Consider the following 112,638-nt stretch of genomic DNA (forward strand, 5'->3'; position numbering starts at 1 on the left):
CTCAACTAGGCAGGCACCATGCACCAAACTGGCGGGACCGTCAGCCGGCTGAAGCATCTATAACCCAACGCGATCGGGATGACGGGATCGCGGCTGCCGTGCGTGATCAGCAGCGGCACGGTGACGCGCGCGATGCGTTGGTCGGAGCGGAACTGGTCCCGTAGCAGCAGGCGCACCGGTACCAGGCGAAACAGCGGCAGCAAGCCGGCTACGCCGGTTCCGAGCGAGAATCCCCAGAGACGTCACATCGCCTTGACGATATTCTCGGTCATCTTCTTGGCGTCGCCGAGCAGCATCATGGTGTTGTCGCGATAGAACAGCGGATTGTCGATGCCGGCATAACCCGACGCCAGCGACCGCTTGATGAACATCACGGTGCCGGCCTTCCAGACCTGCAGCACCGGCATGCCATAGATCGGCGAGGTCTTGTCGTCTTCCGCCGCCGGATTGGTGACGTCGTTGGCGCCGATCACGAAGGCGACATCGGCCTGGGCGAATTCGGAATTGATGTCCTCGAGTTCGAACACCTCGTCATAGGGCACGTTGGCTTCGGCGAGCAGCACGTTCATGTGGCCCGGCATGCGGCCGGCCACCGGATGAATGGCGTATTTCACCTCGACACCCTCTTTCTTCAGGGTATCGGCCATTTCGCGCAGCGCGTGCTGCGCCTGTGCCACCGCCATGCCGTAGCCGGGCACGATGATGACCTTCTGCGCGTTCTTCATGATGAAGGCGGCATCGTCGGCCGAGCCGAGTTTTACCGGGCGCGCTTCGCCGCCCGGGCCGCTCGCAGCGGCGGTCTCGCCACCAAAACCACCGAGGATCACCGAGATGAACGAACGATTCATCGCGTGGCACATGATGTAGGACAGGATCGCGCCGGAGGAGCCGACCAGCGCGCCGGTGATGATCAGCGCGGAGTTACCGAGCGTGAAGCCGATGCCGGCGGCGGCCCAGCCGGAATAGGAGTTCAGCATCGAGATCACGACCGGCATGTCGGCGCCGCCGATCGGGATGATCAAGAGCGCGCCGAGCGCCAGCGCGATAATCACGATCAGCCAGAAGTCGAGCGCGCTGCCCGACATCACCAGGCCGACGATGAAGACCACCAGCGCGATGGCGAGCAGGATATTGATGAGGTGGCGTGCCGGCAGGATGATCGGCGCGCCGCTCATGCGTCCCGACAGCTTCGCAAACGCGATCACCGAACCGGTGAAGGTCAAAGCGCCGATGGCGACGCCGAGCGACATTTCGATCAGGCTCTGCGGATGGATGTTGCCGGTCGTGCCGATGTCGAAGGCCTCGGGCGCATAGAACGCCCCGGCAGCGACCAGCACCGCGGCCATGCCGACCAGCGAGTGGAATGCTGCGACCAGTTCCGGCATCGAGGTCATCGGCACCCGGCGTGCAATCACAGCGCCAATGCCGCCGCCGATCGCGACGCCAAGGATCACCAGCACCCACGCCATGCCGTCGGCCGGCGGATGCGCCGCCAGCGTGGTGGCCACCGCGATCGCCATGCCGATCATGCCGAAGAAATTGCCCTGCCGGGACGTGGCGGGGCTGGATAACCCGCGCAGCGCCAGGATGAACAGCACGCCGGCGACGAGATACAAAACTGAAGACAGATTGGCGTTCATGATTGGCGCGCTCCCCCGGCACCTTCGTCATGCCCGGCCTTGTGCCGGGCATCCACGTCTTGCTTTATCTGCTCACGGCATTCGTCGATGGCCGGGTCAAGCCCGGCCATGACGAGCGAAAGCACTTTGCGACCAGACATCGACGTGCAACTCACTTGGCTTTCTTCTTGTACATCGCCAGCATGCGCTGGGTGACCAGGAAGCCGCCGAAGATATTCACGCAGGCAAAAATCAGCGCGACGAAGCCGAAACCGCGGGCCCAGCCCGAACCGCTCGAGATCATGCCGACGCCGACCGCGAGCAGTGCGCCGACCACGATCACCGAGGAGATCGCGTTGGTCACCGACATCAGCGGCGTATGCAGCGCAGGTGTCACCGACCACACCACGAAATAGCCGACGAATACGGCGAGCACGAAAATCGAAAGCCGGAACACGAACGGATCGACGGCCTGCGCGATATGATCCATGGCTTCGCTCCTTATGCTTTCGGCTGGAAGTTCGGATGAATGACGGCGCCGTCTTTGGTCAATGCGGTGGCCTTGACCAGTTCGTCATCCCAGTTCACCGCCAGCGCCTTGGTCGATTTGTCGACCAGGGTTTCGATGAACGAGAACAGATTGCGCGCGTAAAGGCTGGACGCCGAGGCCGCGACCCGGCCGGCCACGTTGGTGTAACCGACGATCTTGATGCCGTCGACATCAGCGACTTCGCCGGCCTTGGCGCCCTCGACATTGCCACCGCGTTCGACCGCAAGATCGACCAGCACCGAGCCCGGCTTCATCGATTTCACCATGTCGGCGGTGACCAGCTTGGGCGCCGGACGGCCCGGAATCAGCGCGGTCGTGATGATGATGTCCTGCTTCTTGATGTGCTCGGCGGTGAGCGCGGCCTGCTTGGCCTGATACTCTTTCGACATTTCCTTGGCGTAGCCGCCGGCGGTCTGGGCGTTCTTGAATTCGTCGTCCTCGACCGCGAGGAATTTGGCGCCGAGGCTCTCGACTTGCTCTTTGGTCGCGGGACGTACGTCGGTCGCGGTAACGACGGCGCCGAGCCGCCGCGCGGTGGCGATGGCCTGCAGCCCGGCGACACCGACGCCCATCACGAACACTTTTGCCGCCGGAATGGTGCCCGCCGCGGTCATCATCATCGGAAAGGCGCGCCCGAAAGCTTCAGCCGCCTCGATCACCGCGCGATAGCCGGCGAGGTTGGCCTGGCTCGACAGCACGTCCATCACCTGCGCGCGGGTGATGCGCGGCATCAATTCCATCGCAAACGACGAGATGCCGGCATCCGCCATCGTCTTCAGCGCGGCGTCGTTGCCGTAAGGGTCCATGATCGCGATCACCAGCGCGCCGCGCTTGTAGTTCGCAAGCTCGGAAGCCTCGGGCCGCTTCACCTTGATGATGATATCGGCGTCCTTGACCGCGTCGGCGCTGATGGTCGCGCCTACCGCGGTGAATTCAGAATCCGGCAAGCCGGACTTGATGCCGGCACCCGGCTCGACCGCGATATCGACGCCCAATGCCTTGAACTTCTTCACGGAGTCGGGGGAAGCTGCGACCCGCGGTTCGGACGGATCGATTTCCTTGGCGACGGCAATCTTCATGGGGCCTCCGGCGGCGCAACAGACGCGCGCGCGAACAAGCTAGCGCTAATTCCGCTGCGATGGATACCGGTTTCGCAACCGGAATACGGGCAAAACTATTCTGATCGCGCCGCCGCACTGCAGCGCGACGGTACAAGCCAAGAACGGATCAGGTCAGGAAGATCGCCATCATGGCGACGATGAAGATGACGGCGGCCGAGCCGAACTTCACCAGCTTGATGAAGCCTTCATAGGTCTGCTCATGGGCCGGATAGTCGTTGCCGTCGGCGGTGGTGTAGGCAACTTCGTTATGGTCTGACATCGGTGTCCCCAGTCGATATTCTCAATCTCGCGTCGAAATACCGCAAAGCCGCTGGCAGGGCAACGGCAGGCGGGGCGGTATCGGTCACTTATCGGGTCATTCGGCCGGCCAATTGTCCCGAATCCAGCGGGTCAGGCTTGCCTCGCTAACCTCGCCGGCGGCGAGGGATAGGATCATGGCCGCGGCCTCCGCTTCGGGCACGACGAAATCCACACCGTTCACGCCGAGAAAAGTGTACAGCGCCAGCAGCGAAGTGCGTTTGTTGCCATCGACAAATGGATGATTGCGCGCAATGCCAAAGGCATAGGCTGCCGCCAATTCAGCGAGTTCGGACTGCTCATACGACCATCGGTTTTTCGGCCGGTCGAGCGCCGACTCGAGCATACCTTCATCGCGCAAACCGCTTGCCCCGCCGTGGATCGTGAGTTGCTCGTCGTGTATTGCAACAACCATCTGGCGGGTAAGCCAAAATGGCTCGGTCATTTTGCAAGCTCGGCCAAGGCATTGTGGTAGCGCTTCATGCCACGACGGGCGACTTCCATCGCTTTTTCAAAATCCGGGTCGTGAGGCGTTAGTCGAAACCCGCCATCAGGTGTGAGCGTCGCATATAGCTTGTCGCCAACGCCCACATTCATCCGCGCAAGCACATCCTTTGAAAGTATAATTCCTGAGGAATTACCGATCTTCTTGATCTCGACAGTCCCGATCACCTGACCACGGGCATCTGGAACAATTTTGGCTTGCTCATTCATGGCATTAGCTCCGTTATACAGGTTGTATAACAGAATCACGCGACCCGTTCAACAGATGTTTTACAGCCCTCGCAGCCCTCAGACACGCCTCCGCGCCCTCGCGGCGCCAAACGCCCGAGTTGCGATCAAGGCTCCCTCAAAACTGAGAGGGCGCAGGCGACCCTCGAAGAGAGGGCGCAGTGCGACCCTCGAAGAGAGGGCGCAGGGAAGACCGGGTGCGCGCTGCACCCGAGGTCTCATGTGCAAAGGCAATAAAAAAAACGCACATGAGCATACAGGTTCAGCGGAAACACTCCGGCCTTCCCTGCGCAATGGTTTTACGACTTATATCGTGCTCTCCCCGGCGAGACTTGGCTTGTTTGTCACCGTCATTCCCAAGAAGCATGAGCTCCTTGGGAACTTGACACCGGCCATTGGGGCGTCAGGACCACACGACTTCGCCGTCCGCTTGAGCCACGCTCGTCAGTCGCAGCTTTCGCGTCCATCGCACCCCACCGCACGTTCGTGACGATCGCGAGCCGCCCCTCTCATCGGGTGGGATAAGCAATGGAAGACGCGATTTGGGTCAAAAACCAAGCGGAATATTTTTCGAAACGGGGCTGGACAGGATTCCGCGTGCGAAGGTGATTTGCCCGTCGGGCAAATCACCGAAATGCCGTCAAGGTTTATGTGAGCGCTCGTTGTGTTTTTCTTCTCTTGAAGGCGAAGTTCGTAGGGTGGGCAAAGCGTCCACATCCGCTGTAGCTCAACGCGCGAAGGTGCAAGCGTGCCCACCGGGCGAGCGCGTCGCGTTGATGGAACGGTGAGCATGGCGCAAGGCGCCTTTACCCACCCTACGAACTCATCGCATCGCGATTTAGATGTGCTTTTCTTCCTTTGCGGGAGAAGGAAGCGAAGCTGGCCGGCTCGCTCAATTCATCCCTTCCAGTTCGTCGATCATGCCTGCGATCACCGACAGGCCGCCGTCCCAGAATTTCGGGTCCTTGGCGTCGAGGCCGAACGGCTTGAGCAGTTCGGAATAATGCTTGGTGCCGCCGGCTGAGAGCATCGCCAGATAACGTTCGGCAAAACCGCTCTGGGCGTTTTCGTAGACCGCGTAGAGCGAGTTCACCAGGCAATCGCCGAACGCGTAGGCGTAGACATAGAACGGCGAATGGATGAAGTGCGGAATGTACATCCAGAAATTCTCGTAGCCCGGCCGGATGTCGATCGCGGGGCCCAGGCTCTCGCCCTGCACGCTGAGCCAGATCTCGCCGATCCGCTCGGCGGTCAATTCGCCGTTGCGCCGTTCGGTATGCAGCGCGCGTTCGAACGAATAGAACGCGATCTGCCGCACCACCGTGTTGATCATGTCCTCGACCTTGCCGGCGAGCAGCGCCTGGCGCTGCCTCGCGCTTTTGGTCTCACCCAATAATCGCTTGAAGGTCAGCATCTCGCCGAACACGCTGGCGGTCTCGGCGAGCGTCAGCGGCGTCGGCGCCATCAGCGCGCCATTTTTCGCCGCCAACACCTGATGCACACCATGACCGAGCTCATGCGCCAGCGTCATCACGTCACGCGGTTTGCCCTGATAATTCATCAGCACGTAAGGGTGCGCCGACGGCGTCGTCGGATGGGAGAATGCACCCGGCGCTTTTCCCGGACGCACCGGCGCATCGATCCAACGATCGGTGAAAAACCGCTCGGCGATATTGGCCATCTCGGGCGAGAACCCGCGATAGGCCGTCAGCACCATGTTTCTGGCATCGGGCCAGGCGATACTGCCGGTGGCGGCAAACGGCAGCGGCGCGTTGCGATCCCAATGCGCCAGCTTCTTCTGTTTGAACCAGCTGGCCTTCAGCCGGTAATAGCGATGCGACAGCCGCGGATAGGCCGCGCGGACCGAGCTCACCAGCGCATCGACGACTTCACGCTCGACGCGATTGTTCAGATGCCGGGAATCCGCGACATCGGCAAAGCCGCGCCAGCGATCGGAAATTTCCTTGTCCTTGGCGAGCGTATTGGTGACCAGCGCAAAGGTCCGCTCGTGGGCCTTGAAGGTTTTCGCCAGCGCCTGCCCCGCCGCCTTGCGCTTTTGCGGACTGCGATCCTGCAAGAGATTGAGGGTCGGCTCGATCGCCAGCTCGCGGCCAGCGACCTTGAAGCGCAGGCCGGCAATGGTTTGATCGAACAGCCGGTTCCACGCGGCATAACCGCTCTGGGATTTTTCGTGAAACAACTGCTCGACGCGGTCTTCCAACTGGTACGGCTTGTCCTTGCGCAGGTCTTCGATCCACGGACGATAATGGCCGAGCTCGGGCGTCTGCATGGCGTGGTCGATCGCGGCATCGTCGACCCGGTTGAGTTCGAGCGCGAAGAACAGCAAATGCACCGACGCCGCGGTCAGCCGCTCGGAAACGTCGCCGTAGAATTTCGTGATTGCGGGATCGACGCTGTCGCCGGCATGCGCGAGGCCCGCATAGGATCCGAGCCTGCCGGCGAGATCGTCGATCGCCTCGTAACGCCTCACCGCTTCGGCCAGCCAGCTGCCGCCGCCCTCGCCGGCGATGTGTTCGGCAAGTCTACCTTTGTAGTCGGTCTCGAACGCAACGCATTCGGTGTCCATCCTCGCGAGGTCACGGGCGATTTCCGGCGCGCCGATGCCGGAATAAAGGTCGGCCAGGTTCCATTCCGGCAGCTTGCCGGCCTTGTTCCTGGTCGCGCTCTTGGTCACGTTCTTGACCGCATTCTTGGCGGGCTTTTTCGCGGTGGCGGATTTACCTTGAGCGGTCGACTTGCGGAGGGCGGATGAAGAGCGCGCGTTCATCTGGTTCGAGCCTGTATGTGCGTTTTGACCTGAAACGGTCGGGCGAGGACGGAACGCCAACGTTTAAGAGGGCGTTAATCGGCTTCGGCGAGAGTGCCCCGATTCGAGACAGATAGTTGTAACGACCGAGGAAAGCCATGGTTGCCTGCATTTTGATCGTTGATGACGATGCCGTCCAGCGTCGCTTGGTCGAAAACATGGTGCAGAAATGCGGCTATGAAGCGCTCGTGGTCGACAGCGGCGATGCCGCCATCGCCGCGCTGACCGCACCCGATGCGCAAACCATCGATGCGGTCGTGCTCGATCTGGTGATGCCCGGCCTCGACGGCATGGGCGTGCTGGCCAAAATCCGCGACGCTGGTCTCAATGTCCCCGTGATCGTGCAGACCGCGCATGGCGGCATCGACAATGTGGTGTCGGCGATGCGCGCCGGCGCGATGGATTTCGTGGTCAAGCCGGTCGGCCTCGAACGGCTGCAGGTCAGCTTGCGCAATGCGCTGAACGCCAGTGCGCTGAAGGGCGAGTTACAGCGCATCCGGCACAGCCGTGAAGGCAGGCTGAGCTTCACGGATATCGTGACCCGCAGCGAAACCATGACAAGCGTGCTGCGCACGGCGCAGAAAGCCGCCTCCTCCACCATCCCGGTGTTGATCGAAGGCGAATCCGGCGTCGGCAAGGAGCTGTTCGCGCGCGCCATCCACGGCAGCGGCGACCGCAAGGCCAAACCGTTCGTCGCGGTCAACTGCGGCGCAATCCCCGACAATCTCGTGGAGTCGATCCTGTTCGGCCATGAGAAGGGCGCCTTCACCGGCGCCACCGAGCGCCACATGGGCAAGTTCGTCGAAGCCTCCGGCGGCACGCTGTTTCTCGACGAGGTCAGCGAATTGCCGCTGACCGCGCAGGTCAAGCTGCTTCGCGCGTTGCAGGAGGGCTCAGTCGAGGCGGTCGGCGGCCGCAAGCCCGTGAAGGTCGATGTCCGCATCGTCTCGGCGACCAACCGCAAATTGCTCGACCGGGTCAAAGCCGGTCAGTTTCGCGAAGATCTGTTCTATCGCCTGCACGTGCTGCCGCTGACGATCCCGCCATTGCGGATGCGGCGCGAAGACATCCCGCATCTGTTGCGGCATTTTCTGGCGCGATTCTGCGCCGAGGAAAATCGTCCGATCACCGGCATCAGCGGCGAGGCCATGGCGCTGCTGTCGCAACTCGAATGGCCCGGCAACATCCGCCAGCTCGAGAACGCGGTCTATCGCGCCGTGGTCATGAGCGAGACCGACCAGCTCGGCATCGACGACTTTCCGCAAGGCCTGCAAACGCAAGGCGCGCTGGAAGCGCGCAACATGTTGGTCGAACCGCTGATTATCGGGCCGGATTCGCATCCGACCGCGCCCGCCATGATCTCCGGTAACGATATACCTATCGTGCCGTTACCGTCGGCCGGCATGCTGACGATGCTGACGGCTTCGGGCGAAGTCCGGCCGCTCGAGGAAATGGAGACCGAGATCATCCGGTTCGCGATCGCGCATTATCGCGGGCAGATGTCCGAGGTCGCGCGCCGCCTGAAAATCGGCCGCTCGACGCTGTATCGCAAGCTCGACGAAGCCGCCGCCAACGATCCATCGGCCGGCACCGCCGGTGATGCGAGCTGACGGCGGGGCACAGCTCCGGGCCGGAACCTTTGAACCGTGTCTTGGCGGTGACAGACAAAGGCTAAAGCGCGTGGCAAAACTACGCCATCCGTTGCAAAACGGGCATTTGGAAGTCAGTTTGTCGTGAGTTGCCCCGTACCGCGCTGGCTGCATAATGGGCGCGCGTGTATCGTCTGCGTATGAATCGTTGCGTGCAGGCGTAACTGGTTGCAGGCGTAACATGTTGAACGAGATTTGGAGCGAATTCAGACGCGAGCCGTAGCTGTCACTGAATCCGCGAGAAACCGATCCGGCCGGCACTTTGGCGAAAGCTGAAAGCAGAAGCTCAAGACCGGCGATTAACTAGGACTGCTCCATGCCGGGGCGGTTCCACCCAAGGGGTGCGATAATGCGAGACTGTTTGAAGAACCGCAGCGGATTTGACCGCGTGCTGATGGCGGTGGCGGCGACTTTCCTCACGGTGTCCGCGACCTCGGCGCTGGCGCAGAGCGATCCGGCCCGTAGCAACAGCGCCGCAGAGCTCGCGATCGACGCGGCCGTGCCGCGCCCGGAACCCGCCAACGTCCCGCCCCCGACCGCCAACGATTTCAAGTCTGATACCGTTAAGGCCGATACGGCGATTTCTCCGCCTACGGCGCCCACGGCCAACGCCGCTGCGACGAAGCCCACGGAGGCCAAACCAGCCGATGTCGCCACCGCGCCGGCGCCCGCCGCTGCCAAGCCTGATGTGGCCACCACGGAACCGGCGAAAGTCGAACCTGCCAAAACTGAAGCTAGCAAGACTGAACCCGCCAAGAGCGATACCGCGACCACTGCTCCGGCCGCCGAGCCGGTCAAGGCCGCCAGCAACGTCCCGGCCGCCGATCAGCCGGTCGCCGACAAGCTGCGCGACCTGTTCGGATCGAAATCGTTGCGCTATTTCGACCGCAAGGCCGAACGCGCCGTGGTGGAAAAATTCTACACCGCGCGCGACTTCGCGCCGTTGTGGACCCAGGGCGGCACGCCGACCGAGGCCGCCAAGGGCGTCATCGCGCGCCTCAAGGACGCCGCCTCCGACGGCCTGAACGCCGCCGATTATCCGGCGCCGGATTTTGCCGCCGCGACCACGCCGGACGCGCTGGCCGAAGCCGACCTCAAACTGACCGACAGCATGCTCGACTATGCGCGCCAGGCGCAGAGCGGCCGGATGCACTATTCGCAGGTCTCGGGCGACATCCAATATCCCGAGCACCCGACCGATCCGGCCGAAGTGCTGACCAATGTCACGTCGGCCAAGGACGCATCCACAGCGCTCGACAGCTACAACCCGCCGCAAAAGCTCTATCGCGAATTGAAGGCGAAGCTCGCCGAATTGCGCGGCGTCGGCAACGGCCCGGTGGTCGAAATCGGGCAAGGCCCGGTGCTGAAATTCACAGCCCCCGGCAAAAAGCAGCAGGCCGCCGCCGTGATGGAAGATCCGCGGGTGCCGCAGCTTCGCGCCAAGCTCGGCGTCAGCGAGGACGCCGACGATACGCATTACGACGCCAAGGTCGCCGAGGCCGTGCGTAAATTCCAGGAAAGCGCCGAACTGCGGCCGACCGGCGCCCTCGACGATCAGACCGTCAGGGCTCTCAACAATCCGAAGCGCGACAAGCAGATCGATACTGTCGTCGTCAATATGGAGCGCTGGCGCTGGCTGCCGCGCGACCTCGGCGCGCCCGCGATCGGCGACGCCTATGTCATCCTCAACATCCCCGACTACACGCTCAAGGTGATGCAGCACGGCGCGCAGGTCTGGACCACCAAGGTGGTCACCGGCAAGCCGGGCATTCATGCCACGCCGCTTTTGACCGAGACCATGAAGTACATCACGGTCAACCCGACCTGGAACGTGCCGCCGTCGATCGTCTATGGCGAATATCTGCCCGCCTTGCAGCAGGACCCGACCGTGCTGCAGCGGATGGGATTGCGGCTCGATCGCAATCCCGACGGCAGCGTCCACATCTCGCAGCCACCGGGCGAAGCCAACGCGCTCGGCCGTATCCGCTTCAACTTCCCGAACAAGTTCCTGGTCTATCAGCACGACACCCCGGACAAATATCTGTTCGCCAAGGATGAGCGCGCCTTCAGCCATGGCTGCATGCGGGTGCAGAACCCGGATCAATACGCCGCCGTATTGCTCGGCATCACCCAGCCGAACGAGCATTACACGGCCGACAAGATCCGCAGCATGTACGGGCACAGCGAGATCGACCTGAAATTCCCGGTCCCGGTCCCGGTCAACATCACCTACCAGACCGCGTTCGTTGACGACGCCGGTAAGCTGCAGATCCGCAAGGACGTCTACGGCCGCGACGCCACCATGGTCGCGATGCTGCGCAATGCGCATGGCAAGGACATGGAAAACATGGTGGCGCATTCTCAGCCGAGCTATTCGCATCCGGTTGGCAATCTGCCGACGTCGGTGAACTATGCCAGCGCCGGCTCCTCCGGCCCGTCGTTCTTCGAGCGGCTGTTCGGCGGCCCCAGCGTCGCCCCGGCACCGCCCCCGGGCCGCCGGCCGGTTCCGCCGCGGAATGTCTACACTCGCTGATAAGGACCGTTTCGGTCCTTATCGGATATTCCCCAACAAGATCAACGGTCTCGCCAACGGCGCGAGACCGTTAACGTTAACCATTCTCCATCTCGATTTAATCGGTGGGCTATTTTTCGCCACACTCCCCGAGTTAGGTTAAGGCCTGACGTTGGGGGTGGGGCGCAAGTCTCGTTAGTTAAGTCTCGTTGGTTAGTTCTCGTTGCCCGTCCCACTTGAAGCTTTTGCCTTTCGCCGCGCGGGGCTGTGAAAGGATTTCGCGATCGGTCGGAACTGCTCCGGTTGATCGTCTTGGGTGGGCTCATACGTGCTGGCTGGTTTCGCACGCCAAATCAACTCGCTGTCGTTGCCGAAAGCCGGAACCAGTTTCGGCCTGACATGCTTGTTGCTGCTCGCCGGCGCCGGAACGGTGCATGATGCCGCCGCGCTGAACGAAACCCGCACCCTTTCGTTCCATCACACCCATTCCAACGAAGACCTCACCGTCACCTTCAAGCGCGACGGGCGTTACGACGAAGCCGCGCTGAAAGAAATCAATCACTATCTGCGCGACTGGCGATCCCAGGACCAGACCGTGATGGACCCGCATCTGTTCGACATCATCTGGGAAGTCTACCGCGACGTCGACGGCAAGAAGCCGATCCAGATCATTTCCGCCTATCGCTCGCCCGCCACCAACGCCATGCTTCACCGCCGTTCCTCCGGCGTGGCCCGCTTCAGCCAGCATATGCTCGGCCATGCGATGGATTTCTTCATTCCGGGCGTGCCGCTTGAGCAGATCCGTTTCGCCGGCCTGCGGCTGCAGCGCGGTGGCGTCGGCTTCTATCCGACCTCGGGATCGCCGTTCGTGCATCTCGACACCGGCAGCATCCGGCACTGGCCGGGCATCAGCCGCGATATGCTCGCCAAGGTGTTCCCTGACGGACGCACCGTGCATATGCCCACCGACGGCAAGCCGATGAAGGGCTATGAGCTCGCCCGCGCCGACATCGAAGCCCGCGACGGCAACGATGGCGCTTTGAAGAAGAGCAGCCCGAGCCTATGGGCCAGGTTGTTCACGCATAAATCGAACGACGATGAGGACGACGAGGCGGTCTCGACGCCGGTGCCGACCGCCCAGCAGGTTGCCGACGCGGCCTCGGCGATATCGGCGGCCAACAAGGCGGCCGACGCCAAATCCGCCGATACTAAATCCGCCGAAGCCGTAACGACGCCGCGTGCAAAACCCTCCGCGTTCCAGTTGGCCTCGGCCGACATGCAGGTGGCGCAGCCCGCGAAGCCGAAAGTAGCGGTATCGGCCAATACGGCTGAGGCAAGCCCGCAATCGCCGGCCGATATCATCAATGCCCGCGGCTTCTGGGGCGATGCCGCGGCCGCGCCGAAGCAGGCAACGGCCGCACAGGTCGCAGCCCTGAAGGCGCGCCAGGCGGTAACGCCGGCCGATCCGCAATCGACCTCCAGCATTCCCGCAGCGTTCCAGGCGCTGGCCTACGCGCCCGCCGCCAACTCACCGGTCGACCGCGCCAATATCGTCGCCGCCAGCGCGCCGATCCCGCGCAGTGCGCGGCCGGCACCGCGCAACGCGGCTGCGACCGCAACCGGGATCAACAGCGTCGCCAGCAAGGGCGCGCAGGGTCAGGATGGCGTCGTCGCCACCTCGACGCGGATTGCCGCGGCCAAGGGCAATGACGTCTGGCTGCGCGTCGTGATGCTGGCGCCGAGCGCCAGCAGCTCGATGTTCACCACGGTGCTGGGCGATACCGATATGAGCTTGATGCGGGCTTATTTCATCAAGCCGCAGGCCATGGTCGCGATGAGCTTCTCGGATGATCCGCAGATGGGATTGCAGAGCGAGCACTTTACCGGATCGACCACCGCGCGGCTGCAGACGACATCCTTCGTGCTGCAGACCGCCTCGCTGCATTGAGCGCGTAGCGTAAATTCACACGGCTTCGATACGCTCGGCGTCGTACTCGCGTTCCACATATTCGGCGGCGTCCTCGCGCACGCGAGGACCCATAACCCCTGGCATCGCCAGTAGGGCATGGAGCAAGCTCCAACAATCTCGTAAGCGCCGGTGGCTATGGGTCCCGGCGCAAGGCCGGGACGACGAGAGTTTGGTGTGGCGAAGGGGCTTTGCGTGCCCGCCTCACAGCATTCCCAACGCCTGCATATAGGTCTCCAGGATGGTTTCCTGCTCGGCGCGCTCATTGGCGTCCTGCTTGCGCAGGCGGACGATGGTGCGCAGCGCCTTGACGTCGTAACCGTTGCCCTTGGCCTCGGCATAGACGTCGCGGATGTCGTCGGAGATCGTCTTCTTTTCTTCTTCCAGCCGCTCGATGCGCTCGACGATGGCCTTGAGCTGGTCCTTGGCGAATTTTGTCGCGGGCTCTTCCTGGAGAGCAGCAGAGGTGGCCATCGGGTACTCCTGGGGAACTGACGGTTGAGGCTGAAAGATCAAGCGCCGCACGCTTTGCCGCGCGGCGCTTTTCTGCAAATGACCCTCAAGATCGCGGAGGCTGGCGTCAAGGCACCATCGCAATCATCCACAGCGCGCCCACAGGAGAAACATCTATTCGGGGTTCGCGTCGTTCTGTGCCGTCATGGCGAGGAGCCGCCACCACTTGGACGTCATCCTGAGGTGCGAGCCCTTGCGAGCCTCGAAGGATGTTGTTCCGCGCAGTGCGTGCAGCCATCCTTCGAGGCTCGCCAAGAGGCTCGCACCTCAGGATGACGATGTGCGCGTAGCCGGCGTTTCAAGACCGTCTGCCTAATGCCCGCTGTGAGCCTTCTTCATCGCCGCGAGCTGCTCGGGGCTGGCGGTGCCCTGATAGGTCGCCTTCCAGATCTCGTAGGGCATGCCGTAGATCGCCTCGCGGCTCTCGTCCTTGCTGATCGCGACGCTGTTGGCGTCGGCTTCCTCTTTCATCCAGTTCGACAGGCAGTTGCGGCAGAAGCCCGCCAGATTCATCAGATCGATGTTCTGCACGTCGGTGCGCGAACGCAGATGCTCGACCAGCCGCCGGAACACCGCGGCTTCCAATTCTGTTCTGGTTTTGTCATCGATTGCCATATTGCACTCTCGGGCGTTCGCACCGGCTGTCCGGGGCAGGATCATGAATATTAAGTGGGCGCTGTCACAGAATTTGCCATATCGCAGCGCAAACAGGGTACCCTTCGGTAAGGATTCGACTGCCGATTGCGTGATCGGACCGCCTCGACCGTTGACAGCCACCGTCGGCTCACGCGAAATCGTCAAGGAATACTGATATAGCCTGGCTAAATGATCGCTGAAACTCCCCACCGCCGCCATCCCCCCTCCGCTCGCCTGATCGCCGGTTTGCTGCCAGCGCTGGCGCTTGTGGTCGCATGCCTGTGGAACAATTCCGCCGCGGCGGACTTTCGCCTCTGCAACAACACCGCAAGCCGGGTCGGCATCGCGCTCGGCTACAAGGACGCCGAGGGCTGGACCACCGAGGGCTGGTGGAACGTGTCCTCGCGCAGTTGCGAAACCCTGCTGAAGGGCACGCTGGTCGCACGGTATTATTACATCTATGCGCTCGATTATGACCGCGGCGGCGAGTGGTCGGGACAGGCGTTCATGTGCTCACGCGACAAGGAATTCACCATCAAGGGCACCGAGAATTGCCTGGCGCGCGGCTTCGACCGTACCGGCTTCTTCGAGGTCGACACCGGCGAACAGCGGGCCTGGACCGTGCAACTGACCGAAACCGGCGAACAGCAGCCGGCCCAGAAGGTGCCGGGTCTGCCGGGAACGGTTGACCCGAACAGACCGGGCGGAATCCCGGGCATGGCGCCAGGCGGCGCAACACCCGGCCTGCCCACCCCACCCGCGCCTCCGGGCAAGTCTGGTCCACCACCGGCCACGTCAGGACCGCCACCAGCCACGTCAGGACCGGCACCGGCGCCCGGAAGCAAACCATGAGACGTCTTCGCCGCATCAAGATCCTTGCAACGCTTGGCCCCGCTTCCTCCGACAGCGCCATGATCCGAAAGCTGTTCGAGGCCGGCGCCGACGTGTTTCGCATCAACATGAGCCACACGCCGCACGACAAGATGCGCGAGCTGGTCAAGACCATTCGCAATGTCGAGTCGAGTTATGGCCGGCCGATCGGGATTCTGGTCGACCTTCAAGGGCCGAAGCTGCGGCTGGGCTCGTTCGCGGATGGCGCGGTGCAGTTGCAGAACGGCCAAAGTTTTACGCTGGATTCCGACAAGACGCCGGGCGACGGCACCCGCATTCAGCTTCCGCATCCCGAAATCCTCGCCGCGCTCAGACCGGGTCACGCGCTGCTGCTCGACGACGGCAAGGTGCGCCTGATCGTCGAGGAAGCCTCGCCGGACCGTGCCGTCACCCGCGTCGTGATCGGCGGCAGGATGTCCGACCGCAAGGGCGTCAGCCTGCCCGATACCGATCTGCCGGTATCGGCGATGACGCCAAAGGACCGCGCCGACCTCGAGGCCGCGTTGGTCACCGGCGTCGACTGGATCGCGCTTTCCTTCGTGCAGCGCGCCGAGGACGTGATCGAGGCCAAGAAATTGATTCGCGGCCGCGCCGCCGTGATGTCGAAGATCGAAAAGCCGCAGGCGATCGACCGGCTGCCGGAAATCCTCGAAGCGTCCGACGCCTTGATGGTGGCGCGCGGCGATCTCGGCGTCGAGCTGCCGCTGGAGCGCGTGCCCAGCCTTCAGAAGCAAATGACGCGGCTGGCGCGGCGCGCCGGCAAGCCGGTGGTGGTCGCGACCCAGATGCTGGAATCGATGATCCAGAGCCCGGTCCCGACCCGCGCCGAAGTGTCCGACGTGGCCACCGCGGTCTATGAAGGCGCCGACGCGATCATGCTGTCGGCGGAATCGGCCGCCGGCAAGTTTCCGGTCGAGGCGGTCTCGACCATGAACCGCATCGGCGAGGAAGTGGAGCGCGACCCGACCTATCGCGGCGTGCTCAATGCGCAGCGCGCCGAACCGGAGCCGACCGTCGGCGACGCGATCGCCGACGCCGCGCGGCAGATCGCCGAGACGCTCGATTTGTCGGCGATCATTTGCTGGACCGATTCAGGATCGACCGCGTTGCGGGTCGCGCGCGAACGGCCGAAGCCGCCGGTGGTTGCGATCACACCGAACCTCATCACCGGGCGAAAATTGTCGGTGGTGTGGGGCGTGCATTGCGTGGTCGCCGAAGACGCCCAGGACCAGGACGACATGGTCAACCGCGCCGGCTCGATCGCCTTCCGGGATGGCTTTGCCAAGGCCGGCCAGCGCGTGATCATCGTCGCGGGCGTGCCGCTCGGCACCCCCGGCACCACCAACATGGTGCGCATCGCCTATGTCGGCCCCAACAGCGACGCGGATACCTGAGCACGGCAAAGCGGGATCACGCCGGCACTCAGCGGGATGAGTTTTGTTTGAGTCAGCGAGCGGGCCAGTTCGTCACCTCGCCCAGCAAGAGAGCCTGCGAAGCAATCACCGACGTCATCCCCGGGATGAACGCAATTGCGTTCACCCGTGAAGTGCGAGCTCTTGCGTGCCTCGAAGGATGGCTGCAAGCACCGAGCTGAACACCATCCTTCGAGACGCGGCCCAGCGGCCGCTCCTCAGGATGACGGTTCCGGTGTGTCCCGGCGAACAGCGACACTGGACTCAGCGGCGCGAAATTGACCCGTCTTGAACGGCTATTTCCTGCACGAAATCGAGGAAAGCCCGGACCTTTGCCGGCGGCAGATGCCGGGAGGGATGATAGGCATAGAGCGGATAGCGTTCGTCGGACCATCGGGACAAGATCTGCACCAGCGCTCCCGCCGACAGCAAGGGTTCGAGGCCGATCGCCAGTTTTTGAAACACGCCCTGGCCGGCAACACATGCCGCCACAGCCGCCGAGGGGTCGTCCATCATCAGCCGACCCGCGGCATTGATGTGAATGATCTTGCCACGGCGATGAAATTCCCACGGAAAGGCACGACCGGTCTGCGGATCGCGAAACAGCACGAGTTCGTGGTGGACGAGATCGTGAGGCGTCGCCGGCTCGCCGTGCTTCTCGAGATAGCTTGGCGCGGCGCAGGTCAATATGGCAGTTTCGAGCAGCTTACGAGCGATCAGGGATGAGTTGTCCGGTGGCCCAAAACGGACCGCGACGTCCACCCCGGTCATCATCTCTTCGCGATAGTTGCTGGTCATGAGGTCGACCGACAGCAGCGGATACCGCGCCATGAATTGCTGCAATTTCGGCGCCAGCACCATCCGCGCGAACCAGGGATCGACGGACACGCGCAGCCGGCCACTGACCACCGTGGCCGTCCCAGCGGCATCGGCGGCGGCCTCTTCCAGACCGGCCAGCAGCGGAATCACCTGGGTGTGAAAGCGGCGCCCCTCCTCGGTCAGGGTCACCTCTCTCGGATTGCGATTGAAGAGCCGCACCCCGACCCGGGTTTCGAGGCGTGCCACGGCGCGGCTGACGCCCGAAGGCGTCAAGCCAAGCATTTCCGCGGCCCTGGCGAAGTTACCGGTCTCGGTCACCGCGGCGAGCACGCCCGCGCCGGTCAACAGCCGCGTATCGAAGCTCATGGCGAACTCCCGTCAATCCACCCGCCCCCCGGATAGTGATTTTGAGTCATCATAACACTGATCTTAATGCGCGTGAATCACCTCATCGCGGCGACTAGAAACATTCGCAGCGCTTCCGCCGGGAGCCCGGGCTGACCTGAGCCAGCCTTTTCACGACAATCATCGGGAGCAACCTCATGTACGCAATCACCGGCATTACCGGCAAAGTGGGCGGCGAGGTCGCCCGTCATCTTCTCGCCAATGGCCAGCCCGTTCGCGCCGTGCTGCGCGACCGGGCCAAGGCCGCCGACTGGGCGGCGAAGGGCTGCGACATCGCGATCGCGGACATGGCGAACGCAGAACAGCTCGCCGCCGCGTTCGCGGGCACCCAAGGCGTCTTCATCCTGCCGCCCTCGGACTTCGACCCTGAGCCTGGCTATCCCGAAGCGAAGCGGGTGATCGATCAGGTGACCCGCGCGCTGATGACGGCCCGGCCGCAAACGGTCGTGTGTCTATCGACCATCGGCGCAGACGCGCCGCACGACAATTTGCTGACGCAGCGCACGCTGATGGAGAGGTCGCTGAACGCGATCGACCTCCCGGTCAGCTTTCTGCGGCCCGGCTGGTTCATGGAGAATGCGCTGTGGGACGTCGCGTCGGCACGGGACGAAGGCGTGCTGCGGAGCTTCCTGCAACCCGCCGGCAAGGCGTTCCCGATGGTCGCGACCAGGGATGTGGGCCGCGTTGCCGCCGACCTGCTGCGACAGCACTGGGCCGGAACGCGGATCGTCGAACTCGAAGGCCCCGCCCGTGTATCGGCGAACGATCTGGCCCAGGCCTTTGCCGCGGTCCTTGCGCGGCCCGTGCGCGTCGAAATCGTATCCCGCGAGAGCTGGGAGGGGCTGTTTCGCGCCCAGGGCATGAAGAATCCGCAAGCCCGCATCCGCATGCTCGACGGCTTCAACGAAGGCTGGATCGAATTCTCCGACCAGGGCCGCTCGGCGGTGAAGGGCGACACGGCTCTGCTTGAGGTCATCACGGCGCTGGTGGCCGGCGGCGCGGCAACCTGAGCGCGCGCCGATTTGCACAGAACCTTTGCAAGGAATGGTTTCATGAAGATGATCAGGACCCAGGGAATAGACATCCCCCATCTCGGCTTCGGTACGTTCCGGATGCCGGGAGGCGACGCGCAGCCCGTGGTGGAAAGCGCCATCGCGCTCGGCTTCCGCCATATCGATACGGCCGCGATGTACGAGAACGAAACCGCCGTCGGCGCGGCGCTCGCGGCTTCGGGCATGGCGCGCGAGGAGCTGTTCGTCACCACCAAGGTCTGGCACGACCAACTCTCGCCGGATGCCCTGCACCGGGCGTTCGATATCAGCCGCGGCAAGCTCGGGCTCGATTATGTCGACCTCTACATGATCCACTGGCCGAACCGGGACATGGACATGGCGGCGACGCTGGAAGCCTTGATGGAGTTGCGCCAACGCGGCCTGACGCGGGCGATCGGCGTGTGCAACTTCAACCTGCCGATGATCCGCCGCGCCGTCGAACAGATCGGCGCGCCGATTGCCAGCCATCAGGTCGAGTACCATCCGTTCCTGTCGCAGGCGCCGATGCTGGCCTATCTGCGCAGCAAGGCCATTCCGCTGACCGCCTACGCGCCTCTCGCGCAAGGCCGCGCGGCGAACGATGCCACGCTCGCCGCCGTCGGCAGCAAGCATGGCGCGACCGCAGCCCAAGTGGCCATCGCCTGGCTGTTGGACCAGCAGGGCGTCATCGCGATCCCGAAGGCCGGCCGGCCGGAAAGCCAGAAGGCCAATCTCGACGCGCTCGGCATTTCCCTGGACGACGAAGATCGCGCCGCGATTGCGGCGCTGCCGAAAGACCAGCGTTTTGTGCGGCCACCCTTTGCGCCAGAGTGGGATGCTGTGGTGTGAACGGCTGCGGGCGAGCAAAGAGCGCGGTCATTCCGGGCACACGCGCTCGCGCGGGCGAACCCGGAATGACTTACTTGATCAGAGCAACGTCGCGTCCAGGGTGATCTTGGTGTTCAGCAGCTTCGACACCGGGCAGCCGGCCTTCGCCATGGCGGTCAGTTCGGCGAACTTTGCTTTGTCGGTGCCGGGAATCTTGGCCTGCAAGGTCAGATGCACCGAGGTAATGGCAAAACCGTCGGCCACCTTCTCGAGCGTGACGTCGGCCTTGGTCTCCATGTGTTCGGCGGTGAGCTTGGCCTCGCCGAGAATCAGCGACAGCGCCATGGTGAAGCAGGCCGCGTGGGCAGCACCAATCAGCTCTTCGGGGTTGGAGCCCGGCTTGCCTTCGAAGCGGCTGGCGAAGCCATAGGGATAATCGCTCAGCGCGCCGCTCTTTGTCGAGATTGCGCCCTTGCCGTCCTTGATGCCACCCTGCCATTTGGCGGAACCTGATGTCGTTGGCATGTGTCGCTCCTTGCGTTGGCTACATTGGCTGTCGATCGCCGCTTGCACGGCGGACCGCTGCACGTTAGCGGCATCGATGCGTCAAAGTGATGTCGCGGCGCTGCCCGTTATGGTCTGCGCCAGAGCCTTTTGTACCTGGAATCACGAGTCGCTATTGCCGCCCATCCTTCGAGACGGCCGCTTTGCGGCCTCCTCGGGAGCGGCGAAGCCATCTCGACGTCATCCTGAGGTGCGAGCTCTTGCGAGCCTCGAAGGATGGCCGCACGCACTGCGCTGAACACCATCCTTCGAGACGCGGCGAAGACGCCGCTCCTCAGGATGACGGCGGAGATAGCTTCACAGTCTCTCAGGATGAGGTGTAACTCGTTGAAGCACAACGACCTCATGCTGAGGAGCGAGCATCGCGAGCCTCTCGAAGCATGGACAACAGGCGACTCATAAATCTCTCATAGTCGACGTTACGCGCCGACCAGCGCTTTCGCCGGCAGCACCGCCTGCACTACGAGGCCGCGGGCACGGGCGTCCATCACGCCGACCGCGCGCAGTGCCAGCAGCGTGACGGTTTGAACGGCGTCGCGCAGCTTGGCCGGGTCTTCCATATTGTCCGGCGCCAACGGCCCGACGAGAGCTTCATGCAGCGCGCCAAGCAGCGCGGTGGCGGCCAGCGCGGTATCCTGCGCCGGCAGATGCCCGGCGCGCACCGCGGCTTCGATCCGGGCGCTGATCTCGCCGGCGATCTCGCGGCGGCTGGCGATCCGCGACGCCGTGACATCGACATCGACCGGTTCGGCCAGAATGCCCCAGGCCAGCTTGCGCTGCGACAGTACGTGCACGGCCACCGTGGTAACGGCCGCGGCCAGCGCCGAGGACGGCCCGGGTGCGGCGTCCGCGGCGCGGCGGATCGCTGCGAGTTCGTCGCGCGAGACGTCCGCGATCAGCTCGGAAATCAGGTCCGCCTTGGAGGGGAAGTAACGATAGACGGTTCCGGCGGCGACATTGGCCCGGATCGCGACCGGCGCGATCTGCACCGCGGCCATGCCGCCATCCGCTGCGGCATTGCGCGCCGCCGTCAAAATGGCGCTACGCCGCGCCGCAAGCCGTTTCACCACCTGATGGGTTCGCCGATAGACCATGCCCGCGCTTCTCTTCCCTGGCGCGGATCCCAGGCCGTATTGGCCCGGCCGGGCTGCCCGCGTCTTGATGTTTTTGGCGGTTCGGCACGAACCGCTTTAAAGAACTGAACAACTATTCACACCGGATGACAAGGCTCATTGGAAGCTTTGAACGCATGGCACCGTTGATCGCAGGCCGGCCCGCGCTCGGGGGTCGCCCGGGCGTGACAGCGGGTGTTCGCGGAGGGCGTGCGCCGGATTGGCCTGTGCAGGCATGGTGTTAACCATAGAAATTCGCGGGGCGGCACCTATCGAACGGCACAACTGAACGATTAATCAACGTTAGATAGGTCACCTTGAGCGGCGATGGTTTGCAGTGGGCCATGCAGACCCGAAAGCATGCAGAGCCCGCGGCAGGCTCGCTTCGCTCGCGAGGGGACTTCATCGATGGACGCGCTGGCGGTTTGGGGCGACTCCAAGTCTGACGACAAGGCTGACAATAAGTCTGACAAGGAGCCGACGACGATCAGGCCGTACTTGCAGCCGCACTTGCAGAGGTATGGAATCTATCTCTGCCTGATTTCATTCGCGTGCGTGTATTATCTCGCCAACGCGCCGGCCCTGCTTTTCCATTATGATTTAGGATGGCACCTGGCCGCCGGAGACCTGATCAGGGAGCGCGGCGATATTCCGTTCCAGGATCCGTGGTCGTTCACCCTCGGAAACACCCGATGGTACAATCTTTCGTGGCTATGGGACGTGATTGCCAGCGTCGTATTTCAATATACGAAACTTGGCGGTCTCACCTTGTTTACCGTCGCGTGCGGCGCAGCCATCGTCGGATATCTGACGTCCGCCGGCTTGCGCAGCGGCGCCTCGGCGACGGCCGTCTGTATTGCGGTTTTATCCGCGTGTTTGCTGTATCCGTCGTTTGCGACCGCCCCGAATATCTACCTCGCCGCTTCGCCGAACACCTGCACGATGCTGTTTTGCGTCATTTTCTACCGGGAATGCCTGAACAGAACGAGATGTCTTTGGCTGCCCGCGATGATGGTGCTTTGGACCAATTTGCATGGCGGCTTCCTGCTCGGTTTTCTCATTCTCGGTGTTTTTTGCGGCACCGCGTTGCTGAGACGGGATTGGAAAAGTTTTAAGATCTACGCGCTCGCCGGCGCCGGCTGCTTCGTTGCGATCTTCATCAACCCTCTCGGCTGGCACATCTACTATGGCGTCACGGCGACACTGGGCCACTTCGTGCAAGCCTACATCACCGAGTGGTGGTCTTATTATCGGAACATGACCATGCCGGGGAGCATTCCCGGCGTCGTCTATATTTTGGCGTTTGTCGCGCTCGAACTGCGCACCGGACGTTCTTCGACCATTCCCCTGGAGTCGCGGCTGCTGTCCTGGCTCTTCTTGTTTCTGGGGCTTTATCAATTCAGATACATCGCCTTCTTCTTTATATTCTCGACAGTGCCGTTGGCGCTTCACATCGATCGGCTGCTGCCCAAAAGGCTGAATGATTTTGAAGTCCGAAAAGCCTTGTGGGCCGGCGCCATCATTGGCGCGTGCGCGCTGCCGTTGACTTTCATGCGGATAGAACCGGCTCTTGGGCTTCCGGAGATGCTGTCAGAGCAGGACGCCGTCTATCTTCAAACGCACTTTTCGCATGCGCGGATTCTGAACCACTGGAATGTCGGCGGTCTCCTGATTTTCCGCACCCGGGGCGCCGTGCCCGTGTTCGTGGATGGCCGTGCCGCGACCGCCTATCCGGATAGTTTGCTGCGCGACTATTTCACGCTGGTCCATATGGAGATCGACGAGGCCGCCTGGGACGCCGTGCTTGATAAATACAAGATCGATGCCGTGCTCTGGGTCAAGGCGCATGAACAGCTCAGACGGTTTCTCGTGGATAAGAGAGGCTGGAAGGAGCAGTACGCGGGAGCGTATGAGAGCCTGTACGTCAAGCCGTAACACGGACGCACGCGTTTTCGTGATGCGGACCGTTATCCACGGAGCTTGGGCGCGCATTCGCGCGACCCGTTGGCTTGAAAACGCCGTGGATTTCCACGACAGTCGCGCCGGCAATAACAAACGCCGCCCGACACAAGGCGCGGCCAGGAGAACATGATGGCCAGGATCGGCACAAATCCGTCGGCGACACGCCGCCTGGTGACAAGACGCACGCTGACAAGACGCACGCTGTTGACCGGCGCGGCCGCCGCGGCGGGATCAGCCCTCTTCGTCAAGCCGACGCGCGCCGCCGAATATCAATTCTCGCAATATCACAACCAGGCCGCCACCGGTCCGCTGCACAAGAACCTGACCGCGATGTGGGAGGCTGTGCGCACCGAGACCAATGGCCGGGTCGAGACCAATGTCTTTGCCGAAAACAACAAACTGCCGGGCGGCGATCCCGTCGCGCTGAAAATGCTGATGTCAGGCGAGATTCAGTTCTTCACATTGATGGGCGGCATCATCGGCACGGTGGTGCCGGTGGCCGAAGCACAGCAATTGCCGTTCGCCTTCAAATCGGCGGCGCAAGCCCATCAAGCGATCGACGGCCCGCTCGGAAAATACATCGGCGAGGAGATGGCGGCCAAGGGCATGTACCTGTTTCCGGTCGGCGGCTTCGACAACGGCATGCGGCAGGTCGCCTCGATCCCGCGCGCGATCGCAACACCCGACGATTTCGCCGGCATCAAAATCAGGGTGCCACCGGGACAGATGATGATCGATACATTCGCGGCATTCGGCGCCGAGCCGGTGACCACGTCGGCCAACCAGATTTACGACGCGCTGAAAACCGGCAAGGTCGATTCACAGGAAAACCCGCTGTCGATCCTCGAGGGGTTCAAGCTTTACGAACTGGTGAAGTATGTCAGCCTGACCAACCACATGTGGTCCGGCTTCAATGCGATGGCCAACCTCGCGCTGTGGACCTCGCTGCCCCCCGACATCAAGGATGTGATCGAGCGCAATTACGCCAAATATGTCCGCCTGCAACGCCTGCAACAGGGCGCCTTCAACGCCAGCCTGCGCGACGATTTTACCAAGCGCGGGCTGCTGTTCAACGAGGTCGATCAGGCCCCCTTCCGCGCCCGGCTCCCGAAAGTCTATGCCGCCTGGAAGGAAAAACTCGGCACCAAATGCTGGTCGCTGGTGGAAGCCGAGGTCGGCACGCTCGGCTAAATAGGTTCGCAGCTCGTAGGGTGGGCAAAGGCGCGCTTGCGCCGTGCCCACCATCGCATCTCGTTGCGTTCAATGGTGGGCACGCGGAGCCTGTCATCGGGCGCGCGTTCGCGCGACCCGGTGGCTTTGCCCACCCTACAGCGCTGAATGACGGATCGTCACGCCACGACCCTGCCGGGCGGCGACAGCGCCGGCGCTTCGCGGCGCGTCAGCGCGGTGTACAGCACCGCACCCAGCGACGACCCGATCAGCCAGCCCCAATCGCCGATGTTCGGGATCACGCCATAGCCGCCGCAGAGCGACAGGCCGATGGAAATCACGCCTGATATCGCGAGCGCAACCAGCGCGGTCCGGTTCCAGCCGCCGTCGTAATGCAGGGAGCCATCGGGCGACATCGTGTAGAGGTCTTCCAGCACGACCTGCTGTCGCTTCACCAGATAATAATCGGCCACCATGATGCCGAACATCGGGCCCAGCGCGGCGCCGAAGATGCTGACGAAAATGGTGATGGCCTGCGGGCTCGAGACGAAGATCCACGGGCATACCAGTACCGAGAGGATCGACGTGATCAGGCCGCCGAGGCGGAAATCGATCTTCTCCGGATACAAATTGGAAATGTCGTAGGCCGGCGAGACGAAATTGGCGACGATGTTGATGCCCATGGTGGCGACGATGAAGGTGATGGAGCCGATCGCCACCACCCAGGGATTGCCTATCCGCTCGACGATCGCAACCGGATCCATGATCGCCTCGCCGAACACCTTTACCGTGCCCGCGGTGACGATCACCGTGATGATCGCGAACACGATGAAATTGAGCGGCAGCCCAAGGAGATTGCCGACCTTCATGGCCTTCTCGTCGCGCGCGAAGCGGGAGAAGTCGCCAAAATTAAGCAATAGCGCCGCGAAATAGGCCACGATCAGCATCGCCGCACTCGCCATGTGACCGATCGCCGATCCCTCCGCCCGCGGACTGAGTTGCAGCGAAAGACTGGACGTGCCGGTCTGCGTCAGAATCCAGATCGCCAGCGCGAACATCACGACGTAGACGACCGGCCCGCAGAAATCGATGAACTTGCGGATCGTCTCCATGCCGTTGAGGAAAATCAAAAGCTGAAACACCCACATGAACAGGAAGCTGAACCAGCCGAGCGCGGACAGGCCGAGGAAACTGCTGTGGGTGAACGTCTCGGCCGCGGGATAAAACGCCAACACCAGCGCCTGCACGGCCTTGGAGGCAAAATAGGTCTGGACGCCGTACCAGACGATGCCGACGATGCCGCGCAGGCCCGCCGCGATATTGGCGCCCATGACGCCGAACGACATCCGCGCCACCACCGGGAACGGCGTGCCGTATTTCAGCGACGGACGCCCGATCAAGTTCATCAGGAAGTAGACCGCGGTGATGCCCACGATCATCGCCAGCAGCACCTCCCAGCCCGTCAGCCCCAGAAAGAACAGGCTGGCCGCGAAGGTATAGCCGCCGACCGAATGCACGTCCGACATCCACATCGCGAAGATGCTGAAGACGCCCCAGGTCCGCCCCTCCGGCGCGACCGGCGCCAGATCGTGGTTATAGAGCCGCGGGTCGGCACCGGGGATCGCGAGGGATGGCGGCGCATTCGAATGGCCTGACATCGACAGCTCCTGCGTTCAAGGACGGCAACGTGCTCGTTTTTCGAAGCAAGTCCCGCGCCAAAAGTTCAAACTAATTCCGGGATCGCGCCACGACGCGCGCGCCCGGCATGACTTAGTTCCCGGTCTGCAACTCGCCGAAACGCTGCCAGTTCTGACCGTTGAAGCGCATCAGCTGCATCTGGTCCACCGGGATGTGATCGGTCGGGCTGGTGTTGATCTTGATCCCCGGCAGCAGCATCGGCAGTTCCAGATCGTGGATCGCGTAGGCGTGCTTGAGGATGTTCTCGGTCGACAGATCGTCGCCGCAGGCCTTCAGCACCGCTTCCAGCGCCATCGCGCTGTTGTAGGCGTTGACGTAATTGGTGTCGTGCTGGTCGGCCTCGGGCACATATTGGCTCATGAATTCCCGCCACGCCTTGACCCCGGCATCGTCCTTCCAGGCGGGATCGTCGGGGTCCTTGACATAGGCGGTCGAGATGATGCCGGTACCGGCCTCGACGCCCGCCGGGATCATCACGGTCGAAATCCATACCGCCGTGTTCGACAGGAACGTCATCGGCCGCCAGCCGACCTCGAAGGCTTTTCGGATCGCCTGCGCCGCGAATTTCGGCGTGGCGGCAATCACGAATACATCGGCGCCGGACGCCTTCAGCTTGACGATCTGCGAGTCGATGGTGGGATCGGTGACTTCATAAGTCGATGCCGTGACGATGAACTCATATTTTTCACCGAGCACGTCCTTCAGGCCTGCGAGATAGTCGCGGCCGAAATCGTCGTTCTGCGAGATGACGGCGAATTTGGCGTTCGGATTTTTCGCCAGCGCATAGCGCGCGTAGAGCCGGGCCTCGTAGCGGAACGGCGCCTGCACGCCGACGGTAGCCTGCGGGAACTGCGCGATGTCGGCGAATTTCGAGGCGCCGGAAGCCAGGAACAATTGCGGGATGTTGTTGGCTTGCAGATATTTTGCGATCGCGGTGTTGTGGGCGGTGCCGATCGAGGAAAAGATCAGCGCGACCTCGTCGCTCTCCACCAGCCGCCGCGTCTGCTCCACGGTTTTGGGCGGCGCGTAGCCGTCGTCCAGCGAGATCAGATCGACCTTGCGGCCGTTGATGCCGCCGCGCGCGTTGAGCATCTTGAAATAGCCGGCCTCGCCCTTGCCGAGCGCGCCGAACGCCGACACCGGGCCGCTATACGGCATGGTCTGGCCTATTCTGATTTCGGTGGGGGTAACGCCGCGCATCTCGACCGCGTTGGATGCCGCGGGCCAGGCCAGACACGCGAGCGCGCCGATGGCGCCAATGTCCATGACGCCAATACCCGTGACGAAACGCATCGACACGCCCTCCCCGGTCATTCCGGGGCGCGGTTATGTCCACGCTCCCGGTACGACGAAACCATGCCATGACACCGACAACGACGCCAACCGGAATCCACTGGTGGTCACCGGACAGCGGGACAGCCGGCCGAGTTCATTTTGTGCGTTTGGGTTTCGTCCGCAGCCCGGTCGGGATCACGAATTTCAATCCGGACCAGGTGTCGTCGATGGCGCAGACCTTGATATCGACCAGGCCAAGCGGAAGCGCGGTCTGCCGAACCACGACATCGCTCAGGTCGGTGGCAATGCCGGACGACTTCTTGGGCCACGACACCCAGACCATCCCGTCCGGCGCGATCGCGTCGCGGGCTGATCGCAGATGCGCCGCAAGCCCGCTGGCCTGCATCGCGAACACATGCACCATATCCAGCGGCGCTTTCAGCACAGCCGCGATCGTGACACCGGCGGGCAATTTGCCGACGATGTCCTCATAGGCTCCGGGCGCGCCTGCCGTAAAAATGAAAAAGCCCGGCTTGATGCCGAGCTTTTCCACAACGGGTTTGCCGGAAGCGCCGGCCATATTCGAACAGCGTTACGCCTGCGGCTGTGGCTCCAGGCCGGGATCCGAATCCGGTCGCGGGCGCGGCTTGCCGGCCGGCGGCACCGCCGACGTGCGCGGGGTCGAGGGCTCCAGCACCGATTCGCGGTTCGGCTTCTTGCCCTTGAGCAGATCGGCGATCTCATCGCCGGACAAGGTCTCGAACTCGAGCAGACCCTTTGCCAGCGCTTCGAGGTCGGCGCGCTTCTCGGTCAGGATTCGCGTGGCTTCGTTGTAGCCCTCTTCGACAAAGCGCCGGATCTCGGTGTCGATCTTCTGAACCGTGGCTTCCGAGGCATTCTGGGTCCGAGACACCGACATCCCCAGGAAAACCTCGTCCTGGTTCTCACCATACGACACCGTGCCGAGCGCCTCCGAAAGGCCCCAGCGCGTCACCATCATGCGGGCCAGCCGGGTCGCCTGTTCGATATCGGACGAAGCGCCCGAGGTGACCTTTTCGCGGCCGAAGATCAGCTCTTCGGCAACGCGGCCGCCCATCATGATGGCCAGGCGCGAGGTCATCTGCTCCAGCGACATCGACAGCTTGTCGCGCTCCGGCAGCTGCATCACCATGCCGAGCGCACGGCCGCGCGGGATGATGGTTGCCTTGTGGATCGGATCGGTGGCGACGACGTTGAGACCGACGATGGCGTGGCCGCCCTCGTGATAGGCGGTCAGCATCTTCTCTTCTTCGGTCATGACGAGCGACTTGCGCTCGGCGCCCATCATCACCTTGTCCTTGGCCTCTTCGAACTCGGACTGGGTCACCATGCGCTTGTTGCGTCGCGCCGCGGTCAGCGCCGCCTCGTTGACGAGGTTCATCAGGTCGGCGCCCGAGAAACCGGGGGTGCCGCGCGCGATGGTCTTGAGGTTGATATCCGGCGCCAGCGGCACCTTGCGGACGTGAACCTTGAGGATCTGTTCGCGGCCGACGACATCCGGATTCGGCACCACCACCTGGCGGTCGAACCGGCCCGGACGCAGCAGCGCCGGATCCAGCACGTCAGGCCGGTTGGTGGCCGCAATCAGGATCACGCCCTCATTGGCTTCAAAGCCGTCCATCTCGACCAGCAACTGGTTCAGCGTCTGTTCGCGCTCGTCATTGCCGCCGCCGAGGCCGGCGCCGCGATGACGGCCGACCGCGTCGATTTCGTCGATGAAGATGATGCACGGCGCGTTCTTCTTGGCCTGCTCGAACATGTCGCGGACCCGGGAAGCACCAACGCCGACGAACATTTCGACGAAGTCAGAACCCGAGATCGTGAAGAACGGCACATTGGCTTCGCCCGCCACCGCACGCGCGATCAGCGTCTTGCCGGTGCCGGGAGGTCCGACCAGCAGCACGCCGCGCGGAATGCGTCCGCCGAGGCGCTGGAATTTTCCGGGGTCGCGCAGGAATTCGACGATTTCCTGCAAATCCTGCTTGGCCTCGTCGACACCCGCGACATCCTCGAAGGTCACGCGGCCATGCGCCTCGGTCAGCATCTTGGCGCGCGACTTGCCGAAGCCCATCGCCTTGCCGGCGCCGCCCTGCATCTGCCGCGACAGGAAAATCCACACGCCGATCAGCGCGATGAACGGCAGCCAGGAGACCAGCAGCGAGACGAACCACGGCACGTTGTCGCCCGGCGGCTTTGCAGTGATCGAGACCTTGCCGTCATAGAGGCGCTTCACCAGGCTCGGGTCACTCGGCGCGTAGGTCTGGAAGCTCGAGCCGTTGGTGAAGGTGCCGTGAATTTCCGGCCCCTGGATCACGACGTCGCGAACGTGGCTGGCGTCGACTTCCGTCAATAGCTGCGAGAAGGAGATGTCCTGCGAGGAGGTGCGCTGACCAGGATTCTGGAACAGCGTGAACAACGCCAACAGCAGCAGAACAATAATAACCCAGAGGGCGAAGTTGCGCAGATTGGCGTTCATCGATCTTCCTTCGTGGTCGCGCGGATCGCGGCCGTTTAGCCTTGTCGATATCCTTGTCGATATCCTCGGCAGCATCTCTGGGAGCCACAACGGAAGCTCCCGCGCGACTCTCTACAATCTAGGTGCCGCCCCGGTCGCTGCCAAGGGAACCACACAGGACTATTTAACGCATCCTAGCGCGATTCCCGTTCAAATAATGGCGCATAAATCGGTGTTTTCGAGGGTGGTTAAGGTCTCGGGCCGCCTGGGACGGTGGAATGCCACCCAAGGTTACAAATTCAAGGCCAAATCCGCCGCAGGACCCTGTGCCGCCCGGTCTCGCTCAATCCTGCGAAGCCCTGTTGCGCTGACGGCGCGGCGGCGCCGGTTCGACCCGGATTCGGCCGTCAACCAGGCTGATCAGGGCGCCGGCAAGGGTCTGTTTTAGTTTTGGCCGCGCTGCCCCGCGCTTTTTCGCACCCGCTTGCGCCAGTGCAGACACCAGCGCTTCGACCTTGCCGAGTTCCGCCGGGCCCTCATGGCCGAAACGATCGATCGCACGCTGCAACAGCCGAACCTGGATCTCCTCAGGCATGGCGGCAAAGGCCTCGAAGTCGAACACCCTGACGTTCATCGGGGCGTTGGAAAACTCCAAATTGGAGATATCGCGGTACTGTCCGGCGTCTGAGGCGTCGCGATCCCTCAAGGCGAGATAGCGCTCGGCGCCATCGGCCAGCACTTCGACGGCCGCATTGGCGCGCGCCAGCCGCGACGCCAGCCGCGCCAGATTTCGGGCGTCGCCGCCTTCGGCGGCAAGTGCGGGCATCAGCGCACGCAGTCTTGGCCGGGTGAAATGGATGTCGCGATTGGTCGGATCGTCGGCAAAGTCGATCTTTGCCTTCTTGAGGGTCGCGACGAGCTGCGACTTTGAAATATTCAGCAACGGCCGCGCCAGCATCACGCCCTCCCGCGGGGTCTGCCTGACCATCGCCGCGAGACCCGCGATGCCGCTGCCGCGCAGCATCCGCATCAACAGCGTTTCGGCCTGATCGTCACGGGTATGCGCGGTCAGGATATGGCTCGCGCCGTGGTCGCGTGCGGCCTTTGCCAGCAGGCGGTACCGCGCGGCCCTTGCTGCCGCCGGCAGCCCGGTTTTCGGCTTGGCGCCGCTCCAGCGCAGGGTGTGATGCGCGAGATCAAGGCTGCGCGCCAGCCGCTTGACGTCATTGGCTTCGCGCGCGGATTCCACTCGCAAGCCATGATCGACGGTGACCGCGACGAGGCGCGGACCGCGCGGCAGCGAGCGGCGCCAGCGTGCCGCGAGCCACATCAGCGCGACCGAATCGGGCCCTCCGGAAACCGCGAGCACGAGCGCGGGCACAGCCTTCCATTCCGCGAAAAGCTGTTTCGCATCGGCAGCCGAGATCGCGGAGTTTTCGTCGTCGGGCATGGCCTCGCCGGTCAAAGCGCTATCCAGCCTTTTAGGCCGAGATGCGATCCAGGCCCAGCCTTGTGTGACCGGCGTCGTCAGGCATCGCGCACGCCGCCGCGGCGCACGCGACAGGCTCTATTGTTTGAGCATGATCTTTTCGGAAAACCGGTTTGCACTTTTCCGGATCATGCTCCTAGCACTTGACCCGCTTTTGCTCGCGATCGACAGCCGATTTGACGCCGCCCGAGGCGCGGGGATATTTCCGCGTCACCTCGCCGAAGGCAGCACAAGCGGCTTCCTTCTCTTTCAGCGCCGCCAGCGATTGGCCGAGCCGCAGCAAGGCGTCGGGCGCCTTGGCCGATTTGTCGAATTTGGTGGTCACCGCGAGAAAGGCTTCGGCGGCGTCGCGGTATTGCTGACGCTGGAAGAAACTCTCGCCCAGCCAATATTGCGAATCCGCAACCAAAGGATCGCTCGGATATTTCTGCGCGAAGTTGCGCATGGTCTGCTCCGCGAGCGCATAGTCCTTGCGCTCCATGTAGCCGATGCCGAGGTCGAACTCGTCGCGCGGCGTCGCCGATGGCGGCAGCGTAGCGAGCCCGCCACCGCCGGTGTTACCGGCGCCGGGATAGCCGAGATTGAGCGGTTCGCCCGCGGCGCGCCCGCCGGGAGCGCCAACCGGTCCATCGTTGGCCACCGGTTGCTGACCGCCACCGAGCGCGCGCGGCGCGCCGGGCGCGTTGGGATTCTGGTTGGGATCGAACGCGTCGCCGCGACGCCGCCCGGATGCGGGCGCTTCCTCCTGATAGATCGGCGCCGGAGCGGCGGCCTGCGGCTGCGGCTCGTAGCCCGGCTGCGGCTGCCGATAGCCCGGGTTCGGTTGCGGCGGGGGAAGTGCGGCCATGCCAGGCTGCGCGACCGGGGGCGGACCGCCGGGGGCGGGCTGCGCGCCGCCCTGAAGCGTCCTCAAGCGGTCCTGCAGCACCTGGTTCTGGTGTTGCAGTTCCTCGTTCTGGCCGGTGAGTTGCCGTAGCTGGTTCTCGAGCTGCTGGATTCGCATCTCCGGATCGCCATCGTCGGATTGCGCCAACGCTGCTTGCGAAAACAACATCGGCGACCCAAGCGAGAGCATCGCGGCGAGCACCGTGGCATGGCTAATTCTGTGAAATCTGGATGACATTTTGGCCCGGCTGCGAAAGCGGCGTGACATCGACAAGTACTGGAAACCAAACCACATTGAGGCACGGAGTACGCCAAAAATGTGACTGATACAAACGGCTTCGGACACCGCTTTGTTACAAACAAAACCGGCGCCACGAGGGGCGCCGGCGAGGTAATTTCGTAAAGCCGCGAACGTTTAAGAGCTGGCGTTCAGGACGGTGACGGCGCGGCGATTTTGCGACCAGCACGAGATGTCGTTGCAGACCGCTACGGGGCGTTCCTTGCCGTAGGAGATCGTCCGCATCCGGCTCGCATCGATACCGCGCGACGCGAAGAAGGAGCGAACCGACTGCGCACGCCGCGCGCCGAGCGCGATGTTGTATTCACGGGTGCCGCGTTCGTCCGCATGGCCTTCGATCGTGAAGGCGTAGCGGTTATAGGTCTGCAGCCACTGCACCTGCTTTTCCAGGGTCGCAATCGCCTGCGGCGAGAGATCGGTCTGATCGCTCTCGAAGAACACGCGGTCGCCAACATTGACCACGAAGTCCTGCTGGCTGCCCGGCGTGGCCGCGCTCGCATTCGCATCCATACCGAGCGGGTTCTTATTGGCGCAGGCGCCCATCGACAGCGCCACCGCGAGCACCGCAGCCAGTTTCAATCCCTGGAGGATACGCATCTGATGTCTCATTCGGGAGCCTCCAACGCTCACGTTTTCCAACTGTCATCCGGTCTACAGGGCGATGGTTAAGCGAACGTTCCGTCAACCTTGACGGGGTGTTGCCAGAGCCGATCAAATGCCCCCTAACGGCGAAAAGCGACCGTGATAGTTAATCAGTTGTAAATGTGGCGCGAGGGTGAAGGCAAGCGGGGAACCGGCCGGAATCACCTATTTGGCCACCAATGTCCGGCCCGGAGGCGACGCGGGGCACAGCCGCGTCCGTCGGCAGCAAGCCGCAAAGGGTGGCAACAGCCCGAGAAGGCGGCAATTCGGTTTGAAATCCGGCCTGATCAGGTGCCCGGAACAGTCGAGGCGCGATCGAACGAGGTGACCACCCCGCGCGGCGATGATTGGCGCTCGCCCCGGCGCAGGAACAGCTTCCGTCGCTCAAAAGCGCTCGAGCGCATAATGGGAAAGCGGGCCAGGACCTGGTCGTGCCGGGCGCGGAAATCGGACGCCATCAATCCCACTTCGACGAGAGCATTCGGAAACTGGCGCGGTTCGGCGATGGTCTCGTACAGAAAGACCTGACGATAAAACCTCTGGTGCCCGGCGCGAACCAGCGCAAGCCCGGTATCAACGTTGAAATGCTCGCATGCCATATAGGCCAGCCGCAGCGTCAGGTAGGGAAGTTCGGGAAACCGCCGGGCTTTTTCCGGGTCAGCAACAAAGCGAGCCGGATCGATGAAAGTCTCGCCTTGATCGAGGCGCGGGTGCAGAACATCGCTGAACAATTCGGCCGTATAAGACATCCGTTGTTCCGACGTCAAAAGGTGAAGGCGGATGGAACTACAGAGTTCTCCATCAATATGGACCCCGAACGTCAAGGCGTTGGGCGCATCGTCATAATGATCGCCGTAGCGCTCAGCCTCTGACGCCGGGATTAGTTCGTTGCGCCGATAGGCCCTGTAACGCATCAAATAAAGCTGATCCTTTTCCTCGCGCGTCTCGATGGGTCGGTAAACAACGCGATCAGAGAGCCCTAGATCTCGCACAAAGAGCGAATTGCGCGCTTCGGCTACGGAACCCATTTAATACTCCTCACGGCGCCCATACAACTTTCGCGCGCAGCGAAAATGTTAACAGCTTCTTAACGAAGAGGCAAAGGAATCGCGGTGGTAACGTTAATCAGATCGCGCGCAATTTAACGGCCGCGAACGAGAGCAATGTTCCACGAACATGCGGTGACGGAGAATATTCAGGCGATGGAGCGCGAGGAGACCACGAGCGTCGGTTCGTCGACGGAGCGGCGGCCGTGCGAAACATTCAGCAACTGACGCAGCCTTGTCGCCGGGACCGGCCGGCTGAACAGATAGCCCTGCCCCTCGCTCACCGTGCCGTCGGCGCTGATCAATTCGAGTTGCTCGTTGGTCTCGATGCCTTCGACCACGACCGACATACCGAGATCGGCGGAGAGCCGCGCCACGCCGCGCAACAGCGTCAAGGGGCGGTCGGTGTCGATGCCCTCCAGGAAGGAGCGATCGATCTTCACTTTCTGCAATGGGAAATTGTGCAGATAGCTCAGGCTCGAATAGCCGGTGCCGAAATCGTCCAGCGAGATCCGCACGCCGATCGCCCGCAACTGCGACAGCACGTCATGGGTCAACTGCGTGTTGCGCAGCAGCGAGGATTCGGTGATTTCGATTTCGAGACGGTTCGCGGGCATGCCGGAGACTTCGAGCGCATAGCGAACCTCGCTCAGCACGTCCCGCTGATGGAATTGATGCGGCGAGAAATTGACCGCGACGCTGACGGCTTCCGGCCATTTCATGCACTCCATGCAGGCCTTGCGCAGGATCCAGCGTCCGAGATCGACGATCAGGCCCATGTCCTCGGCGACCGGGATGATGTCGATCGGGGAGACCGTGCCGCGCAGCGGATGATTCCAGCGCAGCAGCGCTTCGCAGGTCGAGATCCGGCCGGATTTCAGATTGACCAGCGGCTGGTAGAACAGCTCGAATTCCTCGTTGGCCAGCGCCTTGCGCAGGTCCAGTTCGAGAATGCGGCGCGACTCGACGGTCAGCGCCATCTCCTCGCGGAAGAAACAGAAGGTGCCACGGCCATCCGCCTTGGCGCGGTAGAGCGCCATATCGGCGTTCTTGAGCAACGTGTCCGCGCTGACGCCCGGCGACGTCATCGCGATGCCGACGCTGGCGCCGATCTCGACCAGGTGATTGTCGATCTTGTAGCGCTCGCTCAGATGATCGACGATGCGCCGGGCAAGACCGGCGGCGTCGTCATTCGATTTGATATTCTGCTGAAACACCACAAATTCGTCGCCGCCGAACCGCGCGACGAAGTCCTCCGGGCGCAGCATTTCGCGCAAGCGATCGGCCACCGCGCACAGCAATTGGTCGCCACAGGGATGACCCAACGTGTCGTTGACCTGCTTGAACTGATCGAGGTCGACAAACAGCAGCGCCGAGCACGATTCGGCGTCATCCTGCAGCGCCAGCAGGCGCCCGATCTCGTCGCGGAAATTGACCCGGTTGGGAAGCGCCGTCAGTTCGTCGTAGCGCGCCAGATGGCTGATCCGCTCTTCCGCGTTGCGCCGCTCGGTGATGTCCTCCACCAGCACGACGGTGCCGCCATCGGCCATCGGCTGGAACGCCCAGGACAGCGACCGGGCGCGTATCACGTCGGGATCGGTCGTGATCATATCCTTGGTCTGCGTATCCTCGATCTCGGCGAGAATCATCTTGCCGCTCACCGCCGAGACCGATCCGGCGCCGACGCAAGCCGCAATGATGGCAGCCGCATTCGCACCATGCTGCACGAGATCCTCGGACAGTTCCATCATCTCGGCGAAGCGATGGTTCATCACCGCGAGGCGTCCGTCGGCGGCGAACATGCACAGTCCGTGCGGCATATTGTTCAAAGCGGTGTCGAACTGGCCGGCCAGCGCCGCCTCGCGCTCACGCGCCACGAGCGCCTGCATGAATATCTTGTGTAGATTGGCCGAGATATGCGTGAGCGCCAAAACAAACGCGGTGCACACGACCGCCATTCCCGCGTAATAGAGCGTGCCATGTAACGCCAGCGCGACGACAGTCGGACCGAAGCAAAGCACCACCTGTAGCTGAAATATCCACTGCTTGCCGTAGGCCCTGCCCGCCCCTCCCGCCGCCAGCCCGGTGGTGACGGACAGGCAAATCATATGGGCCACAGCGTCATCGGTGCTCAAAAGAGTGGTCGCGCACCATATGCCGATCGCCGCGGGCTGGATCATCGCGCGGATCTGAAAGCGCTTCTTCCGATGCTCTGCTTCATCGCCGGTCAGGGCCGACGTGCGCGCATGGTATCGGTGCAAGTCGACCATCCGGACAGCGCCGGTCGCGATGAGAAGCCCGACACACGCCCAGATCGGATATTCTCCGGTCTTCAGCGCAGTCATGGTCGCTGCAAAGACGGCGAACACGATGCCCGCGAGCAGCGTCGCGGCTGTTTCGAACAGCGAATCGACCAACGCCGCGCGAATCAGCGGCGATATCTCCTCGACCGGTACTTCCCGCTGACTGGCAAGCTGCATGTTCAGACGCGCGTCCTTCTCAGCGCGCACTTTTACCTGCGGCAGATGAAGTCTTTCTGAGGGAATATCGTTACCGAGATATTGCTTTTTATCCCGGCAAACGAAAATATGCGTGCTAAATCAGCAAGCTAGGCAAGCTTTGCCGGGGCGTGGCCCGCTACCGGCGCAGCTTGTGGGCCTTTCCGGTCAGGACAACAGCGGCGACCAGGCCGGATCGGACGCGAAACCCGGGGTCGGGACGCGCTGCTCGAAGCGTCCGGAAATATCCACCGTGAACAGCGACGCGCCGTCATTGCCGCCAGGATCTCGGAAGAACATCAGGACTCGGCCGTTCGGCGCAAAGGTCGGGCCTTCGTTGTGGAAACTGGAGGTCAGAATCCGTTCGCCCGAGCCGTCCGGCTTGATGATGCCGATCGAAAACTGGCCGCCGCCTTGTTTGGTGAAGGCGATGTAGTCGCCACGCGGCGACCACACCGGGGTCGAATAGCTGCCGTCGCCGAACGAGATACGCTGCGCCGGCCCGCCGGCTGCCGGCATCACGTAGATCTGCGGCTTGCCGCCGCGATCGGATTCGAAGCACAGCCGCGATCCGTCCGGCGCGTAGGACGGCGAGGTATCGATCGCCGGCGTGTCGGTCAGCCGCGTGGTAGATTTCGAACGCAAATCCATCACGAACAGATTCGAATTGCCGCCCTGCTGCAGGCTCATGACGATGCGCTGGCCATCGGGCGAGAACCGCGGCGAGAACGACATGCCCGGGAAATTGCCGACGATCTCGCGCTGCCCGGTCTCGATGTTGAGCAGGTAGACCCGCGGGTCGCCCTGGCCGAATTCCATGTAGGTGATCTCCTGGGTCGACGGCGAGAACCGCGGCGTCAGCACGAGATCGGAGCCCTTGGTCAAATAGCGGACATTGGCGCCGTCCTGATCCATCAAGGCGAGCCGCTTGACCCGCCGCAGGGCGGGCCCGCTTTCGTCGACGAACACCACGCGGCTGTCGAAATAACCCTTCTCGCCGGTCAGCCGCTCATAGATCTGATCGGAAATGATGTGGGCGATCCGCCGCCAATATTCCGGCGAGGTGAAATATTGCTGGCCGGTCAATTGCTGGCCGGTGGCGACGTCCCAGAGCCGGAATTCCGCTTTCAGCCGGCCGTCGGGCTGGCGGGTCATGCGGCCGGTCACCAGCGCCTGCGCGTTGATGGTCTTCCAGTTGGCGAATTGCGGCGCGGTGTCGATGTTGGTGATGTGTTCGATATAGGCGGCCGGATCGATCGGGTTGAACAGCCCGCTGCGCTTGAGATTGTTGGTGATGACTTGCGTCACGCCAGCGCCGACCTCGGCATCCGCCGGCGTTCCCGCCACGAAATTCGGGATCGCGATCGGTAGCGCAACGAAATCGCCCTCGGGGATGGGGACGCGCTTCGGAGCCTGGCCGAAAGCATGCCGCACGCCGCCGCCTGTCAGCACGCCGAGCGAGGCTATTCCGGAAACGATCTGCCGGCGGCTCGGGCGGAACGGTATCTCACGCAATCCATCTTTTTGGGTCATTTTTATAGGCGCTTCATTTCACGTTTGCGGTCGCCGACGGGCGGCCATTCTCAAGTTTTTTGCTCAAGTCTTATGGTCGGTGAACACCGGTGCAAAATATTTCCATTCGTCGAAATAGGCCGCGGGCAGATTATACGGCTGGCATTCGATGATCGCGCGCAGCGCACTCTCCTGATAGACCCGCAGGTACGGCGTGGCCGGCGTTCCTTCCGGAATCGGTGCGCCTTCCAGCGTGCCGTCGCGCTTCAGCCGGATATCGAAAACGATCTCGGGATTTTGGCTCTCGATACCGCCAAAGGGCTTCTTCCAGCAGCGTTCGACCTGGGACTGGAACATCGTGCCCCAGGTCGCCGAGTTATCCGCGGCCTTGCCATGGGAGAGGCCGAGCGCAGCGTTGGAATTCAGCGTGTCGCCGGCGATCGCCTGCCGGGTCGGGTCGCGCTTGTCGAGCAGCGCTGCGATCTTGGTCTGATCGAAGGATCGTTCCGTCTTCGGCTTCGGCGGTTGCGGGGGCGCTGCCTGGGCAACCGGCTTCGGCGGCGGTTTCTTCTCTTCCTTCTTCAGGGCTTCCGCGATCGGGTCGACCTTGGGCGGATCGGGCTTCTTCTCGATCGGCTTCGGCTCTTCCTTTGGCTTGGCTTCCGCGACCGGTTTTGGCGGATCCGGTTTTTTCTCGACCGGCTTTTCCTCGACCTTGGGGGTCGGCGGCGGCGAGGCGTCGGTCACCACCGGCGGCTTTTCGCTGATCTTGCCGACCGCGTCATCGACCGGCCTGGCTTCGGCGACCTTTTCCGCCAGCGGCTTCGGATTTTCCTTCTTGCCGGTTTTCATGCCGGCGGTGACATGGGCAAGCTGGTCGGCGGAAATGACGTCAACCGGCAAGGATTCTTCCGGCATGGATTCGAAGGCTTTGGACGAGAACGACACCAGCCCCCAGCCGATCACGAGGACGTGCAGGGCCACAGACGCAACCAGTGTCTTGTCGACCTTCACCTTCACCCGTTAGTTCCCCTGCTCCACTTCGGTGACCAGCGCCAGCCGCTTGAAGCCTGCGCCCGACAATTGGCCCATCACCTTGGCCACCGTGCCGTAATCCGCCTTCTTGTCCGCCCGCATGAAGATGCGCTCGTCCATGCCGCCGCGGGCATCGGTAATCGCCTTCAGCTTCGGGATCAGGTCGGCCATCGCGACTTCGGTATCGTTGATGAATACCTTTCCCTTGACGTCGACCGAAAGCTGCAGCGGCGTCTTGTCCTGTTCGAGGCTCTTGGCCTGGGTCTGCGGCAAATCGAGCGGCACGCCCACCGTCAACAGCGGCGCCGACACCATGAAGATGATCAGCAGCACCAGCATGACGTCCACCATCGGGGTGACGTTGATCTCCGCCATCACATTGGCGCGACGGCGACCGCGGCGGCCGCTACCGCCGGCCGAACCTTGCATGTTCATCGCCATGATCTGGTGCTCACCATGCGCTCACAATAATATACCGCTCCTCACGCCCGCTCGTCGATCTGGCGCGACAGGATCGCTGAAAATTCGTCGGCGAACCCCTCCAACCGCTGGGCCTGCCGGTTCACCTCGGATGTGAACTTATTGTAGAAAATAGTCGCTGGAATGGCCGCGATAAGGCCGATTGCGGTGGCAAACAGCGCCTCCGCGATGCCCGGCGCCACCACCGCCAGCGAGGTGTTCTTCGAGGCGGCGATCGACTGGAAGCTCGACATAATGCCCCAGACCGTGCCGAACAGGCCGACAAAGGGGCCGGCCGAGCCGACCGTGGCCAGCACCAGCAGCCGGCGTTCCAGCCGCTCGATCTCGCGGGAGATCGAGACGTTCATCACCTTGTCGATCCGCATCTGAAGGCCGGCAAAGGACCGCGCCTGGCTTTCGAACGACCGCTTCCATTCGCGCATCGCCGCGACGAAACAGGCCGCCATCGACTGCGTCGGTTTGGCCGACAGCGCGCGGTAGAGTTCCTCGATCGACTGGCCGGACCAGAATGCCTGCTCGAAGCGATCCATCGCCCGCTTGGTGCGCGAATAGAGGATGATCTTGTCGATCGAGATCGCCCACACCCAGACCGAGCAGGCCAGCAGCCCCAGCATCACCACCTTGACGATCAAGGCGGCCTGCAGAAATAGGGCAATCAACGACACGTCGCTCGACGCGATCGGCAAGGCTGACTGAGCCACGTCGGCCGGATTCATGATCGGTATCCTCTCAACGTCCCAAAATCCCCGGAGGCCAGCAGCCACCGGTTCCCCGGCCGCGCGTCAGGCGCACTGGCCAAGCGCCAGCGCGAAAACCCTTATTGTGTCGCATGGGAGGCCCGTCCAAAGCCGAGGCCTGCATCCCCTGCCAACATGTCAAAACGAGGGCTGTCAGCGCGTCCGTAACTCGCTAACCAGACGCTAATCATGGTTAAGGCGGAGTTACCACGGCGGATTTTTGCCCTGTGGCAAAACGACGGCGAAGCCCATAAACAGGCATTTCCCGGGTTGATGGCTCGAGGCGCCCAAAACAAAGCCGCCCGTCTGCTTTCGCAAACGGGCGGCCATGGGGCCGTCAGACTGATGGGGGCATTAGCCTGAGGCTTGGACCTTCATTCAACGCTCGGTCACGCGTCCGGCTTAGCCCTGCGGCTGGCCATCCGACTGGGCGGCAGGCCGGGGGCGGTGTTGCGCCATGAACTGGTCGAACTGTTCCTTGTCCTTGGCGTGACGCAGCCGATCGAGGAAATCCTTGAATTCGGTCTGCTCCTCCTCGAGGCGCTTCAGCGTCTCGACGCGGTATTCGTCGAAGGCGCGGTTGCCGCTCGAGGGCGGGCCGAACCCACCGAAGCCGAAGCCGCGGCGCTCCATGTGGCCACGCATGCGCTCCATCTTGTACTGCATCCGCTCCATTTTATTCTGCCAACGATCCTGATGACTCCAGCAACCCATGCTCGTTCTCCTCAGTGTGAAAAACAGGAAGGCAAGACCAACCGGCCACCAGAACACGAAGCCAAGAATGGTCGCGATCACCATGCCGGGGTGAATATGCATACGTGGGCGATAAGGCTCTTCAGTGGGCCCGCGCCATTGATTGACATCTGCGGTGTAGGCCATTTCCTTCTCCGTGACGGCGACATGCCGTGTGAATGTAAATAACATTTACATACCTAAACCACGGCTGGTTTTTGTCAAGCCGGGCACCGGCCCCGCTTTGAAATTTATTTTGGGGTGCCCCAAGGGCCTGAAGGTGGGCCTGAAGGGGGGATAGGGGGCGGCGTGGCGGGCTTCTGACCGGCCGGGTCGTTTGGCGCCGCGGCGCTGGGCGCGGTCGAAAAGCCGAGGCCGCGCAGATAAATCAAGACCTCGGCTTCCAGCAGATCTTCCGCCGACATCGGCAGCTTGCGGCGGGCCGCATCGCCCCGCGCGAACAGCGACGCCACGCCGTGCGACATCGACCAGATATGCAGCGCCATCATCAAAGCCGGCGGGCGTGGCGTGCCCGCCGGCGCCAATGCCGCGAGGCGCTCGGCAGCGGCGCGGATGACCGCGAAAGCGCGCTCGCTTGCTGCAAGCAGCGCAGGATTGAGGTCGACCGCGAGCCCTGATTCAAACATCGCCGAATAGAACGCCGGCTCGCCGCGCGCAAAAGCAAGATAGGCCTTGCCGACCCGCTCGAACGCGCTGACGGTATCCGGACGTCCATCGTCCCACGCCGCTGCCAGCGCCTGCTCGAACTGCTCGAAGCCGCGTTCGGCGATGCTGGAAAGCAGTTCGTCGCGGTCGCGAAAATGCCGGTAGGGTGCTGCGGGGCTGACGCCCGCCAACCGTGCGGCATCGGCAAAGGTGAACCCGGCAGGGCCCTTCTTCGCGATCAGCTCGAGCGCTGCCCGCTGCAACGCCTCTTTCAGATTACCGTGGTGGTAGCCGCGCTCGGCGCGGCTGTCTTCCTTGCGCCAGCTCATGTGAAGGACTTTTACATGAGCCGGTCGCAAAGGTCACTAGAAACCGCCGCCGGCTGTTAGTTCGCCGGCCTGGCCTGCAGTTCGGTAGATCCGGCGGCCGCCTCCTGAACATCGTCAGGAAAATCCGACATTTCCATCACCTGACGGATTTCGATGACCTCGTTCTCGGAAGCCGGGCATCGCTTGGCCCAGGCGATAGCCTCCTCGCGGCAGGTGACGTCGATCATCCAGTAGCCGCCGAGCACCTCCTTGGCCTCGGCAAAGGGACCGTCGGTCACGACCGGCTTGCCGCCGGGGAACGAAACCCGGGCGCCCATCGACGGCGGATGCAGGCCGTCGAGCGTAATCAGCACGCCGGCCTCCTTCAGCGCTTCGTTATATTTCCCCATCGCCGCGATGGCCTCGGCCGAAGGCATGGTGCCCGCCGCAGCCGTCGCATAGCCCGCCGGTATCATCAGCATCATGAATCGCATGGTCGGTTTCCTGTGATCTGGAATTTGTCGTCATTGCGCGACATGCGTCTTCGCCGAATCCGCAAATGACGACGGTGGATGTAGCTATTTCTTCTCAGTCTGCGCCCGCAAACGGGCTTCCTGATCGCGCAGCTCGGGCGTTAGCGCCTCGCCGAAATCTTCCGCCGAGAAGACCTGCCGGATTTCGATCTCGGCGCCGCCGTCAAACGGCGCGCGCTTCATCCAGTCGACGGCCTCGTCGGGCGATTTGGTCTCGATCAGCCAGAAGCCGGAGACGAGATCGTTGGTCAGGTCAAACGGCCCTCGGCGCACCGCGGCCCGACCGGCGGAATATGTCAGTCGTGCGCCCTTCGAGGAAGGATGCAGGCCTTCGCCGGCCTGCATGACGCCGGCCTCGACCATTTCAGCGTTGAACTTGCCCATTGCCGCGATCAATTCCGTGCTCGGCATCACGCCGGCTTCCGAATCCTTGCTGGCCTTCACAATCACCATGAATCGCATCACGCTCTCCGTTTGATCCAATACCGCCGGCCATGCACCGGCGCCCATCAACAGGACGATTGGGGTTTTGCCGCACCGACAATCCGAGGGGAATTATTTGAGGGGTAATTGCGCCAGCGTCCGATCGCCGCAGGCGGTTCTCAATCGTCGATCGCCTGATAGACCGACGTCCAGAAGTCGGTCAGCACGGGCGGCGGCTGCGGTGAATCCATCATGCGTTGGGTGAGCAGGATGCCGGTGAGTTGCTCGCGCGGGTCGGAATACCACGAGGTGCCGTAACCGCCGTCCCAGCCGAACCGGCCCGGCGTGTTGCAGAGGTCGTCGCGCTTGCCGAAGACCGACATGCCCATGCCCCAACCCCTGTTGTCGCCGAAAAATATCCCGGAGCCGAGTTTCTGCTCGGCTGAGATCTGATCGGTGGTCATCAGTTCTATCGCCGGCCGCGACAGAATGCGCTCGCCTCGCAGGCGGCCGCCATTGAGCATCATCTGCGCGAAGGCGTTGAAATCATCCGCCGTCGAGACCAGGCCCGCGCTGCCGTTTTCAAACACCGGCGGTTCCGCGAACTTGCCCGCGACGGGATCATCGAAGACTTTCAGCTGCTGCGTTGTGTGATCGCGCATATAGGCGGTGGCGAACCGCGCGTGCTTGGCCTGCGGTACATGGAACGCCGTGTCCTTCATGCCGAGCGGCGCGAAGATGCGCTCGCGCAGGAATTCGCCAAAATTCATCCCCGCCGCGCGCGCGATCAATACGCTCAGGATTTCAGTGCCGGCGTTATAAAGCCAGCGCTCGCCGGGCTGATAGAGCAATGGCAGGCTGCCATAGCGCCGCATCAATTCGTCCGGCGGGAACGACGGAAATACCGGCCCCGGTGCGAAGCCCGCTTCCGCGATGGCCTTCTGTATCGGATAGCGATCCGGAAACACCATCAGCATGCCGTGGCCCGAACGGAATGTGAGCAGGTCGCGAAGGGTGATCGCACGTTTGGCCGGCACGGTGTCGTCGAGCGGGGCATCGATCGCCCGCAATACCTTGCGGCCGGCCAGTTCCGGCAACCATCGATCGACGGGATCGTCGAGCCGCAATCTGCATTCCTCGATCAGGATCATCGCGGCGACCGCAGTCACCGGCTTGGTCATCGAGGTAATCCGGAACAGTGTATCGCGCCGCATCGGCGCGCCGCCGAACGCCATGTTGCCGATCGCGTCGATATGAATCTCGCCACACCGGCTCACCAGCGTAACCAAGCCGGGCACATCGCCCGAGTTGACATGACGCGCCATGGCGTCGTGCAGGCGGCCCAGGCCCGATTTCGACAGGGCGCCCGCATTCGCGAGATCCATCATCCGGTTTCCCTACCAATATATCCAATCATCATCCCTCGATAGGACGAACCGGATCAGGCTCCGCCGACACGAACGGAATTTTTATTCGTGGGTTTTTATTTGGCAGATTTCTTATTGCGGCTGTTTGACAAATACGCCGTGCCGGTAGCTTGCGCCAAAATAGACGTCGATGCGCTTGATCTTGTCGCCGTCGAAACGGAAGAACTCGGTATTGCGAAAGCTCTTGCCGTCCCTGGCCACGCACCGATAAGTTACGAAGGCCTCGTCGCCCTCGACAAATATCTTTTCGATATCTTGTTGTTCGATCCAGTCGGGGCTCTGCCAGCAGCGCGCGAAATAATTCGCCTTGTCGACCCCGTCGTCATACGGGCTCGTAAAGCGGAAATCGTCCGTGAAATAGTCCTCGACCGCCTTGCGGTCGTTGGCGAGGTAGGCTGCGAAGACGGCGCGGACGAGGTCCAGTTTGCCTGAAGCCATTTTGAGGTCCTCTATTGCGGAAACAGCTTGAAATAAGGCTCAGCCTCCTTCAGCACACGCGCGAAAGCGGACCGCGCCATCAGGCGATCGAGATAGGCTGCAAGCTTCGGGCGCGCGTCGCCGATCGGCACCACCTTGTCGGCGTAGAACAGCGCCGGCGATGCGGCACAATCGGCGATGCTGAAGGCTTCGCCCATCGCCCAGGTCTTGATGCCCATCTCGTGTTCGATCATGCCGTAGCAGAGCTGGATTCGTGCCCTCGCCTCCTCGACACCCCGCGGATCTTTCTGGGCTTCCGGCCGCAGCCGGTCATCGACCATCTTTTGTACCGATAGATGCACATAGAGATCGTAGAATCGCTCAGACAATCGGGTCTGCCAGGCGAGGTCCGCCTCGGCGGGAATGAAGCGTGTCGGCCCGGGATAATAGCGGTCGAGATATTCGATGATGATGCTCGATTCCGGCACAGTCTGGTTCCGCGCATCGTCGCGCAACACCGGAAACTTGCCGATCGGCCACAGTTTCAGCAACGCCGCACGCTCGGCCTCGTCGCCGAGATTGACCATATTCGGCGTGAACGGGGTGTCGTTCTCGTATAGCGCGATCAGCGCCTTCCAGCAGAACGACGATAGCGGATGGAAATGCAGCGTGAGCGACATCTGACCTCCCTGAATGACCGGCGCGGCCGCGCCCCTTAACTGATTGTATTTTGCAACTGGTTGTAGATTGATATAACTGGTGCGATATTGCAAGCAGTTTTTCGCCGTGGCCATCCGGGCATGGCGCGGGAGAACAAGATGGCCGACACGAAACGCTCCGGCTGCCCGATCAATCTCACGCTGGAAGTGGTCGGTGACAAATGGAGCCTGCTGGTCATCCGCGACATGATGTTCGGCAACCGGCGGCATTTCCGCGAATTGCTCACCAAGTCCGACGAAGGCATTTCCTCAAACATCCTCGCCGACCGGCTGAAGACGCTGCTCGGAGCCGGGGTCATCACCCGCGACGACGACCCGAGCCACAAGCAGAAGGGAATTTACTCGCTCACCGAACAGGGCGTCGAGCTGTTGCCGATCCTCGCCCAGATGGCGGGCTGGGGGTATAAATATCTTCCGGTCAGCGAAGAGCTCGGTATCCGCGCTAGATTATTGAAGGAAGGCGGCCCGAAGATGTGGGCCGAGTTCATGGATGAGTTGCGCGAAACCCATTTGGGCGTGAAGCGACGCAAAAAAGCCGGACCATCGGCGGGCGAACGATTGCAGGCGGCGTACGAGTGCGTCATCGCGAAAAAATAATTTCAGATCGCGTCTCCGTATTACTACGGACGAAGTCTGCACGGCCTTTCGTATCGCTTCATCCTTACCACTACGGACGGCAATCCCGTAATTGATGCTGCATCCGTCGTGTGCGATCGCGCGCGCCTACGAAAAACTCCGGCAATACTGCGAGATATCTACCTCCGCTGCTTTCATCGATCGCGCTTTTCTATCGGGCGATAGGTTCCGCGTCGAAAAGCTTTTACCGTTGCTAAACGCACATTTGCAATTTTCACGTTCATTCGAAGCGAATACCCTTTTCCCTCCCCGAGGTTCCGTTGTGGAACCAGCTCACGGAGCCCGACGTGTTCAACTTGCAAGGCAAGGCAGTGCAGAACGCACTTTCGCAGGCGGCCGCCATCAGCAAATCGCAGACCGTGATCGAGTTCAACCTCGATGGAACGATCATCACGGCGAACCAGAATTTCCTGTCCACGCTCGGTTACTCGCTCGACGAAATCAAAGGCAAGCATCACAGCATGTTCGTCGAGCCGGCCGTGCGCGACAGCAACGACTACCGTGAATTCTGGGCCAGGCTCAACCGCGGTGAATTCCAGGCCGCGCAATACAAGCGGATCGGCAAGGGCGGCAAGCCGATATGGATCCAGGCGTCCTACAATCCGGTCTGCGATGCCAAGGGCAAGCCTTTCAAGGTGATCAAGTTCGCCACCGACATCACCGCGCAAAAGATCCAGAACATGGAAGACGCCGGCAAGATCGCGGCGATGGACCGCGCCCAGGCCGTCATCGAGTTCAACATGGACGGCACCATCGTCACGGCGAACGATAATTTCCTCGGCGCGATGGGCTATTCGCTGGCCGAAGTGCAAGGCAAGCATCACAGCCTATTCGTGACGGCCGCCGACCGCGACAGCGTGGCCTATCGGGAATTCTGGGCGGCCCTCAACCGTGGCGACTATCAGGCCGCCGAATACAAGCGGGTCGGCAAAGGCGGCAAGGAAGTCTGGATTCTCGCGACCTACAATCCGATCTTCAACGAGGCCGGCAAGCCGTTCAAGGTCGTCAAATTCGCCACCGACGTCACCGAGCAAAAACTGAGAGCCGCCGACAGCGATGGGCAGATTTCCGCGATCGGCAAGTCACAGGCGGTGATCGAGTTCAACATGGACGGCACCATCCGCTCCGCCAACCCGAACTTCCTCAACGCGATGGGCTATGTGCTGCCGGAAATCCAGGGCAGACACCACAGCATGTTCGTCGAGCCCGCGGAGTGCAATTCGCGCGCCTACGCTGAATTCTGGGAGACCCTCAATCGCGGCCAGTACCAGGCCGCGGAATACAAGCGTATCGCCAAGGGCGGCCGCGAAATCTGGATCCAGGCCTCCTACAATCCGATCCACGACCTCAACGGCAAGCCGTTCAAGGTGGTGAAGTACGCAACCGACATCACCGCCCAGGCGGTGGCGCGCCAGAAGGCCGAGCGGGCAAGGGGCCTGATCGAATCGGTGGCGGCCGGCAGCGAGGAAATGAGCGCCTCGATCCGCGAAATCTCCCAGACCATGACCAAATCCAAGGAGACCGCGGCGGAAGCAACGGGACGCGTTGAAGCCGCGGACCAGCAAGCCATGAAACTCAATGCCGCCGCGCAGGCGATGAGCGGCATCGTGCAGCTGATCGGCGACATCACCGGCCAGATCAACCTTCTGGCGCTCAACGCGACCATCGAATCCGCGCGCGCCGGCGAGGCCGGCAGAGGCTTTGCGGTGGTGGCCTCCGAGGTCAAGAACCTCGCCAATCAGGCCAAGCAGGCCACCGACACCATATCGGGGGAAATCGGGGCGCTTAACAACGTCGCGAGCGATGTGGTGAGTTCACTGATCGCGATCAAGACGGCGATCGGCAATGTCAACGAGTTCATTACCTCCACCGCCGCCGCCGTCGAAGAGCAGAGCATCGTCACCAGCGATATGTCGTCCAACATGCAGCGTGCTTCCGCCGAACTGGCCTGATCGCGGCGCACATCGCCCGCGAAGTGACGCGAGATCTTCGGTCGTGGCTCCGAAGAACTAGCGCAACCGGCGCCGCAATGTCGATGAGACGTTGCGGCGCCGGCCGTGCTGCAAGTGCGTTGTTGTGCGTTGTCGGCATTTTCATCCGAATCCTTCGCGAACGCAGCATGCTTTTGGGTTCCAACGCGCCTAAGCTCGACCTATCGGCGATGGTCCGGCGTCGTGCACGCTGAAACTGAACACCGGATCCGGGGAGGATCGCGTCATGTCGGGATTGCTCATCAATCTGATCATACAGGTCATCAGCGGCGCCGTTGGCGGAAATGTCGCCGCCGGCGCCGCCAAGAATATCGATCTCGGTACGCTCGGAAACACCATTGCGGGCGCCATCGGCGGCGGCGCCGGGGGACAGATCCTCGGCATGCTGCTGCCGCTGCTGGCCAATACGGCCTCGACGCCGGATATCGGCAGCATCGTCGGCCAGGTAGCCGGTGGCGGCGTCGCGGGAGCCGTTCTCACCGCGATCGTTGGCGCGATCAAGAACAGATCGGCGGCCTGAGCGACGCGCGATCGCTGATCCGGGGTCCATCCTGGGCATGGGCCTCGGCTCCGCCTGATCATCAAGCGGCGATGCTCCGCATCTTTCGCGATGGGATGGTGTTGAGTTTGTTTCTGAAGCTCTGTTGACGCTCTCTTGAGGCCTCCTGGGTTCGAGACATCGCGCAGGACATCGGCTATAGCAACGCGAAATCGATCAACAGCCGATGGACGTACACCTATGACTCCCTCCTTGCAGAAAGTTGCGCTGGTCACCGGCGCCGCGCGCGGCATCGGACTTGCGGTGGCCAAGCGTTTTCTGGCCGACGGCTGGCGTGTCGCGCTGCTCGACATCGAAGGCGAACTGCTGGATCACGCGGTCGCAGCCCTGGCCAACCCGGACGACACGCTGGCGCTGCATTGCGACGTCTCCGACGCCGGCGCGGTCGCATCCGCGATGGACGCGGTAAGCCGGCGCTTCGGCAGGCTCGATGCACTGGTCAATAATGCCGGGGTCGCGGTGTTCGCGCCGCTGTTGGAAACCTCCGATCAGGACTGGAACCGGGTGCTGGCGGTCAACCTGACCGGGCCTTTCCTGTGCACCAAGGCGGCAGCCCCGTTGATGCGCGAACATGGCGGCGGCGCCATCGTCAACATCACCTCGATCTCGGCGGTACGCGCCTCGACGCTGCGCTCGGCTTACGGCACCAGCAAGGCCGGGCTCGCGCATCTCACCAAGCAACTCGCGGTCGAACTGGCCTCGCTCGGCATTCGCGTCAACGGCGTCGCACCCGGTCCGGTCGAGACCGCGATGGCGAAAGCGGTTCACACCCCGGAGATCCGCGCCGACTATCACGACGCGATCCCGCTCAACCGCTACGGCCTCGAAGAAGAACTCGCCGAAGCGGTGTTCTTTCTGTGCAGCGAGCGCTCGAGCTACATCACCGGGCAGATCCTCGCGGTCGATGGCGGCTTTGATGCCGCGGGCATCGGATTGCCGACGCTGCGCGGCCAACGGCGCAATGGCTAGAGCCGCCGCTAGCGCCTTGTCGCGAGCCCTGCGCTTGGCTAATTGTTGGCGATCATCGGGCGTTGGAGAGCGGCGCTGCATGCCCAAGGTAGGCTTCACGCTTTTTGTCGCAGCGCTGCTATCTGCACTGGCCGCGATGCCGGCACGTGCCGAGGTGCGCATCCTCGGCAGCATGGGCGGAAGGGTCGGCCCGTTCATCGACCTGTTCGACGAGGTCCGTGCCTCCGGCGAGCGCGTCGTGATCGATGGACCCTGCATGTCGGCCTGCACGCTGGTCCTCAGCGTGGTCCCAAACGATCGCATCTGCGTCACCCGGCGCGCGGTGCTCGGATTTCACGCCGCGCGGTCGATGGACCGGCGTGGCCGGTTATATGCCGAACCGGAAGCTTCCGAACTGGTGCTGGAGGCCTATCCCGCCGCGGTGCGCGGCTGGATCAGGCGCCGCGGCGGATTATCGTCGCGGCTGTTGCTGCTGCGCGGCCGCGAACTGACGGCGATTTATCCGTCGTGCCGCTAGACCAAGACTTGTTGGAGGCATACTTCGTAGGGTGGGCAAAGGCGCCCTTGGCGCCGTGCCCACCACTTTACTAACAACGAGAATGGTGGGCACGGCGCAAACGCGCCTTTGCCCACCTTACGGAGCGCACCCGCTCTAATGGCCATCCAGCGGGCAGTTGACCATCCAGGGAATGCCGAACTGATCGACGCACATGCCGAAGCCCTTGGAGAAGAAGGTGTTGCCGAACGGCATGTTGATGGTGCCGCCTTCGCATAGCGCGTTGAATTTTCGCTCGGCTTCCGCGGGATCCTTCACAGTGAGCGACACCGCAAATCCCTGCGGCTTGTGGAAGTGATCCGGCGGCGCATCCGACGCCATCAGGATCTGGCCGTCGATCGACATCCTGGCATGCATGATCTGCTTCTTGCGCTCCGGCGGCGCCGGCATGTCGGGCGGCGCCTCCTCGTTTCGCAGCAGCATCTCGATCTTGCCGCCGAGCACCTTCTCATAGAACTTGAACGCCGCTTCGCAGTTGCTGTCGTAGAACAGATAGGGATTGATCTGCATCGCTTGCTCCTTGGTTGGATCGATTGAACTAAGACGTGGACTTACTTCTCGGTGAGCCGTTTCAAATTGGCGAGGCCGACCTCGAAATCCTTGCCGATCATGTGATCCAGATTCATGAATACCTGCATCAGCTTGGAGATGAAGGGCGCGGGGCCACGCATCACCCAGCTTAGGTGAGTAGCATCGCCCTGCGGCAGCATCGTGAATTCGGCGGTGTTGTGGCCTTCGAACGGCTTGAAGAAATCCAGCTTGATCAGGATTTTGGAAGGGACCGACTCCTCCAGGATTTCCATCCGCCCGGCGCCGACATTGCCGTTGCCCTCCCAACCATAGACCGCGCCCTTGCCGCTCTCGGCCCCGCTATAGCTGCGCTTCATCGCGGGGTCCTTGTTCTCGTAGGGTGACCACGAAACCCATTGATGGAAATCGTGGATCAGCGGAAAGATCTTTTCCGGCGGCGCCTTGACGTCGATCGTGCGCTCGACGCTGAATGTCGCCGGCTTGCTCGCCGCGAGGAGCAGGATGACCGCGATGGCGATCGCCAGTACGACGGCGATGATGGCAATAATCTCGAACATGGGAACTCCGTCTCTATAATTGATAATGTTGTTAGCGACTGTCAGCGTAAAAAGGGCAGCAAGGCGCGCAGGCTTCGATCGCGCAACCAGAGCCCGCCCCAGACCATCAGGCCGAGATAAAATCCGAACAGGACGTGACTGAAAAGCGGGCTGCCGATCCGCACATGCGATGCGATCGCGCTACCCAGATAGCCGGTCAGCAGGATGGCGCCGAGGATGGAGGTCGGCGGCACCGCATAAAGCACGGTGCAGACCAGGGTGATCAGCCCGAGGCTGCGCGCCAGCGTCTCGCTCGATCCGTACCCCATCCGGTCCATCGTTTCGGTGACGACCGGCCACGGCACCAGCTTGATGGCGCCATCGAACAGCAGAAACACGATGACGAGACCGCTGACAACGCGGCCCGACCAGAGCGCTGATTTTGAAACCGGTGCGGTATCGAAGACGGGCGGCATGACGTGCTCCATTGGTGATGCTTATTCACGGGACGAATGGGGCAAGCGCAATCCGACAGAGGGGCGATTATTTTTTTGAAATTTTAGTCTCGGGCGGCTGACTGTCGCGCATCAGGCGGTCGAGATGCATGCGGATGTGGGCGGCTTCCGCCGAGGTGTTGGCGAGCGCGATGGCGCGGCCGAAGGCCTCACGCGCCTCGTCATTGCGGCCGAGCTGCATCAGGAACGCGCCGCGCACGCCGAAGAAATGAAAATAATTCGACAGCCGCTCAGCCAGCGGCTCGATCATCTCGAGCGCCGCCTCGGGCCCCCGCACCTTCGACACCGCGACCGCGCGATTCAAGGTCACCACCGGCGACGGCTGCATGATCTCGAGCGCGCCATAGAGCAGATCGATCTGGGTCCAGTCGGTGTCTTCGGGCCTGGCGGCGCGGGCATGCAGCGCCGCCATCGCCGCCTGGATCTGATAGGGCCCGCTGCGGCGATGGCGCATCGCCTTGTCGATCAGGGCCAGGCCCTCCGAGATCAGCTTCTGGTTCCACAGCGAGCGGTCCTGATCGTCGAGCAGCACGAATGCGCCGGCAGCGTCGAACCGCGCCGCCGCGCGGGCATGCTGCAACAGCAACAGCGCCGTCAGTCCCATGATCTCGGGCTCGCTCTGGAACAGCCGCAGCAACAGCCGCGCCAGCCGAATTGCCTCCTCGCACAGAGGCTGGCGAATTTCCGCGGTATCGCCGCTGGCCGAATAGCCCTCGTTGAAGATCAGATAGACCATCGCGGCCACCGCGATCATCCGCTCGCTGCGTTCCACCGCGCCCGGCGTCTCGAACGGCACGCTGGCGCCGGCGACGCGGGCCTTGGCGCGGGTGATGCGCTGTTCCATCGCGGCTTCGCTGACCAGGAACGCGCGCGCGATCTGCTTGACGGTCAGCCCCGAGACGATGCGCAGCGCCAGCGCGATCTGCTGCGTTGGCGGCAGATCGGGATGGCAGCAGATGAACAATAGCCGCAAGATGTCGTCGCGATAATGCGAGCCGTCGAGCCGTTCGGCCAGCGCCTCCTCGGCGTCGTCGAGATCGGAGATCTTGTCATCCTCGGGCAGCGGCTCCTGCTTGCGGCCGCGCCTGATGTCGTCGATCGCGACGTTGCGTCCGACCATGATCAGCCACGCCGCGGGATCGCGCGGCGGGCCGTTCTGCGGCCAGCTTTTCAGCGCGCGCAGGCACGCGTTCTGGAAGGCCTCCTCGGCGGTATCGAGATTGCGGAAATAGCGTAATAGCGCGCCGACCGCCTGGGGCCGCGCCGAGGTCAGCGCGGCGTCGATCCAGGCGGTATCGCTCATATCGCGATGCTCCCGGTCGCGATGCTCCCGGGGATGAGCACGCCGACGGGACGAATTTCGTAGGCGCCGCCCGGGTTGGCCTCGCCGAGATCGCGCGCGACCGCGAGCGCCTCGTCGAGGTTTTTGCAATCCACGATGTAGAAGCCGAGCAGTTGCTCCTTGGTCTCGGCAAAAGGACCGTCGATCACGACCGGCGGATTTTCCTTGCGCAGCGTGGTCGCCGCCGTGGTCGGCAACAGCCGGGCGACCGGCCCAAGCCGGCCCTGTTGGGTCAACTTGTCCTGCACGACGGCAAGTTTTTGCATCACCGCGGCGTCCTGCTCCTTGGTCCAGGAGCCGACGCAGTCTTCATCATGGTAGCAAAGGATGGCGTAGAGCATGGGCAGCGTTCCTGTTCGGTTGGAAGACGAGAGAGGCGAGCCGTTTCCGACAGCATAACGGAAATATTTTGCCTCGGGGACCGGGCCCGGTATGGTGCCGCAAATCCCAAAAAACTCAGGCAAAAATCCATGCAAAAACCTGCACTTGCGCTTCTGATCCATGGCGGCGCCCAAAATTGGTCGCCGCAGCGCTGGAAGGCCCGATTTGACGATGCTTGCCGCGACCGGCGCGTCGTGCTGATGCCGGATGCGGCACTCGATCCCGCCGAGGTCCACTACGCCGCGGTCTGGAAGCCGGTCCCCGGCGATCTCGCGGCCTTTCCCAATCTGCGCGCCATTTTCAACCTCGGCGCCGGCGTCGATGCGCTGATGGCCGATTCCAGCCTGCCGGATGTGCCGCTGGTGCGGGTTGCGGTGGCCGATCTCACCGCACGAATGACCGAATATGTCGTGCTCCATGTGCTGATGCACCATCGGCAGGAGCTTTATCTGCGTGACAGCCAGCGCGAGAAACGCTGGGCGCCGAAGAAGCAATCGCCGGCGAGCGCGATCTCGGTCGGGATCATGGGGCTCGGCACCCTGGGCGCGGACGCCGCCCAGGTGCTGGCGCGGCTCGGTTTCCGCGTCGCGGGCTGGAGCCGAAGCGAGCGAAAGGTCGACGGCATCGAATGCTTCCACGGCACAGGGCAACTCGATGCGTTTCTGAAAGCCACCAACATCCTGGTCTGCCTGCTGCCGTTGACCCCGGATACGACGCACATCCTCAACCGCGACCTGTTCGCAAAGCTCGATGCCACGAGCCCACTCGGCGCGCCGGTCGTGATCAATGCCGGCCGCGGCGGCCTGCAAAACGAGGCCGATATTCTTGCCTGCCTCGACGACGGCACGCTCGGCGCCGCATCGCTGGATGTCTACGCCACCGAGCCGCTGCCGGCGGACAGCCGGTTCTGGACCCACCCGAAAGTCGTGCTGACCCCACACAACGCCGCCGACACCGATCCCGACGAGATCTCGAAATACGTCGCGCGCCAGATCGAGCGCTTCGAAGCCGGCGACGCGCTGGAGAATGTGGTCGATCGGGGGCGTGGATATTAGGGCGCGTGGAGGCATGATCACGGTCATACTCCGCGAAGGCGGAGTATCCAGTACGCCGCGAGTTTTCAGTTCCATCACGAGCGTCTCGGAATACTGGATCGTCCGCCTTCGCGGACGATGACGGTGGAGATGTGCGGACATAACTCCGCATTCTCGCGACAGCATTCGCCCGAGTTTTTCAAATTCATCGGCCCCCAAAAAAAGAGGGCGCAGGGAAGACCGGGTGCGCGCTGCACCCGCGGTCTCGCGTGCAAAAGTAGCAAACAAAAAGCGCACACGAGCATACAGGTTCAGCGGAAGCAGTCCGGCCTTCCCTGCGCAATGGTGTTACAGCTTATATCGTGCTCTCCCCGGCGAGACCTGGCTTGTTGTCACCGTCATCCCCAAGAAGCGTGAGCTTCTCAAGAACTTGACACCAACCACTGGGGCGTCAGGACCACACGACTTTGCCGTCCGCGTCACGCGCCGTTCGTCAAAAGCGCATCCGCGTCCATCGCTCCCCGCGTCCAACGTTCGTGACGATCGCGAAACGCCCCTCTTGGTGGGCACGGGATACGTGAGATGTGAAGGTGATTTGCCTTCGAGATCAACGCTGATCCGCTGCGACACATTGGCACGACGGGCAAATCAGCAAATGGGTGTCAAGACTTATTTGTGGATGCGCCGCATCTTTCCTCGGAGGAGAAAGGAAGTAGCGCGGGGCTTAGTGCTGCGTCATCCTGAGGTGCCCGCCGGCTTCGGCGGGCCTCGAAGGATGGTGTTCAGCTCATTGCGCGCGGCCATCCTTCGAGGCTCGCAAGAGCTCGCACCTCAGGATGACGGCGAAGCTGCTGCACGGGGATGACATCGCGTTTGCTGCAAGCGCGGCTCATTTCGCCCTCGCGCCCACCATCACGTCGATCGCGCCTTTCACGATCGCCTCCAGTTCCTTGCGCGGCACCTGCGCGCGCGCGCGGATCGCGATGGTGTGGATGGTCGCCGACGCCAGATGCGCCAGCACCGTCGCATCGACCGAGGTTGTCAGTTCGCCTTTTTCCATGGCCCGCCGGAAGCAACCGGCGAACGCCTTGTCGAACTCCGAAAATCCTTCCAGCACCAGGCCGCGGATTTCCGGATCGAACACCGCTTCCGAGGCCGCCGTCATCACCGTGAAGCAACCGCGCGGGCCAGCTTCGCCGGACAGATAGATGCCGAGCGCCAAGCCGTAGATCCGCTCCAGCCGTTGGCGGATCGGCAATTCGTCCCTGAAAATATCGACCATCGCCGCGCGCGCGTCGTCGCGGTAGCGCTGATAACTCTTGATATAGAGTTCGCGCTTGTCGCCGAACGCACCATACAGGCTCGGCCGGTTCATGCCGGTGGCCGCGCTGAGATCGTCCAGCGACGTCCCGGCAAAGCCATCCTTGCGAAACAGATCGAGCGCTTTACCGAGCGCCACGTCCGGCTGATAGGCGCGCGGGCGGCCCCGGCGTTTGACCGCGCTGGTCGCATCGGCTTCCGGCAATGCCGGTGCGGTTTTCTTTTTTTGTACCATTTCGCATTTAATTCCTTGACGTCGGTTATATTATGCGAGACGGTATAAAAATCAACAGTGGTTCGGCAAAGCCCGAACCAACGCCAAGGAGATTGTCGATGGATCTTTATTTCTCGCCGCTCGCCTGCTCGCTCGCGACCCGGATTGCGCTGTATGAAGCCGGCGCGGACGCTGGATATCTCGAGGTCGATCCCAAGACCAAGATCGTGCAGAGCGACGGCTCGGATTTTCGCAAGGTCAATCCGCTTGGGCTGGTGCCGACACTGCGCACCGACGAGGGACTGGTCCTGACCGAGAACGCCGCGATCCTGCAATATGTCGCCGACCGGTTTCCGCAGGCCGGCATCGCCACCGGCCCCGGCATGGAACGCAGCCGGCTGCATCAATGGCTCTGCTTCATCGGCACCGAACTGCACAAGGGATTGTTCGTGCCGATACTCGACAAGAAGGCACCGGCCGAAGTGAAGAGCTACATTCTCGGCAAGGGCCTGTCGCGGCTCGATTTCCTGGAAAACTACCTGAAGGGCCGCGAATTCCTGCTCGACCATTTCAGCGTCGCCGACGCCTATCTGGTGACGGTGATCAACTGGACCATGGCAACGCCGCCGATCGAACTGGCGAAATGGCCGGCCGTGAAAACCTATTACGAACGGCTGCGCACGCGCCCGAGCATCGCCAAGGCGATCGCGGAAGAGTTCGAATTGTACAAGGCCGAACTCGCCCGCCACAAAGCGGCGGCGTGAGTGATACGTCACACCACCGCGTCGTCCCCGCCTCGCGCGTAAGGGCGGGGACACATCGGAACCGTCATCCTGAGAGGCTTTGACGTCATCCTGAGGTGCGAGCTCTTGCGAGCCTCGAAGGATGGCCGCAAGCACTGCGCTGAACATCATCCTTCGAGGCTCACCGAAGACGGCGAGCACCTCAGGATGACGGCGCCGATTGGTTCACGGCCTCTCGGGATGACGGCCGAGGTAGCTTCACGGCCTCGTTCGCCGGGACGACGTCTGAGATCGCAGCCCTTTAAAACGCGCTCTCGCTCAGTCCCGGCACATCCGCGGGCCGTGGCCCTGGTGCGGCCCAGTGGAAGCGGCGGTCTTTTTCGGCGATCACGATATCGTTGATGCTGGCTTCGCGGCGGCGCATCAGGCCGTGCTCGTCGAATTCCCATTGCTCGTTGCCGTAGGAGCGATGCCACTGGCCGGCAGCGTCGCGCCACTCATACTGAAACCGCACCGCGATGTGGTTGCCGTCGAACGCCCAGAGATCCTTGATCAGGCGGTATTCCTGTTCCTTCTCCCATTTGCGGGTGAGGAAGGTGACGATCGCGGCACGGCCCTCGAGAAATTCCGAGCGGTTACGCCAGCGGCTGTCCTCGGTATAGGCCAGCGACACGCGCTCGGGATCGCGCGAATTCCAGGCGTCCTCGGCCATGCGGGCTTTCTGGGCGGCGGTCTCTCGGGTGAACGGCGGAAGCGGGGGACGTGCCATCGGGACCTCGTCGGGTTGATCTGCCGCGAATGTACTGCCGCCGCTTGAGGAGTCGAGTGGGCTTTGCCAATCGGCCGATAGCTGGATCAGATCACATCGGCCTTCAACAACACCCGCAACGCTTTCGGGATCGGCTGCGCCCGCCCCTCGCTGATGAAGGCGACGCGCACCTGGGCCTTGACCAGCACATGCTCAGCCCGCCGGATTTCCTGCCCCAGCATGATCGAGGCGCCCTTCACCGCGACCGGCCAGGTCACCACGTCGAGCAAATCATCCATCCGCGCCGGCTTGAGGAAATCAAGCTGCATCGAACGCACCACGAAGGCAAAGCCCGGGGTTTCCTGCTCGGCTTCCGCGAACAGCGCGTGCTGTTCGGCGCCCATCAGCCGCAGATGGTTGGTGCGTCCGCGCTCCATGAAGCGCAAATAATTGGCGTGATAGACGATGCCGGAAAAATCGGTGTCCTCGTAATAGACCCGAATTTGCATGTGATGGCGGCCGTCGCGCATCGCGCCGTCGAGATGGGGGTAAGTCACTTGCGGCCCTCGATCGCCTTTCGGAACACGATCGTTTTGCGCAAAATTCAGCCGATGCGCAAGCACGTCAGTGCGGCGAAAACGCTACGACGTCGCCGGACCCGAACCGCCCAAGGTCACCAGCACGATCTCCGGGGGCACGCCGAGGCGGAACGGCATGATGCTGCAGCCGAGGCCGCCGGAGACGATGACGTCGCAATTGGTGCGCGAGTGGCCATAGACGAATTTATTGTAGCGCGTCGGCGCGATCGGCGACCATCCTAACAGGCGCACCTGGCCGCCATGGGTATGTCCGGAAAGCTGCAATGACACCCGCGCCGGCACGCGCCTCGCGACATCCGGCTCATGCGCCATCAGGATCACCGGCGCGTCGTCGGTTACTTTGGCAAGCGTCGCGTTGAGGTCATCGACGCCGATGCGCCGGACCGGCCGGAAGCGCCGCGCCGGCACATAGGCCAGTTGATCGCCGAGACCGGCCAGCCAGAACGGGCGGCCGTCCTTGGAAAGACGCCGGGCGTCGTTCTCGTAGACCGGAATGCCGGCGGCTTCTAACCCGCGTCGTGCATTGGTCGGGCCCTGCCCTTCCTGCTGCACCTTCTTGTCTTCCCACCAATCGTGATTGCCGAGGATCGCATGCACGCCGAGCGGCGCTTTCAGGCCGGTGAGCACGGCCGCCCATTCGTCGGCGGGAATGAAGCGGGTGACATGGCGATGTCCCGCGACATAGTCGCCGAGCAGCACGATGATATCGGCATTGAGCGCGTTGGTGCGTTCGACGATGGTCTGGATATGAGCCAGCGACATCCAGGGATCGCAGGCATGAATGTCGGCGACGGCGGCGATCTTGAGCTGGAAATCGGCCGGCCATTGCGGCGGCTGAATGTCATACCGCGTGACGCCCAACCGCGTTACGGGCTCGGCGAAACCATAGGCCGTGGTCGAGGCGCCGAAGACACCCAACCCGCCGAGAAACCGCAAGAACTGACGCCGTGAAAACATGTTTGGTTAATCGTGATGCTGCCCGCGCATGATAGCGTGCGGATTGAAGCGCAATTGGGACGCCTCTGTGCAGATTATCAGCAGGAGCGGCGTCAGTCTTCGGTATCCTGCATCACTCTTCCGTATACTGCGTCAGTCTTCGCTATCTTGGTTACCAAACAACCCGAATTGCGCCGGGTCGCGCGCGGGTTCGGCGAGGCCGAGATGCCGGAAGGCATGCGAGGTCAAGAGCCGACCGCGCGGCGTACGCTGCAGATAGCCGCATTGAATCAGGAACGGCTCGATGATGTCTTCGATGGCGTCGCGCGGCTCGGACAACGCCGCGGCCATGGTTTCGACGCCGACCGGGCCGCCGCCATAGTTCATCGCGATGGTGGTGAGATAGCGCCGGTCCATCGCGTCGAGGCCGGCGGCATCGACCTCGAGCGCGCTCAGCGCATGGTCGGCGATGGCGCGGTCGATCGAGGCGGCGTCCGCGGCGGAGGCAAAATCCCGCACCCGCCGCAACAGCCGGCCTGCGATACGCGGCGTGCCACGGGCGCGGCGCGCGATCTCGTTGGCGCCATCCGGCGTCATGCCGATGTTGAGCACGCGGGCGCCACGGGTGACGATCCTTTCGAGTTCCTCCACGGTATAGAAATTCAGCCGCACCGGAATCCCGAAACGGTCGCGCAGCGGATTGGTCAGAAGTCCCGCGCGCGTGGTGGCGCCGACCAGTGTGAATTTTGCCAGTTCGATCTTGACCGAACGCGCCGCCGGCCCCTCGCCGATGATGAGATCGAGCTGGAAGTCCTCCATCGCCGGATACAGCACTTCCTCGACCGCGGGGCTGAGCCGGTGGATTTCGTCGATGAACAGCACGTCGCGCTCTTCGAGATTGGTCAATAAAGCCGCGAGGTCGCCGGCTTTGGCGATGACGGGACCGGAGGTGGCGCGAAAGCCGACGCCGAGTTCGCGCGCCACGATCTGCGCCAGCGTAGTCTTGCCGAGGCCCGGCGGTCCCACGAACAGCACGTGATCCAGCGCCTCGTTACGCTTGCGCGCGGCCTCGATGAAGATCGACAAATTGGCGCGCGCCTGCGCCTGGCCGACGAATTCCGACAGCACTTGCGGGCGCAGCGCGGTGTCGCCGACATCGTCGGAACGGCGCTCGGGGGTCACGATGCGGGACGGCGTGTTCATGCGGCGATGCTAGCACGATGCAATGGCTTTGAGAGCCACCAGCACAAGGTGGCCGGTAGCATCGCCAGCACGGCGAGAATGGCAAACAACCGGAGCGACTGATCCGCCGATTGGACGTTCGGCAGGATCACGGCGGAGGATTCACCAGGAATGACGAAATTGCCGAGCAGGATCACCCCGGCGATGCCCGCCGCCGCGGCAAGCCACGCCATCCAGATCCGGTCGAGGCCGGCACACACCGCAGCGAAGGCGAAGATCAATCCGGCCATCGCCGATGGCGGGATCGCAGCCAGCCACGCCGCGATGGTGAGCACCCATAGCGCCACCGAAACGATGGTGCTGAAGAGGTCGTGCCCGGCGAAGGTGGCGAATAGCTGCGCCAAAGGCGCGCCGAAGCTTGCGACGATCGCGAGCAGCAATGCGGCGAACGCCAGCGGACCGACAATCGAAAAGATGACGGATATCGCGATCATGCGCGCGAGACCGCGCAATAGCGTGCCCAGGCTCACTTCGCCAGTTCCTTCAGGCCGAGCCGAATGAGCTGCGCGGTCTCGGCGTTCTCGCCGGCGGCGCGCGAGGCCTGCGCGATGGCAGCGGCGGCCTGCGGCTGGCCGTAGCCGAGATTGACAAGTGCGGAGATCGCATCGCTGACCGGACGCGGCGCGCGCTGGTCGTCGATCGCGCCGGACAGATGCACCAAGGCCGGATCGACATTGGCGAAGGCCGGCGCCTTGTCCTTGAGTTCGGTGACGATGCGCTCGGCGACCTTGGGGCCGACGCCCGGCGTGCGCGCCACCGCGGCTTTGTCGCGCAGCGCGATCGCATTGGCTAGTTCAGCCGGCGGCAAGGTCGAGAGCACCGCCAGCGCCACCTTGGCGCCGACGCCCTGGACGGTCTGCAGCAAGCGAAACCATTCGCGTTCGAGATCGCTGCGAAAGCCGAACAGTTTGATCTGGTCCTCGCGCACATAGGTTTCGATCGACAGCACCGCGGCCTCCCCCGGCGACGGCAGCGCCTGCAAGGTCCGCGACGAACAATGCACCTGATAGCCGACGCCGCCGACATCGAGGATCACATAATCCTCGCCGTAGCTGTCGATCAGGCCCTTGAGCTTGCCGATCATAATCCCACCACCCTGAGCCGCAGCGCGGCGCTGGCGCGGTGGTGGGCGTGGGTGATGGCGATCGCCAGCGCGTCGGCGGCGTCAGGTGATTTCGGCTCGGCCTTCGGCAGCAGGATCTTCAGCATCATCAGGATCTGGTTCTTGTCGGCATGGCCGGCGCCGACCACGGTTTTCTTGACCTGGTTCGGGGCATATTCCGCAACCGCGATGCCGAACATCGCCGGCGCCAGCATGGCGACGCCGCGCGCCTGTCCGAGTTTCAGCGTGGCAACGCCGTCTTTATTGACAAAAGTCTGTTCGACCGCGGCTTCCGCGGGCTGATAGTTGCCGAGCACGGCGGCCAACCCCTCATGGATTCCCAACAGGCGGCTCGCCAGCGGCAGCGTGTCCGGCGGTTCCACCGAGCCGCAGCCGACAAATATCAGCCGGTTGCCGTCGATATCGATCACCCCCCAGCCGGTGCGGCGCAGGCCCGGATCGATGCCAAGGATACGGACGGGGACGCGAATCGGCTGAGATGTCATGGGATAGTGATAACGTCGGCGCGGCGGGAACGAAACACAAACGAAGTGTCTTCAACCGCGAAAGCGCGGCGTCGGTACTTCCGACAGCGAGTGGCTAACACCCGTCATGCCCGGGCTTGACCCGGGCATCCATCAAAACGAGAAAGCCTTGCGAAGAGTGATGGATTGCCGGGTCAAGCCCGGCAATGACGAGGTCTCTGGCGACTTCACCCGCCCAGCTTGCTCATCAGCGCGTCGGAAATTTCAAAATTGGCGTAGACGTTCTGCACGTCGTCATGCTCGTTGAGCAGGTCGATCAGCTTCAGGAGCTTTTCGCCGGCCTCGTCGTCGACCGGCACCGTGTTCTGCGGCTTCCAGGTCAACGCCGCCTTGCGGGCTTCGCCGAATTTCGCTTCGAGCGCCTTGGCGACCTCGCGAAAAGTCTCCTGCGAGGCGTAGACCTCGTGGCCGCTTTCGCTGGAAGAGACGTCGTCGGCGCCGGCCTCGATCGCGGCGTCCAGCATCGCGTCGTCGGAGGCGACCTTGGCGTCGTATTCGACGATGCCGGTGCGGTCGAACATGAAGGCGACCGAGCCGGTTTCGCCGAGATTGCCGCCCGATTTGGTGAAGTAGGAGCGGATGTCGGAGGCGGCGCGGTTGCGGTTGTCGGTCAGCGCCTCGACGATCACCGCGACGCCGCCCGGGCCATAACCCTCGTAGCGAATTTCGTCGTAATTCTCGCCGTCGCCGCCGCTGGCCTTCTTGATCGCGCGTTCGATCGAGTCCTTCGACATGTTCTCCTGGCGGGCGGAAATGATCGCGGCGCGCAACCGCGCATTCATCGCGGGATCGGGCTGGCCGAGCTTGGCCGCGACGGTGATTTCACGCGCCAGCTTGCCGAACAGCTTCGACTTCTGGGCATCCTGCCGCCCCTTGCGGTGCATGATGTTCTTGAATTGGGAATGGCCGGCCATGCGGGATCTCTTGGAGTAGTCGGGGAATCTGCGGTGGGAAGCGCGGCGTTATAGGCCGCGATATTGCTAAAATCAAAGGCTTACCGGCGATTTCGGTATTTTGGTAGTGGTTTCTGCCCGCCAATGAGGCAATTGTTAACCATGATTTCATGCCGAGCGGCGAGGATACCACCCGCAACGGCACATCATCATGATGCCAGAGACCGGCGAACCGGTCCGCGTGAATGGCCGCCAGTCACGGCGGCTTTTCGTCCTTCGTAAGTTCTGGAAACACCAAAAGGGATGCGGTCATGTCGGTTGTGCAGCCCATCAAGCGGGAAAGTGCCGCCGCTCTCCCCTCGGAGAGCGAGCGTCTGGTCGATCAGCTTGCGAGCCGGATCGGCGGCCTTGGCGTCGAACTGGCGGATGTCGCGGGAAGCCTGAAAGAGGTCGCCGGCCGCGTCGCCAACCAGTCCGACCGGTTCGGGCATCTGCAACAAACCGCGGAGACCATGGTCGCCGCCAATCACGACATCGCCACCGCGTCCCGCGCGGTGCAATCGGCAAGCTCGGCTGCGGTCGGCGAGATCACGCAGTCGCGCGCCGCGGTCGAAACCGCGGTCGGGCATATCGCCGAATTGATCGAGGCCGTCAGCCGCATCGAGCGCCGTCTGGCTTCGGTCGGAACCGCGCTGACCCAGGTGGCCAAGGTGTCCGGCACGATCGAAGCGATCGCCAAGCAGACCAATTTGCTGGCGCTGAACGCCACCATCGAGGCCGCCCGCGCCGGCGCGGCGGGACGCGGCTTTGCGGTGGTCGCCAACGAAGTCAAAAGCCTCGCGGAGGCGACCCGGCAGGCGACCCGTCTGATCGGCGACACTGTGCGCGATCTCGACGGCCAGGTCCGCGGTTTGATCAGCGAGAGCGGCGACGCCTCGGTCCGCGCCAAAAGCGCCGGCGACGGCGCCGCCCAGATCCAGGACATCATCGTCCGGGTGCAGAGCGGCTTCACATCGGTCGGCCAGGAGATCGACAGCGTCGCCAAAGCGGCGACGTCCAATCTGTCCCACTGCGACATGGTGATCTCCGAACTCGGCGGCCTCGCCAAGGGCGTCGATCTGTCGTCGACCGACCTCAAGCAGGCCGACGACCGCGTCGCCTCGCTGCTGGACGTTTCGGAAGGCCTGATCGCGCTGATCGCCGACAGCGGCGTGGAGACGTCGGATGCGCCGATGATCCGCATGACGGTAGAAACCGCAAAGCAGATTTCCTTAGCCTTCGACCGCGCGATCGAGCGCGGCGAGATCAGCCTCGAGCACATGATGGACGAGAATTACCGCGAGATTCCCGGCACCAATCCGAAGCAATATCTCGCCAACTATATCGCGCTCACCGACCGTATCCTGCCGCCGATCCAGGATCCGATTCAGAAGTCCGATTCCCGGATCGCCTTTTGCGTCGCGTGGGCGAAAAGCGGCTATCTTCCGACGCATAATGCGAACTACAGCCTGCCCCAGGGGCCCGACCCGGTCTGGAACAACGCCCATTGCCGCAACCGGCGGATCTTCGACGACCGCACGGTCAGCAAGATCGCTCAAAGCACCAAGCCGTTTCTGTTGCAGACCTACCGGCGGGACATGGGCGGCGGCAAGTTCGTGCTGATGAAATCCCTCTCCTCGCCGATCTACGTGCGCGGCCGCCATTGGGGCGCATTCCGAATCGGCTTCAGCCAGTCCTAACGCGTGGGACGGCATCGTGAAACGGGCTTTGGTTCATGAACGATCGCATCGCCTGGTTGCGCGAACATTATAGCGACCCACTGCTGACCGCGCTGACCGTGCTGGTCATTGTGATGCTGTTCGTGATCGCGCCGCTGCAGGCGTCCGGGCTGTTTCTGTTTCAGGCGTTCGAACTCGCTTTCGCCATCGTGCTGGTCGCCGGCGTGTTCGTGATGTCGGGAAGCCGGATCGCGGTTGCTGCCATGCTGGCCTCGCTGGTGATGGCCACGATCGGCGGCATTCACCGGATCACGGCGCCGTCCCCGATCGACATCAATCTGTTCGCGGGCTCCTGGCTGATCATGAGCCTGACGCTCGGCTGGGCGGTGGCGGGCGTGGTGTTTGCGCCGGGTCGGGTCACCTATCACCACGTGATGGGCGCAATTCTGCTGTACCTCGTCATCGCCGTCAGCTTCGTGCCGTTGCTGGCCTTTACCGGATCGCTGATCCCCAATGCGTTTTCGGGAATCTCGATGCAGGACAATCCGGCGCTCGCCAGCGGGCTGATCTATTTCAGCTTCGTGACCTTGACGACGACCGGCTATGGCGACGTATTTCCGCTGCACCCGATCGCGCGCAGCCTGTGCAATCTCGAAGCCGTGATCGGCCAGCTCTATCCCGCGACCCTGCTCGCGCGCCTGGTCACGCTGGAGATGGCGCAGCGGGGCTGACATGGGCCTGGGCGTTTCGTGATGACGCCCCGGTGCCGCGGCTCTTGTTCCCGCTGCCTTGCTATGTTCTAAACCCGCCGCCAGTCTTGCGACGCCACTTCCACCAGAATTCGAATTTTCTGCCGCGCCCAGGCGAGGGTCAAAGGCAAAAGGAACCCGATATGAGGATCAAGCTGCTGATCGCAGTATTGTCGTTGGCGACAGCCGTTGACTTGGTAGCTTTGGTCCCGGCGGCTTTGGCGCAACCTACGACGCCGGCAGCAGCGGAAAAGCCGGCGGCACCCGTGAAGCAGAGCGCCGCGTCGGCTGACGAGGTGGCGTCGAAAACTGTCTCGGTCGCCGAAAAGGCGCAGAAGTGTCTCAAGATCGAAGATAAGCCCGACGACCGGCTGCATTGCTACGACGACGCCGTCAGGCCGCAACCCAACCCGAATCCGCCGCCCGTCAAGGGCATCCGGGATTGCCGCCACATCGTCGACGTCGACCAACGACTGGGTTGCTTCGACGGCTTCGCCGTACAAATTCCAAAGTTCACGCATTAGAGCGTTTTCGAGCGAAGTGGACACCGGTTCGCGTCAAGAAAACGCGTCAAAACAAGGATCTAGAGCCCGGTTCTGATTCCATCAGAACCGGAAATGCTCTAGCGCGCGCCGAACCAACTGCATCTCGGTTGGTTTTTCGGCGGTCTTGCGGGCGGCGGCAATAGACACGGCTCCTCACGTCGCATCGACTTCAACGGCGGCTTTAGCGAACGCCGCCGGCGCTTCCTGAGGCAAATTGTGACCGACACCTCCAGAGAAGATACGATGCTCGTATCTGCCTGAGAATTTTTTGGCGTAGGAGCTTGCCTCGGGGTGGGGCGCGCCGTTGGCGTCGATCCAGACGGTCATTCATTCCTCATCATGACTACCACTTTCCCCATCGCGCGACGTGAACTCATCGCTTCGAAAGCGTCTTGGAATTGACTGAGAGGAAATATCTGAGTTGGCGGTGGCTTGACCGCACCGGATTCGAGCCACTCACCGATTCGCCTCATAAGTTTCATGTAGACCTCAGGCTCCCACTTCTGAATTTGGGCGCTGTCGATGCCGATGAGGGATGCCCCTTTCAGAAGGGCGATATTGAATTGCAGCGATGGGATTCGCCCTGCCGCGAAGCCGACCACCAAATGCCTCCCACGCCATCCGAGCGTGCGGAATGCAATGGGCGAGATCTCGCCGCCGACGGCATCGAAAATCACATCTATCGGACGGTTATTGGTCAGTGACTTCAACACCTCTCGCCATTTTTCATCTGCGTAATCGATCGCGAGATCGGCGCCCTCGGCGCATGCCAGCGAACGCTTTTCTTCTGTCGATGCAGCGGCGATGACATGGGCCCCGATCATCTTGGCTATCTTGATCGCGGCTGTTCCGGTGCCACCGGCGGCCCCCAACACGAGAAGGGTTTCGCTGGAGCGCAATCCCGCCATCTCCGTCAGCGCGAAAGCTGCCGTGAGGTAATTCACCGGGACTGCGGCAGCCTGCGGAAATGAAAGCCGGCTTGGAATAACAGCCAGGCCGGACTCAGGAACGACGATTTCTTCAGCCAGCGCGCCCCGCTTCGCGAGCCCGAATACCCGGTCGCCAACCCGAACCTGCGACACTCCCTCGCCGGTTTCGACCACCGTTCCTGAGAACTCCATGCCAGGAACAAACGGAAGGGGGTCCTTTGTTTGATAGAGGCCCTGTACCTTCAGCCCATCGACAAAGCCAAGACCCACCGCAGCAACGCGGACACGAACCTCGCGCGTGTGGCAGTCAGGGCTAACGATCTCCCGGATTTGAACGGATTTTACCGGAGAGAATTCCTCCACAACAACGGCTCTCATCCAATCCTCCTGCCGCGAAACGGCGCCATTGGACCCGCGCCGACGCTCCGCGATCATAGCCCGACGGACCATTAAAAGCACAATTGATCTGTTTTCCGCATCGTGACGCGCGAAGCGGTTGAGACGCGGCTTGGACTCACGGCGGTGAAAACAGCGTGAAAACCCTGTTGCAGCTCATGTGCGGGACGACTTCTTTTGTCGGAGCAGCGAGAGCAACTCGGGCGGTAACGCCTCGTTGCCTCGGTCGGCGCAGATCATTACTGCACCCCTGACGTGGAGCCCGTCAAAGCGAACTTGATGTTCTGCTTTAAGTTGATCGAAATCTGTTTGCGTCACTAGATGCGCCTGCGCCCACCGGCACCGGCTCAAGTTTGGTTAACAGAGGCTGACCTCGATATGCGCGAACTTTCTGTCCGGTCACTTCTGATCTCGCATCTCGCGATGCTCATCCTGTTTTGCTTGCTCGTCGTAATCGGACACGGCGCGAGCTTGACCGTACTGCATGTCTTCACGGGCGCGGAATTGAGCGACCTGCACCAACGCCTGAAATCGGATGAACTGTTTCAAGATATCGAATCTGCGTCGGCCTTGAGCCTGTCTGCCGTCGCCGCCGGATGGCTCGCCGCCAGAACGTCCAACGCCAGGCCTCTCGTTCACGGAGCTCTTTCCTGTGCGGCCTTCTTCCTCTTGTTTCTCTGCGACACCGTGTATGGCCTTTTTCACTTCCCCGGAATCGACGTGCTTCGGCACCGGCCCCTGATGAATGTATCAGAACTCGCGCTGCCGCTATTTGGAATGCTTGGCGCGTCGATATTACTGCTGGCTCGGCGGATGCCGGGCCGGGAAACGAGCTCCCATCAAAATGTGGGTTCGAAACCCGACGACCTTCTTGGAGACTTGGCTCCTATCGCATGGAAGTGGCTGGTTCGGCCGATATGGTTAGGTAGCGTTGCGACATTCGAGACACTTGAACTTATTCGATACTGGAGTGGAAATACATACAGGCCTTTCTTTGCACTTTTCGCTGCCGCGATTTTCGCACTCCTGATTTGGCAGGTGGCGTGCGGGTTTCGCGACATACGCCAGCGGCGCCAGGTGCTAGCTGAGCGCGCAGCCGCAGGGCAGCGGCCATCCCCGCTTTACATCGCAGCGAACGGATTGGTTGTCATCCTGATAGGTCTCGTACTCTTCCTCGGTCAAATCCATCGTGACCACGCCGAGATATCGTCATTGCCTTGGATCATCGTCGCGCTGATCATCGTAACGCTGCTTCTGGTACGCCGGACGTTGAAATGGCCCGACCCCTACGCCTAGACAGGCAAGGGGGGCTTCCGCTTTTGGCTGATCCAAATCGATGGACACGCGCGCCCTAAACGCCGCGTCCTGCTCATCTCAACCTTCGAACCCGACACAACGAAATCGCCGTTCGGCTCGCGGTCGGACTTGACGGCGTTGGCGGCGAGGTCATCGTCGGGATATCCCATCGCGACGCAGGTCATGATGACCTGATCCTCGGGGATACCGGCGACCTCCCGCACGATATCGGAGCGGGTGATGCCCTGACCGTTGATGGGTGGTGGGTTAACTCGCCCAGAATGCCGGCGACGCCGGCTCCAGCCGGCCGCCGGCGCGCACCGGGGCGACCCGCAGCGCCAGCCCGGTCGCATCGTCGGTCTCGACCGCAACGCCGCTGAGCGTGGCCGCACCATTGGCGGGCTCGAACCGGCCCGATGGAATGCCCGATGTGAAGCGCCGCAGCGGTTCCTCCTTCTGCATGCCGATGATCGAATCATAGTCGCCGGTCATGCCGGCGTCGGTCATGTAAGCGGTGCCGCCTGGAAGGATCTGGTGATCGGCGGTCGGCACGTGGGTGTGCGTGCCGACCACGAGGCTGGCGCGGCCGTCGCAGAAAAATCCGATGCCTTGTTTCTCGCTGGAGGCTTCGCCGTGGAAATCGACCACGATCGCGTCGGCCGCCTCGCGCAGCGGGCACGACTCCAGTTCACGGCCGATGGCGGCGAACGGATCGTCGAACGGCGTCATGAAGACGCGGCCGATCGCATTGACGACCAGCGCGCGTTGGCCGCGCCTGGTATCGATCAGCACGGCGCCGCGGCCCGGCGTTCCCTTTGGATAATTCGCCGGACGGACCAGCCGCGGCGCGCGCTCGATGAACACCAGCGCCTCGCGCTGGTCCCAGGAATGGTTGCCGAGCGTCACCGCGTCCGCGCCGGCATCGAGGAATTCCTGATAGATCGCCTCGGTGATGCCGAAGCCGCCGGCTGAGTTCTCGCCGTTGACGACGACCAGATCGAGCGTCCAGTCCCGGATCATGCCGGGCAGATATTCCGAGATGGCGGCGCGCCCGGCCCGGCCAACCACGTCACCGACGAACAGAATACGCAAATCAGAGGCTCCGGAAATCGAATGTCTTGGCTTCCGTTAGCACATAATCCAGGGCCACGTCGTGCGCCAAGGCCGGGATCGCCTTGATTTGCTGCACGGCAAAGGCAACGCCGACCCCCCTGACCGCCTTGGTCTTGCGCAAATGCGCGAACGTGTAGTCGTAATGCCCGGCCCCGTAGCCGATGCGGTGGCCCAGACGGTCGAACGCCGCCAGCGGCACCAGCATGATGTCGGGAACCACTTCAGGCGCCGCGGGCGACGGTTCGAGGATGCCGAGCGGTCCCATCACCATCTTGTCGTTGGGCGACCACGCCCGGAATGTCAGCGCCTGGCCGCGCGCCGTCACCGTCGGCAGCGCCAGCCGCGCGCCCAGTGTTGCGATCTCCAGCATCAGCGGCGTCGGATCGATCTCGCTGCGGATCGGCGCATAACCGGAGACGACCGTCCCGGGTGCGATCTCGAACGGCAGACCGCGCTTGGCGATGGCCTGCGCCGCGGCCGCGCGCTGCTCGTCGCTCAACGCATCCCGCGCCGCAAGGGCTGCGGTGCGGAGGTCTGCCTTCGATCGCGTTGCAGAGATGCCGGACATCCAGAGCACCATTTCGCTGTCCACACATTTCGCCGTCGTCAGCCTTGAAGGCGGACGATCCAGTACTCCAAAGCGACGCGACTAAACATCGAAGCTGCGGCGTACTGGATACTCCGCTTTCGCGAAGTATCACGGCATTGCAGGGCGGAACGGCGCCAATCAACTTGACGGTAAAAATATAGACTTCGTCGCAAAATAGAAACTTGATGGCAAAAATAAAGTGCGAAGCCGCAATGGCCGTTGAAGCACTCGATCCCGGAGCACCTACGAAAGTAGGTGGGCACCATGTGACCGGATCCACGGACCCGGCCAGGGACAGTTCCCTGAAGGATCGATAAGGCCCCGGGGATATTATGGCTTCTGACGCGCGATGCAGCCTCGCCCGGCCAATGTAACCACGCCCGGGCCAAACCGCCAGCGCTAACCGGCCTGCCCCGGCATTTGCGCACATGTGGCCTCGGCTCACGCCTGGCGTCTATCTTGGCATCGATCCCGGGCAACGCTAAAGGCGGGGCTGCCGAGACGATTTCGGGGCTGTCAGGAGAATAGGATGAAGGGCTTTGCACTGGCTGCCGCGGTTCTGGTCGGCGCGCTGTCGGCACCGGCTGCGCGCGCGGAATGGCCGGATCACGCCATCCGCTGGATTGTGCCGTTCGGCCCCGGCGGCGCCAATGATCTGATCGCGCGGGTGGCGGCCGAGGCCGCCAGCAAACAACTCGGACAGCCCGTGCTGATCGAAAATCGGCCCGGCGCCACCGTCGGAACGCAGGCGGCGGCCCGCGCTGCCGCCGATGGCTACACCTTTCTGATCGGCGCGGCCGGCGTCGTCACCAACAGCCTGTTGCTGAAGAACCTGCCCTATCAGGATTCCGATCTTGTGCCGGTCGGCATGATCGCGGTTGCGCCGTCGGTCATCGTGGTCAATCCGAGTGTGCCGGCCAGCAACATGGCTGAGCTCGTCGCGTGGGCCAAAACACAGGGCGACAACGGCATCACCTGGTCGACCGCCGGCAGCGGCAGCACGCCGCATTTCGCCGCCGAGATGTTCAAAGAGGCGACCGGCGTCAACGTGACGATCGTGCCGTACCGCAGCGGAAACGACGGGGTCAATGCGGTGTTGTCGAACAGCGCATCGGTGACGTCGGAGGCGAGCATTGTCGTGTTGCCGCAGATCAAGGCCGGGCTGTTGAAGGCGATCGCAACCACCTACCAAAAGCGCATGAGCACGTACCCCTCGCTGATGACCACCGCCGAGCAGGGATTTCCGGCGGTCCAGATCGGCCATTGGGCCGGCCTGCTGGCGCCGCGCGGAACGCCCGAGCCGATCATTGCGCGCATGAATGCAGCACTGGCCGCGGTCAACACCGCCGAGGTGCACGACCGTCTCGCCGAGAGCGGCATCGAGAGCGCGGCCGGTTCGGTCGCGGATTTCGCAGCGTTCATTGCAGCAGAACGCCAGCGCCTGGGTGCGCTGGCAGCGAAGGCCAAAATGAGCGCCGAGCAGTAGGCGGAACGTCAGGAGGCTGCACGGAAGTCGAAAAATATATCACCCTTCAGCGGACTATATTCGAATTCCCTAGAGCCCCGAGCCGGCCGGGATTGCCACCGGCAACGACCTCAACGCGTTTATAAACCGTTGATTTTGAACATCGGGCCCCGCCGCGGATGGCGCCAGAATGACAGAAATCGTGTGCGTGTCCGCGCGCGAAAGCGATGCGAGCGGTGTGGTCCCGGACGGTCCGGTCAAGCGCACGAATGTCCAGGTCGGGGAAAGGCCTAGATTGAACGTGATAACAAATTGCGTCGTGTAAGTCGTAAGATCGATCGGAGGATTTTTCTTGCCGGTAGCGGCGATAGTGCACATGTCGTGGTCCGACTTAACTTTAAGTGCCAGTTCATGTAGCTTTTCTGCCGCTGCTTTGGCGGATGAATACTCTGTCTTCGCTGTCGTGGTGGGCAAAGGATTAGGCAATTTTATTCCGGACTGTCTCTTTAATTGTGGAATGCGTTTATCGATAGCCTCTAAGAGGCTGTGGTCAGTAAGATCGTCATCCAGCGTAGTTCTGAATAGCAAAACGTGCAACGCGAATTCATTGTAGTCCGGAATTACGCCGTCAGCGTTGTTTCTAAAGGACGCAGGACATTTTGCTTTGTTCTTCTCGACGTCCCTCTCGGCTTTGACAACGACCTCTTTGTTCTGCTCCACGTCGTCAATCCAGTGAATTATATCTTCTAGCGCCGAAGGCGGGACGATCTCTCCTTTAAACTGAGCACCTGCTGCGACGCCACCCTTCGGCAACGTTAATTTTACCGGGTCAGATAACTTGGCTGGCGTCCCCTTGGCGGCGCCTTGACTGTGCTGCCCTTCGGCTAGGATGACTTCGCCATTTTTGTCAGGCAAGACCAAACTAAATACCCTTGTGTCGATCCATTCATTGAAGCCAAGACTATCAGCGCTTTGTGATTGCAAAAGCCTCTCACAGTCCTTGGCAGGCGTCTTTTCCAATTCCTCCATAGAAAGCGTGAACGAAATATCTTCGGTCCGTGTACGTTGCCCGGTAGCGGCTGCGTTGAATCCGAACGTGAATTTTTGAGCTGCGGCGGCTATCGCCGTGCCACCTAAAGCCGAAGGACCAACGTTAGGATAGGCATTCTGAAGCGGTGAGACGGTCGAACCAGTCGGATTGATCTGGGCCAAATCGCTGACCGCAAGCGTCAAATCTATTTTGGCAGTCCAGGTTTTGAACCAAGCAAGATTTTCATCCTCCTTGGCTTTTTGAAGTGGCGTACTAATGGCGGTGTTCAATTCGCATTTAATTCGCTGCACGACGTCGCGAACGGGCACGCCATCGGGATTTGAAATATTGGGCGCTACTGAGCAACCCGCGAGAAAACTTCCTGCAATCAAACACAGCAATGCTGCGCGCAGCTGCGATAGCTTGCGTGTCATGGTGCCCCCACCCCGGCAATAGGCGCAATTCCGATCACGGATCAAGGGTTGGGTCAATGAATAACACAACCGATGTGGGATTATTTCTACCTCATGCGGGACATGAGTGACTTGCATTTGGCTGGACTCACGCTCAGCCAAGACGAACAGAGTAGGAGGTACCGTTTCCGGCCATTCTAAAACGATCACCGTTGCAAGGGCGACCGCGTTTCAACGCCCACATCAACCTTAAGAATATCCGCATGGAATTGTTGCCGCGAGCGATCACCCTGACGGGCACTTATGCCATCAACTAGGTGCCGGCAAATGTAGTCGCCTGCGGATGGACTTGGATTGCCGCTCGGAAGCTCGGTTCTCCCGTAGCGCCTCGTACGCCATCCGGCGCGATTCCCGCGCGGCACGGCCAAGCTGCGGATAGCCGTAAAGAGCGGACGACAAGACCAAGATTTCGCGAAAAACCAGCTAGGTTTTCATCCGTGGAAGAAGTTGAAAGCAATTGAGCAACATCACCTAGGCCGGCGGGCGAAGTGCAAAGTCCGGTTGACATCACAAAGCGGAAACCGGGTGGCAAGAGTCTGTGGGGACAAGTGGGGTACAAGATTTGAACCTCTGACCCTCCCGTCCCTCTCACCCGATCGCGACGCCGCCGCCGATGGTGCGGTTCAGCACTTGGGTGGTTTTCTCGATGCGGTCGGCCGCGGCGTTGAGCGCCTTGGCCACTGCCGTCTGCGTCGCCCTGGCACGATCGGCCGCCACCACGCGGATATCGCGCAGCGCGTGGAGTTCTTCCTCGAGGGCGCGGGCGCGATGAGTAGCGTCGATCAGTTCGTCGCACACCGTCAGCGCCGCCATCACCGTGAGGCGGGCGTCGCCGATTTCGCCGAACTTGCCGCGCAGGCTGGTAATCCGGGCTTCGAAACTCTCCGCCAAGTTCAACAGCCGCGCCTCCTGCCCTTCTTCGCAGGCCATGCGGTATTGGCGGCCGTTGATGGTGACGTTGATGTGGCTCATGAGTTTTCTCCCGCATCGAGTACGGCGCGGATGCTGCCGATCGCCGCATCCAGCCGTTCGGCGATCTCGCGATTGCTGCGCTCCAGCCGGCGTGATTTCACCAGCGAACCATCGAGCTCGTCGGCCAGCCGCGAGCGATCCGCGCCGAGCGCCTGGATCCGGCTTGCCAGTTCGTTCTCGTCGCGGTCGGCCTCGCGCCGGCGCTCGACCGCGCTTTCCAGGGCGTCAAGCGCCGCCATCAGCCGCCGCGTCGCGGCGTCGATATCGGCCGATGTTGGCTCGGGCTGGCCCAATCCGGTGGCGGGACGATCGCTCATGTGAGTTGCGCGCGGACCTTGGTGGCGCCGCCCGCGGAACAGGAAATTTCGCGGTTCGGCAAGCGTTTAGGCGGTGAAATTTACGTGGCAAGCGAGGCCAGCGCAACGCCGCTGCCAAACTATGCACCGCAAAGCAACTTTTCGGCCTGCCCGCGCGTTTCATCGCCTTGACTCCAGGAACTTGGCCTCCGGGAACACAGATGCTATCCCAGCGCTGACTTTCCGTGGCTCTTACTGCCGCACCGCAACCAAGCATCTCATTTCAGACGGATTTTCAACATGACGCAGGTCGACCACACCCGTATGGCCAACGCGATCCGTGGCCTCGCCATGGACGCGGTCGAGAAGGCTAAATCCGGCCATCCCGGCCTGCCGATGGGCGCCGCCGACATGGCGACCGTGCTGTTCACGCAATTTTTGAAGTTCGACGCGGCCGAGCCGAACTGGCCGGACCGCGACCGCTTCATCCTGTCGGCCGGCCACGGCTCGATGCTGCTGTACGCGCTGCTCTATCTCACCGGCAACAGCGACATGACGCTCGACCAGCTCAAGCATTTCCGCCAGTTGGGATCGCTGACCCCCGGACATCCGGAAAACTTCCACACCAAGGGCATCGAGACCACGACCGGTCCGCTCGGTCAGGGCATCGCGACCTCGGTCGGCTTTGCGCTCGCCGAGAAGATGCTGGCCGCCGAATACGGCAAGAAGATCGTCGACCACCATACTTACGTGCTGTGCTCCGACGGCGACCTGATGGAAGGCGTCTCGCAGGAAGCGATCGCGTTGGCCGGGCACTGGAAGCTGAACAAACTGATCGTGCTCTATGACGACAATGGCATTTCGATCGACGGCCCGACCACGCTGTCGGACTCGGTCGACCAGGTGAAGCGCTTCAAGTCGGCGGGCTGGGCCGCCGAACTGATCGACGGTCAGGACCAGAAGGCGATCGCTGTCGCGATCGCCAAGGCGCAGAAATCCAACAAGCCGACATTGATCGCCTGCAAGACCACGATCGGCTACGGCGCGCCGACCAAGGCCGGCACCAACAAGGTGCATGGCGAAATGCTCGGCGCCGAGGAGCTCAAGGGCGCCAAGGAGAAGCTCGGCATTTCGCAAGAGCCGTTTTCGGTGCCCGACGACGTGCTCAAGGCCTGGCGCGAGGCCGGCAGCCGCGGCGCTGCCGCGCGCAAGGAATGGGAAGAGCGGATGACGACGCTGTCCGACCGCAAGCGCGCCGATTTCGAGCGCCGGCTGCGGCACGAGCGTCCGGCGGCGCTGGCAAAGGCGCTCAAGGCGCACAAGAAGTCGCTGCTGGAGACCCCGCAAAACATCGCCAGCCGCAAATCCTCCGAACTGGCGATCGACGCGATGGCGCTCGCGATGCCGATGGAATTCCTGTCCGGCTCGGCCGATCTCACCGGCTCGACCAACAACATGGCGAAATCGGCCACCAATTTCTCGGCCAAGACGCCGAAGGGCCGCTTCATCCATTACGGCATCCGCGAACACGGCATGGCGGCGGCGATGAACGGCATCTTCCTGCATGGCGGTTACGCGCCGAGCGGCGCCACCTTCTTTTGCTTTACCGATTACGCCCGCCCGGCGATGCGGCTGGCCGCGCTGATGGGGACCGGCGTGGTCTACATCATGACCCACGATTCGATCGGCCTCGGTGAGGACGGACCGACCCACCAGCCGGTCGAACATCTGGCCGCCTTGCGCTGCATGCCCAACATGCGTGTGTTCCGGCCGTGCGATGCCATCGAAGTGGCGGAGTGCTGGGAGTTGGCGCTCAACCGCACCAACGGTCCGACCACGCTGGTGCTGACGCGCCAGAACTTACAGCAATTGCGCACCTCGACCCCGGCGGACATGCCCTGCAGCCATGGCGGCTACGAGCTGGTCGCAGCGGCGGGCGAGGCCAAGGTCTCGCTGTTCGCTACCGGCTCCGAGGTCCAGCTAGCGGTTGATGCCCAAAAGCAGCTCGCGGCAAAGGGCATCCCGGCCCGGGTGGTCTCGGTGCCCTCGCTGGAACTGATGCTGGCGCAGTCCGCCGAGAAGCTCAAGGCGCTGATCGGCAACGCCCCGGTCAAGATTGCGATCGAAGCCGCGGTACGCTGGGGCTGGGACGCGGTGATCGGCGCGGATGGTGAATTTATCGGCATGCACGGTTTTGGGGCCAGCGCGCCGGCCAAGGACCTCTACAAGCATTTCGGAATTACCGCCGAGGCCGCGGTAAACGCTGCCCTGAAACGCTTGGGCTGACGGTTGAGATTGCCCCAAAAAGGGGCTACCTAGGTGTCATATTATCCGTTCGCGCCCGGCAGAACCGGGCGCTTGCCGCAAAAGCCTTCGTGGACGGCTCGTCGCCCTCCGCGGGGATGACAGAGGTCATTGAGGGAGAAACGAAAGATGGCAGTCCGGGTCGCAATCAACGGGTTTGGCCGTATCGGCCGCAATGTGCTTCGCGCCATCGCCGAGTCCGGCCGCAAGGACATCGAAGTGGTCGGCATCAACGACCTCGGCCCGGTCGAGACCAACGCCCATCTGCTGCGTTTCGATTCCGTGCATGGCCGCTTCCCCGGCACCGTCACGGTCGATGGCGATACGATCAACCTCGGCAACGGCAAGATCAAGGTTTCCGCCGAGCGTGACCCTTCGAAATTGCCCTGGAAAGAACTCGGCGTCGATATCGCGCTGGAATGCACCGGCATCTTCACCGCCAGGGACAAGGCCGCCGCGCATCTGACCGCCGGCGCCAAGCGCGTGCTGGTTTCGGCGCCCGCTGACGGCGCCGATGCCACCATCGTGTACGGGGTCAACCACGACGTTCTCACCAAGGAGCACCTGATCGTCTCGAACGGTTCCTGCACCACCAATTGCCTGGCGCCGGTGGCCAAGGTGCTGAACGACACCGTCGGCATCGAGACCGGATTCATGACCACGATCCATGCCTATACCGGCGATCAGCCGACGCTCGACACCATGCACAAGGATCTCTATCGCGGCCGGGCGGCTGCGATGTCGATGATCCCGACCTCCACCGGTGCGGCCAAGGCGATCGGCCTGGTGCTGCCCGAACTGAAGGGCAAGCTCGACGGTGTCTCGATCCGGGTGCCGACCCCGAACGTCTCGGTGATCGACCTCAAGATCGTCGCCAAGCGCGCGACCGACCCGAAGGAAATCAACGAAGCGATGAAGCGAGCTTCCGAGCAGCAGCTCAAGGGCGTCCTCGGCTTCACCACCGCGCCCAACGTGTCGATCGACTTCAACCACGATCCGCATTCCGCCACGTTCCACATGGACCAGACCAAGGTCCAGAACGGCACGCTGGTGCGGGTGCTGGCCTGGTACGACAACGAATGGGGTTTTTCGAACCGCATGGGCGACACCGCCGTGGCGATGGGGAAATTGCTGTAAATCAGGCCGCTATAAGCCAGGAAATGGCGCCATGAACCTTCCTAACTGGATTGGAATTCCCGGCGTCATCCTGCTGATCGGCCTGATCGTGTACGGCTTCCGCCAGGGATCGAAGGTCACGACCAAACCGGATAGCCCGCCATCGGATCACACCGGCGGCGGCAGCCTTCTCAGATGAAGTTCGCGGCGAGTAGTGATTATGAAACTGTTCCGTACCCTCGATGACGTCGACGTAAAGGGCAAACGCGTGTTGCTGCGCGTCGACCTCAACGTTCCCATGGAAAACGGCCGCATCACCGACGGCACAAGGCTGGAACGCGTCGCGCCGACGATCACGGAGATTTCCGACAAGGGCGGCAAGGCGATCCTGCTCGCGCATTTCGGCCGGCCCAAGGGACGTGATGCCAAAGACTCGCTGAAGCCGGTTGCCGCCGAGCTTTCACGGATCCTCAACAAGCCGGTCGCCTTCGCTGACGATTGCATCGGCGAGGCCGCGGAAAAGGCGGTCGCGGCAATGAAGGATGGCGACATCCTTTGCCTGGAAAATACCCGCTTTCATAAAGCGGAAGAAAACAACGATCCGGCCTTCGTCGCCGCATTGGCAAAACTCGGCGACATCTGGGTCAACGACGCGTTTTCGGCCGCGCACCGCGCCCACGCCTCGACCGAAGGCCTCGGCCACAAACTGCCGGCCTATGCCGGCCGCACCATGCAGGCCGAACTGGACGCGCTCAACAAGGCGCTGGAAGCCCCGACCAAACCGGTGATCGCGATCATCGGCGGCGCCAAGGTGTCCAGCAAGATCGATCTGCTGGAAAACCTGGTCAGCAAGGTCGACGCGCTGGTGATCGGCGGCGGCATGGCCAATACCTTCCTGCATGCCCAGGGCATAGGCATCGGCAAGTCGCTGGCGGAAAAGGACCTCGCCGCGACCGCGCTGCGGATCATGGAAAAGGCCGAAGCCGCCAATTGCGCCATCATCCTGCCGGTCGACGCGGTGGTGGCGCATCAGTTTGCCGCCAACGCGCCATCGCACGCCTACGGCCTCGATGCGATCCCGGCCGAAGGCATGATCCTCGATGTCGGCCCGCGCTCGATCGCGCGGATTCATGCCGCGATCGACGATGCCGCGACACTGGTCTGGAACGGTCCGCTCGGCGCGTTCGAGATGACGCCGTTCGACCGTGGCACGGTGTCGGCGGCACGGCACGCGGCCGAACGAACCAAAGCCAGGAAGTTGATTTCGGTGGCCGGTGGCGGCGACACCGTGGCGGCGCTGAACCAGGCCGGCGCGGCGAGCGATTTCAGCTATGTTTCAACCGCCGGCGGCGCGTTCCTCGAATGGATGGAAGGCAAGCCGTTGCCCGGCGTCGCGGTTCTGAAGATAAAATAGTCTGTACTGCAAGCACGATCGTCTCGCGGGCAACGCCCCCCAACGCGGAGAAAGATATCCATGGCTCGTATCACGTTGCGTCAATTGCTCGACCACGCGGCGGAACACGACTATGGCGTGCCCGCTTTCAACATCAACAATATGGAGCAGGCGCTCGCGATCATGGAGGCCGCTTCCAGCCTCGATGCGCCGGTCATCATCCAGGCCTCGCGCGGCGCGCGCTCCTACGCCAATGACATCATGCTCAAGCACATGATGGATGCGGTGACCGAAATCTATCCGCAGATTCCGGTCTGTGTGCATCTCGATCACGGCAACGGCCCCGACACCTGCATGACCGCGATCCAGGCCGGCTTCACCTCGGTAATGATGGACGGATCGCTGAAGGCCGACGGCAAGAGCCCGGCCGACTGGAACTACAATGTCGGCGTCACCAAGACCGTGACCGACATGGCCCATCTCGGCGGCGTTTCGGTGGAAGGCGAACTCGGCGTGCTGGGCTCGCTCGAGACCGGCATGGGCGACAAGGAAGACGGCCACGGCGCCGAGGGCAAACTGTCGCACGACCAGCTCCTGACCAATCCGGACGAAGCCGTGAAGTTCGTCACGGAGACCAAGGTCGACGCGCTGGCGATTGCGATGGGCACCTCGCACGGCGCCTATAAATTCACCCGCAAGCCCGACGGCGACATCCTCGCGATGAACGTGATCGAGGAAATCCACCGCAAGCTGCCCAACACCCATCTGGTGATGCACGGCTCGTCCTCGGTGCCGCAGGATCTGCAGGAGATCATCAACGCCCATGGCGGCAAGATGAAGCCGACCTGGGGCGTGCCGGTGTCCGAGATCCAGCGCGGCATCAAGCACGGCGTCCGCAAGATCAACATCGACACCGATAACCGGATGGCGATGACCGGCCAGATCCGAAAAGTGCTGCACGACCATCCGGAAGAATTCGACCCGCGCAAATATCTCAAGCCGGCGATGGAGGCGATGACCAAATTGTGCAAGCAGCGCCTACAGGAATTCAATACCGCAGGGCAAGCCGGCAAGATCAAACGGGTGCTGACCACGGCCGAAATGGCCAAGCGCTACAGCAAGGGCGAGCTCGATCCGAAAGTCGCATGAATTTGCGTGCGTGATCCGGAAAAGTGGGAACCGGTTTTCCGAAAAGATCACGCGCAAACAAGGAGATGAGATCATGATCCGATTCAATCGGATCATGATCGAGGGGCGAGCGTAATCTCGCCCCTTTTTTGGCCGCAGTCCGGGGGCACTAGCCGATCATGGCCAACAACAAACCAGCTCCGCCGCGCCCCGCGCCACGGCTCTATCTCTCAACCCCCGTGGTGGACGATCCGGCCGAGCTTGCGGCAAGCCTCGCAAGCGCGCTGGCGGCGGCCGATATCGCCGCCGTGCTGCTGCGGCTGGCGCCTGCCGATCAGCGTACCATGATCAGCCGCGCCAAGGCGCTGGCGGCTGTGATCCAGGCCGGCGGCGCCGCCGCCTTGCTCGACGGCAATGTCGAGCTCGTCGCGCGATCGGGCGCCGATGGCGCGCATGTGACCGGCATCGCCGCGATGGAAGACGCGCTGCCGAGCCTCAAGCCCGACCGCATCATTGGCGTCGGCGGCCTTGCCACCCGGCACGATTCGATGGCCGCGGGCGAAGCCGGCGCGGATTACGTGCTGTTCGGCGAGCGTGACGCAAAGGGGCAGCGACCTTCGATCGAGGCCATCGCCGAACGCCTGCAATGGTGGGCCGAACTGTTCGAGCCGCCTTGCATCGGCTTTGCCGAATCGCGGGAAGAGGCGCACGAATTCGTCGCCGCCGGCGCCGATTTCGTTCTGGTCGGCGATTTCATCTGGGCCGATCCGCGCGGTGCGGCGGCGGCGCTGTCAGAGGTCGAGCAGACGATCCAGCAGGCCTTCGCGCAATCGTCCGGAACAGTCGCGGCTGGGCAGGAATAGCGCCGGACATGAAAATCCCGCGTCCCATATCGAACCTCCTGATGCTCGCAAGCGGCCTGTGGCTGTTGGCCAACCACGCTGCCGCGCAAGTCTCGCTGACGCCGCCTGGCGCGGCTGCGCCGCCGGCGGCCAGCAAGCCGGCCGCGAAACCCAAGCCAAAGCCTGCTGCCACAGCGACGCCAAAACCGCCGGCGCCCGCCGCGACCGTGACCCCGGCGCCGACGCCCGACGATCCCAATGCCGATTATGTCTACGCCGCCTATCAGCGCGGACAGTACAAGACCGCGTTCGATCTCGCGACCAAACGCGTCGCGGAAAAGGGCGACCCCAAGGCGATGGCGATGCTCGGCGAACTCTACGCCAATGCGCTCGGCGTCAAGCGCGACTACGACAAGGCCATCGACTGGTTCCGGCGCGCCGCCGACGCCGGCGACCGCGAGGGCATGTTCGCGCTGGCGATGCTGCGGCTGTCGGGACGCGGCGGCGCCAATGGCGGCGAGGACGCCGCGAAACTGCTGGCCTCCTCGGCCAAGCTCGGCAGCGCCAAGGCGGCGTATAATCTGGCGCTGCTGTACATCGCCGGTGAGGTGCTGCCGCGCGATCTCACCCGCGCCGCGGAATTGCTTCGGGTGGCCGCCGACGCCGGCAATCCGGAAGCGCAATACGCCCTGGCGACGTTTTACAAGGAAGGCACCGGCGTTCCGAAAGACGTCGAAAAGTCGGTCCGGCTGCTGCAGGCCGCGTCGCTGGCCGACAATGCCGAGGCCGAGGTCGAATATGCCATCGCGCTCTATAACGGCACCGGTACCCCGAAGAACCAGCCCGCCGCGGTAGCGCTGCTGCGCAAGGCTGCCAAGCAAAACAACCCGATCGCCCAAAATCGGCTGGCCTGGGTGCTGTCGACCCCTCAGGGTACGCTGGAGGACAGGATCGAGGGCCTCAAATGGCATATTGTGGCGAAAACCGCCGGTAAAGGCGACCCGATGCTCGACGACGCCTTCACCAATCTCAGTCCGGCGGATCGCGCCAAGGCCGATGCGGGCGCCCGTCAATGGCTGGGGACCAAATGATCCGGCTTGACGCCCGCACCACCGCAGGGCACCCAATTCAAAGCTTGTGACCCTCGCCCGGCCCTCTGAGATCCGAGAGGGAGCGCGGCTTTCCGTTTGAAGCATCAATCCCGGGATCGAGTACAAGACCGACATCATGCTGCAATCAGCCCTTATGAACGTCATGGTCAAAGCCGCGCGCCGCGCCGGCCGCAGCCTCAAGCGCGACCTCGGCGAGATCGAGAATCTTCAGGTGTCCCTGAAGGGCCCCGCCAATTTCGTCAGTTTGGCCGACAAGCGCGCCGAGGAAATGCTCTACGAGGACCTCATCAAGGCGCGACCGGGTTACGGGTTCATCGGCGAGGAAGGCGGCACCCGCGAAGGCGCCGACAAGACCCACACCTGGATCGTCGACCCGCTCGACGGCACCACGAATTTCCTGCACGGCATCCCGCAATTTGCGATCTCGATCGGGCTGCGACGCGAGGACACGATCATCGCCGGCCTGATCTACAATCCGGCCAATGACGAACTCTACATCGCCGAGCGCGGCAAGGGCGCCTTCCTCAACGATCAGCGGCTGCGCGTCGCCGGCCGGCGCAGGCTCGATGACTGCGTGGTCGCCTGCGGCCTGCCGCATATCGGGCGCGGCGATCATGATCTGTCGCGCCGCGAGATGACCGAAATCCAGAACCGGGTCGCCGGTCTGCGCCGGTTCGGCGCCGCCTCGCTCGACATGGCGTTTGTCGCCGCGGGCCGTCTCGACGGCTATTGGGAGCGCAACCTGCAAGCCTGGGACATGGCGGCCGGCGCGATCCTGATCAAGGAAGCCGGCGGCGTCGTCAGTTGCGTCGATGGCCAGAGCGACCCGCTCAAGACCGGCAATCTGATCTGCGGCAACGAATACATCCACGCCGAGCTGGTGAAGATCCTGCGGCCGTTGGGGAAGTAACTAACTCGTTTGTGCGTCGTCAGACGCGGGCTCGCCGCCCCCGCTGAAACTTCGGCAGCTTAATTCCGGAGTGCGCGGCGGAGCCTTGGCGTGGCCTTGGGTAGTCCGGCCCGCTTATCCATCCGTCTTCATCCTAAGTTTTTTTGATCGATTGCCGGCTCAAGCGCGGCAATGACGGTCGAGCTTGGAGCTTCCGCTGGACAACGCGGGGACTGAGCGGACCGCGGCCAGAGCCCGGTTCTGATTCAATCAGAACCGGGCTCTGGTTTTTTGTTTTGACGCGTTTTCTTCACGCGAACCTGCTGCCACGGAGCCTGTCATCGGGCGCGCATTCGCGCGACCCGTTGGCTTGAAAACGCTATCGTCATGAAATGACCGCGCCACAAAAAAATGTCCCCTCCACATCGATGATGGGAGGGGACATTCGGTAGCAAAGAGACGTTATTACTTGTGGTACATCGAGGTCTTGACCGGCTGTGCTTCTTCAGGTCCCCAGAGACGATAGCTCAGGGTCGCGAAGACCGTCATGCCCTGCGTAACCGTGGAGGGATCCGCACCGAGTGCTGCAGCAGCGGCAGCGTTCGAAGCCTTTGCGGAAACTTCCTGGGTTGCCCAGACCGACAGCGCGGCGGGTCCGAAGTCGTACGCCACAAGACCACCAACTGCCCAGACGTTGTACCGGTTGTTGGTCAGAATAGCGGAGGTGGCAGAGCTTACGCCGTAGGTCGTCTGGCAGGTAATCGACGAGCAATTGTCGTTGGAAACCTGTCCGACGTAGTAAGCGACCGGACCGAGGGTCCACTTGCCGATGGTCTTGGTGGCGGTAAAGTCGGCGTGCAGAACATCACCCGAGGTATAGTTGGTGGTGGTGTTCTGGGTGTTGAGCTCCGCGTAAACCGCCGCGCTCAGGTTCCAGCCGTTAGCCAGATACGAGAGGATCGCTTCGGGCTGGAAGGTCCAGTACGGAGCGCCCTGGTTGCCGAGCTTGGTTGCCCCAGTCTGCGTACCATCCGGCGTATAGATGCCGACGCCGGTTTTGAACTGGAACCCGCTGGTTCCGAGCTTCCAGCTCAACTCGACCGGCACGATGTAGGTGTTATGCACGCCGGCGAATTGCGCGTTGACCGGGTTGCCGACGCTCGTATCCACGAACGGCTGAGCGATAACCGCATCATAAGTACCGCCGAGGAACGTCCAACCGGGAACGAACAGGAAGGCCTGCACGTCGACGTCAGCATGCACGCCGGTCTTACCAGTGGCTCCAGCAGTGCCGGGACCAGCCAGGTTCGCCTGATAGGTGAACACCTGGTTGATCATATAGATGCCGGGCGGGGGAACGCCGGCGCTCGCGCCGATCAACACGCCCGCTTTGGTCTGCGCCGCAGCACCTGGCTCCAACGCATATGCCGGCGACCATGACAGCGCGATCACGCCTGCCGCTGCCAATAGAGCCTTGCTATGTAACTTCATGTGCCCACCCTTTTTGCCTGGAAATGAAACGGGCCTTGCTTGCCCATTCCTCGAACTATCCGCCCATGAACCTCGACCAGCAGTCCCCTGAACGGGAAGTAATCAAAGCGCTCATTTTTGTAGCTACAAAGGTACCTTTCCTTCAAACAAGAGCAATTCCAAAGTTGTCATAATTGCCCCTCAGGGGCGATCTTTCCGGGAGATGTTGCAATAAGCACACATATTTGTCGCAATGTGTTGCTGCCGTTGGAAAATTAGCTCTGGAATCTGGAAATTTAGATCGAGAATCCCCAGCTAGTGGCGGTTTGCAGCCGTTTCCTCGGACCGAAACGACGACACGAGCGGTCGCAGGCCGCGAATCGCGTGAGCCCTCGCAAGCTCCGCATGCGTAAGTTTTACGCGGCGTAAATCCCGATCCGGCCACGTCCACGGCGGCGAAGCGTTAGCATCGTTCACCGGTTCGAAAGCGCAGCAGCAGGTCGCCTGCCATCGCGCGGAAATCACCGACCCGCCACTGATTAGGTCATCGACGGTATGGACACAGCCCCCGTTCGCGGGTGTTGCACGAAGCCGCCATGCTGACATAGGTAGCTTTGCAAAATTGATTTCATCCGCAGCGATGGATGAACGGGAGGGAATATGTATTTTTCGGTGCCGCTTGCTGGATTGGCCGTGTTGATTGCGATCTCGAGCCCGGCCCTCGCCGACAGCCAGAGCGATCTCGAGCAATGCAAGTTCGCTGGGGAAATCAGCAAGGCCGACGAGCACCTGGCCGCGTGCGACCGTGCGCTCGGTGATCCCAAGCTAAGCGGACCAAACCGCGCGGTCGCGCTCAGCAACCGCTGCGGATGGTGGTGGGGCAAGAAAGATCCGGATCGCGCGCTGCCGGATTGCGACGAAGCCATCAAGCTTGATCCCAATCTTGCCGCGGCCCATGCCAATCGCGGCAACGTCTATCTGAGCAAGGCCGACGTCGACCACGCCTTCGCCGATTTCAATGAGGCGATCCGGCTCGATCCAAAAAGCGGCTGGGCCTACACGGCGCGCGGCGATATCTACAAGAACAAAGGCGACTTCGACCACGCCTTGGCTGACTTCACCGAGTCGATCCGGCTCGATCCTGGTTATGCCCTGGCCCATTATTTCCGGGGTGAGTTGTACAAGCGCAAGGGCGATCTCGACCATGCGTTGCCCGACTTGAACGATGCGATCCGGCTCGATCCCAACTATGCCATGGCCTATTTCACGCGGGGCTGCGTATCCTATACCAAGGGCAACGGTCCCGCCGCGCTGGCGGATTTTGGCGATGCGATCAAGCTCGACGCCGATAATGCCGAGTTCTATTTCAACCGCGGCGTTGCTTATTTCATCGTTGGCGGCCATCTCGCGGACGCGGAAGCCGATTTCAGGAAAGCAGCCGAACTAAATCCAAAGGACGCCTACGCCGCGATTTGGCTGGATCTCGCCGCCGCCCGCACCAATACGCCAAGCCGTTTGGCCGAGGCGGCAAAGCAGTTTGACATGACCGCGTGGCCCGCCCCGGTGGTGCGTCAGTTCCTCGGGGAGATGAACGCCGCGCAGACCGTTGCCGCCGCCAACGACAGCGATCCGAAAACGAAACTCGGGCAGACCTGCGAAGCCAATTTCTACGGTGGGGAATTTGCGCTCACGAAGAAAAAGAAACAGGAAGCGCTGCCTTTGCTCAAGCTCGCGGCGCACGATTGCCCGCGCGCCTTCATCGAATCGACCGCCGCCATCTCCGAACTGATCGCTCAGCGTTAGCACGCCGCGCCGGACTTCGGCCGAAGCCAGAATCCCGCATGAGCAGATATGCGGGGGCCACAGATGAACCCGGATGTCGCGGAGCCTGACATCGGGCGCGCATTCGCGCGACCGTTGGCTCAATCTAGAAGCATGACGACTTTCAATTCACGGCGTGAGTGAGCGACGTGCGATCCGCTCGTCCCATTTGCGCTCGATCCATCCAAGCATTCGCGACATGGGCTTCTGCAACATTGGCACGTCCTGCGCGACCAAAAGAAGTCCGAGCGGGAGCATCCAGAGTCCCAACACCGGCAAGAAACTGAAAAAGCCGCCGGCAATCAACAAAATGGCCAGAGGAATTCGCGCCAACCGCGAAGAGGGCTTGCGCAGCCAGGCGAGAAAGCGGGCCAGCTTCGGCGGAAGCTTGCCTTCAAACCAGTCGAAATGCCGGTCGAGTTCCATTTTGGCCTGCTCTGTCACGGGATCTCCTCGTTCCAACGTGAGATGTTGATCGGCGGCACCGCTGCAACGTGTCAGCTTGTCGCGAGCGAGGGGACTTGAATCAGGATGGAGTAGCCATGCCCGCATAGGGCTACACGCGCTGGGTCACCCGCCCGCGCGGGTGACGACGGCTGAGCCGTGCGGCTCCGCCTGCATCTTCTCCGCGCTCTCATCCCGATCCCGCGCCAGCACCCGCTGCACGCTCACGAAAAACACCGGAACCATCAACAGCGCCAGGATCACGACCGCGATCATGCCGCCCATGACGCCGGTGCCGAGCGCCTGCTGGCTGGCGCCGCCGGCGCCGTGCGCGACCACCATCGGCAACACGCCGCACACGAAGGCCACACCCGTCATCAGGATCGGGCGGAAACGCAAAGCACATGCTTCCACCGTCGCCTCGACCAGAGGCTTGCCCTGGGCGCGCAGATCGCGGGCGAATTCGATGATCAGGATGGCGTCCTTGGCCGCGAGCCCGATGATGGTAATCAGGCCCACGGTGAAATAGACGTCGTTCGGCAAGCCTCGCAGCATCGCCGCCAGCACCGCGCCCAATATCCCGAGCGGCACCGTCAGCAACACCGCGAGCGGAATGGTCCAGCTTTCATAGAGCGCGGCGAGGCAGAGGAACACCACCAGCGCGGAAAGCCCGAGCAGCAGCGGCGCCTGCGATCCCGACAGTTTTTCCTGCAGCGATTGCCCGGTCCATTCGTAGCCGAAGCCGCGCGGCAGCTTGCCGGCAAGCCGTTCCATCTCGGCGATCGCATCGCCCGAGGTATGTCCGGGTTTCGCTTCGCCGCTGATGCGCACCGCCGGATAATAGTTGAACCCGGCAATCTGCGTCGGCCCCTTCGACCACTCGACCGTGGCAAAGGCGGAAAACGGCACCAACTGGCCCCGGCTGTTCTTGACGTTGTAATTGAGAATGTCCTCGGCATTCATGCGGTGACCGCGGTCGGCCTGCACGATCACGCGCTGCATCCGGCCGCGGTTGGGAAAATCGTTGACATAGTTCGAGCCGAGATTGGTCGAGATCGTATTGTTGATGTCCTCGAAGGTAACGCCGAACGCGCCGGCCTTTTCGCGGTCGATCGCCAGACTGACCTGCGGCGCCGGCGGCAGGCCCTCGACATAGACTTTTTGCAGAATGTCACCGGCGTTGGCTTCCGCGATCAGCCGGTCGGCCGCTTCGGTCAGCGCGGCGTAGCCCTTCTGGCCGCGATCCTGCAAGCGGAAGCTGAAGCCGGCGGAATTGCCGAGATTGTCGATCGGCGGCGGCTGCAATGCGGAGATTTTTGCGTCGCGGATCGAGGATAGTTCCCGGTTGATATCGGCCACGATCGCGGCGGCGGAGTCACGCCCGGTGCGCTCCGACCAGTCCTTCAGCGAAATGAAGGCCTGCGCCGTGTTCATGCCCTGGCCGGCAAAGCTGAAGCCGGTCAGGAAGGTGACGTTCTCGACGCCGGCGCGTTGCGCCAGATATTTTTCGACGCCCTCGACCGCGGCTTCGGTGCGCGCGTACGAGGAATCCGAGGGCGTCTGCACGTCGGTGGTGATAAAACCCTGGTCGTCGACCGGCAGGAAGCCGCCGGGCAAACGAATGAAGGCCCAGCTCAGCCCGACCAGCAGCGCCGCATAGATCAGCATCAGCCGCCCGGTGCGCTTCAGCGACCAGCCCACTGTTGTGGCATAGCGGCCCTTGACCGCATCGAGGCCGCGGTTGAAGCGGCCGAACAGACCGTTGAACCAGCCGGCTTGGCTGGCGTGACCGTGACCTGGCGTCACCGGCTTGAGCAGCGTCGCGCACAGCGCAGGGGTCAGCGACATCGCCAGCAGCGCTGAGAACGCGATGGCGGCAACCATCGTCACCGAGAATTGCCGATAGATGATGCCGACCGAGCCCGGAAAGAACGCCATCGGCACGAACACCGCGATCAGCACCAGCGTGATGCCGATGATGGCGCCCGATATCTGCGACATCGCCTTGCGGGTGGCTTGTTTCGGCGGCAGGCCCTCCTCCGCCATGATGCGCTCGACGTTCTCGACCACGACGATGGCATCGTCGACCAGGATGCCGACCGCCAGCACCATGCCGAACATCGTCAGCATGTTGATCGAGTATCCCATCAACAATAGCACCGCGGAGGTGCCGAGCAGCGCCACCGGGACCACGATGGTCGGAATGATGGTGTAACGGATGTTCTGCAGGAACAGGAACATCACGATGAACACCAGCACCACGGCTTCGACCAGCGTCGACATCACCTTTTCGATCGAGGCCTTGACCACCGGCGTGATGTTGTAGGGGATATCGTAGGTGATATTGGCCGGAAAGAACCGCGACAGTTCCTTCATCTTGGCTTCGACGGCGCTGGCGGTCGCCAACGCGTTGCCGCTCGGCGACAGCAACACCGAAAGACCGGCGGTCGGCTGGCCGTTCAGCCGGGTGTTGAGCTGATAGCTGAGGCCGCCGATTTCGATGCGCGCGACATCGCGCAGCCGCACCGTCGAACCGTCCGAATTGGCATGCAGGATGATCGATCCGAACTCTTCGGGCGACGCGAGCTGACCCTTGACCAGCACCAGCGCGGAGATCTTCTGCTCCGGCGTACTCGGCTCGGCGCCGATACTGCCCGAGGCGACCTGCGCATTCTGGGCGTTGATCGCCTTGGTGACGTCGTCGGCGGTCAGGCCATATCCGACGAGTTTCTGGGGATCGACCCAGATTCGAAGCGATCGCTCGGTCGAATAGAGCGTGGCGCGGCCGACGCCGGCAATCCGCCTGATTTCGCCGAGCACGTTGCGGATCATGAAATCGCCGAGCCCGATCTCGTCGAGGCTGCCGTCGGTCGAGCGCAGCGTAATGATCTGCAACACCGCGCTAGAAGCTTCCTCGACCAGGATGCCCTGCTGGATCACCGCGCGCGGCAGCCGCGCTTCGACACGCTTGATGCGGTTCTGCACCTCGACCGAGGCGGCGCCGGTGTCGGTACCCGGCACGAAATTGGCGGTGATTTCGACCTGCCCGAGCGAATCGCTGGTGGATTCGAAGTTCAGGATGCCCGACGCGCCGTTGAGCTCCTCCTCGATCAGCCGGGTGACGCTGTTGTAGAGGTTTTCCGGCGAGGCGCCGGGATAGCTGGTCGAGATCGAGATCGATGGCGGCGCGATGATCGGATATTGCGCGACCGCCAATAGCGGAATCGAGATCGCGCCGATCAAACAGATGAACAGCGCGACCACCCAGGCGAAAATCGGCCTGTCGATGAAGAAATTCGGCATGAGATATGACCTGGGGGTGTTACCGGTGCGCCTGCGTGGTCGGCTTGGGTGCCGGTGTGGCGAGCGGCGTTTCGGCGGATGCCTCGGCTTCCATCCAGGCATGCGGCTTGACCTCGTCGCCGGCGACGAATTTTTGAAAACCTTCGACCACGACCTTGTCGCCGGCCTTCAGGCCTTCTGAGACCAGCCATTGGCCATCCTGCAACGATCCGATGCGAACCGGCTGGGTCGCGACATGATTGTCGTCCCTGACCACGAACACCTCGCTGCCGCCGCCGCTATTGCGCTGGATCGCCTGCTGCGGCACCGCGATGGCGTCGGTATCGATGCCCTGCTCGATCAGCACGCGGACATACATGCCCGGCAGCAGCTCGCGCTTCGGGTTGGGAAATTCACCGCGCAGCGTGACCTGCCCGGTATGGGCGTCGACCTTAGCTTCTGAAAACAGCAGCTTGCCGGCGGCGGGATATACCGAGCCGTCATCGAGCACCAACCGCACCTTCAAGGCGTCGGGCGCGATGCGATCGAGATCGCCGGTTTCAAACGCCTTGCGCAGCCGGTTGAGTTCGGTGACCGATTGGGTGAAATCGGCATAGATCGGATCGAGCTGCTGAATGGTCGCCAGACTCGTCGTGTCGTTCTGCACCACCAGTGCGCCTTCGCTCGCCAGCGCGGCGCCGACGACGCCATCGATCGGGGCGCGGATCGTCGCGTAATCGAGATTGAGCTTCGCGCGCGCGACGTCGGCTTTGCGTCCCTCGACATCGGCTGCGGCCTGACGCTCGGCCGCTATGGCTTTTTCGTTCTCGGCCTCGGGCGCGGTCTTTTGGCTGGTCAGCGTGGCGATGCGGCGCGCGTGCAGCGTGGCCTGGTCGAGCACCGCGGCCGCCTTGGCGAGCGCGGCCTCATTGGATTGCACCTCGACTTCAAACGGACGCGGATCAATCTGGTAGAGCGGATCGCCGGCCTTGACCTCGCTGCCCTGACGGAAGGTGCGCTGGATCACGATGCCGGAGACGCGCGGACGCACATCGGCGACGCGGGTCGGCGCGACACGCCCGGGCAATTCGCGCACCATCGCACGGGCTTGCGGCTTGACGGTGACGATGCTGACGTCGCTCGCCGCGGGCGTGGCGGAGGCGGCAGCCGTGTTCGGTTCGTCACATCCTGCCAGCAGTGGCGCCATGGCAGCGATCGTCAATGCAATGGCGGCGGACCGAACCGCCGATTGCGCGCGAAATCCTGATGTCAAAACGATGCCCCAAAGTTTGGTGTTGATTGCGAATGACAACATTCGCCGACGCGGCAGATCCACGCTCTCGATGAGGGAGGATAAGAAACGCGTGTTGCGATGCAACGCATGGCGTGGGCGGCGCAATGTCACAGACGCGGCTATCACACTGAGGCAGCAACGACTTTTGGCGGCGGGCTATATTGTCGCGGCTGTTCTTGCCGCGTTGAAGCGTCGCAGTCGGCGGAAGGCGGAATTATTTAAGTTCATGAGCGTGCGGTGACGCGCAAGATTGTGAGGCATACGCGAAGATCGAATCAGCCTGGGCGTTTCCGTAGCCCGGATGAGCGAAGCAACATCCGGGTTTATCCCGCATATCGCAAGTGCTCATGCGGGCTACCGCGCCGCTAGATTCTTGGGAGCCGTCATGCGCGGGCTTGACCCGCGCATCCATCAATTTTCGCAAGAGTCTTTCGTGACGGATTGCCGGGTCATAGGCTAGCGGAAGCGACGCCGTCCTTCAGACGGCTATGCCCGGCAATGACGGTTTTGGCTACACCGCCCGCATCCTATAGTGGCTGACGCCCCATTCGCTGCCGTCGGCGTAGCCGAACAGGCCTGATGTGGCGAGGAAGAACCAGCGCCAGCGCCGCATCCACAGGCCGGTGTTGTTGCCGTAGACCTCGCGCAGGATCGCTTCGATCTCGTCGCGGCGGGCATCGAAACGCTCGAGCCAGTCGAGCGCGGTGCGCTGATAATGCGTACCGCTCCAGCGCCATTCTTTCTCGACCGCGAACAGATCGGCGTATTGCCGGATCAAATGGTGGCTCGGCATCACGCCGCCGGTGAAGAAATGCTGCGCGATCCAATCCTCGCGGTCGGCGCGGTCGAACAGATAGGATCCGGCGCGATGGCTGAAGATGTGCATGAAGAACCGCCCCTCGGGCGCCAGCCAGCCGCTCACCCTGGTCATTAGCGCGCGCCAGTTCATCATGTGTTCGAACATCTCGACCGAGACGATGCGGTCGAATGTCCGGTCCGGATCGAAGCCGTTCATGTCGGCGGTGACGACCCGCAGATTCTTCAAGCCGCGCTTGGCTGCTTCGCCTTCGATGAATTCGCGCTGCGAATTCGAATTGGACACCGCGACGATGGGCGAATTCGGGAATTGCCGCGCCATCCACAGCGACAGTGAACCCCAGCCGCAGCCGAGTTCGAGGATCGATTGGCCGTCCGCAAGGTCGGCGTGCTCGACGGTCTGGCGCAGCGCCTCTTCTTCGGCCTCCTGCAAGGTCGAGGCCGGCTCCTTGTAGAAGCACGAGGAGTATTTGCGGTTGGGGCCGAGCACATGCGCGAAGAACGCCGCCGGCACTTCATAATGCTGCGCGTTGGCCGCATCCGCGTGTTCGGCGATCGCGCGCGCCGCCATCTCATCGGCGAACGCCACGTCGCTCTCGGCATTGCCGTCCGCAAGCCGCGCCGCGGTGCGCGAGCATAATCGCTGGATCGCGGCGCGAACGACCAGGTCCGGCAGCGGCACCCGCTCAGCGGCCACGATGATGTTGGAAACGAAGCTCATGCAGTGGCTCCCTTCATTTTACGCATGATCTTTTTCCGAAAACCGGTTCCCACTTTTCGGGATCATGCGTGGGTGCGGCGGCAATGGAAAGAAGGCGCTGGTGCGCGACTGATAGTCCCGGTAGCGCTCGCCGCGCGACCGCAGCATCTGCGCTTCCAGCGGCGGTATGCCGGTGACATGCACCAGGATCCAGTACATGAACACCGGCGCCAACAGCGTCACCCAGCCCCAGCCGTATTCAAGCGAGATCGCGATCACCGGATAGGCCAGCCAGCCGAACCATTCGAAGAAATAATTGGGATGGCGCGACCAGCGCCACAGCCCGATATCGCAGACCCGGCCCTGGTTGGCGGGATCGCTACGGAAGGTCTGGAGCTGCGCGTCGGCCAGCGCCTCGCCGGCGATGCCGACCAGCAAGACCAGCACACCGAGATAATCCTGGATCCGCAGCGCGTCGTGCGGAAATCGCGCCGCAACGAAAATCGAAAACACCAGCGGGACCGATCCCAGTCCCTGATTTTGCAAGAACACAAACATCCGGCGCGGCGAATCGACGCCCCATTCTTTCGCAAACGCGGCATAGCGCGGATCGTCTGATATCCCGGCGGTGCGCCGCGCGATGTGGGAACCGAGCCGGATCGACCAGACCGCCACCAATATCGCGAGCAGCCATTGCCGCGGGTTGGGGCTTAAGCCGGCGATCGGCCACAGCGAGCTGGCGGCGCCGGTCAAGCCCAGCGAGAAAGTCCAGATGGTATCGACCCAGCCCGAATTGCCGGTGCGCTGCTGCACCAGCCAGGCCCCGGCCATCAGGACCGACAGCGCCACCGCGATCGCGGCGATAGCCCCCAAATACGAAATGATCATGCAATTGCCGGTTAAAAGCGGGTGACATCGAAGGTTTATGAAATACGCTGCGAACCAAGCCGGGTTTCACGCCGAAGTTCCCTGTTGCCGCCACGAACCAGGCGCAACTGGCCTTTTTTCCCGGCACCGCTGTGCCATATTGGCGCCCGAACGCGCTTCGCTCGCAAAAGGTAATGACCGGCAATGCCTTCAGGCCCCACTCCCGCTTCCGCGATGGAAATCGAACTGACCAAGCTGTCTTCGCCACGGATCTTCCTGGTCCGGATGCTGGTATTCCTGGTGCTGTGCGCGCTCGTCATGGTGGTGCTGTACAAGCAGATCGTCACCGCGTTCTTCGCCAATCCCGGCCTCAACGCGCTGATCGGGCTTGTGCTTTTGATCGGCACCATCCTGGCGTTCCGGCAGGTGATCCGGCTCTATCCGGAAGTCGCCTGGGTCAATAATTTCCGTATCGCCGATCCGGGCCTTGCGATCGAGCGGCGCCCGACCTTGCTGGCGCCGATGGCGGCGATCCTCGGCGGCGAGCGCACCGGGCGGATGACGATCTCGCAGCAGACCATGCGGCATCTGCTCGATTCGATTGCGACCCGGCTCGACGAGGCCCGCGACATTTCGCGCTACATGACCGGTCTGTTGGTGTTCCTCGGCCTGCTCGGCACCTTCTGGGGCCTGATCGAGACCGTCGGTTCGGTCGGCAAGGTGATCGATGGACTGAAGGTCGGCGGCGACGCGGGCGCGCTGTTCGATACGCTCAAGGAGGGGCTGGCGGCGCCGCTCGGCGGCATGGGCATTTCGTTTTCGTCGTCGCTGTTCGGCCTCGCCGGCTCGCTGATCCTGGGTTTTCTCGACCTGCAATCCAGCCAGGCGCAGAACCGGTTCTATACCGATCTGGAAGACTGGCTCGCCTCCACGGTGCGCGAATATTCCGGCGACAGCGCCTCCGGCACCGGCGGCGAGTTGCAGAACGCCATCGAGAAATTGCGCTCCACCATGGAAGAAGGCGGCAGCAACCGCGGCACCACGGCGGCAATGGCCAATCTCGCCGAGGCCATTCAGGGCCTGGTCGCGCATATGCGCACCGAACAGCAGATGATCCGCGAATGGGCCGACGGCCAGGGCGAGCAGAACAAAGAGATAAAGAAATTGCTCGAGCGGATCGCGCGCCAGCCCGAGAAGAATTAGCAAAGCGTTTTCGAGCGAAATGGGCACCGGTTCGCGTCGGGAAAACGCGTCAAATGAATAGAGAGAATTTCCGATGGCCCTTGCCCGTACCCGCCGCAGTGAATCCGGTTTCAACTACTGGCCGGGTTTCGTCGACGCGCTGTCGACGCTGGTGCTGTCGATCGTGTTCCTGCTCTCGGTATTCCTGGTAGTGCAGTTCTATTTGTCGCAGGAAGTCACCGGCAAGGACAAGGCGCTGGAGCAGCTCAACGCCAAGATCGCGCAATTGAACGATTTGCTGTCGCTGGAAAAACTCGCCGACCTCAATCTCAACGATCAGCTGTCGCAACTGAAGGCGGGGCTGTCGTCGGCGGAGACCGAGCGCGATCGCGTCAAGGGGCTCTATGAGGGCCTTGCCGGCGCCGGCAACGATGCTGCCGGACGCGCCAACGAACTCAACAAGGCGCTGGATTCCGAAAAGTCGGTCTCCACGCGCGCGCTGGCGCAGATCGAGGTCCTGAACCAGCAGATCAGCGCGCTGCGGCGCCAGTTGGCAGCACTGGAGGAAGCCCTCGATGCTTCCGAGAAACGCGACAAGGAATCGCAGGGGCGTGTCGCCGATCTCGGCCAGCGGCTCAACGTGGCGCTGGCGCAGCGGGTGCAGGAATTGTCGCGCTATCGTTCGGAATTCTTCGGCCGGCTTCGCGCCATTTTGGGCAACCGGCCTGATATCAGGATCGTCGGCGACCGTTTTGTGTTTCAGTCGGAAGTATTTTTCGACACCGGGCAGGCCTTGCTGTTACCCGAAGGCCGTGCCGAACTCGACAAGGTCGCAAGCGCGTTGACCGATCTCGACAAGCAGATCCCGAGCGAAATCGCCTGGGTATTGCGGGTTGACGGCCACACCGACGCACGGCCGATCTTCAACAGCCCGCTGTTCAAGTCGAACTGGGAATTGTCGTCGGCGCGCGCGATTTCGGTGGTGCAGTATCTGATATCGCTGGGCGTGCCGGCGCAACGGCTGGTCGCGGCGGGGGTTGCCGAATTCCAGCCACTCGATACCGCGCAAACCGAAGACGCCTACAAGCGCAACCGCCGCATCGAGCTCAAGCTGACGGAGAGGTAGGGCTGTCGTCATTGCCGGGCTTGACCCGGCAATCCATCACGAACGACTCTTACGAAGAGGATGGATGCCCGGATCAAGTCCGGGCATGACAGCCAGAAATTCAAATCCCCTCGAACTGCAATCGCGCCAGACGCGCTTCCGTCGCCACAGCTCTTCAGCAACCTATTTATTGAAACGCTTGCTCTCTTGGCCGGCCACGCGGCATCGCGCGGCGCGAACGCCACTTTTCGGTTGACGTGGGTAATTTTCCCACATATCTGAGCGCGATCATTCAAGAGAGAGCACCGACGTATGGAACAGACCATCGCCCTTGGTTTCCTACTCGCGATTGCCGCCTTCGCGGCGGCGTATTGCTGGGCCGCACTAAAAGATCAGAACCGCAAATGACGCTGCAGCGCTGGCGATACGCGCTGACATGCCCATCTACCGCTGCCGCCTATAAGCTTCTCGTCGCAACCGCGATGACCACAATCTCGGCCGCGCTTTTCTTTAGGCTGCGATCCTTTCCAGGCCTGCATGGCGACGAGGCCTGGGTCGGATTGCGCGCGGTCGAGCAGCACGCCAAAGGACTGTTCACCCTCAGGGGCATGAATGGCTACACTGGCTCGCTGTTTCCGGAGATCGTGACGTGGGCAGCTTCGATGCTGTCGCCGGGCGTTCTAAGCCTGCGACTACCGGGCGCCATGCTGAATTCGCTGTCGCTTCTCCTCATGACAGCCGCGCTGTGGAGGCGCGGAGGCGCGGCGTTGTACTTTCTGCTCCTGATGGGGTCCTCGCTTCTGTTTCTTTTTTACAGTCGCGTGGCCTGGGAAGTGAATGCATTGCAGAATTTCCTGCTATCGCTCATCATCTTCTCGCTCACGGTCGTCTTGAAGCGCGACCGCACCTCCCCGCCATCGGCGTTTCTGCTATTTCTGGCGTTCTCGGTTGGAACCTGGAACCATGAGATATTCCTCGCCGCGGCCCTGTCTTTTGCGCTGGCAACGACCCTTGTTGCGCTCAAATGGCCCACCGAGGACAGCGCGAGGCTGCTGCTGCTCGGGTATTTCAATCTCGTTCCGCAGGTTGCGCTTCATGGCAAGCGCTTCGTGGCCGATGGCCCCTTCCCACTTCACGCGCTGCCGGCGCTTGTTCTGGGCTTTGCACTGCTGATGCTGACCAGCGCGGTTTATGTTCGCGCCGAGCGAAATTTGCTTCCGACCCTACTCGGAGTAATGACGCGCCCGCCCCTTCCTTATGCCCAAAAGGGAATCGCGTTCTTCATCATCGCCGGCTCGCTGCTGGCCTCGCCAACAAGCCTGTTGACATTCTTCGGGACCGTGTCCGGCATTATCATGCTGGAGCGCGTTGTTTCCTACACGCCCGGTCCGATCGAAATGGCCGGACTGCATTTCCGGATGGCGGCGCTTGCATCGACATTCCTGGCGATTGCGGTCAATCAAATGCGCGACGCGCGTGTTGGCCGGCAAGATCCTGGCCGGCAAGATCAGCTGTTCAACGTCCTGATGATCTGGACCATCACGTTCTTCCCCGCCCTCATGCTGGCAACCCGAGGGATCGCCGATCGATATTACATCATTCCGCAATTTCTGTTGTTTTGCTCGATCGCGCTCGCAATCGATCATCTGGCGGATCGCTGGCGCCTTTCGTTGCAGGCCTTGCTCGTCTGCGGGTTCGCCTATGCGCAGGTGACTCTGTTTCGGGAAGCGTCGCGTGACCAAAGCCGGCCGCCGCTCGAGGCCTTTGCGTACGGTCCATACACCGACACATCGCGACATTTTCTGAAACTCGATCGGCTTTCGGACTACCTGACAATTCAGGATATTTGTCGCGTGGAGTCCTCGAACTTCTTCATCGCGCAACCGATCCGATTTCTGACGCCAGCCCGCGCTAGGTGCGGAACTTCGGAAATTGTCGAAATCGAGTATTGCTCCAACTGCGGCGGGCCAGTTGAATGGTTCAAACTGACGCCCAAACGCGCAGCGCCAGGAAATTAGAAGAAGGTCAAATCCCCTCGAACTGCAATCGCGCCAGGCGCGCATACAGCCCGCCCGCGGCGACCAGCGAGGCGTGGGTGCCCTGCTCGACGATGCGGCCCTGGTCCATCACCAGGATGCGGTCGCAGGACAACACGGTGGCGAGACGATGCGCGATCACCAGCGTGGTGCGATGGCGCATCAGTTCTTCCAGCGCGGTCTGCACCAGGGTCTCGCTTTCCGCATCGAGCGCCGAGGTGGCTTCGTCGAGCAGCAATAGCGGCGCGTCGCGCAGGATCGCGCGCGCGATCGCGATGCGCTGGCGCTGGCCGCCCGACAGCGTGACGCCACGCTCGCCCAATTGCGCCTCGAAGCCGCCCGGCAGGCGGCGGATGAATTCGCTGGCATGGGCGAGATCCGAGGCACGCTCGACCTCGGCATCGCTGGCCGCGGGCCGGCCGAAGCGGATGTTTTCTCGTGCACTGGCGGCAAACGCCACCGATTCCTGCGGCACCAGCGCGATGCGGGAGCGAACCTCGCGCGGATCGGCGGCCTTGATCGGAACACCATCGACCGAAATCACCCCGGACACCGGATCGTAGAACCGCAGCAGCAGATGAAACAGCGTGCTCTTGCCGGCGCCCGAGGGGCCGACAATCGCCACCTTCTCGCCCGCGCTGACCTTGAACGAAACGCCATCGACCGCCGAGGCATCCGGCCGCGTCGGGTAGGCGAAGCGGACATTTTCAAAGCTGACGTCGCCGCGCGCCGGCACCGGCAGCGGGCGCGGCGACGCGGGAGCCGTGATCTTCGATTTGACGCGGAGGATTTCGAACAATCGCTCGGAAGCCCCTGAAGCTGCCGAAACCTCGCCCCAGACCTCGGTGAGCTGGCCGAGGCCGGCGGCGGCAAACGCCGCGTACAAGATAAATTGACCGAGCCGGCCCGGGGTGATGCTGCCGGTCAGCACATCGTGCGAGCCGATCCACAGCACGAACACGACGCTGGTGAAGATGATGAAGATGACGATCGCGGTCAGCACCGCGCGGGCCTTGGTCGAGTTGCGCGCGGCGGTATAGGCCTGCTCGACCTCGCCGCCGAAGCGCGCACTGGCCATCTGCTCGCTGGTGAAGGCCTGCACGATGCGGATCGCGCCCAATAATTCGGAGGCATAGGAGGTCGCATCCGCCAGCGTATCCTGGGCGTTGCGCGACAGCCGCCGGACCCAGCGGCCGAACGCCACCAGCGGCAGCACGATCAGCGGGATCGCAAGCAGCACCAGGCCCGACAGCCGCGGACTGGTGATCACCATCATCGCGGTGGCGCCGAGAAACATCAGGATATTGCGCAGCGCGATCGAGGCCGAGGCGCCGGCCGCGGCTTTGATCTGGGTGGTGTCGGCGGTGAGTCGCGAAATCAGCTCGCCGCTGCGCGCGGAATCGAAGAACGCCGGCGACAGCGACATCAAATGCGCGAACACGTCGCGCCTGAGATCGGCGACGATACGCTCGCCCAGCGTCATCACGAGGTAATAACGCGACGCGCTGGCGAGCGCGAGCACCGCCACCACCGCGATCATCACGCTGAAATAGCTGTTGATCATGGCGATGCCTTTCGGGGTGAACCCGAAATCGATCATCCGCCGCACCGCGACCGGCACCACCAGCGTGGTGATCGCGGCAACCGTCAGCGAGACCAGCGCCAGAATGGCGCGCCAGCGATAGCGCGCGATGTAGGGGGCCAGCGCCAGCAGCGGCCGCAGCTTGGCGGAACTCTTGGCCGGCGTTTCCGCCAGCACCGCCTCGATCGGGGACACCTCATTGAGCTCGGAATCCGGCAATGGCGGCGTTCCGCCATTCAATTCGTCAAGCCGTTCCACTGCGCTCATGAGATCTGACCTATCGCGTTGCCGCCCTCAGATAGGCTTCGCGGCCAGCGCTGGCAAATCCGGCGATCTGCACCCCAGAAAGAGCCGTGACGCGGGTATCCTTGGCTTGTTTTGCGGGGCCCGCTGCGTTATAGAGCGCCCAAATCCACCCTTTAGTTACCGAAAAGCAGGCGCCGGCGCGCCGAAGGATCTGCCATGAAAGCCGAAATTCACCCGGATTATCATACGATTACGGTCGTCATGACCGACGGGACCGAGTACCAGACCCGCTCCACCTGGGGCAAGGCCGGCGACAAGCTGAACCTCGATATCGACTCCAAGTCGCACCCGGCGTGGATCGGCGGCGCCCAGCAGATGCTCGACCGCGGTGGCCGCGTATCGCGCTTCCAGAAGAAATTTTCGGGCTTCCTCAAGAAGGATTGAGACGGCTTTCGTCTCTCTTTTTGTTTTGCGCCAAACATCAAAACGCCCCGGCTCATCGCCGGGGCGTTTTTGTTGGTTCGGTGTTTAGTTGCTTCCGTCATTGCGAGCGGAGCGAAGCAATCCAGAACAACGAAGCAAGACTGGATTGCTTCGTCGCATAGCCTGTCATCGGGCGCGCATTCGCGCGACCCGGTGGCTCCTCGCAATGACGAACTTTGAGGTTTAGCGCTCGAACGCAGCCTTCAGCCGGTTGAGCTGCGGTACCAGCGGATTGCCGATCGCGGCGCGTTCGCTCGATGGGGTGTGGATGGTGACGTCGAGGCGGCGGACCTTGGCTTGCAGCGCCATCGAGCGCGCGATCAGGTCCTGCAATTGCTGCGGCAGTTTTTCGATCATGTCGGCACCGCCCGGATCGGCGGCGCTGAGCTTGACCTTGGTCTTTTCGCGATTGGCCTGGGTCAGCGTCATCTCGCCTTCCTTCACCGCACGGTGCAGCAGCAGCCATGACGCCAATTGCATCAGGCGCGTGGTCAGCCGCATACTCTCGGTTGCATAAGTCAGGCTCACGGAGCGCTCGAGCGCCTTGGCTTCGGCCCGACCGGCCCCGTCGAGATAGGCGGCGGTCTCCTCGACCAGATCCATGCCTTCCCGGAACAATGTGCCGAACGCCGCGGAATTGGTCAGCCGCTCGCTGAATTGCACCAGAGCGGTTTCGCCTTGCGCACGGTCCGACATGGTTAACGCCTCACGCCACTTGTTACCCGACCGGCTTCGACATGCACCGGCTTATGATGAACAAATCATTGCGCGCTAACGGCCGAGAGTCCAGCCACAAGACTTTTTATGGTTTCCAGCGTGGTGACAGTGAGGTGACAAAGACGCCCAAAAAAGAGCCGCCGTTTCCGGCGGCTTTTGAAGTTGATAACAGGGAGGCGTCAAACAGAGTGGACAGGAGCCACTCGGTGTCCAAACGAGGACGATCTAAGTTATAATCAAGAAAGCCTAACAACTCGTAAACGAAGCATTTTCTTCAGGCTTCGTTTGCCATGTCGGCCATTGGCCGAGTGATGCACCTTGACGCCAACGCTTCGTCGTCGCTGCGAATAGTCTCGATGCTTAGATAGGAACCGTCGCCAGCAAGGCGCGCGTCTCGGCGACGACGCGATCCTGGAATTTCGGATCGCGCACGAACGTGGAGCCGGGCATCGGCTGGCCGCCCTCGTCGTAATAAATGCCGGACTGACCCGAAATATCGGTCAGGATTTTGCTGATAACGCGCGCGGCCCGCTTCGACGTGCTCAAAATCTTCATGAAGGGCATCAACAGCGGCACCAGTAACGGAATGATGTATTTCACCAGAAAGCGCAGCAGGACATTGGCATCGCGCTGCCCGAGACCGGTGGTCGGATTGAAGCCCGGCTCGACCGCGTTGAAATGCAGCCGCGGGGTCTCGCGAGCGAACGCCATGGCCGTGACGATATTGCACTGCTTGGACGTGGCGTAGGCATCCCCGCCCGGGATCGCGGAACCGCCCGGCACCCACTCGCCGCGCGCGCTCGCCTCCGCCGAGATGTAGCGACCGCCGCGGAAGCCGACCGCGGTGGCCGGCCGGCGCGCGGGATCTTCAGTGCCCGAACCGACGAAGACGACGTTCGCACCGTCGGCAAGATGCGGTACTAGAGCTTCGGTCAGCGCGAACGGTCCAAGGTGGTTGGTGGCGAACGTCATGTCCCAGCCCAGCGCGTTCCTGGCGCGTGGCTGCATCATGCCCGCGTTGTTAAGCAGGCCGGCGATCGGAAGATGCAGCGCGATGATCTCCGCGGCCGCGCGACGCACGCTCGCCAGATCCGACAGATCGCACACCACCGACACCGCGTGTTGGCCCTTCTGCGCGATCAGCTCTCGCATCTCCTCGAGCTTGCCGGGATCGCGGCCGACCAGGACGACCGTGCCATATTTGGCCAGCTCAAATGCCGTGGCGCGACCGATGCCGGAGGTCGGGCCCGTGACCACGTAGGCTTTGCGGTCCGAAGGATTTTCCAAAGCATTCGACATATTTTCTTTCCTCTATTTAAGAGCCTGTCTAGTCAGTCATTCATGAAGCAAAAAAATCAGGCCAGCATTCGCCACACCGCGTCGAACGAGGCCGTGCAGTGTTGGTCGGCGTTGGCGGGATCCTGGATCATGAAATCGATCGTCGCTTCTGCCAGCGAGTTCATCAGGGCAACCACGAACCCCATCGGCGCATCGCGCATCGGGCCATTTTCACGGCTCCGCGCCAGCAGGCTGGCGATGCCGGCCATCGTCCGGTGCCCGGCCTCACGGCTTTCCGGGGTGATATCGTCCGATACGCCGAGATGCGCCAGTGTCCGGCGCTTATCGGGATAGGACGTCGCCCAACGCAGCCAATGCGACCACATATGGCGCGCCTGCTCGCGGATGTCGCGGTCGGCCGGGAGTCCGTCCAGCGCAGCCGTGGCCATCTCCGTCTTGAGCTCCCGGTAAAGCTGGTTCAACAGCTCGGCCTTGGTCTCGAAGTAAGTGAACAGCGATCCATTGGAGACACCCGCCTCCCTGGCGATCACCGCCGTCGGCGCGCTCAGCCCTTGAGCCGCGATCACCCGGACCGCCGCCGCCATGATCGCATCCCGCTTATCCTCGCTTTTGGGCCTGGCCATGAGACCACGCCCTAACAAAGAGTGACTAATCAGTCAATAATTATTTTGGGATGCGGGGCGGGCTGGAGCGGAGTGGAAGTCTCGCAGGCGGGGTTTGTCCCCGGGAAGGCCCGGGACACACCGGAACCGTCATCCTGAGGTGCGCGTCGTCTTCGACGCGCCTCGAAGGATGGTGTTCAGCTCCGTGCTTGCGGTTCTCCTTCGAGGCTCGCAAGAGCTCGCACCTCAGAGCGGGAGAATCTTTCGGCCACGAGCATTTGCCAGGGCGGTTGGGGTGTGATTCGATTGCCCTGAGCGCGAAGCAGGGGCTGGCGATGGCTGACGAGCAATTGTTCGAGGATTTACCCGAGCAGCAAAGTCCACAGGCTGAGGGACGCGGCGCGCCGCGGCTGCGGGAGCCCGAACGCAGCCAGATGGGTATGCAAGTAGCGGCGTTGGACGATCTGGTACCGGAGGATCATCCGGTGCGTGCGGTATGGTCGTTCGTGGAGGGGCTCGATCTGTCGGCATTGTACGACGTCATCAAGGCGCGGGAGTCCCAGCCCGGACATCCGCCAGCTTCGCCAAAGCTGATGTTAGCGCTTTGGCTCTGGGCCACGATCGATGGGGTGGGCAGCGCTCGCCAACTGGACCGGCTGTGCCGTGATCATCTGATCTATCGCTGGTTATGCGGCGGAGTGTCGATGAACTATCACAGCCTGTCGAACTTCCGGGTCGCGCATCTGGCGGTTCTGGAACGGCTGCTGGCGCAGGGGGTGGCGTCGATGGTGGACGCAGGGTTGGTGTCGCTCGACACGTTGGCGCAGGATGGCTTGCGGGTACGTGCGGGGGCCGGAGCGGGTTCGTTCCGCCGGCGCCCGCGGCTTGATGAGTTGAAGGCGGCGGCGCAGACGCGGGTAGAGCGCCTGCGCTTTGAAGTGGAGACCGAACCCGCGGCCGACGATCGGCGGAGGCGGGCGGCAAAGGAGCGTGGCGCCCGCGAGCGTGCGGAGCGAATCGCGGCGGCCCAGGAACGCATGAAGGAACTGGAGGCCGAGCGGGAGCGACGAGAGAAAACCAACAAGAAAGAGGTGGCCAAGCAGAAGCCGCCGCGCGCTTCAACCACCGATGCCGACGCACGGGTGATGAAGATGGCCGATGGTGGATGGCGCCCGGCCTACAACATGCAGATCATATCGGCTCCGGAACACCAGGTGGTCGTTGCGGTCGATATCGATACCAGCGGCTCCGATCGCGGCCTGGCCCAGCCGGGGATCGAGACGGTGCATGCGGAAGGCTACGAGCCCTCCAACTATTTGGTCGATGGTGGCTTCACCAAAAATGACGCCATCGAGTGGGCCCATGCCAAAGATATAAAGGTGTGGTGTCCGCCAGCGCAGAGCAAGCATGGCACCGACCCTTATGCTCAGAAGAAAGCTGACGGTGTTGGCGTTGCGGACTGGCGTGAACGCATGAAGAGCGAGGACGGCAAAGCCTTCTACAGACTGCGCTGCGAGCACGAATGCATTAATGCACATGCCCGCCGCATGGGCTTGCGCCAGCTGACCCTGCGCGGCAAGATCAAGGCCCGCATCCATCTGCTATGGTTCGCGGTCGCTCATAACATGATGCGCTTCTTCGCCTTGCACGCCAAGGCGCAGGCCGCCGCATGAACAAGAGCATCCCCGTCAACAGGCGCCCAAGAAACGCCGCTGGCATCGGGGATAGCCGGTTTCCGCAGCTTGCGGAGGTTGGCCAGTTCATCCGCCATACCGGCGGCGGTTCAGCCAAAATTTCCCGGTCGATGTGTCCTCCCGACCATTAAATGCAAAATTCTGCGGGCCAGAACGAAACATTCTCACACTCTCAGGATGACGTCGGAGATAGCTTCACAGGTCGTTCGCAGGGACGACGCATTGAGAAGACTGCGCAAAACCAAAAGCTTCACAAGGGGCAGCGCGGAAACCCTCCGCCCGTCAATTGGTATTAATCTGGAAGCGCAGCGGCTTCGCGCCCGTGAACGAGACCAGGTCGTTCTGGCGTTTCCAGTTGGTGGCCGCACTCAGGGTCGCGATCAGGTCGTCGTCGACCGCGGCCCGCTCCGGCGAGCAGCCGCGATCCTCCATCGGACCGGGCATGAAGATCACGGTGTTGCCCGCGACCGAAAACTGGCCGGTGCCGCTTTTGCACCAGAGATCGAGCTTGGCTTCACCATGGTCGCCGATCTCCACGGTCGGCAGCCGCTTCGAGCCCGGCTGATGGGCGGTATCGAGCGTCATGTCGAAGCCGAACGGAAAATCCTCCTGGGCAGCGGCCGGAAAGGCGCCCACCACACCTACAGCCAATGTCAGGGCCGCTGCAGTCCATCGCAAAAATCTTGTCATTGAAAACATGTAGCCTCTCGAAATGGTCCGGTCTGCGAAATAGCCCAGCCTGTTGCCGCGCGCTTTCTAATCGACAGGCGCGGCGTTGGCCAGATTGGCCATGGCAATAATCGGAAAGTCCCGGACAAATCCCCGCGGTACATGTCCCGCGGGGATTCTTGATGTCGCCGTGGCAAGAGTTATTCGTGGGTTATTCGTAAGTTATTCCTGGGCTATTTCGTGATCACCATTTCCGTGAATGGATAGACATAGGCCTGCAACATGATGAAGAGGCCGACGAGACACGCCAGCGTGATCGAGTGCTTGAACACGAACCGCAATATCGTGCTCTCGTGGCCAACCCAGTTGGTGGCGGTCGAAGCGACGACGATCGACTGCGCGTCGATCATCTTGCCCATCACGCCGCCCGATGAATTCGCCGCTCCCATCAGGATCGGCGACAGCCCCAATTGCTGCGACGTGATCTTCTGAAGATTGCCGAACAGGATATTCGACGACGTATCCGACCCCGTCAGCGCGACACCCAGCCAGCCGAGCAGTGTGCCGAAGAACGGATAGAACACGCCGGTCGCGGCAAAGGCGAGACCAAGGGTCGCATCAACGCCGGAAAGCCTGGTCAGCGTACCGATCGCCAGCATCGCCGAGATCGTGATGAGGGAATACGCACACAATTTGATGGTGCGTACGTATTCGGAGGCGATCTTGGCCGGTGACAATCCCATGATCACCCCCGCAATGATCGCGGCGAGCAACATCCCGCTTCCCGTAAACGACACGTAGGTGAACGAGAATATCGCGGCTTCCTTGGTCGGCGCCGGGACCACTGGCGCAACCTTGTTGATCATGTTGTGCAGTTCGGGGACCGCGTAGTTCCAGGTGAAGATCGGATTCACCGCCGCCTTGAACCAGCCCGTGCCCCAGATCAGCAGGATGATGCAGAGAATGATCCACGGCAGCAGCGCGGTGAACAGTTCCGCCGGTGTCAGCGGCGTCGGATCGATCAGCTTCGCCGGCGGCATCGTGCTGGCGGATTCATCGTTGCCGCGGAGCGCCGGCGACAACCAGAGCACTTTCGGCTGCCAGACTTTGAGGAACAGGATGAGGCAGCCCATCGAGATCAGCGACGCTCCGATATCGACGATCCAGGGGTTGATGTAGTTCGAGATCAGAAATTGAGGGATCGCGAACGACAGGCCGGTGACCAGAATGGCCGGCCAGACGTCCTTCATGCCTTTCCAGCCGGCGAACGCCCACACCACCCAGAACGGCACGATCAGCGAGAAGATCGGCAACTGCCGTCCGACCATCGCGCCCAGAAGATAGGGATCGATGCCCGTCACCGAGGCGAGGCCCTGGATCGGGGTGCCCAATGCGCCGTAGGCCACCGGCGCCGTATTGGCGATCAGCGACAGGCCGGAGGCCGCCAGCGGCGAGAACCCGAGGCCGATCAGGATCGCACCGGTGATCGCCACCGGCGTACCGAATCCCGATGCCCCCTCGAAGAACGCACCGAACGAAAATGCAATCAGCAGCAATTGCAGTCGCCGGTCCGCGGTCACGCCGCCAACGGCGCGCTTGAGCGATTCAAACCGGCCGGCGGTCACGGTGAGCTGGTACATGAAGATGACGTTCAGCACGATCCAGCCGATCGGGAAGAAGCCCGTGACGATGCCGAGCACCGAAGCGCGGATCGCCAAGTTGGCCGGCATCGTGAAAAGAAAGATGGCCACCAGATTGGCGAGCACCAGCGCCGTGATAGCGGCGATATGGACCTGGACCTTGCCGCTCGCGATCAGAACAAGCAGCGTGACAACGGGTAAAGCGGCGGCGATCGTCGAAAGCGCCGTGTTGCCGAATGGATTATAGACTTGATCCCACATTGAGCTTCTCCCCCACGCCAATATGTGGCGCCCCGGCCCGCGTGGACGGTCGGAACACCCTGGCGTGATCGCAGGAGTGGCTCGGCAATGTCGCGAAATCGACGGCGAAGCTGGTCTGTCACACCCGCATCCGCTCACAACCTCGCGAAGTCTAAAGGCCCCCCGCCCCGCGCCGTTGCGCGCATGCTAGACTTTCCCCAGAGGCGGCGACACCAGAACCCGAACCGATGTGTCCAAAACTTTAGTATAAATCCGCCAATTCCCGTTCTATGTCAGGCGCTTGAAGCCACGTTTCTGGAGACGATGATCTGTGAACAACATCCGATCGACGCTCGCGACCGTGTGGCGCATCGCCATGCCGTATTTTCGCTCCGAGGATAAACGGGCCGGCTTGATACTGCTGGCCTCGGTGATCGTCATCGAACTCGCGCTGGTCGGAACCAGTGTGCTGGTCAACCAGTGGCGCAATCGTTTCTACAACGCCTTGCAGGAAAAGGACTGGCACGGCTTCGTTCGGGAAATCATCGTCTTTTGCGCGCTGGGCGCGGTCACGGTCGGCTTCTCGGTCTATCAACTCTATCTCAACCAGTGGCTTCAGATCCGCTGGCGCAACTGGATGACCACGAAATATCTCGGCGAATGGCTGCATGGCGCCAACCATTATCGCATGCAGCTTCAGGGCGATGCCGCCGACAACCCGGACCAGCGTGTTTCCGACGATATCAGCATGTTCGTCGATCGGACGCTCAATCTCGGCGTCGGCCTGTTGAGTGCGGTGGTGACGCTGTTTTCGTTTGTCTTCATCCTGTGGGGGCTGTCCCAGGAAGCGCCGTTGGAAATCGGTGGCCTCAATATTCCAGGCTACCTGGTATGGGGCGCGCTGATCTATGCCGGCTTCGGCACGCTACTGACCCAGTGGATCGGCTCGCCGCTGGTGAAGCTCGATTTCCGGCAGCAGCGTTTCGAGGCGGATTTCCGCTTCAGTCTGGTGCGGGTCCGCGAAAACGCCGAACAGATCGCGCTGTTGCAAGGCGAGCGCGCCGAACGCGAAGGCCTGTCGAAACGCTTCAGCCGCGTGGTCGGAAACTGGTACGAGATCATGAGCCGGACCAAGCGGCTCACCGCATTCACCTCGAGCTACGACCAGGCCGCGGTGGTTTTCCCGATCATCCTCGCCGCTCCGGCGTTCTTCGCCAACAAGATCCTGCTCGGCGCCCTGCTGCAAACCGCCGAAGCTTTCGGCAGCGTGCAGGGCGCGCTGTCGTTCTTCGTTTCGGCTTACCGGTCGCTGGCGGAATGGCGCGCGGTGGTGGCCCGTCTCGACGGCTTCGAGGCGGCGATCGGCAAAGCCGAGGCGCTCGCCACCGATAGCAGCTCGATCCGCGCCGTGGCGTCGACCGGGCCTGATGAAATCGACCTGCGGCAGCTTCTGGTTCGCCTGCCCAACGGGACGCCGCAGGTCGCGGCCGACAGCTTCACCCTGCGCGGCGGCGAACGCACCTTGGTGCTCGGCCCGTCAGGCGCCGGCAAGTCGACGCTGTTCCGCGCCATCGCCGGCGTATGGCCGTTCGGAAGCGGCACGATATCGGTTCCCGCCAACGCCAGGCTGATGATGCTGCCGCAGCGGCCGTATTTTCCGGTCGGCTCGTTGCAGGCCGCGATCGCCTATCCCGCCGCCGCGGACGCCTACAGTCCGGACCAGATCCGCGAAACGCTGGTCGCGATCGGGCTGCCGCAGTTCGCCGCACGGCTGGAGGAGGAAGCGCACTGGAACCGGATGCTCTCGCTCGGCGAACAGCAGCGGCTGGGGCTCGCCCGCGCGCTGCTGATGCAGCCGCACTATCTGTTCCTCGATGAAGCCACCGCCTCGCTCGATGAAGCCTCGGAGGCGGCGCTCTATCGCCTGCTCGAGGAGAAGCTGCCGGCAACCACCATCGTGTCGATCGGCCATCGCTCGACCTTGCTGGCGTTCCACCAGCGCCATGTCGAGCTGACCCGCGACGGCGATCGATTCGCCTTGCAGGAGCGGAGCGAGACTTCCAGCCCGGTGTGAGGGTGGAAGATCCGTAGAGCATGATTCGATTGGATCGAGTTATATCGAGAGTGGCTCCTCCTGCTCCCCTCCCCCTTGCGGGGTCCGAGGCGAGCGAAGCTCGCTCTTGAGGTCGGGGGGTCTCCAACTGAGCTTGTGGCCCCCCACCCCAACGCTCCCCCGCAAGGGGGGAGGGAGAAGGCTGCGAGATGTCGGTGATGCAAGAATTAACTCGATCCAATCTCATCTCATCTCATCACGCTCTAAAACAAAAAGGGCGGCAGATCGCTCTGCCGCCCCTTTGGCTTTGGCTTGAAGAAAACTTACTTCAGATTGGACATCGCGGTCAGGTCGACCGCAAGCTTGGCGATACCGGCTGCGCCGCACCAATTGGAGCCGACGCCGCTCGGATTGATCGAGCTGAAGCTGGTGGCGCCGGAGCCATCGAAGGTGCTGGTGAAGGCATTGCAGTTAGCCTTCGACAGGTCGGTGTCGGAGTAACGCAGATCAAGCGTGAACACCTTGTAGGTGAAGCCGATGCCGATGTTCCAGGTGTTGTAGTCGGCATATTTGATGCCGTTGGGGAACGCCGGGACAGCGTAGAAGCTGTCGCTGGTGCCGAGCCACTGCCGTCCGAACTCGCCGGAGACGTACATGCCGACGCCGCTGGTGCCGAACGCCGTGCTGGGCGCGGTGTACTTGCCGGTGATCGACGAGTAGTTGCCCCAGGCACCCGAGTTCAGGAAGTTCGGCGAGTAGTATTCGTTCAGGCCGAGCGCCCAGCTGTCGTTGATGGTGTAGGTGTACTTGCCATAGGCTTCGAAGAAGCTGACGTCCTTCTTCATCACGTTGCCGTCGCCGAGAAAGATCGTCTGGGTGCTGACGGAGCAAACGCCGCCGCCGGCAAGGCCGCTGGCCGATATCACGTTGTCGGCGCAGTTGCCGCCCGGATACAGGTAACCCCAGACACCGAAATCGAAGGCGTTGGCGCCGAAGGTCGGGCGGATACCGCCGTAGACGTCGACTTCAGCCGCGGCGCGGTTGGCGAAGGAGATGCTCTCGGTCGAGGTGCCGACGTAGAGCTGCAGGTCCTTGGTGACGTTGTAGCGCGGCTCGAAATAGGCGGTGACCGACGGCATGTGGTTGGATTGGGTCACACCGCGGAACACGTAGTCGCTGACCACGGCGGCGCCGAAGGCGATATCCCAGGGATCGAACGCGGCCGGCGGCGGCGCCTTGACAGCCTTCAGGGGCATGTCAGCCGCCAGAGCAGAACCCGATACCATTGCCAGCGCCGTTGCTAACAAAACTAGTTTCTTCATGACGATCCCCATCACATTTCAAAAGGTCAGTCCGATTTTCCGGCCCCCCGGGGCAGCTATCGGCTGAATTGCAATTCCTTAACGTGCCGCCAATCTGGAGCGCCCTGCCCCTGCCGGGAAGCAAAAAACTAAGGCATCTGCCGACTTTTTAGTCGTTCTGGCCTTTTCACGAAATGTTGTCGGTGGGTGTTGCATTCCAACCACAACTTTGGCCGGTTCCATCGACGGTCGGCCGACCTGCGGCTGCCGATGCGGCCAATTCCCGAACGGGAACCCGATGGAAAGACACATCCGAATCAACCGGCGTTGGAATCCGCGCACGAAAAAGGCCGCAGCGACGGGTGCTGCGGCCTCACAATATGGTTCGCGCTAACCGGGACCCGGTTCGCTAGCGACCCGTTCCGATAGAATCGGAACGGGTCGCTAGTCTTTTGTTTCGACGCGTTTTCTCCACGCGAACCGGTATCCACTTCGCTCGAAAACGCTTTAGCGCGTAAAGAACTTTAGTTGTCGTCCTCGCTGGCCGAATGTCCCCAGGACGGGGCGGGAGACGGCGCGTGACCGGGCTCGGCGGTATCCGCAGAACTCGGGCCGGCCCAGCTGGTCGCGGCGGGAGCCGGGCTTAGCGCAACCGCAGGCTTTGGCTTGCGCGGCTTGGGTGCAGGCTTGGGCGCGGGCGCAACCGGAGCGGCAACGACGGCCGGAGCGGGGGCCGCCTTCTTTGCGGCCTTCTTTACGGCCTTCTTGGCGCTGGCCTTCTTGACCGACTTCTTGGCTGATTTCTTCGGCGCCGCCTTCTTGGATTTCTTGGCGGCCTTCTTCGCCGATTTCTTGGCCGATTTTTTTGCAGATTTCTTGGCAGCCTTCTTGGCGGATTTCTTCGCGGTCTTCTTGGCCTTCTTCGAAGATTTCTTGCTGGACTTTGCCTTCGCCGTCAGCAGCTTTTTCTTGCTCTTCTTGCCCTTTTTATTCTTTTTTCCCTTAGCCATCGTGATCCTCCTGTTGCCGCCGCCGGGTCAGTCTCGATCAGTTTAGTTAAGCCCCGGTCAATGAAGTCGAACTCAGTAATGAAGTCGAACTCAGTTAAGTCCCGGCCGGGGACCACCCGTCGCCCAATCGAGCAACTCGATCGTATGCACCACAGGAACTGACGTACCGCCGGCAATCTGCACCATGCAGCCGATATTGCCCGCGGCAATCATGTCCGGCTTGACCATCGCGATGTTGGCGACCTTGCGGTCGCGCAATCTGTTCGCAATGTCAGGCTGGAGAATGTTGTAAGTCCCCGCCGAACCGCAACACAAATGACTCTCCGGCACATCTTTCACCACGAATCCGTTCTTGGAAAGCAATTCTTTCGGAGCTTGCGTGATTTTCTGTCCGTGCTGTAGCGAACA

The 112,638-nt window shown here is 62.4% G+C and carries 106 protein-coding genes, 1 other RNA gene and 1 pseudogene (1 of these 108 running past the window's edge); 37 read left to right on the plus strand and 71 right to left on the minus strand.

The features are described from left to right. Positions 1 to 5: 5 nt before the first annotated feature. The 9 genes from GSQ88_RS10695 to GSQ88_RS10730 all read right to left on the minus strand — a co-directional run bounded on the left by GSQ88_RS10695 (position 6) and on the right by GSQ88_RS10730 (position 7,107). Complete coding sequence (locus GSQ88_RS10695) at positions 6 to 203, minus strand: hypothetical protein (protein WP_502706717.1); 198 nt, start codon at positions 201 to 203, stop codon at positions 6 to 8. Positions 204 to 242: 39 nt separating this feature from the next. Beyond that, the gene (locus GSQ88_RS10700; protein ID WP_159007711.1) at positions 243 to 1,640 is read right to left on the minus strand and encodes an NAD(P)(+) transhydrogenase (Re/Si-specific) subunit beta; all 1,398 of its coding nucleotides are present in this window, start codon (positions 1,638 to 1,640) and stop codon (positions 243 to 245) included. Then, positions 1,637 to 1,780: a hypothetical protein gene (locus tag GSQ88_RS35200; RefSeq protein ID WP_210253783.1), complete on the minus strand. Its 144-nt coding sequence runs from the start codon at positions 1,778 to 1,780 to the stop codon at positions 1,637 to 1,639. Before GSQ88_RS35200 ends, GSQ88_RS10700 begins: the two co-directional genes overlap by 4 nt. Positions 1,781 to 1,791: 11 nt before the next feature. Beyond that, on the minus strand, positions 1,792 to 2,109 hold the full coding sequence (locus GSQ88_RS10705) for a proton-translocating transhydrogenase family protein (protein ID WP_159007712.1): 318 nt from the start codon (positions 2,107 to 2,109) through the stop codon (positions 1,792 to 1,794). An 11-nt stretch (positions 2,110 to 2,120) separates the two neighbouring features. Beyond that, positions 2,121 to 3,248: a Re/Si-specific NAD(P)(+) transhydrogenase subunit alpha gene (locus tag GSQ88_RS10710; RefSeq protein WP_159007713.1), complete on the minus strand. Its 1,128-nt coding sequence runs from the start codon at positions 3,246 to 3,248 to the stop codon at positions 2,121 to 2,123. A gap of 148 nt (positions 3,249 to 3,396) precedes the next feature. Next, positions 3,397 to 3,549 (minus strand): aa3-type cytochrome c oxidase subunit IV, encoded by a 153-nt coding sequence (locus tag GSQ88_RS10715; RefSeq protein ID WP_159007714.1) that lies wholly within the window; start codon positions 3,547 to 3,549, stop codon positions 3,397 to 3,399. Positions 3,550 to 3,645: 96 nt separating this feature from the next. Beyond that, entirely contained in the window at positions 3,646 to 4,032 is a 387-nt protein-coding gene (locus GSQ88_RS10720; protein ID WP_159007715.1) for a type II toxin-antitoxin system death-on-curing family toxin, read from the minus strand. Continuing rightward, positions 4,029 to 4,301, minus strand: a complete 273-nt coding sequence (locus GSQ88_RS10725) for an AbrB/MazE/SpoVT family DNA-binding domain-containing protein (RefSeq protein ID WP_159007716.1) — start codon at positions 4,299 to 4,301, stop codon at positions 4,029 to 4,031. The genes GSQ88_RS10720 and GSQ88_RS10725 overlap by 4 nt, the downstream gene beginning before the upstream one ends. Positions 4,302 to 5,211: 910 nt before the next feature. After that, a complete protein-coding gene (locus GSQ88_RS10730; protein WP_159007717.1) occupies positions 5,212 to 7,107 on the minus strand; it encodes a M3 family oligoendopeptidase in 1,896 nt (631 codons plus the stop codon). A gap of 137 nt (positions 7,108 to 7,244) precedes the next feature. Here GSQ88_RS10730 and GSQ88_RS10735 point away from each other — a divergent pair, with 137 nt between their 5' ends. The 3 genes from GSQ88_RS10735 (at position 7,245) to GSQ88_RS10745 (ending at position 13,255) form a co-directional block, all read left to right on the plus strand. Then, a complete protein-coding gene (locus tag GSQ88_RS10735) occupies positions 7,245 to 8,756 on the plus strand; it encodes a sigma-54-dependent transcriptional regulator (RefSeq protein ID WP_159007718.1) in 1,512 nt (503 codons plus the stop codon). Between the two features lie 388 nt (positions 8,757 to 9,144). After that, positions 9,145 to 11,328 carry a L,D-transpeptidase family protein gene (locus GSQ88_RS10740; protein ID WP_159007719.1) on the plus strand — a complete coding sequence of 728 codons (2,184 nt, stop codon included), beginning with the start codon at positions 9,145 to 9,147 and terminating at the stop codon, positions 11,326 to 11,328. Between the two features lie 307 nt (positions 11,329 to 11,635). Further along, on the plus strand, positions 11,636 to 13,255 hold the full coding sequence (locus tag GSQ88_RS10745; RefSeq protein ID WP_246735223.1) for a peptidoglycan L,D-endopeptidase MepK: 1,620 nt from the start codon (positions 11,636 to 11,638) through the stop codon (positions 13,253 to 13,255). A 222-nt stretch (positions 13,256 to 13,477) separates the two neighbouring features. Here the strand turns inward: GSQ88_RS10745 and GSQ88_RS10750 are convergent, their stop codons facing one another. Both GSQ88_RS10750 and GSQ88_RS10755 read right to left on the minus strand, forming a co-directional pair. Continuing rightward, positions 13,478 to 13,747, minus strand: a complete 270-nt coding sequence (locus GSQ88_RS10750; protein WP_159007721.1) for a DUF2312 domain-containing protein — start codon at positions 13,745 to 13,747, stop codon at positions 13,478 to 13,480. Positions 13,748 to 14,098: 351 nt separating this feature from the next. After that, a complete protein-coding gene (locus tag GSQ88_RS10755) occupies positions 14,099 to 14,401 on the minus strand; it encodes a DUF1244 domain-containing protein (RefSeq protein WP_159007722.1) in 303 nt (100 codons plus the stop codon). Between the two features lie 210 nt (positions 14,402 to 14,611). On the opposite strand from GSQ88_RS10755, the gene GSQ88_RS10760 reads away from it, so the two are divergent. Then, positions 14,612 to 15,274, plus strand: a complete 663-nt coding sequence (locus GSQ88_RS10760) for a DUF1036 domain-containing protein (protein ID WP_159007723.1) — start codon at positions 14,612 to 14,614, stop codon at positions 15,272 to 15,274. After that, positions 15,271 to 16,707, plus strand: a complete 1,437-nt coding sequence (gene pyk / locus GSQ88_RS10765; protein WP_159007724.1) for a pyruvate kinase — start codon at positions 15,271 to 15,273, stop codon at positions 16,705 to 16,707. Before GSQ88_RS10760 ends, pyk begins: the two co-directional genes overlap by 4 nt. 282 nt (positions 16,708 to 16,989) lie before the next feature. On the opposite strand, the gene GSQ88_RS10770 is transcribed toward pyk, so the two are convergent. Next, positions 16,990 to 17,910: a LysR family transcriptional regulator gene (locus GSQ88_RS10770; RefSeq protein WP_159007725.1), complete on the minus strand. Its 921-nt coding sequence runs from the start codon at positions 17,908 to 17,910 to the stop codon at positions 16,990 to 16,992. Positions 17,911 to 18,086: 176 nt separating this feature from the next. Here GSQ88_RS10770 and GSQ88_RS10775 point away from each other — a divergent pair, with 176 nt between their 5' ends. Next, positions 18,087 to 18,959 carry an NmrA family NAD(P)-binding protein gene (locus GSQ88_RS10775; protein WP_159007726.1) on the plus strand — a complete coding sequence of 291 codons (873 nt, stop codon included), beginning with the start codon at positions 18,087 to 18,089 and terminating at the stop codon, positions 18,957 to 18,959. A 42-nt stretch (positions 18,960 to 19,001) separates the two neighbouring features. Beyond that, positions 19,002 to 19,829, plus strand: coding sequence for an aldo/keto reductase (locus GSQ88_RS10780; RefSeq protein ID WP_159007727.1), 828 nt, complete (start codon positions 19,002 to 19,004; stop codon positions 19,827 to 19,829). A 78-nt stretch (positions 19,830 to 19,907) separates the two neighbouring features. On the opposite strand, the gene GSQ88_RS10785 is transcribed toward GSQ88_RS10780, so the two are convergent. Both GSQ88_RS10785 and GSQ88_RS10790 read right to left on the minus strand, forming a co-directional pair. Continuing rightward, positions 19,908 to 20,333 carry an OsmC family protein gene (locus GSQ88_RS10785; RefSeq protein WP_159007728.1) on the minus strand — a complete coding sequence of 142 codons (426 nt, stop codon included), beginning with the start codon at positions 20,331 to 20,333 and terminating at the stop codon, positions 19,908 to 19,910. A 458-nt stretch (positions 20,334 to 20,791) separates the two neighbouring features. Further along, positions 20,792 to 21,466, minus strand: coding sequence for a TetR/AcrR family transcriptional regulator (locus GSQ88_RS10790; protein WP_159007729.1), 675 nt, complete (start codon positions 21,464 to 21,466; stop codon positions 20,792 to 20,794). A gap of 426 nt (positions 21,467 to 21,892) precedes the next feature. On the opposite strand from GSQ88_RS10790, the gene GSQ88_RS10795 reads away from it, so the two are divergent. After that, positions 21,893 to 23,419 carry a hypothetical protein gene (locus GSQ88_RS10795; protein WP_159007730.1) on the plus strand — a complete coding sequence of 509 codons (1,527 nt, stop codon included), beginning with the start codon at positions 21,893 to 21,895 and terminating at the stop codon, positions 23,417 to 23,419. Positions 23,420 to 23,575: 156 nt separating this feature from the next. After that, positions 23,576 to 24,637, plus strand: a complete 1,062-nt coding sequence (locus GSQ88_RS10800) for a TRAP transporter substrate-binding protein (RefSeq protein ID WP_210253784.1) — start codon at positions 23,576 to 23,578, stop codon at positions 24,635 to 24,637. A 158-nt stretch (positions 24,638 to 24,795) separates the two neighbouring features. On the opposite strand, the gene GSQ88_RS10805 is transcribed toward GSQ88_RS10800, so the two are convergent. The 20 genes from GSQ88_RS10805 to GSQ88_RS10900 form a co-directional block, all read right to left on the minus strand. After that, entirely contained in the window at positions 24,796 to 26,274 is a 1,479-nt protein-coding gene (locus tag GSQ88_RS10805; protein WP_159007732.1) for an NCS1 family nucleobase:cation symporter-1, read from the minus strand. A gap of 112 nt (positions 26,275 to 26,386) precedes the next feature. Then, the gene (locus GSQ88_RS10810; RefSeq protein ID WP_159007733.1) at positions 26,387 to 27,607 is read right to left on the minus strand and encodes an ABC transporter substrate-binding protein; all 1,221 of its coding nucleotides are present in this window, start codon (positions 27,605 to 27,607) and stop codon (positions 26,387 to 26,389) included. 136 nt (positions 27,608 to 27,743) lie between these two features. After that, on the minus strand, positions 27,744 to 28,169 hold the full coding sequence (locus tag GSQ88_RS10815; RefSeq protein ID WP_159007734.1) for a DUF3052 domain-containing protein: 426 nt from the start codon (positions 28,167 to 28,169) through the stop codon (positions 27,744 to 27,746). Positions 28,170 to 28,181: 12 nt separating this feature from the next. Then, entirely contained in the window at positions 28,182 to 30,104 is a 1,923-nt protein-coding gene (gene ftsH, locus GSQ88_RS10820) for an ATP-dependent zinc metalloprotease FtsH (RefSeq protein WP_159007735.1), read from the minus strand. Positions 30,105 to 30,426: 322 nt separating this feature from the next. Beyond that, a complete protein-coding gene (gene tilS, locus GSQ88_RS10825) occupies positions 30,427 to 31,533 on the minus strand; it encodes a tRNA lysidine(34) synthetase TilS (protein ID WP_159007736.1) in 1,107 nt (368 codons plus the stop codon). Between the two features lie 175 nt (positions 31,534 to 31,708). Continuing rightward, complete coding sequence (gene ybgF, locus GSQ88_RS10830; protein ID WP_174247977.1) at positions 31,709 to 32,695, minus strand: tol-pal system protein YbgF; 987 nt, start codon at positions 32,693 to 32,695, stop codon at positions 31,709 to 31,711. Positions 32,696 to 32,872: 177 nt separating this feature from the next. Then, positions 32,873 to 33,364, minus strand: a complete 492-nt coding sequence (gene pal, locus GSQ88_RS10835) for a peptidoglycan-associated lipoprotein Pal (protein ID WP_159007738.1) — start codon at positions 33,362 to 33,364, stop codon at positions 32,873 to 32,875. A gap of 320 nt (positions 33,365 to 33,684) precedes the next feature. Continuing rightward, positions 33,685 to 34,425 carry an N-acyl amino acid synthase FeeM domain-containing protein gene (locus GSQ88_RS10840; RefSeq protein ID WP_159007739.1) on the minus strand — a complete coding sequence of 247 codons (741 nt, stop codon included), beginning with the start codon at positions 34,423 to 34,425 and terminating at the stop codon, positions 33,685 to 33,687. 167 nt (positions 34,426 to 34,592) lie between these two features. After that, positions 34,593 to 36,923 (minus strand): putative bifunctional diguanylate cyclase/phosphodiesterase, encoded by a 2,331-nt coding sequence (locus GSQ88_RS10845; RefSeq protein WP_159007740.1) that lies wholly within the window; start codon positions 36,921 to 36,923, stop codon positions 34,593 to 34,595. Positions 36,924 to 37,109: 186 nt separating this feature from the next. After that, positions 37,110 to 38,474 (minus strand): Tol-Pal system beta propeller repeat protein TolB, encoded by a 1,365-nt coding sequence (gene tolB / locus GSQ88_RS10850; RefSeq protein WP_159007741.1) that lies wholly within the window; start codon positions 38,472 to 38,474, stop codon positions 37,110 to 37,112. A gap of 63 nt (positions 38,475 to 38,537) precedes the next feature. Next, positions 38,538 to 39,467 carry a cell envelope integrity protein TolA gene (gene tolA, locus GSQ88_RS10855; protein ID WP_159007910.1) on the minus strand — a complete coding sequence of 310 codons (930 nt, stop codon included), beginning with the start codon at positions 39,465 to 39,467 and terminating at the stop codon, positions 38,538 to 38,540. 9 nt (positions 39,468 to 39,476) lie between these two features. After that, positions 39,477 to 39,929 (minus strand): protein TolR, encoded by a 453-nt coding sequence (tolR, locus tag GSQ88_RS10860; protein WP_159007742.1) that lies wholly within the window; start codon positions 39,927 to 39,929, stop codon positions 39,477 to 39,479. A 41-nt stretch (positions 39,930 to 39,970) separates the two neighbouring features. Next, complete coding sequence (tolQ, locus tag GSQ88_RS10865) at positions 39,971 to 40,684, minus strand: protein TolQ (RefSeq protein WP_159007743.1); 714 nt, start codon at positions 40,682 to 40,684, stop codon at positions 39,971 to 39,973. Positions 40,685 to 41,107: 423 nt separating this feature from the next. Continuing rightward, on the minus strand, positions 41,108 to 41,584 hold the full coding sequence (locus GSQ88_RS10870) for a DUF2852 domain-containing protein (protein ID WP_174247978.1): 477 nt from the start codon (positions 41,582 to 41,584) through the stop codon (positions 41,108 to 41,110). Positions 41,585 to 41,688: 104 nt separating this feature from the next. Beyond that, the gene (locus GSQ88_RS10875) at positions 41,689 to 42,432 is read right to left on the minus strand and encodes a TetR/AcrR family transcriptional regulator (RefSeq protein ID WP_159007745.1); all 744 of its coding nucleotides are present in this window, start codon (positions 42,430 to 42,432) and stop codon (positions 41,689 to 41,691) included. Positions 42,433 to 42,488: 56 nt separating this feature from the next. Continuing rightward, complete coding sequence (locus tag GSQ88_RS10880; protein ID WP_159007746.1) at positions 42,489 to 42,905, minus strand: YciI family protein; 417 nt, start codon at positions 42,903 to 42,905, stop codon at positions 42,489 to 42,491. A gap of 84 nt (positions 42,906 to 42,989) precedes the next feature. Next, a complete protein-coding gene (locus tag GSQ88_RS10885) occupies positions 42,990 to 43,406 on the minus strand; it encodes a YciI family protein (RefSeq protein ID WP_159007747.1) in 417 nt (138 codons plus the stop codon). A 140-nt stretch (positions 43,407 to 43,546) separates the two neighbouring features. Further along, positions 43,547 to 44,755: a serine hydrolase domain-containing protein gene (locus tag GSQ88_RS10890; RefSeq protein ID WP_159007748.1), complete on the minus strand. Its 1,209-nt coding sequence runs from the start codon at positions 44,753 to 44,755 to the stop codon at positions 43,547 to 43,549. A gap of 111 nt (positions 44,756 to 44,866) precedes the next feature. Beyond that, positions 44,867 to 45,232 (minus strand): nuclear transport factor 2 family protein, encoded by a 366-nt coding sequence (locus GSQ88_RS10895; protein WP_159007749.1) that lies wholly within the window; start codon positions 45,230 to 45,232, stop codon positions 44,867 to 44,869. Between the two features lie 11 nt (positions 45,233 to 45,243). After that, complete coding sequence (locus tag GSQ88_RS10900) at positions 45,244 to 45,891, minus strand: glutathione S-transferase family protein (protein WP_159007750.1); 648 nt, start codon at positions 45,889 to 45,891, stop codon at positions 45,244 to 45,246. Between the two features lie 138 nt (positions 45,892 to 46,029). Here GSQ88_RS10900 and GSQ88_RS10905 point away from each other — a divergent pair, with 138 nt between their 5' ends. From GSQ88_RS10905 to GSQ88_RS10925, 5 genes are all read left to right on the plus strand, one after another. After that, on the plus strand, positions 46,030 to 46,527 hold the full coding sequence (locus GSQ88_RS10905; RefSeq protein ID WP_159007751.1) for a winged helix-turn-helix transcriptional regulator: 498 nt from the start codon (positions 46,030 to 46,032) through the stop codon (positions 46,525 to 46,527). A 326-nt stretch (positions 46,528 to 46,853) separates the two neighbouring features. After that, entirely contained in the window at positions 46,854 to 48,518 is a 1,665-nt protein-coding gene (locus GSQ88_RS10910; protein WP_159007752.1) for a methyl-accepting chemotaxis protein, read from the plus strand. A 265-nt stretch (positions 48,519 to 48,783) separates the two neighbouring features. Continuing rightward, positions 48,784 to 49,077, plus strand: coding sequence for a hypothetical protein (locus GSQ88_RS10915; protein WP_159007753.1), 294 nt, complete (start codon positions 48,784 to 48,786; stop codon positions 49,075 to 49,077). Positions 49,078 to 49,296: 219 nt separating this feature from the next. Further along, a complete protein-coding gene (locus tag GSQ88_RS10920; protein ID WP_159007754.1) occupies positions 49,297 to 50,085 on the plus strand; it encodes an SDR family NAD(P)-dependent oxidoreductase in 789 nt (262 codons plus the stop codon). A gap of 79 nt (positions 50,086 to 50,164) precedes the next feature. Next, positions 50,165 to 50,602: a hypothetical protein gene (locus GSQ88_RS10925; protein ID WP_174247979.1), complete on the plus strand. Its 438-nt coding sequence runs from the start codon at positions 50,165 to 50,167 to the stop codon at positions 50,600 to 50,602. A 135-nt stretch (positions 50,603 to 50,737) separates the two neighbouring features. On the opposite strand, the gene GSQ88_RS10930 is transcribed toward GSQ88_RS10925, so the two are convergent. From GSQ88_RS10930 to GSQ88_RS10950, 5 genes are all read right to left on the minus strand, one after another. Continuing rightward, positions 50,738 to 51,151, minus strand: a complete 414-nt coding sequence (locus GSQ88_RS10930; protein WP_159007755.1) for a VOC family protein — start codon at positions 51,149 to 51,151, stop codon at positions 50,738 to 50,740. A 41-nt stretch (positions 51,152 to 51,192) separates the two neighbouring features. Next, positions 51,193 to 51,729, minus strand: a complete 537-nt coding sequence (locus GSQ88_RS10935) for an SRPBCC family protein (protein ID WP_159007756.1) — start codon at positions 51,727 to 51,729, stop codon at positions 51,193 to 51,195. A 41-nt stretch (positions 51,730 to 51,770) separates the two neighbouring features. Beyond that, positions 51,771 to 52,184, minus strand: a complete 414-nt coding sequence (locus GSQ88_RS10940) for a DoxX family protein (protein ID WP_159007757.1) — start codon at positions 52,182 to 52,184, stop codon at positions 51,771 to 51,773. A 67-nt stretch (positions 52,185 to 52,251) separates the two neighbouring features. Continuing rightward, positions 52,252 to 53,526: an RNA polymerase sigma factor gene (locus tag GSQ88_RS10945; protein WP_159007758.1), complete on the minus strand. Its 1,275-nt coding sequence runs from the start codon at positions 53,524 to 53,526 to the stop codon at positions 52,252 to 52,254. Next, positions 53,523 to 53,906 (minus strand): YciI family protein, encoded by a 384-nt coding sequence (locus tag GSQ88_RS10950; protein ID WP_159007759.1) that lies wholly within the window; start codon positions 53,904 to 53,906, stop codon positions 53,523 to 53,525. Before GSQ88_RS10950 ends, GSQ88_RS10945 begins: the two co-directional genes overlap by 4 nt. A 129-nt stretch (positions 53,907 to 54,035) precedes the next feature. On the opposite strand from GSQ88_RS10950, the gene GSQ88_RS10955 reads away from it, so the two are divergent. After that, a complete protein-coding gene (locus tag GSQ88_RS10955) occupies positions 54,036 to 55,001 on the plus strand; it encodes a 2-hydroxyacid dehydrogenase (protein ID WP_159007760.1) in 966 nt (321 codons plus the stop codon). 868 nt (positions 55,002 to 55,869) lie between these two features. Here the strand turns inward: GSQ88_RS10955 and GSQ88_RS10960 are convergent. Then, the gene (locus GSQ88_RS10960; RefSeq protein WP_159007761.1) at positions 55,870 to 56,535 is read right to left on the minus strand and encodes a TetR/AcrR family transcriptional regulator; all 666 of its coding nucleotides are present in this window, start codon (positions 56,533 to 56,535) and stop codon (positions 55,870 to 55,872) included. 98 nt (positions 56,536 to 56,633) lie between these two features. Between GSQ88_RS10960 and GSQ88_RS10965 the strand changes: the two genes are divergently transcribed. Then, positions 56,634 to 57,278, plus strand: coding sequence for a glutathione binding-like protein (locus GSQ88_RS10965; RefSeq protein WP_159007762.1), 645 nt, complete (start codon positions 56,634 to 56,636; stop codon positions 57,276 to 57,278). A 280-nt stretch (positions 57,279 to 57,558) separates the two neighbouring features. On the opposite strand, the gene GSQ88_RS10970 is transcribed toward GSQ88_RS10965, so the two are convergent. The 8 genes from GSQ88_RS10970 to GSQ88_RS11005 form a co-directional block, all read right to left on the minus strand. Continuing rightward, a complete protein-coding gene (locus tag GSQ88_RS10970) occupies positions 57,559 to 58,026 on the minus strand; it encodes a nuclear transport factor 2 family protein (RefSeq protein WP_159007763.1) in 468 nt (155 codons plus the stop codon). 86 nt (positions 58,027 to 58,112) lie between these two features. Continuing rightward, positions 58,113 to 58,562: a tol-pal system-associated acyl-CoA thioesterase gene (gene ybgC, locus GSQ88_RS10975; protein ID WP_246735225.1), complete on the minus strand. Its 450-nt coding sequence runs from the start codon at positions 58,560 to 58,562 to the stop codon at positions 58,113 to 58,115. Between the two features lie 84 nt (positions 58,563 to 58,646). Then, positions 58,647 to 59,561 carry a metallophosphoesterase gene (locus tag GSQ88_RS10980; protein WP_159007764.1) on the minus strand — a complete coding sequence of 305 codons (915 nt, stop codon included), beginning with the start codon at positions 59,559 to 59,561 and terminating at the stop codon, positions 58,647 to 58,649. Between the two features lie 132 nt (positions 59,562 to 59,693). Beyond that, entirely contained in the window at positions 59,694 to 60,743 is a 1,050-nt protein-coding gene (gene ruvB, locus GSQ88_RS10985; protein ID WP_159007765.1) for a Holliday junction branch migration DNA helicase RuvB, read from the minus strand. Next, positions 60,740 to 61,252 (minus strand): hypothetical protein, encoded by a 513-nt coding sequence (locus GSQ88_RS10990; protein ID WP_246735227.1) that lies wholly within the window; start codon positions 61,250 to 61,252, stop codon positions 60,740 to 60,742. Before GSQ88_RS10990 ends, ruvB begins: the two co-directional genes overlap by 4 nt. Then, on the minus strand, positions 61,249 to 61,866 hold the full coding sequence (gene ruvA / locus GSQ88_RS10995; RefSeq protein WP_159007766.1) for a Holliday junction branch migration protein RuvA: 618 nt from the start codon (positions 61,864 to 61,866) through the stop codon (positions 61,249 to 61,251). Before ruvA ends, GSQ88_RS10990 begins: the two co-directional genes overlap by 4 nt. Further along, positions 61,863 to 62,390 (minus strand): crossover junction endodeoxyribonuclease RuvC, encoded by a 528-nt coding sequence (ruvC, locus tag GSQ88_RS11000; protein ID WP_159007767.1) that lies wholly within the window; start codon positions 62,388 to 62,390, stop codon positions 61,863 to 61,865. Before ruvC ends, ruvA begins: the two co-directional genes overlap by 4 nt. A gap of 206 nt (positions 62,391 to 62,596) precedes the next feature. Further along, the gene (locus tag GSQ88_RS11005; protein WP_159007768.1) at positions 62,597 to 63,343 is read right to left on the minus strand and encodes a YebC/PmpR family DNA-binding transcriptional regulator; all 747 of its coding nucleotides are present in this window, start codon (positions 63,341 to 63,343) and stop codon (positions 62,597 to 62,599) included. 290 nt (positions 63,344 to 63,633) lie between these two features. Between GSQ88_RS11005 and GSQ88_RS11010 the strand changes: the two genes are divergently transcribed. The 3 genes from GSQ88_RS11010 to GSQ88_RS11020 all read left to right on the plus strand — a co-directional run bounded on the left by GSQ88_RS11010 (position 63,634) and on the right by GSQ88_RS11020 (position 66,313). After that, positions 63,634 to 65,061, plus strand: a complete 1,428-nt coding sequence (locus GSQ88_RS11010) for a methyl-accepting chemotaxis protein (RefSeq protein WP_159007769.1) — start codon at positions 63,634 to 63,636, stop codon at positions 65,059 to 65,061. Positions 65,062 to 65,096: 35 nt separating this feature from the next. Continuing rightward, a complete protein-coding gene (locus GSQ88_RS11015; protein ID WP_159007770.1) occupies positions 65,097 to 65,771 on the plus strand; it encodes a potassium channel family protein in 675 nt (224 codons plus the stop codon). Positions 65,772 to 65,932: 161 nt separating this feature from the next. Then, a complete protein-coding gene (locus GSQ88_RS11020) occupies positions 65,933 to 66,313 on the plus strand; it encodes a hypothetical protein (protein WP_159007771.1) in 381 nt (126 codons plus the stop codon). Positions 66,314 to 66,487: 174 nt separating this feature from the next. Here the strand turns inward: GSQ88_RS11020 and GSQ88_RS34935 are convergent. Together GSQ88_RS34935 and GSQ88_RS11025 are read right to left on the minus strand one after the other, a co-directional pair. Next, a pseudogene (locus GSQ88_RS34935) lies at positions 66,488 to 66,646 on the minus strand (alpha/beta hydrolase); the annotation flags it as partial. 11 nt (positions 66,647 to 66,657) lie between these two features. Beyond that, the gene (locus GSQ88_RS11025) at positions 66,658 to 67,641 is read right to left on the minus strand and encodes an NADPH:quinone oxidoreductase family protein (RefSeq protein WP_159007772.1); all 984 of its coding nucleotides are present in this window, start codon (positions 67,639 to 67,641) and stop codon (positions 66,658 to 66,660) included. 396 nt (positions 67,642 to 68,037) lie between these two features. On the opposite strand from GSQ88_RS11025, the gene GSQ88_RS11030 reads away from it, so the two are divergent. Further along, positions 68,038 to 68,955 carry a hypothetical protein gene (locus GSQ88_RS11030; RefSeq protein ID WP_159007773.1) on the plus strand — a complete coding sequence of 306 codons (918 nt, stop codon included), beginning with the start codon at positions 68,038 to 68,040 and terminating at the stop codon, positions 68,953 to 68,955. 267 nt (positions 68,956 to 69,222) lie between these two features. Here GSQ88_RS11030 and GSQ88_RS11040 read toward each other — a convergent pair whose 3' ends face one another. The 3 genes from GSQ88_RS11040 to ssrS all read right to left on the minus strand — a co-directional run bounded on the left by GSQ88_RS11040 (position 69,223) and on the right by ssrS (position 71,018). Continuing rightward, on the minus strand, positions 69,223 to 70,047 hold the full coding sequence (locus GSQ88_RS11040) for a TIGR00282 family metallophosphoesterase (RefSeq protein ID WP_159007774.1): 825 nt from the start codon (positions 70,045 to 70,047) through the stop codon (positions 69,223 to 69,225). Position 70,048: 1 nt separating this feature from the next. After that, positions 70,049 to 70,636, minus strand: a complete 588-nt coding sequence (locus GSQ88_RS11045; RefSeq protein ID WP_159007914.1) for a 5-formyltetrahydrofolate cyclo-ligase — start codon at positions 70,634 to 70,636, stop codon at positions 70,049 to 70,051. Positions 70,637 to 70,857: 221 nt separating this feature from the next. Continuing rightward, positions 70,858 to 71,018: non-coding RNA, 6S RNA (ssrS, locus tag GSQ88_RS11050), on the minus strand. A gap of 168 nt (positions 71,019 to 71,186) precedes the next feature. On the opposite strand from ssrS, the gene GSQ88_RS11055 reads away from it, so the two are divergent. Further along, the gene (locus GSQ88_RS11055; RefSeq protein ID WP_159007775.1) at positions 71,187 to 72,143 is read left to right on the plus strand and encodes a Bug family tripartite tricarboxylate transporter substrate binding protein; all 957 of its coding nucleotides are present in this window, start codon (positions 71,187 to 71,189) and stop codon (positions 72,141 to 72,143) included. 69 nt (positions 72,144 to 72,212) lie between these two features. Here the strand turns inward: GSQ88_RS11055 and GSQ88_RS11060 are convergent, their stop codons facing one another. The 3 genes from GSQ88_RS11060 to GSQ88_RS11070 form a co-directional block, all read right to left on the minus strand. Further along, entirely contained in the window at positions 72,213 to 73,586 is a 1,374-nt protein-coding gene (locus GSQ88_RS11060) for a hypothetical protein (RefSeq protein ID WP_159007776.1), read from the minus strand. Between the two features lie 627 nt (positions 73,587 to 74,213). Beyond that, complete coding sequence (locus GSQ88_RS11065) at positions 74,214 to 74,597, minus strand: cell division protein ZapA (protein WP_159007777.1); 384 nt, start codon at positions 74,595 to 74,597, stop codon at positions 74,214 to 74,216. Continuing rightward, entirely contained in the window at positions 74,594 to 74,914 is a 321-nt protein-coding gene (locus GSQ88_RS11070) for a DUF4164 domain-containing protein (protein WP_159007778.1), read from the minus strand. Before GSQ88_RS11070 ends, GSQ88_RS11065 begins: the two co-directional genes overlap by 4 nt. 279 nt (positions 74,915 to 75,193) lie before the next feature. On the opposite strand from GSQ88_RS11070, the gene tkt reads away from it, so the two are divergent. The 8 genes from tkt to GSQ88_RS11105 all read left to right on the plus strand — a co-directional run bounded on the left by tkt (position 75,194) and on the right by GSQ88_RS11105 (position 83,698). After that, the gene (tkt, locus tag GSQ88_RS11075) at positions 75,194 to 77,179 is read left to right on the plus strand and encodes a transketolase (RefSeq protein ID WP_159007779.1); all 1,986 of its coding nucleotides are present in this window, start codon (positions 75,194 to 75,196) and stop codon (positions 77,177 to 77,179) included. A 147-nt stretch (positions 77,180 to 77,326) separates the two neighbouring features. Beyond that, positions 77,327 to 78,334 carry a type I glyceraldehyde-3-phosphate dehydrogenase gene (gene gap / locus GSQ88_RS11080; RefSeq protein ID WP_159007780.1) on the plus strand — a complete coding sequence of 336 codons (1,008 nt, stop codon included), beginning with the start codon at positions 77,327 to 77,329 and terminating at the stop codon, positions 78,332 to 78,334. A 31-nt stretch (positions 78,335 to 78,365) separates the two neighbouring features. Beyond that, positions 78,366 to 78,512, plus strand: coding sequence for a hypothetical protein (locus GSQ88_RS34940; RefSeq protein WP_174247980.1), 147 nt, complete (start codon positions 78,366 to 78,368; stop codon positions 78,510 to 78,512). A gap of 18 nt (positions 78,513 to 78,530) precedes the next feature. Continuing rightward, entirely contained in the window at positions 78,531 to 79,727 is a 1,197-nt protein-coding gene (locus tag GSQ88_RS11085; RefSeq protein WP_159007915.1) for a phosphoglycerate kinase, read from the plus strand. Between the two features lie 60 nt (positions 79,728 to 79,787). Then, positions 79,788 to 80,855 (plus strand): class II fructose-bisphosphate aldolase, encoded by a 1,068-nt coding sequence (fba, locus tag GSQ88_RS11090; protein WP_159007781.1) that lies wholly within the window; start codon positions 79,788 to 79,790, stop codon positions 80,853 to 80,855. Between the two features lie 158 nt (positions 80,856 to 81,013). Further along, positions 81,014 to 81,697 carry a thiamine phosphate synthase gene (locus GSQ88_RS11095; RefSeq protein WP_159007782.1) on the plus strand — a complete coding sequence of 228 codons (684 nt, stop codon included), beginning with the start codon at positions 81,014 to 81,016 and terminating at the stop codon, positions 81,695 to 81,697. Positions 81,698 to 81,705: 8 nt separating this feature from the next. Continuing rightward, on the plus strand, positions 81,706 to 82,767 hold the full coding sequence (locus tag GSQ88_RS11100; protein WP_159007783.1) for a tetratricopeptide repeat protein: 1,062 nt from the start codon (positions 81,706 to 81,708) through the stop codon (positions 82,765 to 82,767). 136 nt (positions 82,768 to 82,903) lie between these two features. Then, positions 82,904 to 83,698, plus strand: a complete 795-nt coding sequence (locus GSQ88_RS11105) for an inositol monophosphatase family protein (protein WP_159007784.1) — start codon at positions 82,904 to 82,906, stop codon at positions 83,696 to 83,698. 444 nt (positions 83,699 to 84,142) lie between these two features. Here the strand turns inward: GSQ88_RS11105 and GSQ88_RS11110 are convergent, their stop codons facing one another. Beyond that, on the minus strand, positions 84,143 to 85,168 hold the full coding sequence (locus GSQ88_RS11110) for a SphA family protein (RefSeq protein WP_159007785.1): 1,026 nt from the start codon (positions 85,166 to 85,168) through the stop codon (positions 84,143 to 84,145). A gap of 639 nt (positions 85,169 to 85,807) precedes the next feature. Between GSQ88_RS11110 and GSQ88_RS11115 the strand changes: the two genes are divergently transcribed. Next, positions 85,808 to 86,950 carry a tetratricopeptide repeat protein gene (locus tag GSQ88_RS11115; protein ID WP_159007786.1) on the plus strand — a complete coding sequence of 381 codons (1,143 nt, stop codon included), beginning with the start codon at positions 85,808 to 85,810 and terminating at the stop codon, positions 86,948 to 86,950. 147 nt (positions 86,951 to 87,097) lie between these two features. Here GSQ88_RS11115 and GSQ88_RS11120 read toward each other — a convergent pair whose 3' ends face one another. From GSQ88_RS11120 to GSQ88_RS11130, 3 genes are all read right to left on the minus strand, one after another. Continuing rightward, positions 87,098 to 87,394, minus strand: coding sequence for a hypothetical protein (locus GSQ88_RS11120; protein WP_502706720.1), 297 nt, complete (start codon positions 87,392 to 87,394; stop codon positions 87,098 to 87,100). A 144-nt stretch (positions 87,395 to 87,538) separates the two neighbouring features. After that, on the minus strand, positions 87,539 to 90,715 hold the full coding sequence (locus GSQ88_RS11125; protein WP_159007788.1) for a multidrug efflux RND transporter permease subunit: 3,177 nt from the start codon (positions 90,713 to 90,715) through the stop codon (positions 87,539 to 87,541). 19 nt (positions 90,716 to 90,734) lie between these two features. Next, positions 90,735 to 91,901, minus strand: a complete 1,167-nt coding sequence (locus tag GSQ88_RS11130; RefSeq protein ID WP_246735229.1) for an efflux RND transporter periplasmic adaptor subunit — start codon at positions 91,899 to 91,901, stop codon at positions 90,735 to 90,737. On the opposite strand from GSQ88_RS11130, the gene GSQ88_RS34945 reads away from it, so the two are divergent. Beyond that, on the plus strand, positions 91,900 to 92,229 hold the full coding sequence (locus GSQ88_RS34945) for a hypothetical protein (protein WP_174247976.1): 330 nt from the start codon (positions 91,900 to 91,902) through the stop codon (positions 92,227 to 92,229). The two genes, GSQ88_RS11130 and GSQ88_RS34945, sit on opposite strands and share 2 nt — an antisense overlap. A gap of 270 nt (positions 92,230 to 92,499) precedes the next feature. Here GSQ88_RS34945 and GSQ88_RS11135 read toward each other — a convergent pair whose 3' ends face one another. Then, entirely contained in the window at positions 92,500 to 93,525 is a 1,026-nt protein-coding gene (locus GSQ88_RS11135) for an SAM-dependent methyltransferase (RefSeq protein ID WP_159007790.1), read from the minus strand. 18 nt (positions 93,526 to 93,543) lie between these two features. Next, the gene (locus GSQ88_RS11140; RefSeq protein WP_159007791.1) at positions 93,544 to 94,392 is read right to left on the minus strand and encodes a DUF1295 domain-containing protein; all 849 of its coding nucleotides are present in this window, start codon (positions 94,390 to 94,392) and stop codon (positions 93,544 to 93,546) included. Between the two features lie 183 nt (positions 94,393 to 94,575). On the opposite strand from GSQ88_RS11140, the gene GSQ88_RS11145 reads away from it, so the two are divergent. From GSQ88_RS11145 to GSQ88_RS11155, 3 genes are all read left to right on the plus strand, one after another. Next, the gene (locus tag GSQ88_RS11145) at positions 94,576 to 95,574 is read left to right on the plus strand and encodes a flagellar motor protein MotA (RefSeq protein ID WP_159007792.1); all 999 of its coding nucleotides are present in this window, start codon (positions 94,576 to 94,578) and stop codon (positions 95,572 to 95,574) included. 73 nt (positions 95,575 to 95,647) lie between these two features. Further along, a complete protein-coding gene (locus GSQ88_RS11150) occupies positions 95,648 to 96,679 on the plus strand; it encodes a peptidoglycan -binding protein (RefSeq protein WP_159007793.1) in 1,032 nt (343 codons plus the stop codon). A 383-nt stretch (positions 96,680 to 97,062) separates the two neighbouring features. Then, positions 97,063 to 98,676 (plus strand): hypothetical protein, encoded by a 1,614-nt coding sequence (locus tag GSQ88_RS11155; protein WP_159007794.1) that lies wholly within the window; start codon positions 97,063 to 97,065, stop codon positions 98,674 to 98,676. A gap of 7 nt (positions 98,677 to 98,683) precedes the next feature. Here the strand turns inward: GSQ88_RS11155 and GSQ88_RS11160 are convergent, their stop codons facing one another. Further along, positions 98,684 to 100,543: an ABC transporter ATP-binding protein/permease gene (locus GSQ88_RS11160; protein ID WP_159007795.1), complete on the minus strand. Its 1,860-nt coding sequence runs from the start codon at positions 100,541 to 100,543 to the stop codon at positions 98,684 to 98,686. A gap of 195 nt (positions 100,544 to 100,738) precedes the next feature. Between GSQ88_RS11160 and rpmE the strand changes: the two genes are divergently transcribed. Beyond that, the gene (gene rpmE / locus GSQ88_RS11165; RefSeq protein ID WP_159007796.1) at positions 100,739 to 100,966 is read left to right on the plus strand and encodes a 50S ribosomal protein L31; all 228 of its coding nucleotides are present in this window, start codon (positions 100,739 to 100,741) and stop codon (positions 100,964 to 100,966) included. A gap of 222 nt (positions 100,967 to 101,188) precedes the next feature. Here rpmE and rcdA read toward each other — a convergent pair whose 3' ends face one another. The 3 genes from rcdA to GSQ88_RS11180 all read right to left on the minus strand — a co-directional run bounded on the left by rcdA (position 101,189) and on the right by GSQ88_RS11180 (position 103,605). After that, positions 101,189 to 101,701, minus strand: a complete 513-nt coding sequence (gene rcdA, locus GSQ88_RS11170; protein ID WP_159007797.1) for a protease adaptor protein RcdA — start codon at positions 101,699 to 101,701, stop codon at positions 101,189 to 101,191. A gap of 381 nt (positions 101,702 to 102,082) precedes the next feature. After that, on the minus strand, positions 102,083 to 103,021 hold the full coding sequence (locus GSQ88_RS11175) for an SDR family NAD(P)-dependent oxidoreductase (protein WP_159007798.1): 939 nt from the start codon (positions 103,019 to 103,021) through the stop codon (positions 102,083 to 102,085). A 56-nt stretch (positions 103,022 to 103,077) separates the two neighbouring features. Then, positions 103,078 to 103,605, minus strand: a complete 528-nt coding sequence (locus GSQ88_RS11180) for a TetR/AcrR family transcriptional regulator (RefSeq protein ID WP_210253785.1) — start codon at positions 103,603 to 103,605, stop codon at positions 103,078 to 103,080. A gap of 353 nt (positions 103,606 to 103,958) precedes the next feature. Between GSQ88_RS11180 and GSQ88_RS11185 the strand changes: the two genes are divergently transcribed. Continuing rightward, on the plus strand, positions 103,959 to 105,296 hold the full coding sequence (locus tag GSQ88_RS11185) for an IS1182 family transposase (RefSeq protein ID WP_159007800.1): 1,338 nt from the start codon (positions 103,959 to 103,961) through the stop codon (positions 105,294 to 105,296). Between the two features lie 303 nt (positions 105,297 to 105,599). Here GSQ88_RS11185 and GSQ88_RS11190 read toward each other — a convergent pair whose 3' ends face one another. Then, positions 105,600 to 106,007: an META domain-containing protein gene (locus GSQ88_RS11190; RefSeq protein ID WP_159007801.1), complete on the minus strand. Its 408-nt coding sequence runs from the start codon at positions 106,005 to 106,007 to the stop codon at positions 105,600 to 105,602. A 212-nt stretch (positions 106,008 to 106,219) separates the two neighbouring features. Further along, a complete protein-coding gene (locus tag GSQ88_RS11195) occupies positions 106,220 to 107,887 on the minus strand; it encodes an L-lactate permease (protein WP_159007802.1) in 1,668 nt (555 codons plus the stop codon). 310 nt (positions 107,888 to 108,197) lie between these two features. Between GSQ88_RS11195 and GSQ88_RS11200 the strand changes: the two genes are divergently transcribed. Continuing rightward, positions 108,198 to 109,940, plus strand: a complete 1,743-nt coding sequence (locus tag GSQ88_RS11200; protein WP_159007803.1) for an ABC transporter ATP-binding protein/permease — start codon at positions 108,198 to 108,200, stop codon at positions 109,938 to 109,940. A gap of 302 nt (positions 109,941 to 110,242) precedes the next feature. Here GSQ88_RS11200 and GSQ88_RS11205 read toward each other — a convergent pair whose 3' ends face one another. The 3 genes from GSQ88_RS11205 to GSQ88_RS11215 form a co-directional block, all read right to left on the minus strand. Further along, complete coding sequence (locus GSQ88_RS11205; RefSeq protein ID WP_174247981.1) at positions 110,243 to 111,241, minus strand: TorF family putative porin; 999 nt, start codon at positions 111,239 to 111,241, stop codon at positions 110,243 to 110,245. A gap of 503 nt (positions 111,242 to 111,744) precedes the next feature. Then, complete coding sequence (locus GSQ88_RS11210; RefSeq protein ID WP_210253786.1) at positions 111,745 to 112,230, minus strand: hypothetical protein; 486 nt, start codon at positions 112,228 to 112,230, stop codon at positions 111,745 to 111,747. 90 nt (positions 112,231 to 112,320) lie between these two features. Beyond that, positions 112,321 to 112,638, minus strand: partial view of a heterodisulfide reductase-related iron-sulfur binding cluster gene (locus GSQ88_RS11215; protein WP_159007805.1) — the 3' portion only. The gene runs 1,014 nt beyond the window's last position; the window shows 318 of its 1,332 coding nt (coding positions 1,015-1,332); its start codon lies off the right edge, out of view; it ends in the stop codon at positions 112,321 to 112,323.

This window comes from Bradyrhizobium sp. S69 (genome assembly GCF_009766005.1).
Classification (GTDB): Bacteria; Pseudomonadota; Alphaproteobacteria; order Rhizobiales; family Xanthobacteraceae; genus Bradyrhizobium.

Bases quoted from the DNA above. Each gene is read 5' to 3' on its own strand.
- GSQ88_RS10700 (WP_159007711.1), bottom strand. From the start codon at position 1,640: ATGAACGCCAATCTGTCTTCAGTTTTGTATCTCGTCGCCGGCGTGCTG.
- GSQ88_RS35200 (WP_210253783.1), bottom strand. From the start codon at position 1,780: ATGTCTGGTCGCAAAGTGCTTTCGCTCGTCATGGCCGGGCTTGACCCG.
- GSQ88_RS10705 (WP_159007712.1), bottom strand. From the start codon at position 2,109: ATGGATCATATCGCGCAGGCCGTCGATCCGTTCGTGTTCCGGCTTTCG.
- GSQ88_RS10710 (WP_159007713.1), bottom strand. From the start codon at position 3,248: ATGAAGATTGCCGTCGCCAAGGAAATCGATCCGTCCGAACCGCGGGTC.
- GSQ88_RS10715 (WP_159007714.1), bottom strand. From the start codon at position 3,549: ATGTCAGACCATAACGAAGTTGCCTACACCACCGCCGACGGCAACGAC.
- GSQ88_RS10720 (WP_159007715.1), bottom strand. From the start codon at position 4,032: ATGACCGAGCCATTTTGGCTTACCCGCCAGATGGTTGTTGCAATACAC.
- GSQ88_RS10725 (WP_159007716.1), bottom strand. From the start codon at position 4,301: ATGAATGAGCAAGCCAAAATTGTTCCAGATGCCCGTGGTCAGGTGATC.
- GSQ88_RS10730 (WP_159007717.1), bottom strand. From the start codon at position 7,107: ATGAACGCGCGCTCTTCATCCGCCCTCCGCAAGTCGACCGCTCAAGGT.
- GSQ88_RS10735 (WP_159007718.1), top strand. From the start codon at position 7,245: ATGGTTGCCTGCATTTTGATCGTTGATGACGATGCCGTCCAGCGTCGC.
- GSQ88_RS10740 (WP_159007719.1), top strand. From the start codon at position 9,145: ATGCGAGACTGTTTGAAGAACCGCAGCGGATTTGACCGCGTGCTGATG.
- GSQ88_RS10750 (WP_159007721.1), bottom strand. From the start codon at position 13,747: ATGGCCACCTCTGCTGCTCTCCAGGAAGAGCCCGCGACAAAATTCGCC.
- GSQ88_RS10755 (WP_159007722.1), bottom strand. From the start codon at position 14,401: ATGGCAATCGATGACAAAACCAGAACAGAATTGGAAGCCGCGGTGTTC.
- GSQ88_RS10760 (WP_159007723.1), top strand. From the start codon at position 14,612: ATGATCGCTGAAACTCCCCACCGCCGCCATCCCCCCTCCGCTCGCCTG.
- pyk (WP_159007724.1), top strand. From the start codon at position 15,271: ATGAGACGTCTTCGCCGCATCAAGATCCTTGCAACGCTTGGCCCCGCT.
- GSQ88_RS10770 (WP_159007725.1), bottom strand. From the start codon at position 17,910: ATGAGCTTCGATACGCGGCTGTTGACCGGCGCGGGCGTGCTCGCCGCG.
- GSQ88_RS10775 (WP_159007726.1), top strand. From the start codon at position 18,087: ATGTACGCAATCACCGGCATTACCGGCAAAGTGGGCGGCGAGGTCGCC.
- GSQ88_RS10780 (WP_159007727.1), top strand. From the start codon at position 19,002: ATGAAGATGATCAGGACCCAGGGAATAGACATCCCCCATCTCGGCTTC.
- GSQ88_RS10785 (WP_159007728.1), bottom strand. From the start codon at position 20,333: ATGCCAACGACATCAGGTTCCGCCAAATGGCAGGGTGGCATCAAGGAC.
- GSQ88_RS10790 (WP_159007729.1), bottom strand. From the start codon at position 21,466: ATGGTCTATCGGCGAACCCATCAGGTGGTGAAACGGCTTGCGGCGCGG.
- GSQ88_RS10795 (WP_159007730.1), top strand. From the start codon at position 21,893: ATGGACGCGCTGGCGGTTTGGGGCGACTCCAAGTCTGACGACAAGGCT.
- GSQ88_RS10800 (WP_210253784.1), top strand. From the start codon at position 23,576: ATGGCCAGGATCGGCACAAATCCGTCGGCGACACGCCGCCTGGTGACA.
- GSQ88_RS10805 (WP_159007732.1), bottom strand. From the start codon at position 26,274: ATGTCAGGCCATTCGAATGCGCCGCCATCCCTCGCGATCCCCGGTGCC.
- GSQ88_RS10810 (WP_159007733.1), bottom strand. From the start codon at position 27,607: ATGCGTTTCGTCACGGGTATTGGCGTCATGGACATTGGCGCCATCGGC.
- GSQ88_RS10815 (WP_159007734.1), bottom strand. From the start codon at position 28,169: ATGGCCGGCGCTTCCGGCAAACCCGTTGTGGAAAAGCTCGGCATCAAG.
- ftsH (WP_159007735.1), bottom strand. From the start codon at position 30,104: ATGAACGCCAATCTGCGCAACTTCGCCCTCTGGGTTATTATTGTTCTG.
- tilS (WP_159007736.1), bottom strand. From the start codon at position 31,533: ATGCCCGACGACGAAAACTCCGCGATCTCGGCTGCCGATGCGAAACAG.
- ybgF (WP_174247977.1), bottom strand. From the start codon at position 32,695: ATGTCATCCAGATTTCACAGAATTAGCCATGCCACGGTGCTCGCCGCG.
- pal (WP_159007738.1), bottom strand. From the start codon at position 33,364: ATGAGACATCAGATGCGTATCCTCCAGGGATTGAAACTGGCTGCGGTG.
- GSQ88_RS10840 (WP_159007739.1), bottom strand. From the start codon at position 34,425: ATGGGTTCCGTAGCCGAAGCGCGCAATTCGCTCTTTGTGCGAGATCTA.
- GSQ88_RS10845 (WP_159007740.1), bottom strand. From the start codon at position 36,923: ATGCAGCTTGCCAGTCAGCGGGAAGTACCGGTCGAGGAGATATCGCCG.
- tolB (WP_159007741.1), bottom strand. From the start codon at position 38,474: ATGACCCAAAAAGATGGATTGCGTGAGATACCGTTCCGCCCGAGCCGC.
- tolR (WP_159007742.1), bottom strand. From the start codon at position 39,929: ATGGCGATGAACATGCAAGGTTCGGCCGGCGGTAGCGGCCGCCGCGGT.
- tolQ (WP_159007743.1), bottom strand. From the start codon at position 40,684: ATGAATCCGGCCGACGTGGCTCAGTCAGCCTTGCCGATCGCGTCGAGC.
- GSQ88_RS10870 (WP_174247978.1), bottom strand. From the start codon at position 41,584: ATGGCCTACACCGCAGATGTCAATCAATGGCGCGGGCCCACTGAAGAG.
- GSQ88_RS10875 (WP_159007745.1), bottom strand. From the start codon at position 42,432: ATGAGCTGGCGCAAGGAAGACAGCCGCGCCGAGCGCGGCTACCACCAC.
- GSQ88_RS10880 (WP_159007746.1), bottom strand. From the start codon at position 42,905: ATGCGATTCATGATGCTGATGATACCGGCGGGCTATGCGACGGCTGCG.
- GSQ88_RS10885 (WP_159007747.1), bottom strand. From the start codon at position 43,406: ATGCGATTCATGGTGATTGTGAAGGCCAGCAAGGATTCGGAAGCCGGC.
- GSQ88_RS10890 (WP_159007748.1), bottom strand. From the start codon at position 44,755: ATGATGGATCTCGCGAATGCGGGCGCCCTGTCGAAATCGGGCCTGGGC.
- GSQ88_RS10895 (WP_159007749.1), bottom strand. From the start codon at position 45,232: ATGGCTTCAGGCAAACTGGACCTCGTCCGCGCCGTCTTCGCAGCCTAC.
- GSQ88_RS10900 (WP_159007750.1), bottom strand. From the start codon at position 45,891: ATGTCGCTCACGCTGCATTTCCATCCGCTATCGTCGTTCTGCTGGAAG.
- GSQ88_RS10905 (WP_159007751.1), top strand. From the start codon at position 46,030: ATGGCCGACACGAAACGCTCCGGCTGCCCGATCAATCTCACGCTGGAA.
- GSQ88_RS10915 (WP_159007753.1), top strand. From the start codon at position 48,784: ATGTCGGGATTGCTCATCAATCTGATCATACAGGTCATCAGCGGCGCC.
- GSQ88_RS10920 (WP_159007754.1), top strand. From the start codon at position 49,297: ATGACTCCCTCCTTGCAGAAAGTTGCGCTGGTCACCGGCGCCGCGCGC.
- GSQ88_RS10925 (WP_174247979.1), top strand. From the start codon at position 50,165: ATGCCCAAGGTAGGCTTCACGCTTTTTGTCGCAGCGCTGCTATCTGCA.
- GSQ88_RS10930 (WP_159007755.1), bottom strand. From the start codon at position 51,151: ATGCAGATCAATCCCTATCTGTTCTACGACAGCAACTGCGAAGCGGCG.
- GSQ88_RS10935 (WP_159007756.1), bottom strand. From the start codon at position 51,729: ATGTTCGAGATTATTGCCATCATCGCCGTCGTACTGGCGATCGCCATC.
- GSQ88_RS10940 (WP_159007757.1), bottom strand. From the start codon at position 52,184: ATGCCGCCCGTCTTCGATACCGCACCGGTTTCAAAATCAGCGCTCTGG.
- GSQ88_RS10945 (WP_159007758.1), bottom strand. From the start codon at position 53,526: ATGAGCGATACCGCCTGGATCGACGCCGCGCTGACCTCGGCGCGGCCC.
- GSQ88_RS10950 (WP_159007759.1), bottom strand. From the start codon at position 53,906: ATGCTCTACGCCATCCTTTGCTACCATGATGAAGACTGCGTCGGCTCC.
- GSQ88_RS10955 (WP_159007760.1), top strand. From the start codon at position 54,036: ATGCAAAAACCTGCACTTGCGCTTCTGATCCATGGCGGCGCCCAAAAT.
- GSQ88_RS10960 (WP_159007761.1), bottom strand. From the start codon at position 56,535: ATGGTACAAAAAAAGAAAACCGCACCGGCATTGCCGGAAGCCGATGCG.
- GSQ88_RS10965 (WP_159007762.1), top strand. From the start codon at position 56,634: ATGGATCTTTATTTCTCGCCGCTCGCCTGCTCGCTCGCGACCCGGATT.
- GSQ88_RS10970 (WP_159007763.1), bottom strand. From the start codon at position 58,026: ATGGCACGTCCCCCGCTTCCGCCGTTCACCCGAGAGACCGCCGCCCAG.
- GSQ88_RS10980 (WP_159007764.1), bottom strand. From the start codon at position 59,561: ATGTTTTCACGGCGTCAGTTCTTGCGGTTTCTCGGCGGGTTGGGTGTC.
- ruvB (WP_159007765.1), bottom strand. From the start codon at position 60,743: ATGAACACGCCGTCCCGCATCGTGACCCCCGAGCGCCGTTCCGACGAT.
- ruvA (WP_159007766.1), bottom strand. From the start codon at position 61,866: ATGATCGGCAAGCTCAAGGGCCTGATCGACAGCTACGGCGAGGATTAT.
- ruvC (WP_159007767.1), bottom strand. From the start codon at position 62,390: ATGACATCTCAGCCGATTCGCGTCCCCGTCCGTATCCTTGGCATCGAT.
- GSQ88_RS11005 (WP_159007768.1), bottom strand. From the start codon at position 63,343: ATGGCCGGCCATTCCCAATTCAAGAACATCATGCACCGCAAGGGGCGG.
- GSQ88_RS11010 (WP_159007769.1), top strand. From the start codon at position 63,634: ATGTCGGTTGTGCAGCCCATCAAGCGGGAAAGTGCCGCCGCTCTCCCC.
- GSQ88_RS11015 (WP_159007770.1), top strand. From the start codon at position 65,097: ATGAACGATCGCATCGCCTGGTTGCGCGAACATTATAGCGACCCACTG.
- GSQ88_RS11020 (WP_159007771.1), top strand. From the start codon at position 65,933: ATGAGGATCAAGCTGCTGATCGCAGTATTGTCGTTGGCGACAGCCGTT.
- GSQ88_RS11025 (WP_159007772.1), bottom strand. From the start codon at position 67,641: ATGAGAGCCGTTGTTGTGGAGGAATTCTCTCCGGTAAAATCCGTTCAA.
- GSQ88_RS11030 (WP_159007773.1), top strand. From the start codon at position 68,038: ATGCGCGAACTTTCTGTCCGGTCACTTCTGATCTCGCATCTCGCGATG.
- GSQ88_RS11045 (WP_159007914.1), bottom strand. From the start codon at position 70,636: ATGTCCGGCATCTCTGCAACGCGATCGAAGGCAGACCTCCGCACCGCA.
- GSQ88_RS11055 (WP_159007775.1), top strand. From the start codon at position 71,187: ATGAAGGGCTTTGCACTGGCTGCCGCGGTTCTGGTCGGCGCGCTGTCG.
- GSQ88_RS11060 (WP_159007776.1), bottom strand. From the start codon at position 73,586: ATGACACGCAAGCTATCGCAGCTGCGCGCAGCATTGCTGTGTTTGATT.
- GSQ88_RS11065 (WP_159007777.1), bottom strand. From the start codon at position 74,597: ATGAGCCACATCAACGTCACCATCAACGGCCGCCAATACCGCATGGCC.
- GSQ88_RS11070 (WP_159007778.1), bottom strand. From the start codon at position 74,914: ATGAGCGATCGTCCCGCCACCGGATTGGGCCAGCCCGAGCCAACATCG.
- tkt (WP_159007779.1), top strand. From the start codon at position 75,194: ATGACGCAGGTCGACCACACCCGTATGGCCAACGCGATCCGTGGCCTC.
- gap (WP_159007780.1), top strand. From the start codon at position 77,327: ATGGCAGTCCGGGTCGCAATCAACGGGTTTGGCCGTATCGGCCGCAAT.
- GSQ88_RS34940 (WP_174247980.1), top strand. From the start codon at position 78,366: ATGAACCTTCCTAACTGGATTGGAATTCCCGGCGTCATCCTGCTGATC.
- fba (WP_159007781.1), top strand. From the start codon at position 79,788: ATGGCTCGTATCACGTTGCGTCAATTGCTCGACCACGCGGCGGAACAC.
- GSQ88_RS11095 (WP_159007782.1), top strand. From the start codon at position 81,014: ATGGCCAACAACAAACCAGCTCCGCCGCGCCCCGCGCCACGGCTCTAT.
- GSQ88_RS11100 (WP_159007783.1), top strand. From the start codon at position 81,706: ATGAAAATCCCGCGTCCCATATCGAACCTCCTGATGCTCGCAAGCGGC.
- GSQ88_RS11105 (WP_159007784.1), top strand. From the start codon at position 82,904: ATGCTGCAATCAGCCCTTATGAACGTCATGGTCAAAGCCGCGCGCCGC.
- GSQ88_RS11110 (WP_159007785.1), bottom strand. From the start codon at position 85,168: ATGAAGTTACATAGCAAGGCTCTATTGGCAGCGGCAGGCGTGATCGCG.
- GSQ88_RS11115 (WP_159007786.1), top strand. From the start codon at position 85,808: ATGTATTTTTCGGTGCCGCTTGCTGGATTGGCCGTGTTGATTGCGATC.
- GSQ88_RS11120 (WP_502706720.1), bottom strand. From the start codon at position 87,394: ATGGAACTCGACCGGCATTTCGACTGGTTTGAAGGCAAGCTTCCGCCG.
- GSQ88_RS11125 (WP_159007788.1), bottom strand. From the start codon at position 90,715: ATGCCGAATTTCTTCATCGACAGGCCGATTTTCGCCTGGGTGGTCGCG.
- GSQ88_RS34945 (WP_174247976.1), top strand. From the start codon at position 91,900: ATGGCAGCGATCGTCAATGCAATGGCGGCGGACCGAACCGCCGATTGC.
- GSQ88_RS11130 (WP_246735229.1), bottom strand. From the start codon at position 91,901: ATGGCGCCACTGCTGGCAGGATGTGACGAACCGAACACGGCTGCCGCC.
- GSQ88_RS11135 (WP_159007790.1), bottom strand. From the start codon at position 93,525: ATGAGCTTCGTTTCCAACATCATCGTGGCCGCTGAGCGGGTGCCGCTG.
- GSQ88_RS11140 (WP_159007791.1), bottom strand. From the start codon at position 94,392: ATGATCATTTCGTATTTGGGGGCTATCGCCGCGATCGCGGTGGCGCTG.
- GSQ88_RS11145 (WP_159007792.1), top strand. From the start codon at position 94,576: ATGCCTTCAGGCCCCACTCCCGCTTCCGCGATGGAAATCGAACTGACC.
- GSQ88_RS11150 (WP_159007793.1), top strand. From the start codon at position 95,648: ATGGCCCTTGCCCGTACCCGCCGCAGTGAATCCGGTTTCAACTACTGG.
- GSQ88_RS11155 (WP_159007794.1), top strand. From the start codon at position 97,063: ATGACGCTGCAGCGCTGGCGATACGCGCTGACATGCCCATCTACCGCT.
- GSQ88_RS11160 (WP_159007795.1), bottom strand. From the start codon at position 100,543: ATGAGCGCAGTGGAACGGCTTGACGAATTGAATGGCGGAACGCCGCCA.
- rpmE (WP_159007796.1), top strand. From the start codon at position 100,739: ATGAAAGCCGAAATTCACCCGGATTATCATACGATTACGGTCGTCATG.
- rcdA (WP_159007797.1), bottom strand. From the start codon at position 101,701: ATGTCGGACCGTGCGCAAGGCGAAACCGCTCTGGTGCAATTCAGCGAG.
- GSQ88_RS11175 (WP_159007798.1), bottom strand. From the start codon at position 103,021: ATGTCGAATGCTTTGGAAAATCCTTCGGACCGCAAAGCCTACGTGGTC.
- GSQ88_RS11180 (WP_210253785.1), bottom strand. From the start codon at position 103,605: ATGGCGGCGGCGGTCCGGGTGATCGCGGCTCAAGGGCTGAGCGCGCCG.
- GSQ88_RS11185 (WP_159007800.1), top strand. From the start codon at position 103,959: ATGGCTGACGAGCAATTGTTCGAGGATTTACCCGAGCAGCAAAGTCCA.
- GSQ88_RS11190 (WP_159007801.1), bottom strand. From the start codon at position 106,007: ATGACAAGATTTTTGCGATGGACTGCAGCGGCCCTGACATTGGCTGTA.
- GSQ88_RS11195 (WP_159007802.1), bottom strand. From the start codon at position 107,887: ATGTGGGATCAAGTCTATAATCCATTCGGCAACACGGCGCTTTCGACG.
- GSQ88_RS11205 (WP_174247981.1), bottom strand. From the start codon at position 111,241: ATGAAGAAACTAGTTTTGTTAGCAACGGCGCTGGCAATGGTATCGGGT.
- GSQ88_RS11210 (WP_210253786.1), bottom strand. From the start codon at position 112,230: ATGGCTAAGGGAAAAAAGAATAAAAAGGGCAAGAAGAGCAAGAAAAAG.